General features: G+C 56.4%; 87 protein-coding genes (1 of these 87 cut by a window edge). 56 read left to right on the forward strand and 31 right to left on the reverse strand.

Translation table 11 applies throughout. From position 1 onward, the window contains the following. Together prlC and rsmJ are read left to right on the forward strand one after the other, a co-directional pair. Nucleotides 1-1,302 carry the 3' portion of an oligopeptidase A gene (gene prlC / locus BBA90_RS07130; protein ID WP_065648527.1) on the forward strand. The gene continues 741 nt to the left of window position 1, outside the view, so the window shows 1,302 of its 2,043 coding nt (coding positions 742-2,043); its start codon lies beyond the left edge, outside the window; its stop codon occupies nucleotides 1,300-1,302. Between the two features lie 8 nt (nucleotides 1,303-1,310). Next, entirely contained in the window at nucleotides 1,311-2,060 is a 750-nt protein-coding gene (gene rsmJ / locus BBA90_RS07135; protein WP_065648528.1) for a 16S rRNA (guanine(1516)-N(2))-methyltransferase RsmJ, read from the forward strand. 50 nt (nucleotides 2,061-2,110) lie between these two features. Here the strand turns inward: rsmJ and uspA are convergent, their stop codons facing one another. Together uspA and BBA90_RS19295 are read right to left on the reverse strand one after the other, a co-directional pair. Further along, nucleotides 2,111-2,548, reverse strand: a complete 438-nt coding sequence (gene uspA, locus BBA90_RS07140; protein WP_065648529.1) for a universal stress protein UspA — start codon at nucleotides 2,546-2,548, stop codon at nucleotides 2,111-2,113. A gap of 64 nt (nucleotides 2,549-2,612) precedes the next feature. Then, a complete protein-coding gene (locus tag BBA90_RS19295) occupies nucleotides 2,613-2,822 on the reverse strand; it encodes a hypothetical protein (protein ID WP_167350665.1) in 210 nt (69 codons plus the stop codon). 141 nt (nucleotides 2,823-2,963) lie between these two features. On the opposite strand from BBA90_RS19295, the gene uspB reads away from it, so the two are divergent. Next, nucleotides 2,964-3,299 carry a universal stress protein UspB gene (gene uspB, locus BBA90_RS07145; protein WP_065648530.1) on the forward strand — a complete coding sequence of 112 codons (336 nt, stop codon included), beginning with the start codon at nucleotides 2,964-2,966 and terminating at the stop codon, nucleotides 3,297-3,299. Between the two features lie 77 nt (nucleotides 3,300-3,376). Here the strand turns inward: uspB and pitA are convergent, their stop codons facing one another. Further along, nucleotides 3,377-4,876, reverse strand: a complete 1,500-nt coding sequence (gene pitA / locus BBA90_RS07150) for an inorganic phosphate transporter PitA (protein ID WP_065648531.1) — start codon at nucleotides 4,874-4,876, stop codon at nucleotides 3,377-3,379. A 241-nt stretch (nucleotides 4,877-5,117) separates the two neighbouring features. Here pitA and BBA90_RS07155 point away from each other — a divergent pair, with 241 nt between their 5' ends. Then, the gene (locus BBA90_RS07155; RefSeq protein ID WP_075050717.1) at nucleotides 5,118-6,302 is read left to right on the forward strand and encodes an NAD(P)/FAD-dependent oxidoreductase; all 1,185 of its coding nucleotides are present in this window, start codon (nucleotides 5,118-5,120) and stop codon (nucleotides 6,300-6,302) included. Between the two features lie 3 nt (nucleotides 6,303-6,305). Here BBA90_RS07155 and BBA90_RS07160 read toward each other — a convergent pair whose 3' ends face one another. Further along, the gene (locus BBA90_RS07160; RefSeq protein WP_065648533.1) at nucleotides 6,306-7,250 is read right to left on the reverse strand and encodes a glycosyltransferase family 32 protein; all 945 of its coding nucleotides are present in this window, start codon (nucleotides 7,248-7,250) and stop codon (nucleotides 6,306-6,308) included. 268 nt (nucleotides 7,251-7,518) lie between these two features. Between BBA90_RS07160 and BBA90_RS07165 the strand changes: the two genes are divergently transcribed. Beyond that, the gene (locus tag BBA90_RS07165) at nucleotides 7,519-7,866 is read left to right on the forward strand and encodes a hypothetical protein (protein WP_065648534.1); all 348 of its coding nucleotides are present in this window, start codon (nucleotides 7,519-7,521) and stop codon (nucleotides 7,864-7,866) included. A 48-nt stretch (nucleotides 7,867-7,914) separates the two neighbouring features. On the opposite strand, the gene BBA90_RS07170 is transcribed toward BBA90_RS07165, so the two are convergent. From BBA90_RS07170 to BBA90_RS07190, 5 genes are all read right to left on the reverse strand, one after another. Then, nucleotides 7,915-8,349 (reverse strand): helix-turn-helix domain-containing protein, encoded by a 435-nt coding sequence (locus tag BBA90_RS07170; protein ID WP_065648535.1) that lies wholly within the window; start codon nucleotides 8,347-8,349, stop codon nucleotides 7,915-7,917. Between the two features lie 271 nt (nucleotides 8,350-8,620). Beyond that, the gene (hemB, locus tag BBA90_RS07175) at nucleotides 8,621-9,598 is read right to left on the reverse strand and encodes a porphobilinogen synthase (RefSeq protein ID WP_065648536.1); all 978 of its coding nucleotides are present in this window, start codon (nucleotides 9,596-9,598) and stop codon (nucleotides 8,621-8,623) included. Nucleotides 9,599-9,733: 135 nt separating this feature from the next. After that, nucleotides 9,734-11,239 carry a glycine betaine/L-proline transporter ProP gene (gene proP, locus BBA90_RS07180; RefSeq protein ID WP_065648537.1) on the reverse strand — a complete coding sequence of 502 codons (1,506 nt, stop codon included), beginning with the start codon at nucleotides 11,237-11,239 and terminating at the stop codon, nucleotides 9,734-9,736. 315 nt (nucleotides 11,240-11,554) lie between these two features. After that, nucleotides 11,555-13,144 (reverse strand): EAL domain-containing protein, encoded by a 1,590-nt coding sequence (locus BBA90_RS07185; protein ID WP_065648538.1) that lies wholly within the window; start codon nucleotides 13,142-13,144, stop codon nucleotides 11,555-11,557. 251 nt (nucleotides 13,145-13,395) lie between these two features. Then, a complete protein-coding gene (locus tag BBA90_RS07190) occupies nucleotides 13,396-14,463 on the reverse strand; it encodes an AI-2E family transporter (protein ID WP_065648539.1) in 1,068 nt (355 codons plus the stop codon). A 204-nt stretch (nucleotides 14,464-14,667) separates the two neighbouring features. Between BBA90_RS07190 and BBA90_RS07195 the strand changes: the two genes are divergently transcribed. From BBA90_RS07195 to iolB, 3 genes are all read left to right on the forward strand, one after another. Further along, complete coding sequence (locus tag BBA90_RS07195) at nucleotides 14,668-15,876, forward strand: MFS transporter (protein WP_065648540.1); 1,209 nt, start codon at nucleotides 14,668-14,670, stop codon at nucleotides 15,874-15,876. 406 nt (nucleotides 15,877-16,282) lie between these two features. Further along, nucleotides 16,283-17,788 (forward strand): CoA-acylating methylmalonate-semialdehyde dehydrogenase, encoded by a 1,506-nt coding sequence (locus BBA90_RS07200; RefSeq protein WP_065648541.1) that lies wholly within the window; start codon nucleotides 16,283-16,285, stop codon nucleotides 17,786-17,788. 21 nt (nucleotides 17,789-17,809) lie between these two features. Beyond that, nucleotides 17,810-18,628, forward strand: a complete 819-nt coding sequence (gene iolB / locus BBA90_RS07205; RefSeq protein WP_065648542.1) for a 5-deoxy-glucuronate isomerase — start codon at nucleotides 17,810-17,812, stop codon at nucleotides 18,626-18,628. A 57-nt stretch (nucleotides 18,629-18,685) separates the two neighbouring features. Here the strand turns inward: iolB and BBA90_RS07210 are convergent, their stop codons facing one another. Together BBA90_RS07210 and BBA90_RS07215 are read right to left on the reverse strand one after the other, a co-directional pair. Beyond that, nucleotides 18,686-19,531, reverse strand: a complete 846-nt coding sequence (locus tag BBA90_RS07210; protein ID WP_065648543.1) for a MurR/RpiR family transcriptional regulator — start codon at nucleotides 19,529-19,531, stop codon at nucleotides 18,686-18,688. 261 nt (nucleotides 19,532-19,792) lie between these two features. Next, entirely contained in the window at nucleotides 19,793-21,706 is a 1,914-nt protein-coding gene (locus tag BBA90_RS07215) for a bifunctional 5-dehydro-2-deoxygluconokinase/5-dehydro-2-deoxyphosphogluconate aldolase (protein ID WP_065648544.1), read from the reverse strand. A gap of 538 nt (nucleotides 21,707-22,244) precedes the next feature. Between BBA90_RS07215 and iolD the strand changes: the two genes are divergently transcribed. From iolD to iolE, 3 genes are read left to right on the forward strand one after another with little or no spacing between them, the layout of a single operon-like run. Further along, complete coding sequence (gene iolD, locus BBA90_RS07220; protein WP_065648545.1) at nucleotides 22,245-24,179, forward strand: 3D-(3,5/4)-trihydroxycyclohexane-1,2-dione acylhydrolase (decyclizing); 1,935 nt, start codon at nucleotides 22,245-22,247, stop codon at nucleotides 24,177-24,179. 59 nt (nucleotides 24,180-24,238) lie between these two features. Continuing rightward, the gene (locus BBA90_RS07225; protein ID WP_065648546.1) at nucleotides 24,239-25,252 is read left to right on the forward strand and encodes a Gfo/Idh/MocA family protein; all 1,014 of its coding nucleotides are present in this window, start codon (nucleotides 24,239-24,241) and stop codon (nucleotides 25,250-25,252) included. A 59-nt stretch (nucleotides 25,253-25,311) separates the two neighbouring features. Then, a complete protein-coding gene (gene iolE / locus BBA90_RS07230) occupies nucleotides 25,312-26,208 on the forward strand; it encodes a myo-inosose-2 dehydratase (protein ID WP_065648547.1) in 897 nt (298 codons plus the stop codon). A gap of 175 nt (nucleotides 26,209-26,383) precedes the next feature. On the opposite strand, the gene glpD is transcribed toward iolE, so the two are convergent. Then, nucleotides 26,384-27,892 carry a glycerol-3-phosphate dehydrogenase gene (gene glpD, locus BBA90_RS07235; RefSeq protein WP_065648548.1) on the reverse strand — a complete coding sequence of 503 codons (1,509 nt, stop codon included), beginning with the start codon at nucleotides 27,890-27,892 and terminating at the stop codon, nucleotides 26,384-26,386. Nucleotides 27,893-28,120: 228 nt separating this feature from the next. Here glpD and glpE point away from each other — a divergent pair, with 228 nt between their 5' ends. The 4 genes from glpE (at nucleotide 28,121) to malQ (ending at nucleotide 32,278) form a co-directional block, all read left to right on the forward strand. Next, on the forward strand, nucleotides 28,121-28,447 hold the full coding sequence (gene glpE, locus BBA90_RS07240) for a thiosulfate sulfurtransferase GlpE (RefSeq protein WP_065648549.1): 327 nt from the start codon (nucleotides 28,121-28,123) through the stop codon (nucleotides 28,445-28,447). A 33-nt stretch (nucleotides 28,448-28,480) separates the two neighbouring features. Continuing rightward, nucleotides 28,481-29,311, forward strand: coding sequence for a rhomboid family intramembrane serine protease GlpG (gene glpG / locus BBA90_RS07245; RefSeq protein WP_065650422.1), 831 nt, complete (start codon nucleotides 28,481-28,483; stop codon nucleotides 29,309-29,311). Nucleotides 29,312-29,343: 32 nt separating this feature from the next. Next, a complete protein-coding gene (locus BBA90_RS07250; protein WP_065648550.1) occupies nucleotides 29,344-30,102 on the forward strand; it encodes a DeoR/GlpR family transcriptional regulator in 759 nt (252 codons plus the stop codon). A gap of 133 nt (nucleotides 30,103-30,235) precedes the next feature. Beyond that, nucleotides 30,236-32,278 carry a 4-alpha-glucanotransferase gene (gene malQ / locus BBA90_RS07255; RefSeq protein WP_065648551.1) on the forward strand — a complete coding sequence of 681 codons (2,043 nt, stop codon included), beginning with the start codon at nucleotides 30,236-30,238 and terminating at the stop codon, nucleotides 32,276-32,278. Nucleotides 32,279-32,317: 39 nt separating this feature from the next. Here malQ and nfuA read toward each other — a convergent pair whose 3' ends face one another. After that, the gene (gene nfuA, locus BBA90_RS07260) at nucleotides 32,318-32,893 is read right to left on the reverse strand and encodes a Fe-S biogenesis protein NfuA (protein WP_039380973.1); all 576 of its coding nucleotides are present in this window, start codon (nucleotides 32,891-32,893) and stop codon (nucleotides 32,318-32,320) included. 58 nt (nucleotides 32,894-32,951) lie between these two features. Further along, complete coding sequence (gene gntX, locus BBA90_RS07265; RefSeq protein ID WP_065648552.1) at nucleotides 32,952-33,629, reverse strand: DNA utilization protein GntX; 678 nt, start codon at nucleotides 33,627-33,629, stop codon at nucleotides 32,952-32,954. 35 nt (nucleotides 33,630-33,664) lie between these two features. Here gntX and bioH point away from each other — a divergent pair, with 35 nt between their 5' ends. After that, entirely contained in the window at nucleotides 33,665-34,438 is a 774-nt protein-coding gene (bioH, locus tag BBA90_RS07270) for a pimeloyl-ACP methyl ester esterase BioH (RefSeq protein ID WP_065648553.1), read from the forward strand. On the opposite strand, the gene BBA90_RS07275 is transcribed toward bioH, so the two are convergent. Further along, entirely contained in the window at nucleotides 34,419-36,104 is a 1,686-nt protein-coding gene (locus BBA90_RS07275; protein WP_065648554.1) for an alpha-amylase family glycosyl hydrolase, read from the reverse strand. The two genes, bioH and BBA90_RS07275, sit on opposite strands and share 20 nt — an antisense overlap. Before the next feature lie 126 nt (nucleotides 36,105-36,230). Continuing rightward, the gene (locus BBA90_RS07280; RefSeq protein ID WP_412159317.1) at nucleotides 36,231-38,552 is read right to left on the reverse strand and encodes a Tex family protein; all 2,322 of its coding nucleotides are present in this window, start codon (nucleotides 38,550-38,552) and stop codon (nucleotides 36,231-36,233) included. Between the two features lie 191 nt (nucleotides 38,553-38,743). Here BBA90_RS07280 and greB point away from each other — a divergent pair, with 191 nt between their 5' ends. Continuing rightward, nucleotides 38,744-39,229, forward strand: a complete 486-nt coding sequence (greB, locus tag BBA90_RS07285) for a transcription elongation factor GreB (protein ID WP_065648556.1) — start codon at nucleotides 38,744-38,746, stop codon at nucleotides 39,227-39,229. A gap of 56 nt (nucleotides 39,230-39,285) precedes the next feature. On the opposite strand, the gene yjbE is transcribed toward greB, so the two are convergent. Continuing rightward, nucleotides 39,286-39,525, reverse strand: a complete 240-nt coding sequence (gene yjbE / locus BBA90_RS07290; protein ID WP_065648557.1) for an exopolysaccharide production protein YjbE — start codon at nucleotides 39,523-39,525, stop codon at nucleotides 39,286-39,288. A 497-nt stretch (nucleotides 39,526-40,022) separates the two neighbouring features. Between yjbE and ompR the strand changes: the two genes are divergently transcribed. Next, nucleotides 40,023-40,742 (forward strand): osmolarity response regulator transcription factor OmpR, encoded by a 720-nt coding sequence (gene ompR, locus BBA90_RS07295; protein ID WP_001157751.1) that lies wholly within the window; start codon nucleotides 40,023-40,025, stop codon nucleotides 40,740-40,742. After that, entirely contained in the window at nucleotides 40,739-42,097 is a 1,359-nt protein-coding gene (gene envZ / locus BBA90_RS07300) for a two-component system sensor histidine kinase EnvZ (protein ID WP_065648558.1), read from the forward strand. The genes ompR and envZ overlap by 4 nt, the downstream gene beginning before the upstream one ends. A 54-nt stretch (nucleotides 42,098-42,151) precedes the next feature. Here the strand turns inward: envZ and pckA are convergent, their stop codons facing one another. The 4 genes from pckA to BBA90_RS07320 all read right to left on the reverse strand — a co-directional run bounded on the left by pckA (nucleotide 42,152) and on the right by BBA90_RS07320 (nucleotide 47,822). After that, nucleotides 42,152-43,771: a phosphoenolpyruvate carboxykinase (ATP) gene (gene pckA / locus BBA90_RS07305; protein WP_065648559.1), complete on the reverse strand. Its 1,620-nt coding sequence runs from the start codon at nucleotides 43,769-43,771 to the stop codon at nucleotides 42,152-42,154. Between the two features lie 268 nt (nucleotides 43,772-44,039). Next, nucleotides 44,040-44,912: an Hsp33 family molecular chaperone HslO gene (gene hslO / locus BBA90_RS07310; RefSeq protein WP_065648560.1), complete on the reverse strand. Its 873-nt coding sequence runs from the start codon at nucleotides 44,910-44,912 to the stop codon at nucleotides 44,040-44,042. A gap of 25 nt (nucleotides 44,913-44,937) precedes the next feature. After that, complete coding sequence (hslR, locus tag BBA90_RS07315; RefSeq protein ID WP_065648561.1) at nucleotides 44,938-45,339, reverse strand: ribosome-associated heat shock protein Hsp15; 402 nt, start codon at nucleotides 45,337-45,339, stop codon at nucleotides 44,938-44,940. Nucleotides 45,340-45,686: 347 nt separating this feature from the next. Further along, nucleotides 45,687-47,822 (reverse strand): intracellular growth attenuator family protein, encoded by a 2,136-nt coding sequence (locus tag BBA90_RS07320; RefSeq protein ID WP_065648562.1) that lies wholly within the window; start codon nucleotides 47,820-47,822, stop codon nucleotides 45,687-45,689. Nucleotides 47,823-48,210: 388 nt separating this feature from the next. Here BBA90_RS07320 and nudE point away from each other — a divergent pair, with 388 nt between their 5' ends. Next, entirely contained in the window at nucleotides 48,211-48,777 is a 567-nt protein-coding gene (nudE, locus tag BBA90_RS07325; protein WP_065648563.1) for an ADP compounds hydrolase NudE, read from the forward strand. A gap of 31 nt (nucleotides 48,778-48,808) precedes the next feature. Here nudE and mrcA read toward each other — a convergent pair whose 3' ends face one another. Then, on the reverse strand, nucleotides 48,809-51,358 hold the full coding sequence (gene mrcA / locus BBA90_RS07330; RefSeq protein WP_065648564.1) for a peptidoglycan glycosyltransferase/peptidoglycan DD-transpeptidase MrcA: 2,550 nt from the start codon (nucleotides 51,356-51,358) through the stop codon (nucleotides 48,809-48,811). Between the two features lie 153 nt (nucleotides 51,359-51,511). Between mrcA and pilM the strand changes: the two genes are divergently transcribed. The 12 genes from pilM to trpS all read left to right on the forward strand — a co-directional run bounded on the left by pilM (nucleotide 51,512) and on the right by trpS (nucleotide 61,537). Next, on the forward strand, nucleotides 51,512-52,327 hold the full coding sequence (gene pilM / locus BBA90_RS07335; protein WP_065650423.1) for a pilus assembly protein PilM: 816 nt from the start codon (nucleotides 51,512-51,514) through the stop codon (nucleotides 52,325-52,327). Beyond that, on the forward strand, nucleotides 52,321-52,863 hold the full coding sequence (locus BBA90_RS07340; RefSeq protein WP_065648565.1) for a PilN domain-containing protein: 543 nt from the start codon (nucleotides 52,321-52,323) through the stop codon (nucleotides 52,861-52,863). The genes pilM and BBA90_RS07340 overlap by 7 nt, the downstream gene beginning before the upstream one ends. Next, entirely contained in the window at nucleotides 52,856-53,344 is a 489-nt protein-coding gene (locus tag BBA90_RS07345) for a hypothetical protein (protein ID WP_065648566.1), read from the forward strand. Before BBA90_RS07340 ends, BBA90_RS07345 begins: the two co-directional genes overlap by 8 nt. Continuing rightward, nucleotides 53,334-53,741 (forward strand): HofP DNA utilization family protein, encoded by a 408-nt coding sequence (locus tag BBA90_RS07350; RefSeq protein ID WP_065648567.1) that lies wholly within the window; start codon nucleotides 53,334-53,336, stop codon nucleotides 53,739-53,741. The genes BBA90_RS07345 and BBA90_RS07350 overlap by 11 nt, the downstream gene beginning before the upstream one ends. Continuing rightward, nucleotides 53,659-54,918, forward strand: a complete 1,260-nt coding sequence (hofQ, locus tag BBA90_RS07355) for a DNA uptake porin HofQ (RefSeq protein ID WP_075050719.1) — start codon at nucleotides 53,659-53,661, stop codon at nucleotides 54,916-54,918. The genes BBA90_RS07350 and hofQ overlap by 83 nt, the downstream gene beginning before the upstream one ends. 483 nt (nucleotides 54,919-55,401) lie before the next feature. Then, nucleotides 55,402-55,923: a shikimate kinase AroK gene (gene aroK, locus BBA90_RS07360; RefSeq protein WP_039380929.1), complete on the forward strand. Its 522-nt coding sequence runs from the start codon at nucleotides 55,402-55,404 to the stop codon at nucleotides 55,921-55,923. A gap of 39 nt (nucleotides 55,924-55,962) precedes the next feature. Beyond that, nucleotides 55,963-57,051, forward strand: coding sequence for a 3-dehydroquinate synthase (gene aroB / locus BBA90_RS07365; protein WP_065648569.1), 1,089 nt, complete (start codon nucleotides 55,963-55,965; stop codon nucleotides 57,049-57,051). A gap of 120 nt (nucleotides 57,052-57,171) precedes the next feature. After that, entirely contained in the window at nucleotides 57,172-58,203 is a 1,032-nt protein-coding gene (locus BBA90_RS07370; protein WP_065648570.1) for an SPOR domain-containing protein, read from the forward strand. 94 nt (nucleotides 58,204-58,297) lie between these two features. Continuing rightward, nucleotides 58,298-59,107, forward strand: a complete 810-nt coding sequence (gene dam, locus BBA90_RS07375) for an adenine-specific DNA-methyltransferase (protein ID WP_065648571.1) — start codon at nucleotides 58,298-58,300, stop codon at nucleotides 59,105-59,107. A gap of 65 nt (nucleotides 59,108-59,172) precedes the next feature. After that, the gene (gene rpe, locus BBA90_RS07380; RefSeq protein WP_065648572.1) at nucleotides 59,173-59,856 is read left to right on the forward strand and encodes a ribulose-phosphate 3-epimerase; all 684 of its coding nucleotides are present in this window, start codon (nucleotides 59,173-59,175) and stop codon (nucleotides 59,854-59,856) included. Continuing rightward, on the forward strand, nucleotides 59,840-60,517 hold the full coding sequence (locus tag BBA90_RS07385) for a phosphoglycolate phosphatase (protein WP_065648573.1): 678 nt from the start codon (nucleotides 59,840-59,842) through the stop codon (nucleotides 60,515-60,517). Before rpe ends, BBA90_RS07385 begins: the two co-directional genes overlap by 17 nt. A gap of 15 nt (nucleotides 60,518-60,532) precedes the next feature. Next, nucleotides 60,533-61,537: a tryptophan--tRNA ligase gene (gene trpS / locus BBA90_RS07390; protein WP_065648574.1), complete on the forward strand. Its 1,005-nt coding sequence runs from the start codon at nucleotides 60,533-60,535 to the stop codon at nucleotides 61,535-61,537. Between the two features lie 90 nt (nucleotides 61,538-61,627). Here trpS and tsgA read toward each other — a convergent pair whose 3' ends face one another. Beyond that, complete coding sequence (gene tsgA / locus BBA90_RS07395) at nucleotides 61,628-62,806, reverse strand: MFS transporter TsgA (RefSeq protein ID WP_065648575.1); 1,179 nt, start codon at nucleotides 62,804-62,806, stop codon at nucleotides 61,628-61,630. Between the two features lie 260 nt (nucleotides 62,807-63,066). On the opposite strand from tsgA, the gene ppiA reads away from it, so the two are divergent. The 5 genes from ppiA to argD all read left to right on the forward strand — a co-directional run bounded on the left by ppiA (nucleotide 63,067) and on the right by argD (nucleotide 66,419). Then, on the forward strand, nucleotides 63,067-63,639 hold the full coding sequence (gene ppiA / locus BBA90_RS07400; RefSeq protein ID WP_065648576.1) for a peptidylprolyl isomerase A: 573 nt from the start codon (nucleotides 63,067-63,069) through the stop codon (nucleotides 63,637-63,639). 101 nt (nucleotides 63,640-63,740) lie between these two features. Then, nucleotides 63,741-63,911, forward strand: coding sequence for a YhfG family protein (locus tag BBA90_RS18735; RefSeq protein WP_075050720.1), 171 nt, complete (start codon nucleotides 63,741-63,743; stop codon nucleotides 63,909-63,911). Further along, nucleotides 63,901-64,494 (forward strand): putative adenosine monophosphate-protein transferase Fic, encoded by a 594-nt coding sequence (locus BBA90_RS07405; RefSeq protein WP_065648577.1) that lies wholly within the window; start codon nucleotides 63,901-63,903, stop codon nucleotides 64,492-64,494. The genes BBA90_RS18735 and BBA90_RS07405 overlap by 11 nt, the downstream gene beginning before the upstream one ends. Nucleotides 64,495-64,535: 41 nt before the next feature. Next, nucleotides 64,536-65,111, forward strand: coding sequence for an aminodeoxychorismate synthase component II (locus tag BBA90_RS07410; RefSeq protein ID WP_065648578.1), 576 nt, complete (start codon nucleotides 64,536-64,538; stop codon nucleotides 65,109-65,111). Nucleotides 65,112-65,198: 87 nt separating this feature from the next. After that, on the forward strand, nucleotides 65,199-66,419 hold the full coding sequence (argD, locus tag BBA90_RS07415) for a bifunctional acetylornithine/succinyldiaminopimelate transaminase (RefSeq protein ID WP_065648579.1): 1,221 nt from the start codon (nucleotides 65,199-65,201) through the stop codon (nucleotides 66,417-66,419). Here the strand turns inward: argD and BBA90_RS07420 are convergent, their stop codons facing one another. Together BBA90_RS07420 and crp are read right to left on the reverse strand one after the other, a co-directional pair. Beyond that, nucleotides 66,420-68,495 carry a YccS/YhfK family putative transporter gene (locus BBA90_RS07420; RefSeq protein WP_065648580.1) on the reverse strand — a complete coding sequence of 692 codons (2,076 nt, stop codon included), beginning with the start codon at nucleotides 68,493-68,495 and terminating at the stop codon, nucleotides 66,420-66,422. A gap of 59 nt (nucleotides 68,496-68,554) precedes the next feature. Continuing rightward, nucleotides 68,555-69,187 carry a cAMP-activated global transcriptional regulator CRP gene (crp, locus tag BBA90_RS07425; RefSeq protein WP_000242755.1) on the reverse strand — a complete coding sequence of 211 codons (633 nt, stop codon included), beginning with the start codon at nucleotides 69,185-69,187 and terminating at the stop codon, nucleotides 68,555-68,557. A 290-nt stretch (nucleotides 69,188-69,477) separates the two neighbouring features. On the opposite strand from crp, the gene BBA90_RS07430 reads away from it, so the two are divergent. Then, on the forward strand, nucleotides 69,478-69,882 hold the full coding sequence (locus tag BBA90_RS07430; protein WP_039380892.1) for an OsmC family protein: 405 nt from the start codon (nucleotides 69,478-69,480) through the stop codon (nucleotides 69,880-69,882). A 96-nt stretch (nucleotides 69,883-69,978) separates the two neighbouring features. Here BBA90_RS07430 and BBA90_RS07435 read toward each other — a convergent pair whose 3' ends face one another. The 3 genes from BBA90_RS07435 to BBA90_RS07445 all read right to left on the reverse strand — a co-directional run bounded on the left by BBA90_RS07435 (nucleotide 69,979) and on the right by BBA90_RS07445 (nucleotide 72,147). Beyond that, on the reverse strand, nucleotides 69,979-70,848 hold the full coding sequence (locus BBA90_RS07435; protein ID WP_065648581.1) for a phosphoribulokinase: 870 nt from the start codon (nucleotides 70,846-70,848) through the stop codon (nucleotides 69,979-69,981). Nucleotides 70,849-70,909: 61 nt separating this feature from the next. Next, on the reverse strand, nucleotides 70,910-71,128 hold the full coding sequence (locus BBA90_RS07440; protein WP_065648582.1) for a YheU family protein: 219 nt from the start codon (nucleotides 71,126-71,128) through the stop codon (nucleotides 70,910-70,912). Next, a complete protein-coding gene (locus BBA90_RS07445) occupies nucleotides 71,125-72,147 on the reverse strand; it encodes a hydrolase (RefSeq protein WP_065648583.1) in 1,023 nt (340 codons plus the stop codon). Before BBA90_RS07445 ends, BBA90_RS07440 begins: the two co-directional genes overlap by 4 nt. 60 nt (nucleotides 72,148-72,207) lie before the next feature. Between BBA90_RS07445 and BBA90_RS07450 the strand changes: the two genes are divergently transcribed. After that, on the forward strand, nucleotides 72,208-72,810 hold the full coding sequence (locus BBA90_RS07450) for a LysE family translocator (RefSeq protein WP_065648584.1): 603 nt from the start codon (nucleotides 72,208-72,210) through the stop codon (nucleotides 72,808-72,810). A gap of 1 nt (nucleotide 72,811) precedes the next feature. Here BBA90_RS07450 and BBA90_RS07455 read toward each other — a convergent pair whose 3' ends face one another. Beyond that, nucleotides 72,812-73,792, reverse strand: coding sequence for a LacI family DNA-binding transcriptional regulator (locus BBA90_RS07455; protein ID WP_065648585.1), 981 nt, complete (start codon nucleotides 73,790-73,792; stop codon nucleotides 72,812-72,814). A 233-nt stretch (nucleotides 73,793-74,025) separates the two neighbouring features. Here BBA90_RS07455 and tauA point away from each other — a divergent pair, with 233 nt between their 5' ends. Genes tauA through tauD form a run of 4 tightly spaced genes read left to right on the forward strand, consistent with a single transcriptional unit; the run spans nucleotide 74,026 to nucleotide 77,447 of the window. Beyond that, entirely contained in the window at nucleotides 74,026-75,006 is a 981-nt protein-coding gene (tauA, locus tag BBA90_RS07460; protein WP_065648586.1) for a taurine ABC transporter substrate-binding protein, read from the forward strand. 10 nt (nucleotides 75,007-75,016) lie between these two features. After that, a complete protein-coding gene (gene tauB / locus BBA90_RS07465; protein WP_065648587.1) occupies nucleotides 75,017-75,784 on the forward strand; it encodes a taurine ABC transporter ATP-binding subunit in 768 nt (255 codons plus the stop codon). Further along, a complete protein-coding gene (tauC, locus tag BBA90_RS07470) occupies nucleotides 75,781-76,611 on the forward strand; it encodes a taurine ABC transporter permease TauC (protein WP_065648588.1) in 831 nt (276 codons plus the stop codon). The genes tauB and tauC overlap by 4 nt, the downstream gene beginning before the upstream one ends. Further along, the gene (gene tauD, locus BBA90_RS07475) at nucleotides 76,608-77,447 is read left to right on the forward strand and encodes a taurine dioxygenase (protein WP_065648589.1); all 840 of its coding nucleotides are present in this window, start codon (nucleotides 76,608-76,610) and stop codon (nucleotides 77,445-77,447) included. The genes tauC and tauD overlap by 4 nt, the downstream gene beginning before the upstream one ends. 93 nt (nucleotides 77,448-77,540) lie before the next feature. Here tauD and BBA90_RS07480 read toward each other — a convergent pair whose 3' ends face one another. After that, complete coding sequence (locus BBA90_RS07480) at nucleotides 77,541-79,445, reverse strand: ABC transporter ATP-binding protein (protein WP_065648590.1); 1,905 nt, start codon at nucleotides 79,443-79,445, stop codon at nucleotides 77,541-77,543. A gap of 115 nt (nucleotides 79,446-79,560) precedes the next feature. Here BBA90_RS07480 and kefG point away from each other — a divergent pair, with 115 nt between their 5' ends. The 4 genes from kefG to slyD all read left to right on the forward strand — a co-directional run bounded on the left by kefG (nucleotide 79,561) and on the right by slyD (nucleotide 82,940). Further along, complete coding sequence (gene kefG, locus BBA90_RS07485) at nucleotides 79,561-80,112, forward strand: glutathione-regulated potassium-efflux system ancillary protein KefG (RefSeq protein WP_065648591.1); 552 nt, start codon at nucleotides 79,561-79,563, stop codon at nucleotides 80,110-80,112. Then, nucleotides 80,112-81,914, forward strand: a complete 1,803-nt coding sequence (gene kefB / locus BBA90_RS07490; RefSeq protein WP_065648592.1) for a glutathione-regulated potassium-efflux system protein KefB — start codon at nucleotides 80,112-80,114, stop codon at nucleotides 81,912-81,914. The genes kefG and kefB overlap by 1 nt, the downstream gene beginning before the upstream one ends. Nucleotides 81,915-82,001: 87 nt before the next feature. Then, nucleotides 82,002-82,196, forward strand: coding sequence for a YheV family putative zinc ribbon protein (locus tag BBA90_RS07495; protein WP_006120567.1), 195 nt, complete (start codon nucleotides 82,002-82,004; stop codon nucleotides 82,194-82,196). 195 nt (nucleotides 82,197-82,391) lie between these two features. Further along, entirely contained in the window at nucleotides 82,392-82,940 is a 549-nt protein-coding gene (gene slyD / locus BBA90_RS07500; RefSeq protein ID WP_065648593.1) for a peptidylprolyl isomerase, read from the forward strand. Nucleotides 82,941-83,009: 69 nt separating this feature from the next. Here the strand turns inward: slyD and BBA90_RS07505 are convergent, their stop codons facing one another. Then, nucleotides 83,010-83,228 (reverse strand): protein SlyX, encoded by a 219-nt coding sequence (locus BBA90_RS07505; RefSeq protein ID WP_039380849.1) that lies wholly within the window; start codon nucleotides 83,226-83,228, stop codon nucleotides 83,010-83,012. Between the two features lie 279 nt (nucleotides 83,229-83,507). Here BBA90_RS07505 and fkpA point away from each other — a divergent pair, with 279 nt between their 5' ends. The 9 genes from fkpA to tuf form a co-directional block, all read left to right on the forward strand. Beyond that, nucleotides 83,508-84,338 carry an FKBP-type peptidyl-prolyl cis-trans isomerase gene (gene fkpA, locus BBA90_RS07510; protein ID WP_039380847.1) on the forward strand — a complete coding sequence of 277 codons (831 nt, stop codon included), beginning with the start codon at nucleotides 83,508-83,510 and terminating at the stop codon, nucleotides 84,336-84,338. Nucleotides 84,339-84,534: 196 nt separating this feature from the next. Continuing rightward, nucleotides 84,535-85,257, forward strand: coding sequence for a helix-turn-helix transcriptional regulator (locus BBA90_RS07515; RefSeq protein ID WP_065648594.1), 723 nt, complete (start codon nucleotides 84,535-84,537; stop codon nucleotides 85,255-85,257). Continuing rightward, the gene (gene tusD / locus BBA90_RS07520) at nucleotides 85,257-85,643 is read left to right on the forward strand and encodes a sulfurtransferase complex subunit TusD (protein ID WP_065648595.1); all 387 of its coding nucleotides are present in this window, start codon (nucleotides 85,257-85,259) and stop codon (nucleotides 85,641-85,643) included. Before BBA90_RS07515 ends, tusD begins: the two co-directional genes overlap by 1 nt. Continuing rightward, a complete protein-coding gene (gene tusC, locus BBA90_RS07525) occupies nucleotides 85,643-86,002 on the forward strand; it encodes a sulfurtransferase complex subunit TusC (protein ID WP_065648596.1) in 360 nt (119 codons plus the stop codon). Before tusD ends, tusC begins: the two co-directional genes overlap by 1 nt. A gap of 9 nt (nucleotides 86,003-86,011) precedes the next feature. Beyond that, nucleotides 86,012-86,299, forward strand: coding sequence for a sulfurtransferase complex subunit TusB (gene tusB, locus BBA90_RS07530; protein WP_065648597.1), 288 nt, complete (start codon nucleotides 86,012-86,014; stop codon nucleotides 86,297-86,299). A 124-nt stretch (nucleotides 86,300-86,423) separates the two neighbouring features. After that, nucleotides 86,424-86,798: a 30S ribosomal protein S12 gene (rpsL, locus tag BBA90_RS07535; protein WP_010616440.1), complete on the forward strand. Its 375-nt coding sequence runs from the start codon at nucleotides 86,424-86,426 to the stop codon at nucleotides 86,796-86,798. Between the two features lie 96 nt (nucleotides 86,799-86,894). Then, nucleotides 86,895-87,365, forward strand: a complete 471-nt coding sequence (gene rpsG / locus BBA90_RS07540; protein ID WP_007886246.1) for a 30S ribosomal protein S7 — start codon at nucleotides 86,895-86,897, stop codon at nucleotides 87,363-87,365. Between the two features lie 93 nt (nucleotides 87,366-87,458). Then, entirely contained in the window at nucleotides 87,459-89,573 is a 2,115-nt protein-coding gene (gene fusA / locus BBA90_RS07545) for an elongation factor G (protein WP_065648598.1), read from the forward strand. A gap of 69 nt (nucleotides 89,574-89,642) precedes the next feature. Beyond that, a partial coding sequence (gene tuf, locus BBA90_RS07550; protein ID WP_065650424.1) for an elongation factor Tu occupies nucleotides 89,643-90,495 on the forward strand: 853 nt, incomplete at its 3' end.

Raw genomic sequence — 90,495 nt, forward strand, 5'->3', positions numbered from 1 at the left:
CCCAACGCAGGCAAATGGGACAACGGCCCGATAATGGAAGAGCAGCTGGCACTGCGCCATGAGCTGGCCCAGCTGCTTGGCTATGACTCTTATGCCGATAAGTCGCTGGTGACCAAAATGGCCGATAGCCCGTCTCAGGTGATCGACTTCCTGGGCGATCTGGCAAAACGCGCGCGTCCGCAGGCTGAACAGGAGCTGGCGCAGCTGCGCGAGTTTGCTAAAGAGGTGTACGGGGTTGATAACATGCAGCCCTGGGATATCACCTATTTTAGTGAAAAGCAGAAGCAGCATCTCTACGCGATCAGTGATGAACAGCTGCGTCCCTATTTCCCGGAAGCCCGCGTGTTAAAAGGTCTGTTTGAGGTCGTAAAACGTATCTACGGCATCAATGTAAAAGAGCGCAAAAACGTTGAGATCTATCATCACGATGTCCGCTTTTTCGACATCTTTGATGAAAGCGGTGAGCTGCGCGGCAGTTTTTATCTGGATCTCTACGCGCGCGAGCATAAGCGCGGTGGCGCCTGGATGGATAATTGCGTTGATAAAATGCGCAAAGCGGACGGCAGCCTGCAGAAGCCGATCGCCTACCTGACCTGTAATTTCAGCCAGCCGCTGGCGGGCAAACCTGCCCTGTTTACGCACGATGAAGTTATCACGCTGTTCCATGAATTTGGCCATGGTCTGCACCATATGCTGACGCAGGTTGAGGTTCCGGGAATATCGGGTATCAACGGCGTGCCGTGGGATGCGGTCGAACTGCCGAGCCAGTTTATGGAAAACTGGTGCTGGGAACCGGATGCACTGGATTTTATCTCTGGCCACTACGAAACCGGCGCTTCTCTGCCGGACGAGCTGCTGGAAAAAATGCTGAAAGCGAAGAACTATCACGCGGCGCTGTTTATTCTGCGTCAGCTTGAATTCGGACTGTTCGATTTGCGGCTCCATACGGGTTTTGACCCGCAGCACGGAGCGAAGGTGATGGACACCCTGCATGCGGTCAAAAAACAGGTTGCCGTTGTGGAAGCGCCACAGTGGGGACGCTTCCCGCATGCGTTCAGCCATATCTTTGCAGGCGGATATGCCGCCGGTTACTACAGCTATTTATGGGCCGACGTGCTGGCAGCCGATGCGTGGGCGCGCCTTAGCGATGAGGGTATCTTCAATCGTGAAACCGGTCAGGCTTTCCTTGACAATATCCTGACGCGCGGCGGTGCTGAAGAGCCGATGGAGCTGTTCAAACGCTTCCGCGGCCGGGAGCCGCAGCTTGATGCCATGCTGAAAAGCTACGGGATTCAGGGATAAACCGGCTGGTGAACATTGGTTTAGTGGATGAAACAGGCGCCGGAAACGGCGCCTTATTACAACTGGCAACGCGCTGGGGGCTTGAGCAGGATGAGACCGCGCCGCTCGCGCTGGTACTCACCCCTGCGCATCTTGAGCTGCGCAAGCGCGATGAGCCAAAGCTGGGCGGTATTTTCGTCGATTTTGTCTCCGGTGCCATGGCGCACCGGCGCAAATTTGGCGGCGGACGCGGTGAGGCGGTGGCCAAAGCGGTGGGTATTAAAGGCGGCTATCTGCCGGATGTGGTCGACGCAACGGCCGGTCTCGGACGCGATGCGTTTGTGCTTGCTGCGCTGGGGTGCCGGGTACGGATGCTGGAGCGCCACCCGGTGGTCGCCGCGCTGCTTGAGGATGGCCTGCAGCGCGGCTATGCCGATAGCGAAATTGGCGGCTGGCTGCGCGAGCGGCTGACGCTGCTGCACGTAGCGAGCCAGCAGGCGCTGAGCGATATCGCACCCGCGCCGGATGTGGTCTATCTCGATCCCATGTATCCGCACAGGCAGAAAAGTGCGATGGTAAAAAAAGAGATGCGCGTATTTCAGTCGCTGGTCGGAGCCGATGAGGATGCCGATGCGCTGCTGGAGCCCGCCCGTCGCCTGGCGAAAAAGCGTATCGTGGTTAAGCGTCCTGACTACGCGCCGCCGCTGGCAGGCGTGGCAACACAGTCTGCCGTGGTAACAAAAAGCCACCGCTTCGATATCTATCCGCCGCTAACCTGAAGCGGCAGAGCAGCAAAAATAAAACAGGCCGGTTCTTCCGGCCTGTTTTTTTATTCTTCTTCGGCGTCGCGCAGCGGCACAATCAGCATATCGATATGCACGGTGTTAATCAGCTGACGCGCGGATGACATCAGCTTGCTCCAGAAATCCTGGTGATGACCGCAGACCACCAGATCCACGTCATATTTCCGGATTGCATCCACCAGCACCTGGCCCAGATCGCCGCTGCCGCTCAGCGTTTCGCCAACCGGATAGCCTGCGCTGGCAGAGAGGGCTTTCAGGGCGCTGTGCGTCTCCTCAGAAATACGCTTCTGCATATCGCCGAGATTCACGTCAATCAGGCCGGTATAGAGATCGGAATAGTTAACGTCAACGTGAATAAGCGAGATTTTGGCGTCATAAGGGCGCGCCAGAGACACCGCTTTATCCACCAGCAGCTGGCTTTCCGGAGAGAGATCGACTGCAATCAGGATATGTTTATAGGCCATGATAAAACTCCTTTCTCAATATTCTGGGGGGCCACCCTCCCGCAAACCACGGCGGGCGTTTTCCTTAGCGCGAAGCGGCGATGATGCGCCGGTGACTCAATGAAACGGCAGGATCTGTTGTTATCTGCTGAGTATAGCCAGTGTCACCGGCAAATGCTGCACCGCTGCGCCTGAGTGTGATGACGATGCGCAGAGCAGGGAGCAGGTGTAGAGTGACGATACGCGTCGCTGGAAAAAATTTGAGCAGATATTCTACACTGAAATTGCGTGCCACTTTTCTCTGGTGGCGAGGCGCAGATCTGTAAAACAACAATGCCAATCTGCTTATCGATGGCTGGCTTATTTTCCACAGGACGTTTGCAGCACTTCCCCGCTGCAGAACACGTCATTGCGGTACCAGCCAGAAGGGGGAACTATGATCAGCACTATCGCGCTTTTTTGGGCTCTTTGTGTGGTTTGTCTGGTGAATATGGCGCGCTACTTCTCTTCTTTACGTGCGCTGCTTTACGTATTGCGCGGCTGCGATCCGCTGTTATACCAGTATGTTGACGGGGCTGGCTTTTTTACGTCTCACGGTCAGCCGGGCAAGCAGGTACGGCTGGTACGCTATATCTGGCTGAAACGCTATCTTGACCATCATGACGATGAGTTTATCCGCCGCTGCGAACGCGTACGCGGTCAGTTTGTGCTGACCAGCGGGCTCTGTTTTCTGGTCGTAGTGAGCCTGGTGGCCATGGCGATCTGGCAGTAAAACGGCCTCCTCATGCCGGACGCCGGCAATAAAAAAGGGCGACACGGTTGTCGCCCTTTTGCCGGAATACTGCGGTATCAGATCAGATGCAATGCAATCCAGTAGAGTCCGCCTGACAGCAAAATACAGACCGGCAGCGTGAAGATCCACGCCATGGCGATGTTTTTGATGGTGCGACTCTGCAGTCCGCCGCCGTCAACCAGCATGGTGCCGGCCACAGAGGAAGAGAGGATATGCGTGGTTGAAACCGGCATACCGGTATAGCTTGCCACCCCAATCGATAGGGCAGCCGTCACCTGCGCTGACATACCCTGCGCATAGGTCATGCCTTTCTTACCGATTTTTTCACCGATGGTTGTCGCCACACGCCGCCAGCCGATCATGGTGCCGATGCCCAGCGCCAGCGCCACGGCAACGATAATCCAGACTGGCGCATACTCGATAGTGCCAAGCAGATCGCCCTTCAGCTTGCTGAGGAAGCGCTTATCATCCGCGCCGGTTTCCGGCAGCTTGGCCGCTTTATCCGCAGTATCAGAGATGCACAGCAGCAGACGACGCATCTGGCTACGCTGATCGACAGAGAGCTGATCGTAGCTCTGCAGATTGTTCAGCAGGCCCTGAGCCCGACCGATTGCCTGCAGCGCACGCGCGCTGTCACAGTGGAACTCCTGCGGGCCGCTCGGAACTTCTTCCGGCGTTGGCAGTGCAGGCGGTGCCATCTGCACAATGTGCGTCAGTGAATCGCCGTGCTGGCGGTAATACTGTTCGAGATGATTAACCGCATCGCGCGTGCGGGTGATGTCATACCCTGACGCATTCATATTCACGACAAAACCCGCCGGAGCCACGCCGATCAGCACCAGCATGATCAGACCAATGCCTTTCTGTCCGTCGTTAGCGCCGTGTGAATAGCTGACGCCGATGGCCGAAACAATCAGCGCGATGCGCGTCCAGAACGGCGGCTTTTTCTTGCCGTCAATCTTTTCACGGTCAGCGGGAGTCATATGAATACGCGCGCGTTTCTTCGTACTGCTCCAGTAACGGCGCAGCAGGAAAATCAGGCCGCCGGCGATGATCAATCCAATAATCGGTGACAGGATCAGCGACAGAAAGATATTGATCACTTTCGGCAGATTGAGCGCATCCACCACAGAGGTGCCGGTCATCAGTGCATTGGTGAGACCAATACCGATAATCGCGCCAATCAGCGTATGAGAACTGGAGGCCGGCAGGCCCAGATACCAGGTGCCGAGGTTCCAGATAATGGCAGCCAGCAGCATGGAAAAGACCATGGCGAGGCCGTGCGCCGAACCGACATTCAACAGCAGATCGGTAGGAAGCATATGTACGATAGCGTAGGCCACGCTCAGACCGCCGAGCAGCACGCCAAAAAAGTTGAACACACCTGCCATCACCACTGCCAGCTGCGCCCGCATCGCACGGGTGTAGATGACGGTAGCGACCGCGTTGGCTGTGTCGTGGAAGCCGTTGATTGCCTCATAAAACAATACAAACAGCAGGGCAAGAACCAATAACAGGCCGGTACTCAGGTCAAGACCAGCAAACAGATGTAGCATAAACGTTACGCCATTTTGGAGGACATGAACGCGGCGCATTATCTGCGACAACGCACTGTATGGGAAAGAGAAATATAGCCTTTTTTTGTCTTAAAATGATAACCCGGAGGACAAAACAAGGTAAAAGAGCCTAAAAATGAAACAGTTACATTATGACATATTTACAGCATTTTTTTGAAGGTGGCGCAAAAAGCCGCAGATCACTACAATCAGCGCCTTTCGTAATCAGGTGGGCATCGCAGTGGAAAAGTTTGACGTTATCGTAATAGGGGCAGGCGCAGCCGGTATGTTCTGTGCAGCGCAGGCGGGACAGCGCGGGCGCCGCGTACTGCTGCTGGATAACGGCAAAAAAGCGGGCCGTAAGATCCTGATGTCAGGCGGCGGCCGCTGCAACTTTACGAATCTGTATACCGAGCCGGCGGCCTACCTGTCGCACAATCCGCACTTCTGCAAATCTGCGCTGGCGCGTTACACCCAGTGGGATTTTATCGATCTGGTTAACCGGTACGGCATCGCCTGGCACGAAAAAACGCTGGGTCAGCTGTTTTGCGACGACTCAGCGCAGCACATTGTCGATATGCTGCTGAAAGAGTGTGAGGCGGGTGCGGTGACGCTGCGGCTGCGCAGCGAAGTGCTGAGCACGGCACGCGACGGCGAGGGGTTCCGGTTGCAGCTTAATGGCACAGACGTATGGGCAGAGAAGCTGGTGATCGCCAGCGGCGGATTATCGATGCCGGGACTGGGTGCGTCGCCGTTTGGTTACAAAGTGGCAGAGCAGTTTGGTCTGCGCGTCTACCCGACCCGCGCCGGACTGGTGCCGTTTACGCTGCATAAACCGCTGCTGGAGCAGCTCAGCACGCTGTCGGGCGTTGCGCTGCCAGCCACCATTGAAGCGCAGGACGGCACGCTGTTTAAGGAAGCGATGCTGTTTACCCATCGCGGCCTCTCTGGTCCGGCAGTGCTGCAGATCTCCAGTTACTGGCAGCCAGGGGAGTTTGTCAGCGTTAACCTGTTGCCGGCACTGGCGCTGACGGATTACCTCGATGAGCAGCGCAGCGCGCACCCCAACCTCAGCCTGAAAAACAGCCTGGCGAAGATCCTGCCGAAGCGACTGGTGGAGGTCCTGCAGGCGATGAACCAGATCCCGGATGTCACCCTGAAGCAGCTCAACAGCAAACAGCAGGCTGAGCTGGCGCAGTTACTGCACCAGTGGCGCGTACAGCCAAACGGCACCGAAGGCTATCGCACCGCGGAGGTTACGCTGGGCGGTGTTGATACCACCCAGCTCTCTTCAAAAACCATGGAAGCGCGTGACGTACCGGGCCTCTATTTCATTGGCGAAGTCGCGGATGTGACCGGCTGGCTGGGTGGCTATAATTTCCAGTGGGCGTGGAGTTCTGCCTGGGCCTGCGCCCAGGCACTCTGAGCATTACTGGCGGCTCAGCAGCAGCTGGCCCAGCAGGCTGTCGCGGTTAACCACGCCATATTTCAGATTGGTAGCGAGATATTTGCGATCAAATCCGGTGAGCTTGGTCAGCGGCGGCAGCACGTCTGGCAGGCGATCAACCATCAGCATGCGGCTCAGCCGGACCGGGCGCCACTCGCTCAGACTTTGATAGAGCAGCGCGCTGGCTTCGCACTTACGCAGATAAAGGTTGTAATCATTGCTTTCGCGCAGCGCCTGCTGCTGTGCCAGATAAACCACCAGGTAATCAGGCGGCGTAATGCCCTGTACCAGGGTGTCATAGTCAGGCTGCGCCAGCAGCTGCCGGAAGAAAGCTTCAGCACCCAGCGTGACAATCGGGCGGAAATAGTGCAGCCAGCGACCAATAAAAGCATTATGCGCCGGGGCCGCAAGGAACCACGACTCAATCACCGGATACGCCATATCGTGCGTTGAGCCGGCCCGGTAAAATGCAATCAGGTCGTAACGCGCATCGGCGTTAACGGCCAGCAGTGCATCCAGCGTCTGGTTGAGAATAATGGTGGCGTCCATCCAGATGCCGCCATAGCGATAAAGCAACTCCAGCCGGATGACATCGCTTTTGTGCGACGGACGCATATCGGGATGCGTAAACTGCAGGTCCGGCAGATAGCGGGCGAGATTGCGATTGTTGATCACCGTCATCTGATAACCCGGGTTTTCCCGGACAATTTTATCCACAAAAATCTGCACTTCAGCGGGCAGCGTTTCGCTCTCCCAGTACATCCAGATCTGCTGCGGGATCGGCGTGCCGGTGGCGGGCTGGCTGCACATATTGATATCCTGCTCATCGCGCGGATTATAGCTTGCCAGCTGTTTACGCCGCGTCAGCATCTTCTCTGCCCGCAGACCCAGCGAGACCAGATGAGTTTTAAGATTATTTTTGTTCATGCTTTTTCCTGTCGCAGGCCGTCAGCTATCGCAGTTTTTATGCAGGCAAAAAAACTGGCCCTGTGGCAACGTCCTGAATGCACCCTGAGCGGCGCGAAATGAAGGTTAAAATTAACAAAGGGCGGGAAGTTGCTCAATCAATAAACCGTAAAACAACAACTTTAAGAGAATCCGCAGAAACCAGCGCTGATGGCCGATACGCGCGGGTAGCCATGCCGCTAATCTGCTATTATCGGCAGGTTTTTTACTCCGCTGATGCTGTGACACTATGTTAAAAATGAAATTTCTGCTGCCGGTTCTGCTTTTGCTGAGCGCCGCAGTATGGTGGCTGATGCCACATTATGATGATGAAGATAAAGCTTATTATATTGCCGTATTTTGTACGCTGACGCACGACGGGCGCGATAACAGCCCGCAGGCGATGCAGCAGATTATTGAAGGCAGTAACTCCGATTATGCCCTGCAGAAAATCCGCTTTAAGGCTGATCTGGCAACACATCTGCAGCAGGTGTGGCAGGATCTGACCTTGCCGCAGCAGCAGCAGGCGCATCAGGAAGCGCTGCGCTGCCGGCAGCTCATGTCAGCCGTGATGCTGCCGGGTAAGCCAGTAGAGTAGAGGCTATAGCGCTGATCCGCGGCAGACGCAAAGCGTCTCACCGGATGGTTATGCCGTGTCTTCCTCCGGAGAACCCGGCTGACCCTCCATCCGCCGGCAAATTGCGCAGGGGTCATCACTGCTGCGGAGTTGCGCTTCCGCTTCGCGGCATAGCCTGCGTCTGCGGCACTGCAGTGGTGTGCAGCCCAGCGTCTGCTTAAACGAACGGGTCAGTGATTGCTGACTTTCAAAATGGTATTTCAGCGCCAGGCGAATTATCGGCGTGTCACTGTATTTAAGGTCGGCAATACACTGTGTCAGCTTTTTCCTGCGAATATAGCGCGCCAGGGTTTCACTATAATAGCGGGCAAATAATTTCTGCAGATACCATTTCGAATATCCTGATTTCTGTGCGATATCGTCGATGCTTAAGCGTTGCTCCAGATTGTCAGTGAGCCACTCTTTGATCGTGGTGATAACCTGCTGATTATATTTCTGCTTCATGCCGATGTTTTCCTTCACGCGTCATCATGAAAGTCAATTAAACGGTATAAAGCAGAGGCGTGCTAAATTATTTTTTGAGTTTTAAGTAATATATTTTTATATCGGGAATAGTCTTGTATTTATATAAGTGATTTATCGCGCCTTCTGGAAATAACAGAATAAAAGCAGCGTTAATTATTTTAATTTATGCTCAGAAAGCATTATTCGCGTGTGTATGATTATTGAGTAAGGCCAGCCCGGCGTTAGCGATCGCCGGGCTGTAAAATGCTTATCAGAGCAGCTTTTGCTCGGCGAGATCCAGCGCAAAGTAGCTGAATATCAGGTCGGCACCGGCACGCTTAATGGCGCCCAGGCTTTCCAGAACGACATTACGCTCGTCAATGGCGCCCGCCTGCGCGGCGAACTTGATCATCGCATATTCACCGCTCACCTGGTAAGCCGCCAGCGGCAGCGTGGTGCGTTCGCGAATATCACGCAGAATGTCGAGATAGGCACCGGCAGGTTTAACCATCAGTGAATCCGCACCTTCCGCTTCATCCAGCAGGGATTCACGGATCGCCTCGCGACGGTTCATCGGGTTCATCTGATACGTTTTGCGATCGCCTTTCAGCGCCGTGCCTGCCGCTTCACGGAACGGGCCGTAGAACGAGGACGCAAACTTAGTGGAGTAAGACATGATCGCCGTATCGGTAAAGCCCGCCCCATCCAGCGCCTGACGGATCGCCTTAACCTGACCATCCATAGCCGCTGAGGGAGCGATAAAGTCAGCACCTGCCTGTGCGGCAACCACCGCCTGTTTACCCAGATTAATCAGCGTCTGGTCATTATCCACACCGTGATCGCACAGCACACCGCAGTGGCCGTGGCTGGTGTATTCACAGAAGCAGGTATCGGACATCACGATCATCTCCGGCACCGTCTCTTTACAGATGCGCGCCATACGCGCCACCAGGCCATTTTCCTGCCACGCGTCGCTGCCGGTAGCGTCGGTATGATGGGAAATACCGAAGGTCATGACAGAACGGATACCCGCTTTGGCAATACGCTCAATTTCATACGCCAGACGTTTTTCCGGAATACGCATCACGCCCGGCATGGCGTTGATCGGGACGTAATCATCCACCTCTTCTTCGACAAAGATCGGCAGCGCCAGATCGTTGATGCTGAGGCCGGACTCCTGGAACATTGTGCGCATTGACGCGCTTTTACGCAGCCTTCTCGGGCGCTGGATCAGATTAAATTCAGACATGCTCACACAACTTATTCGGATGAAAATAGTGACTACAGTTTACTCTTTTTCGCGCCGGGTAATGAAGAATGTGTGCTGCTGACAGGTTCAGGCGGGAGATAAAAAAGTCCCGCCGGGCGGCGGGACTGGTGGATATTACTCTTTAATAACCGGATGCTGGTCGACCAGATTGCGACGTTTAGCCTCAAGGCGTGCAATCTCTGCATCAATATCTTCAATCTTCTGTTCGATATTGTCGTGATGCTCCTGCAGGATCTCACGCGCTTCATCAAGGTCAGATGCCGCAGGCGTGGCGCCACGCAGGGGCTTGTTCGCCGTCTCTTTCATATAGAGACCGGTAATCAGGCCCACCACAGCCACCACCATCAGATAGTAAGCTGGCATATAGAGATTATTGGTCGCTTCTACTGCCCAGGCGGTCACGGTTGGCGTCAGGCCGGCAACCAGAATCGAGATGTTGAATGCACTGGCGAGCGCACTGTAGCGAATATGCGTCGGGAACATCGCCGGCAGGGAAGAGGCCATCACGCCGGTAAAGGCGTTGAGGATCACTGCCAGCAGCAGCAGGCCGGCAAAAATCAGCCCCAGCACGTTGCTGTTGATAAGCGTAAACGCAGGGATGGCACAGAAGAACAGCGCAATACTGCCGAGAATGATAAACGGACGACGGCCAAAGCGGTCGCTCAGCATACCCATTACCGGCTGTACAAACAGCATACCCATCATGATGGCGATGATGATCAGCACCCCATGATCTTCCGAGTAGTGCAGGTTATGCGACAGGTAGCTCGGCATGTAAGTCAGCAGCATGTAGTAGGTCACGTTGGTAGCAAGCACCAGACCGATACAGGCCAGCAGACTTTTCCAGTGTTTGGTGGCGATCTCTTTAAATGACACTTTCGGGCCATCGCGCAGACCATCACGGTCACCCTGCTCCAGACCTTCAACGTGCTGCTGGAAAGCCGGGGTCTCTTCCAGCGCATGACGCAGGTAGAGGCCAATCAGACCCAGCGGCAGTGCCAGGAAGAAAGGTACGCGCCAGCCCCACTCAAGGAAGTTATCTTCCCCGATGATGGTTGAGAGCAGCACCACAACGCCTGCACCCAGTACGAAACCGGCGATAGAACCAAAGTCGAGCCAGCTGCCCATAAAGCCGCGCTTACGGTCCGGGGAGTACTCTGCGACAAAAATCGATGCGCCGGTATACTCGCCGCCGACCGAGAAGCCCTGTGCCATTTTGGCCAGCAGCAGCAGAATCGGTGCCCAGATGCCAATGGAGGCGTAGGAGGGGATCAGGCCGATACAGAACGTACTGATCGACATAATAACAATGGTGATAGAAAGAATTTTCTGCCGGCCATACTTGTCACCCAGCATGCCGAAGAAGAGCCCGCCCAGCGGACGGATCAGGAAGGGAACCGAAAAGGTACCCAGCGCCGCGATCATCTGCACGCCCGGGGAGGCGTCAGGGAAAAAGACTTTACCCAGCGCATAGGCAACAAAGCCATAGACACCAAAATCGAACCACTCCATCGCATTGCCCAGCGATGCTGCAGTAATAGCCTTGCGTAAGCGGGCGTCATCAATAATGGTGACGTCATCCAGCCCGATAGGTTTTACACGCTTCCTACGTAATTTCATGATGTTACCCTGTATTGGAATTCGAAAAATCCTCAACGCCGCAGGCTGTTTGCTATCAACTCAGTCCGCGGCGTTGAGAAGATTAAAGCATAGCCGTGAAAAAGGGTTTTCCCCTGGCCAGCCACAGCAATTATTACTCAGGTAATTATTGCGAACCGCGACAGAGTATACCGTTTTTATGTGATATTTGTCATGTTTTCACCAGTAAGTGGTTACTTTTTAACTAATTATATGGTCGTAAAGCAGTGTCATAAGGGTGAAAAATATTTTACTTTTTTTGACATAACCCACACACCATGCGGGCTGCGGCGGGAATTAATGCGGGGCGGAAGTCATACCGGAAAGCGGCTGAGTACCGTGCTCTTCCATCCAGCGGAGGAACGTCTGGCTGGCAACAGGACGGGCATAATAATAGCCCTGAATAAAGGTGACCTGACGCTGCTGCAGATACGTGAGCTGCAGCGCGGTTTCTACCCCTTCGCCCAGCACCTCCAGCTTCAGTTTGTGGCAAAGATTGATAATGGCATCCAGCACCGGCGTTTCTATCTCCAGCCCTTCAATGGCATTGATAAAGCCGCGATCGATTTTCAGATAGTCAAGCGGGAAGGTCATCAGGTAGGAAAGGGAGCAGTGTCCGGTGCCAAAATCATCAATGGCGACTTTCATGCCCTGCGCCTGCAGAAAACGCAGCTTGCGCGCGACTGCTTCGCCATCCTTAATCAAACTGCGCTCGGTAAGTTCAAGGGTGATCAGCATCTGCTTGTCGCGGATAGCCTGCGCAAATTGCATGATGTCCTGAGTAAAGTCTGCGTGTTGCAGATGATCTGCCGCCAGATTAAAACCGAGGTGAAAACCCGGCATCACCGGCCAGCTGGCAATATCTTCACTCATCAGTTCCAGCAGATGCCGGGTGAGATCCACAATCACCCCCTCCGACTCCGCGTGCGTAATAAAAATATCGGGCCGCACCATTTCACCATTGGGCAGCTGCCAGCGCAGCAGCGCCTCGGCCCCTGAACAGCGGGCAAGCGTATTGTTGTAAACCGGCTGATAGTGAACAGAAAACTGACGATTACGCATGGCGCGGCGGATCTCATCGGCCCAGGAAATACGCCGGCGCAGCCAGTTCGCCGTCAGTATCATCAGCATGATCGAGAAGATGGAAGCCATCGGCAGGAAGATAAACAGCGCCTGCCGCCAGGCGGCGATCAGCTCTGCCGGAGGCACAATTACGCTAACGCGAATAGGATAACGCTGTGATTCGCGCTGAAACGGCGTGCTCTGCATATAGCGTTCAGCGGGTGCTTCACTCTTACCGCTGGCGATAATTGCGCCCTCGCCGAACTGCAGGCTCATTTGATAGCCGCGTGACTCTCCCATTGCGTGCATAAAGTCCATCAGATACTGGCCATCAATGACCGCCCAGACGCCGCTGCTGTCCGGTAACTGGCGTACAAATATGACTGCCGGACGATGCGGTACGCCCGAGGTGCCTGGCAGCGAGAGGCTCCACGAAGCTTTACCGGTTACCGGTAGCGGACGCATCATCATCGCTTCAAGCGTGCCGTCACTGATGCCGTAAGCAGAGGAGCAGGTGATGTTATCGCCCTGCAAGATCCCCACCGACCGGAAATAGGCGTTGAGCGTGCCGATACGCTGCAGGTGCTGTTCAATGTTACTGCAGGGGCGAGACGGGTATTGTCCCAGTTCAGCAATCATGTTCCAGGCGTTGTCGCTCATCTTTTCTGCCTGAGCCAGCAAAATAGTGGCTGTCGCCACCTGCTGCTGCCGGACCATATGGCGCGCCTCAATCGCCGTACAGACGATACCCAGTACCAGCGGCAGGAGTCCGGCGCAGACAATATAGAGCCAGCCAAAATCACGACGTTTTTTTCGCAGAGGCACCAGACTCTCCTCGGTGGGGTTAGGCGTTTATCCGCCGCGCCAGCAGCATAACATCTTATTGACGCTGTGCAGGGCAGCGATTCGCCGGCTGTGCAGTCAGCCGGCGCTGATGATCGCTGCCCGTTGCGCTTAATGCCCGCTTTTTTCTGCTCCGTTTGGATTTATTCAGCAGATAACTCGCGATCTTACAGTTAAAAGCAACGATAACGCGGTATTCCCCGGTAAAAGAAAAACGGCAGCGGAACCAGAGACTATCTGCTCTGTCGCGGTGGTTCGCGCCGTTTCAGACGTGGCCTGCCGGTGCCCAGCATGATCGCCAGACGGCTGCCGCCCGGCGTGGTTTCCATCAAAATTTTTGTCACGCTGGTCAGCGGCACCGAGAGCAGCATGCCGACCGGCCCCAGCAGCCAGCCCCAGAAGATCAGGGACAGAAAGACCACCAGCGTGGAAAGGCCCAGCCCGCGTCCCATCAGACGCGGTTCCAGCATATTGCCAAATACCATATGGATTGCGCTGAACAAAAACGCGACCAGCATCGCATCGTAAATATCGTTCAGCACCAGAGCCTGAATAAAGGGCGGAATGCCGGCGATAATCGGGCCGATATTGGGGATAAAATTAAGAATAAAGGCAACCACCCCCCAGAACAGCGCAAACTTCACGTCCAGCAGCAGCAGCACCAGCCACACGGAGAATCCGGTTATCAGACTCACCAGCGTTTTCAGCGCCAGATAGTGGGTCACGCCTTTGAGCGCTTTGTGCAGGCCCGCGATGCGGATTTGCGGGTTAGTCAGGGCGTTACGCATTTTATAGGGCAGGTGATGCACTTCAAACAGCATAAAGACCACGGTCAGGATCAGTAGCACTATATTGGTCATCGCGCCGGAAAACTGCGCCAGTACCGTGGTCGCCATGTTCATGATCAGATTCGGATCAAAGTGCTGCGCCAGCGTTTCGGTTGAAATATTAATGTGAAAACCGGCTGCCAGATGCTGGATCACCGTAAGTTTCTGCTCCAGCATGGCGCGGATTTGCGGATAGGTATCGCTGAACTCTCCGACTGAACTTGCCAGTACAGCCACCAGCAGCAGCATCATAATAAAGATAACGGTGATAACCAGTGAGATGGCCACACCGCGTCGTAAACCACGACGCATCAGTGTACTGACCAGCGGATTCAGCACGATAGCCAGAAAGCTGGCGAGCAGAAAGGGCACCAGTATGTCTGACGCGGCGCGGACGCCAGCCAGAATAATCACTAACATCGCCAGCTTGACCAGAATATTCTGGCCAATTCTCTCCTGTGGCTTTTCGTTCATTGCTGCTCCTGAGGGGATTTTTTCTGATCCAAGTGTAGCCGAAGGCGGGTAAGAGGTTGTTTATACACATGCAGGCAGCAGAGACGCCAGGGCACAGCGCCAGAAAGAGGGCGGCAATCCAGGGCGTTCAGCAGATGCATACCCTCTGAAAAGGCGTATAGTTAATTTTCTGTTATCAAATGCCTGTCGTGAGCGCGTTTATTTATGCCTGACCTGCCTGCTGCTGCAGAGCACAGCCGTCTCCGGCTGAATCTGCAGATTCTGTCTGTCGTAAAATTTAATTTTGCCACCTATCTGACCATCGGACTGCCGCTGGCGGTGCTGCCCGGGTTCGTACATGACAATCTGGGGTATAGCGCGTTCTGGGCCGGGGTGGTCATCAGTCTGCAGTATATCGCCACGCTGCTCAGCCGGCCCTATGCCGGACGCTTTGCCGACAGCTGGGGACCTAAACGCGTTGTGGTACTGGGGCTGGCAGGCAGCCTGCTAAGCGGCCTCTGTATGCTGCTCTCCGCTCTGACGCAGGAGCAGGCGTTACTCAGTCTGACGCTGCTCTGCCTGGGACGCATTATTCTCGGCGTCGGTCAGAGCTTTTGCGGCACCGGCACGTCGCTCTGGGGCGTGGCAAAAGCGGGCTCTTTGCACATCGGGCGTGTGATTTCCTGGAACGGAATCGTGACCTACGGTGCCATGGCGCTGGGGGCACCGTTGGGTGTCGCGTTGTTTCGCAGCGGCGGACTGCTGCAGCTCTCAGGGGTAATTGTGGCCATTAGTCTGCTGGCGATGGTGCTGGCGCTGCCACGGGCAGCGGTCAAAGGCAGTAAAGCGCGCCCGCTGCCGTTCCGGGCGGTACTGGGCAAAATATATGGTTTTGGACTGCTGCTGGCGATGGGATCGGCCGGATTTGGCGTGATTGCGACCTTTATTACCCTGTTTTACCGCGAACGTGGCTGGGATGGCGCGGCTTTTGCCCTGACGCTGTTCAGCAGTGCGTTCGTGGGCATGCGCCTGCTGTTTCCGGATGCGATTAACAAATGGGGCGGGCTGCGCGTCGCCAGCGTCTGCTTTGCCATTGAGGCCGCGGGCCTGTTTCTGGTCGCAGGCGCAGCCGAACCGTGGATGGCAAAGCTGGGGGCTTTTCTGACCGGCGCAGGATTTTCCCTGGTATTTCCGGCTATCGGCGTCGTTGCGGTTAAAGCGGTGCCGCAGCAAAACCAGGGCAGTGCGCTGGCAACCTATACCGCATTTATGGATCTGGCGCTGGGCATCACAGGGCCACTCGCCGGCCTGATCATGAACTACGCCGGCGTATCACTGGTCTATCTGCTGACGGCGCTGCTGGTCTGTATTGCGCTGGGCTGCACGCTGCATATGATGAAATCCCGCCTGCAGGATGACGCAGATACGCCATAAAAAAAGGCCCCCGACCGGGGCCAGCAACGGCAAATGTATCCTGAAAGGACACCAATAAGGATCGCTGAGACATCTGCAGAGGCAAATGCACTGATGGAAAACAATAAGAACATTTATTTCATAATAATTGAATATTGAAACGTAAAAGATTAGATCCGCTTCGCAAAATTGTGCATTTGATTTCATTAAGCGCGCGCAATTTTTTGTCTGAGGTGCTGGACAGCGGCCCGCCAGCCAGAAAAAATGCGATCCAGTCCGCTAAAAGTAAATCTTTCAAAAAAGAGTATTTGAAAAATTTATTTCATTGTAATAGCTTCATAGCACGCTTTTCATCTCACCTGCCCGGGTAGCCTGACGCTAACCCCTTTGCTGCCTGCAGGGCCCTTTACATCAATGAGGCATCGACATGACTATTATTGGAAACTTTATCGGTGGCAGCATCACGCACAGCGCCAGTAATGAAACCATTCCGGTTTACGATCCGGCAACCGGCAAAGTGGTGCGTGAGCTGACGCAAAGCACCGCTGCAGAAGTGGAGCAGGCGATTGCGGTAGCGCACGCTGCCTTTCCGGAATGGTCAAAAACCGCGCCGCTGCGTCGTGCGCGCGTCATGTTTAATTTCAAAGCGCTGATGGAAAAGCATCGTGAGGAGCTGGCAGAACTGATTGTTTCAGAGCATGGCAAGGTCTGGTCTGATGCGCTGGGTGAGCTGACGCGCGGTATTGAAGTGATTGAGTTTGCCTGCGGCATTCCGCACCTGCTGAAAGGTGAAAACTCACCGGGCGTAGGCACTGGCGTTGACAGCTATTCACTGATGCAGCCGGTGGGCGTGGTGGCAGGCATTACGCCATTTAATTTCCCGGCGATGGTGCCGCTCTGGATGTTCCCGATTGCGCTGGCGTGCGGTAATACCTTTATTCTCAAACCACCGGCCCTGGATCCATCCGCATCGGTACGCATGGCGGAGCTGCTGAAAGAGGCAGGCCTGCCGGATGGCGTATTCAATGTGGTGCACTCATCTAATGATGATGCAGAACAGCTGTATAAAGATCCGCGCATCGCGGCTGTCAGCTTTGTCGGCTCGTCCGGCGTGGCGGAGCACATCTATAAAACGGCCAGCGCGCACGGCAAACGCGTACAGGCGTTTGGCGCGGCGAAAAACCACGCTATCGTCATGCCGGATGCCGATCTGGATGCCACCGTGAATGCGATCATGGGCGGCGCGTTTGGCTCAGCAGGCGAGCGTTGCATGGCGCTGCCGGTGGTGGTTGCCGTCGGTGATGATACGGCAGATAAACTGATCGCCCGCCTGACGCCGCTGATCAAAGCGCTGCGCGTGGGGCCGGGTATGCAGCAGGGTGCAGAAGAGAATGAGATGGGACCGGTGGTCTCTGCCGCCCATCAGAAAAAAGTGCTGGGCTACATCGACAAAGGTGAGCAGGAGGGGGCGAAGCTGGTGGTCGATGGCCGCGCTATCCGGGTCGCGGGCCATGAAGAGGGCTACTATGTAGGCGGCACGCTGTTCGATAATGTTACGTCAGATATGGTGATCTGGCGTGAAGAGATCTTTGGTCCGGTGCTGAGCATTATGCGCGCCAGCGACTACAGCAGCGCACTGCAGCTGGTCAACAGCCATGAGTTTGGTAACGGCAGCGCCATCTTTACCAGCAACGGCCACACCGCGCGTGAGTTTATCCAGAATGTTGAGGCAGGCATGGTGGGCGTTAACGTTCCGGTCCCGGTTCCAATGGCATTCCACAGCTTTGGCGGCTGGAAACGCTCTGTATTTGGCGCGCTGAACGTGCACGGCCCGGATGGCGTACGCTTCTATACGCGGATGAAAACCGCCACCGTACGCTGGCCCAGCGGTCAGCAGACCGTATCGGAATTCAGTATGCCGACGCTGGGTTAAGGCGACGCACAGGAGGAAAGCATGTCCCTGATTTCAAAAGCACAGCAGCCTGACAGCAGCGGTCGTATTCAGCACGTCACGCCGCAGAGCGCGGGCTGGGAATATGTTGGCTTTGCGGCTTACCTGCTAAAACAGGGCGAGACGCTGACGCTGCAGAGCGGTGAGAACGAGCTCTGCCTGGTGCTGGTTGCCGGGCGGGCGTCGGTGAAAACCCGTCACGCTGCCTTTGCCGGCATTGGCAAACGCATGTCGCCGTTTGAGCGCATTCCCCCGTGGTCGGTCTATGTGCCGCATCACGATGAAGCGGAGATCACCGCAGAAACCGATCTTGAGCTGGCCGTATGCAGCGCGCCGGGGCATGGCGATCTGCCGGCCCGGCTCATCCCGCCGGAAGACGTAGGCATTGAGCATCGCGGCAAAGGGCATAACCAGCGTCTGGTGCATAATATTCTGCCGGATAACAAAGCGGCGGACAGTCTGCTGGTGGTCGAGGTCTATACCGATGAAGGGGCAACCAGCTCCTGGCCAAGCCATAAGCATGATGAGAAAGCGAGTCCGGATGAGACCTATCTGGAGGAGACTTACTATCATCGCTTTGACCCGGAACCCGGTTTTGCTATGCAGCGGGTTTATACCGACGATCGCTCACTCGATGTCTGTATGGCACCCGGCAATCGCGATGTTGTCATGGTGCCACGCGGTTATCACCCGGTCGCCACGCTGGCAGGGTATGACAACTACTATCTGAACGTGATGGCAGGGCCGGTGCGGCTGTGGAAATTTACCTGGGAGAAAGATCACGCCTGGGTAAATAGCGAAAACTACCCGCGCAGCCGCTGAGTTGCGGCATAAATGACAAGAGGGCAGCCAGCGGGCTGCCCTTTTTTATGGATGCGGTTATTCCTGCTCGCTGCTGTTATTCAGCGCCAGCGATACGGCCAGCGTCTGCGCCAGGCAGAGTGAGGCAACCTGAGAACGGAATCCATCGACCTGCGCTTCACGTACCACAAAGCAGACGTCGCTGAAGGCGGCCAGCGGGCTGACCTGACTGTCGGTGATGGCGATCTGATGTGCGCCGCGCCGGGCACCCAGCTCGACCAGCTCAACGGCTTCACGCGCATAAGGCGAGTAGCTGATAGCGATAACCACATCTTTGGGATTCACCATGCTCAGCTGCTCCGCAAACATGCCGCCGAGGCCATCAATCAGAAACGCACGGCGCTCAAGGTGACGCAGCGCGTAAACCAGATAGGAGGCCACGCTAAATGAACGGCGCAGGCCAATGATGTAGATATTCTCCGCCTCATTCAGCATCTGTACCGCTTTGTTGAGCTGCTCAGGGTTAATCTGCATCGCCAGCTGCTGCAGCGCCTGACTGTTCACCATGGTGAAGACGTTGAGGATCTCCATCGGGCTTTCCGGCGAGCTGGCACTGTCATCGGTTGCCGTCTGGCGAAACAGCCGGGCGCGCTCGGTATAGTTAACGGTCTCTTCCATCAGGTGCTGACGAAATACCTGTTTCATTTCATTAAAGCCGCTGAAGCCAAAGGCGTTAGCAAAACGGATCAGCGTGGAGGGCGGCACATCAGCCTGCTGCGCGATAGAGGCTACGGTATCAAAGGCAATACTATTGCTGTTATCAAGAATATAACGAGCCACCTGCTTCAGACGCTTGCTCAGCGTCTCATAGCGACGACGGATATCGTCCTGTAACAGGGTCAGCTGGGTTGGATTATTGGTCATGACTTCGGCCCGTTAACAAAGAAAAAATGGCTGGATAATGAGCGCTATAGTATCAGATGGATGGAAAATTTCATTCAATTGTCATCTGCAGCGCATCTATTTCATCGGATTATGCAATACCTCACAAAACCGCGCGGCGGCGGCACATTTTGCGCTAAAGGGATCGGGACCGGATAGAGAGAAGCGGAAAAACAGCGTGTGCAGAGGGTTTTCACCCTCTCCGCCAGGGGAGAGGGTGTGCTGAAACACTACCTGCCTGGCTTAACCGCGCGCTGCGCGCCAGTAGCCAATCAGGCGCAGATAGTTGCCTTTTACTGTCTCAATCAGCGTCTGGTCATCCAGCTCACCTTTCAGCCACTGACGTGACGGCTGACCAAAGATGGTGCGCCCGACGGCAAATCCTTTTACCCACTCCGCCTGCGCCGCAGCGGCAAAGCCCGCCTTGAGCTTATCTTCCGGCGCGTCCAGGCCAAGCAGCAGTATGCCGCGACAGTACGGATCCTGCTGCTCAATCAGTGCACCTATTGCCTGCCAGCTCTCTGCAGAAAGCGGCGGCAGTTTCCACCAGTCGGGCTGAATGCCCAGGCTGTAGAAATGGCTCAGCATCTCATGATAGTAAGACTCGTTATGATCGGGATTACTCTCCGGCAGGATCACTTCGACCAGCAGTTCATGACCGCTTTTGTTACAGCCGCGCCACACATCCAGCAGCAGGTCATCCTGCTCATTGCGCAGCTCCGCGCTGTCATGCGGATGGTAAAACACCAGACATTTCACCACATGCTCTGCCGGCCAGTCGATCAGCTGTGAGCCGATATTGCCATGCTCCAGCCGCAGCGGCCGCGATCCAGGCTGCTCAATCGGACGACCAATCCACCACTTTTTGCCGGTAATGGCGTTCAGCGCTTTCTGCCCGTAAGTGGTATCTGCCAGAATGCCGCTCTTTTCATTCAGGCCCGCTTCTGTCGCCGCCTCCTGCGCCGCCTGCAGCAGCAGGAGTTTTAACTGCGGAATGCGCTCTTCGCTGACGCCCGCTTCCTGCGCCATATCGGCCAGCTGTTTACGGTGGTCGAAGGCAAACACATTCAGCTCCGGCCACTGCTGCCGGCGCGTGGTGACACGGTGCAGGTGAGTAAGACGCGTATCGCGATCCGGTCGTTTAACCTCACGGTCGCGGCTGAGGAAATCATCCAGCTCCGCTTTGGTTGGCATTGCCGGTGCGCAGCCGTGCCGCGACACCACCAGCGCGCCACAGGCATTCGCGTAGCGACACGCCTGCTCCCAGCTCTCATCGTTCAGCCAGCCGCGCAGCAGACCGGACATAAATGCGTCGCCCGCGCCCAGTACATTCAGCACTTCAACCTGCACGCCGCTCTGCAGCCGGGTCTGCTCCCAGCTGTCCGGAATATCGCCCTCAAACACCACACAGCCCAGCGGGCCGCGTTTGCACACCAGTGTGGCCTGACTTGCCTGACGCACATTTTTCAGCGCCGTCAGCGTATCGGTGCTGCCGCCGGCAATGTGAAACTCCTCTTCGGTGCCAACAACAAGGTCAAAGTAGTGCAGGACTTCCTGCAGCTGGCGGGTCACCTGGCCCGATTCAATAAAGCGTGTTTCACCGTCGCCCAGTGAGGTCAGTCCCCACAACACCGGACGATAGTCGATATCCAGCGCAGTACGCAGCCCGTTGCGGCGGGCAATATCCAGCGCTTTCAGTACGGCGGCGCGGGTATCCGGATGGGAAAGGTGCGTGCCGGTAATGGCTACCGCGCGTGAGGACGTAATAAACGCCTCCTCTATATCATCCGGCACCAGTCCCATATCCGCGCAGTTATCGCGGTAGAAGATGAGCGGGAAGGTCTCTTCATCTTTAATACCCAGGATCACTAGTCCGGTCAGACGCGTTTTATCGGTGATCAGGCCGTCAGTATTACAGCCGACGCGCTGCAGCTCTTCACGTAAAAAACGACCATTGTGTTCATCGCCGACGCGCGCCAGCATCGCAGATTTCAGCCCCTGAATGGCCGTGCCGTAAGCAACATTGCCTGAGGAGCCACCCAGATACTTATTAAAGCTGGTCATATCTTCCAGGCGCGAACCAATTTGCTGGCCATAGAGATCAACGGCGATGCGTCCGATACAAATCACATCAAGCCGCTTCTGTTGTGTACTCATACCTATAGTTTCCTTCTGTGATAAGCAGGCACGAACGTCATCACCCGTGTCGGGTGCGCTGCTGTCGGGTTCTCAGATTGCCTGACTGGCTGGAAAACCAGTATGAGGAATGAATATTTCATAAACAACATAAAATGAAACATACATCTTTATTTTGTGAGCCAGGTAAAATTACCGTGCTGCACAGCAGCTCAGGGACAACACCATAAACAGGCCCGGTATTTCCGGGCTGTGAACCCGATCGCAGGAAATATCTGGCAAATAGCGGAAGCTCTCCGGGTGAAACAAAAGTTCACAGCGCTGCCCCTCTTTCTGTCTTCTGTTCCACTTTAGCCACGCAGAAACGGCTGCTCAGCCCCGTTACTCTGCTGAATTTGATCTCTATCGCAAAATGAAATGTTTCTTCTGTAATTGTATTTTATGGAAAAAATATTTGTTTATAATCGCCGCATGTTTCACTTATGCGCGGGGCAGCCAGACACTCTGCTCCGGGTCGCAAGGCTCCTCTGCGGAGGCCGGCAAGTAAAGGAAAAGAGATATGGGCACGATCAGACTGACGACGGCACAGGCGCTGGTGAAGTTTCTCGATAATCAGTATCTGAATGTCGATGGCGCAGAGAACAAGTTTGTGAAAGGTGTGTTCGCCATTTTCGGCCACGGTAACGTACTCGGTATGGGCCAGGCGCTGGAGCAGAATAGCGGCGATCTGATTGTGTATCAGGGGCGTAACGAGCAGGGTATGGCGCATGCCGCGACCGGGTTTGCTAAACAGTCGCTGCGCCGTCAAATCATCGCCTGTACCTCGTCAGTAGGCCCGGGCGCAGCCAACATGATTACGGCTGCGGCTACTGCCACGGCTAACCGTATTCCGCTGCTGCTGCTGCCTGGAGATGTATTCGCGACCCGCCAGCCCGATCCGGTGCTGCAGCAGATTGAGCAGAGCCATGATTTAAGCATCAGTACCAATGATGCTTTCCGTGCCGTCAGTAAGTACTGGGACCGCATCAGCCGGCCGGAGCAGCTGATGTCCGCCTGTATTAATGCCATGCGCGTGCTGACCGATCCCGCCGAAACCGGCGCAGTAACGCTCGCACTGCCGCAGGATGTGCAGGGTGAAGCCTGGGATTTTCCGGACTATTTCTTTCAGAAGCGGGTGCATCGGCTCGATCGCCGGCTGCCTTCTCCTGCGCAGCTGGAAGCAGCGCTGGCGCTGATTGCGCGCAAGCACAAGCCAATGATTGTGGTGGGCGGCGGCGTGAAATATTCCGGCGCGGGCGAGGCGCTGCTGAAGTTTGCTGAACGCTTTGCCATTCCGTTTGCGGAAACGCAGGCGGGCAAGGGCACCCTGATTTCCGATCATCCGCTGAACCTGGGGGGCGTGGGGGAAACCGGCTCTCTGGCTGCGAATCTGCTGGCGAAAGAGGCCGATCTGGTCATCGGTATCGGCACCCGCTACACCGACTTTACCACCGCCTCAAAATGGATTTTCCGTCATCTGGAGGTCAGCTTCCTTAACCTCAACGTCAGTAACTTCGACAGCTACAAGCTGGATGGCGTACAGCTGCTGGCCGATGCGCGTGAAGGTCTGACCGCGCTGGCGCAGCAGCTGCAGGGTTTTGAAAGCCACTGGGGCGATCAGATCGAAGAGGCGCAGCGTCAGCTGCAGCAGGAGACGCAGCGTGTTTATGCTGCCACCTGGAACAGCCATGATTTTGTGCCGGAAATTGCCGATCATATCGATCGCGACGCGCTGTTTGCTGAATTTCAGCGCCTCACTCAATCCGTGCTGACGCAGAGCAGCGTACTCGGGACCCTGAACGAGCAGCTGCCTGATGATGCTGTGATAGTTGCCGCAGCGGGCAGCCTGCCGGGCGATCTGCAGCGCGTATGGCGCACCCGCAGTTACAACGATTATCACGTGGAATATGGCTACTCCTGCATGGGCTACGAAGTCAACGCCGCACTGGGCGCCAAGCTGGCTCAGCCGCAGCGTGAGGTCTATGCCATGGTCGGTGATGGCTCTTTTATGATGCTGCACTCAGAGCTGGTGACGTCGATTCAGGAGGGCGCAAAGATCAACGTCATCCTGCTGGATAACATGACCAACGGCTGCATTAACAATCTGCAGATGGAACACGGTATGGACAGCTTTACGACCGAATTCCGCTTCCGCAATCCGGAAGGGGGCCGGCTGGATGGGGGCTTTGTGCCGGTAGACTTTGCGGCCATTGCCGCCGGGTACGGCTGCAAAACTTATCGTGTCACAACCCTTGAGCAGCTGCAGGCGGCGCTGACCGATGCACAGCAGCAAAGCGTGTCCACCCTGATCGATATCAAAGTGCTGCCAAAAACCATGGTGCACAAATATTTCAGCTGGTGGAACGTCGGCGTAGCGCAAACCTCTGAATCTGAACGTACGCAGCAGGTTGCTGACAAGCTGAATCAGCACATTCAGCAGGCACGTAAATATTAACGCTTCTGGCCGGCGCAGACCGGCCGTCTTATCTCTTATCTGACTCTACAGGTGTAATCATGACGCTCAAACTCGGGGTAATCGGGACCGGTGCAATTGGTCAGGAGCATATCCGCCGCTGTAATAATGTACTGCAGGGCGCAAAAGTGGTGGCGGTTTCCGACATCAATGTTGAGGGAGCGCGGGCGGCGCTGCAGCGGCTGAACATCAGCGCAGAGGTTTATCAGGATGGTCATGAGGTCATCGCCTCACCGGAAGTGGACGCCATTCTGGTGACCTCCTGGGATCCGACCCATGAAGAATTTACGCTGGCGGCCATCGCCGCCGGCAAGCCGGTGTTCTGCGAAAAGCCGCTGGCGATGAGTGCGGAAGGCTGCCGCCGTATTGTGGATGCGGAAATTCAGCACGGCAAACGGCTGGTGCAGGTAGGCTTTATGCGCCCCTATGATGCGGGCTATCGCGCCCTGAAAAAAGTCATTACCGCAGGTGAGATTGGCGAACCGCTGATGCTGCACTGCGCGCACCGCAATCAGAGCGTGGGTGAGAATTACACTACCGATATGGCGATCACCAACACGCTGATCCATGAGCTGGACGTGCTGCGCTGGCTGACTGAAGATGACTACAAATCAGTGCAGGTGGTCTTTCCGCGTACCACATCAAAATCGCATGCGCAGCTGAAGGATCCGCAGATTGTCCTGTTTGAAACGCAGAAAGGGATCCGCATCGATGTGGAGATCTTTGTGAACTGCGCCTATGGCTACGATATCCAGTGTGAAGTGGTGGGCGAAGAGGGGATTGCGCGCCTGCCGGAGCCGTCGGCGATCCAGACGCGTAAAAACGCATGCCTCGGCACGCCGCTGCTGACCGACTGGAAAGATCGCTTTATCGACGCCTATGACGTTGAGCTGCAGGCGTTTATCAACGACGTCAAAGCCGGTGAGCTTACCGGACCTTCTGCATGGGACGGCTTTGCTGCTTCCGTTGCGGCTGACGCCTGCCTGAAAGCGCAGAACAGCGGCGCGATTGAGCCGGTTGAAATGCCGCCGCGTCCGGCATTCTACAGCAACTAACCTGCTACCTATTTTGCGGCGGCACGGCTGTCCCGCCGCCCTGATTCCGGGATCTGAAGATGAACAAAGAGAATGTAAAGCTGGCGATAGCACCGATCGGCTGGACCAATGACGACATGCCCGATCTGGGCAAAGAGAACACTTTCCAGCAGACAGTCAGTGAAATGGCGCTGGCCGGGTTTACCGGCAGCGAAGTCGGCAGTAAATACCCGCGCGATCCGGCTATTCTGAAACCGATGCTTGATATCCGCGGCATTGAGATCTGCAACGCCTGGTTCAGCACCTTTTTTGCTAATGGCGATAAAGCCAAGACCATCGATGAGTTCGTCAATCATATGAACTTTCTGCACGCCATGGGCGCGCGCGTTATCGGCTGTTCAGAGCAGAGCAAAAGTATTCAGGGCACTACGCTGGCGGTGTTTGAGCAGAAACCGGTGTTCAGCGATGAAGAGTGGCGTCTGACGGCAGAAGGCTATAACGAACTGGCGCAGCTGGCTGCAGAAAAGGGCATGCGCGTGACGCTGCATCACCATATGGGCACCGGGATCCAGACGCCGGAAGAGATTGACCGCTTTATGGCGCTGACCCATGACAATGTAGGCCTGCTCTATGATACCGGCCATATTTACTACTCCGAAGGCTCACAGCAGGCGATGCTGGATGTACTGACCACGCATCTGCCGCGTATTTTCCACGTGCATCTGAAAGATGTCCGCGACGAAGTGGTGGCTGAAGTACGTGAGAACTCCCTGTCGTTTCTTGATGGCGTGAAGAAAGGCACCTTTACCGTGCCGGGAGATGGCGCGATCGATTTCGCGCCGGTGTTTAAAATTCTCGACGATGCGGGCTATAAAGGCTGGATGGTGGTAGAGGCGGAGCAGGATCCGGCTATTGCCAATCCGTTTGAGTATGCGGTAAAAGCGCGCGACTATATCCGGGAACACGCCGGACTCTGACAACGGCTGCTGTGCCCCTGCACCCCTGCGCCGCTGCCGCTCCCCGGAGCCGCCGCGGCGCTCGCTTATTGCCACGCCGTACCGCCGGCGTCTGCGCCCCCTGACTGAAACGCTTATCCGGCGACATAAAAAAACCCCGCAGCGTGTGCGGGGTCGGGAAAGCGAGGAACGGCGTTTATGATGCGAGCGAAAGCGCCGGCTTCTGGCTGTTGCGGGCCAGCCACTCGCTGATGCGCGCCTGCTGGGCCTTGTTCAGCCACATACCCTGCTTGGTACGACGCCAGATGGCATCATCCAGTTCGCGTACCCACTCATTTTTCACCAGGTAGCGCAGTTCAGCTTCATAAAACTCATGGCCAAAGTTCTCACCCAGATCGGTCAGGCTGGTGGCACCCTCAAGCAGCATTTCGGTGCGGCTGCCGTAGGTGCGGGCATAGTGCCGCGCCATGTTTTCACTGATAAACGGATAGCGGCGACGCAGGCTGGCAGCGTAGTCGTCACGCGTGCCGGAGAAGTCACCACCCGGCAGCACGGCGCTTTTCGTCCAGGCCGGACCGGCGTTCGGATAGTACTTCGCCAGTTTCTCCATTGCGTGCTCAGCCAGCTTGCGATAAGTGGTCAGCTTGCCGCCAAACACCGACAGCAGCGGCGCTTCACCGTTATCGTCACGCACGTCCAGCGTATAATCACGGGTGATCGCCTGCGGTGAATCTGACTCATCATCACACAGCGGGCGCACGCCGGAGTAGCTCCAGACGATATCGTCTGCGGTCAGCTGCTTTTTAAAGTGCGCGTTAAACACCTTCAGCAGATAGCGCGTCTCTTCCTCGTCAATCTTGACGTTTTTCGGATCGCCTTTGTACTCTACGTCAGTGGTACCGATGATAGAAAATTCATCCATCCACGGGATCACAAACACAATACGATTATCTTCGTTCTGCAGAATATACGCCTGCTTCTCGGTGTGCACACGCGGCACCACAATGTGGCTGCCTTTGATCAGGCGAATACCGTAGGGTGATTTCAGCTGCAGGCCGTCGTCAAACAGCTGTTTAACCCACGGACCGGCTGCGTTGACCAGGCCTTTAGCGCGCCAGGTCAGGATTTTGCCGGTATCGACCTCTTCTGCCTCAACCATCCACATGCCGCCTTCACGCCATGCGCGATTAACACGAGTACGGGTGCGCACTTCGCCACCTTTGCGCTCAACTTCCTGCGCATTCAGCACCACCATACGGGCATCATCCACCCAGCAGTCAGAATATTCGAAACCGCGCGTAATTTCCGGCTTCAGCGCTGACTCCGCGCCAAAACGCAGGCCTTTACTGCCTGGCAGCGTGGTGCGCTTGCCGAGACGGTCGTACATAAACAGGCCCATGCGGATCATCCACGCCGGGCGCAGATGCGGGCGGTGCGGCAGACGAAAGCGCATCGGGAAAGCGATATGCGGCGCCATTTTTAACAGCACTTCACGCTCTGCCAGCGCTTCGCCGACCAGGCGAAACTCGTAGTGCTCAAGATAGCGCAGGCCACCGTGAATCAGTTTTGAACTGGCGGAGGAGGTGGCACACGCCAGATCCCGCGCCTCCAGCATCAGCACAGACAGTCCGCGTCCTGCAGCGTCCACTGCAATGCCGGCTCCGTTGATGCCGCCGCCGATCACGATCAGGTCTTTGGTTTCCACGTCATCTCCTCCGATGTTCGGAATAGTTCTAAAATGTTCGTTTTCGAGCGTAATAATAATCGGAAACCAACATTTTCGCCAGTCTTTAACGCAATAAAAACATTCCTGCGTGATGCAGCTAACATTCCGGCAGGAAAAAAAACAGATAACCCTTTTCTTTATCAGGTTATGGCACCTGTTTCTCAGGGTAAACTAGGCGCAAACAGAACAGCGGAATGAGAGATAACGATGGAAACCTTCGAGTGTATTAATGTTCAGCAGGCAAACGCGCAGCTGGCGCAGGGCGCACAGTTAGTCGATATTCGCGACCCGCAAAGTTTCGCCATGGGACATGCTGCTGGCGCGCAGCATCTCTCTAATGACAACCTGGCAGACTTTATTGCGCAGGCCCGCCATGACCTGCCGGTACTGGTGATGTGTTATCACGGCAACAGCAGTAAAGGCGCAGCACAATTTCTGCTGGGGCAGGGTTTCAGCGAGGTATACAGCATTGATGGCGGTTTTGATGCCTGGCGTGCAGCGTTTCCTGCGCAGACCGCGACCGGCAGTCTCTGATCCGCCATTTTATCCTGAGGAGAGCACCGCATGATGCGTATTACTCAGTTCAGTCACGCCCGCACCGCGCAGGCGTTTGTGGATTATATGGCGACGCGCGGTGTGACGCTGCGCATAGAGCAGGAAAGTCACTCCGTGATCGTGCTGGATGATGAGAGCCAGCTGCAGATGGTCGAAAACGAACTTGCACAATTCGTTCGCGACCCCAATCACCCGCGCTATCAGGCGGCCAGCTGGCACAGCGGCACTACCCGCAGCGGGCTGCGCTATGAGCGCAGCAATATCTGGGCCGCTATCCGGGAGCGTGCCGGACCACTGACGCTTTCGGTTATGACGCTCTGCGTCGCCGTGTTTATTCTGATGCAGATAGCAGGCGATGATGTCGCGCTGGCATGGCTGGGGTGGCCGGCTGACGCCTCGCAATATTTTCAGGTGTGGCGCTGGTTCAGCCATGCGCTGCTGCACTTTTCGCTGCTTCATATCCTGTTTAACCTGATGTGGTGGTGGTATCTGGGCGGGGCGGTAGAGAAACGACTCGGCAGCGGTAAGCTGTTTGTTATTATGCTGATTTCTGCGCTGCTTAGCGGCTGGATGCAGGCCAAATTCAGCGGCGTGCTCTTTGGTGGTCTCTCAGGTGTGGTGTATGCGCTGATGGGCTATTGCTGGCTGCGCGGCGAGCGCGATCCCGAAAGCGGTATTTATCTGGAGCGCGGACTGATTGGTTTCGCTATTGTATGGCTGGTGATTGGCTGGTATGGCGCGTTTGGTCTGGCAATTGCCAACGCCGCGCACGTGACCGGCCTGCTGGTCGGGCTGGCCATGGCTTTTATGGATACCCGCCGCGTCGTCCGTCATCAGAGATAAAAAGAACACGGCTGCAAGCCGAGGAGAGAGATGTGAAGCAGACGCAACGTCATGACGCCATTATTGATCTGGTCCGGCGTCAGGGGTATGTCAGTACGGAAGAGCTGGTTGAGCATTTTGCGGTCAGTCCGCAAACCATCCGCCGCGATTTAAACGATCTGGCCGATCAGAACAAAATTCAGCGCCATCACGGCGGCGCGGCACTCCCCTCCAGTTCGGAAAACACCGCCTGGCAGGATCGCAAAATGATGTGGTCAGCAGAAAAAGCCCGCATTGCCGCGCGCGTGGCCAGCCAGATCCCCGATGGCGCAACGCTGTTTATTGATATCGGCACCACCCCGGAAGCGGTAGCTCATGCGCTGCTGAACCATAACGATCTGCGCATTGTCACTAATAATCTGAACGTTGCCATTCTGCTGATGGGCAAGCCCGATTTCCGGGTGATCATTGCCGGCGGAGAAGTGCGCACGCGTGATGGCGGGATTATGGGCGAAGCCACGCTCGACTTTATTTCTCAGTTCCGCCTCGACTACGGCATTCTCGGTATCAGCGGTATCGATATGGACGGCTCGCTGCTGGAGTTTGACTATCATGAAGTGCGCACCAAACGGGCCATCATCGACAATTCGCGCTGCGTAATGCTGGTTGTGGATCACTCAAAGTTCGGGCGTAACGCCATGGTCAATCTGGGCAACATGGGACTGATTGATTATATGTATACAGATCAGAAGCCTCCTGCCAGCGTGCTTAAAGTGATCGAGCAGCACGAGGTCCATCTCGAACTCTGCTGATCCTGTGCCGGGCTGTGTGCCCGGCCAGCTATTTTTATCCTCTCCGTCCTGATCCGGTCGCTTTTTTCACCAGGCGCGACTTTACTTATCCTTTTGAGCAGTAGCCGCTAGCCCGGACGCGAAAGGAGCGTTGATGTCTCTCAGTAAACTGGATAAGGCCGCAGAAGCGGCGGGAATTGCTTTGCGTTTTGTGAATGCCAGAGGGGAACAGGAAACCATCAGCGATGAGACTAAAGAGGCGCTGCTGACGGTGATGGAAGCGCCTGCCGGCAAAACGCCGCCGGTGCCGCCGGTGCAGGTCTTTGTGGCACGCGCACGACGTGAACTCACGGTGAATGGCAAAGGAGAATTTACCTGGCAGCTGACCACCGAGCAGGGTAAAAGCCACAGCGGCACGGTACAGGGCGGTGAGAGGCTGACGCTGCCGCCGCGTCTGGCGCAGGGCTACCATCAGCTCAGCCTGCGTAAGGGACGTCAGCAGTGGCAGTCGCGCCTGATTATCGCGCCGCGTCGCTGCTATCTGCCTGAGCCGCTGGCACAGGGAGAAAAGCGCTGGGGGGCGCTGGTGCAGCTCTATACGCTGCGCTCAGAGCAGAACTGGGGTATCGGCGACTTTGGCGATTTAAAGCGCATGCTGGAACAGGTGGCGGCGCACGGTGGCGATTTTATCGGCCTTAACCCGCTGCATGCGCTCTATCCGGCGCAGCCTGAACTTGCCAGTCCCTACAGTCCGGCATCGCGCCGCTGGCTGAATATTCTCTATATTGACGTCAGCCAGGTGGCAGGGTTTCAGCAGAGCGCAGCGGCGCAGCGCTGGTGGAAAAGTGCCAAAACCCGTAAGGCGCTGGAGAATGCGCGTGCGGCAGAGGCGGTTGACTATGCGGCGGTAGCGGCACTCAAGCTGGAGGCGCTGCGTCTCGCCTGGCAGCAGTATCAGCCGCAGGCAGCGGATGACACGGCGTTCCAGGCATTTCTGACGGCGGGCGGCGAGCCTTTACGTTACCAGGCGGCGTTTGACGGCATTCTGGCTGAGCGCAGCGGGCAGGATCGGCAGGCGTGGGGCTGGGAAACGTGGCCGGAGGGCTGGCGCAATGCCGCACAGCCTGAAGTACAGACGTGGTGCGCACAGCATGAAGAAGAAATTGGCTTCTGGAGCTGGCTGCAGTGGCTGGCGCATCAGCAGTTCAGCGACTGCTGGCTGCGCAGTCAGGAGCTGGGTATGGCGGTGGGTCTCTACCGCGATCTGGCGGTGGGTGTGGCTGAACATAGTGCAGAAACCTGGCAGGATCCGCAGCTCTATAAACTTGGCGCCTCGGTCGGTGCGCCGCCCGATCCGCTGGGACCGCTGGGACAGAACTGGGGGCTGCCGCCGCTCGATCCGCACGTGCTGCGCGCACGTGGTTATCAGCCGTTTATCGACCTGCTGCGCGCAAATATGCGCGACTGTGGCGCGCTGCGCATCGACCATGTGATGTCTCTGCTGCGGCTGTGGTGGATCCCGCACGGGGAAAACGCGGATAAAGGTGCCTATGTCTCCTATCCGGTAGACGATCTGCTGGCGATTCTGGCGCTGGAGAGTCAGCGGCTGCGCTGCATGGTGATTGGTGAAGATCTCGGCACCGTGCCGCAGGAAATTGTCAGACTGCTACGTGACAGCGGCGTTTTTTCCTGGAAAGTACTGTTCTTTGAGCAGGAAAAAGAGGGGCGCTATCGCCTGCCCGACAGCTATCCGCAGCAATCTATCGCCAGTGCCAGCACCCACGATCTGCCTACGCTGAGCGGCTTCTGGCAGGCAGACGATCTGGCGCTGGGTGAGAAGCTGGGGATGTATAAAGGCAGCACGCTGCAGTCGCTACAGGCGCAGCGCGTTAAGCAGAAGCAGGCGCTGCTGGATGCGCTGCATCAGGCTGGCGCAATGCCGGCACGCAGTGTAAAGCAGGCGCTGACGCCGGCGTTTAATCAGGCTATCCATCGTTTTCTGGCGCTCACCGGCAGCGCGCTGCTGGGCCTGCAGCCGGAAGACTGGATGGGCATGACGACACCGGTTAACGTACCGGGCACAACAGATGAGTATCCTAACTGGCGACGCAAATGGAGCTTTACGCTGGAAGAGGCGTTTGCGGATAACAACGTGAAGAAGCTGCTGAAAACGGTAAGCGAGGCGCGCAAAGCGTAGCGAAAATGCGGCAGCACAGCGTGCTGCCGCATGAAACCATCAATAGTAGGAGTGTTCGCCGCGCTGATGTTCAGTGAGATCGCGGACACCTTTCAGTTCCGGGAAGGCCGCCAGCAGCTCTTTCTCAATGCCATCTTTGAGCGTGACATCAATCATCGAGCAACCGTTACAGCCGCCGCCAAACTGCAGAACGGCGATGCCATCATCAGTGATCTCCATCAGCGAAACACGGCCGCCGTGACTGGCCAGCTGCGGATTGATTTGTGCCTGCAGCAGATACTCTACCCGCTCTGCCATCGGTGCATCGTCAGAGACTTTACGCATTTTCGCGTTTGGCGCTTTCAGGGTCAGCTGGGAGCCGAGATTATCCGTAACGAAGTCAATCTCTGCATCTTCAAGATAGGGCGCGCTCAGCTCGTCCACATAGGCGGAGAGTTTATCGAACTTCAGTTCGGTATCCGTGGCTTCTACCGCGTCAGGCGGGCAGTAGGAGACGCCGCACTCGGCGGTTGGCGTACCCGGGTTGATAACGAATACGCGGATCTGGGTGCCATCTTCCTGTTTTGACAGCAGTTTTGCGAAATGCTCTTGCGCAGTATCAGTAATACGGATCATGGCGATTGCTCAATAGTTGACTAAATTACCTGGTTATAATACGCCCAACACCGACGCTCTACAAGGTACGGCACAGGCAGCCAATATGGATGCTGGCAGCGCCCTGAGCCTGCAGCAGGCGGCTGATTTCCGCTACGGTGCTGCCGGTGGTGACCACATCATCAATCAGCAGGATATGGCGATTCTGCACCGGCATTTCAAGGCGGAATGCGCTGCGCAGATTATGACGGCGCGCGCGGGCATCAAGCTGATGCTGGACGCTGCTCCGCCGTATCCGGCTGACACCTTCACGATATTCACAGCGCAGCCAGCGTGCCAGCGGCTGCGCGAGCAGCGCAGACTGATTAAAGCCACGCTGCCAGGCGCGCTGGTGATGCAGCGGCACGCTCAGCACCAAATCGAACGCGGGATCGGGTTCACTCCGGCGCTTTGTTAACAATTTTAACAAAAGCAGCCGCGCCAGCATCACCCTGAGTGCTATCGCGCGGGAAAATTTCAGCTGCTGTACCCAGTGACTCAGGGGCGGAATGTAATCGCTGACGCAGGTTAAGCTGTGCCACGGCGGCGGCTGATTCAGGCAGCGTCCGCAGCGCTGCGGTGTGGTGCCAGGCAGGCCGCAGCAGGGGCAGAGCGCGGGCAGAGCGGGCAGCTGATGCAGACAAAGACTGCACAGACCGTGATGGGCAATCTGCAGCGGAAGATGGCATAGCCAGCAGCGGGCCGGGGTTGATAGCATAGCGACCTCTTTTTCTCTTTTCGGGAGTGTAACCGATGAGTTCGCTTTACTGGCACACCACGGGCACGGGCGATCGCGATCTTGTGCTGCTGCACGGCTGGGGACTGAACGCCGAAGTGTGGCAACACATTGTTCCGCGACTCAGCCCTCATTTTCGCCTGCATCTGGTGGATCTGCCCGGGTTTGGCCGCAGCGCCGCGGCTGGTCCGCTGACGCTGATGCAGATGGCGCAACACCTGCTGCCGCAGCTGCCTGATCGCGCCACGCTGCTGGGCTGGTCACTGGGCGGGCTGGTGGCCAGCCAGCTGGCGCTGCTGCAGCCCGCGCGTGTGGCTGCGTTAATCAGCGTGGCCTCCTCACCCTGCTTCACTGCACAGGCGAGCTGGCCGGGTATTAAACCCGACACGCTGACCGGCTTTCAGCAGCAGCTCAGTGACGATTTCCGGCGTACCGTTGAGCGCTTTCTGGCATTGCAGACTATGGGGACAGAAAACGCCCGTCAGGATGCGCGTCAGCTGAAAGAGGTGGTGCTGTCGCAGCCGATGCCGTCAGTGGCGGCGCTGCAGGGCGGTCTGGAGATTTTGCGGCAGAGTGATTTACGTCAGGCGCTGGACCACCTTAGCGTGCCGTTTCTGCGACTGTATGGTGCACTGGATGGGCTGGTCCCGCGCCGTATTGCCGGTGAGCTGGATACGCGCTGGCCCGGCTCCCCGTCGGTGATAATGGAGAAGGCGGCGCACGCACCGTTTATTTCACACCCTGAGGCGTTCTGCGGGCACGTGACGCAGTTTATCCGCGCAGCCACATAAACTGCCATGCGGCCAGCGTCACCGGCGCGCCGCCGTCCACTTTTTGGCCGCTGACCAGATCCTGATAATGGCGCGCCTGGGGCAGCGTGGTGGTCATTTCACGGCTGCTCAGGTTGAACAGACACAGCAGCCCCTCCTCATCTGGCGCATGGCGGCGAAACAGCAGGAGTGCATTGTCGCTCTCCAGCAGCGTCATGGCATTATCAGGATGAAACGCGGGCTGACGGGTGCGCAGCTGGATCAGCGCACTCAGCCGTTCAAACACCTGCTGACGCAGCCAGTCGCCACCGCTGATCCACTGCTCCATTTCGCGCAGGCTATATTTTTCGCGATTGATGGCGCGGTTGTGGCCGGCAGCGCGCACCCCTTCGTTATCGTTACGCGAGCCGAGGATGCTCTGAATATAAATGGCGGGCACGCCCGGAAACGCCAGCAGAATGGCGTGCGCCAGCAGGAAACGGCGCAGGCGCGTCTCATCATCATCGGTCTGGTGGTTAAGCGCATCGAGATAGGTAACGTTGATTTCATAAGGGCTGGTGGTGCCGTCAGGATTATTTTTATACGACACCAGCGCCCCCTCCAGCGCCAGTTCACGCACCAGCGCAACAATTTCAGGCTCTGACAGAATGCCGCGCGCCGGATTCAGGCCAATACCGTCGTGCGAGGCGAGAAAGTTAAAAAAGGTGGTGCTGCCGCTGCCAGGCGTCAGCGAGGCGGCCCACTGACGCAGCGCGCGCGCTGAACCGGCATGGATCGCCTGCAGCACCAGCGGTGGCAGAGAAAACTGATACACCATCTGCGCCTCGTCGTCACCGCGGCCAAAGTAGCTGATGTTATCCTGATGCGGCACATTGGTTTCTGTGATGATCACCGTACCCGGTGCGACGACATCGGCGACGGCCCGGAATAGTTTCACCAGCAAATGGGTTTTGTGCAGGTGAATGCAGCGCGTGCCTGGTGTTTTCCACATATAGCCAACCGCATCCAGCCGCACATAGTCCGCACCTTTTTTCAGGTAGTCGAGCAGTACCCCGATCATGCGGATCAGCACATCCGGGCTGGCGAAGTTAAGGTCGATTTGGTCGGCGCTGAAGGTGGTCCAGATATAGCGCGTGGTACCATCGGCCAGGGTAAAAGGCGTGAGCAGCGGCGAAGTACGCGGGCGGGTTACGGCGCTGAGATCGGTGGCTGGCGGCATGCTGATAAAAAAATCATCCCAGCCCGGATCCTGCGCCAGATAGTGGCGAAACCAGGCGCTGTGCGCCGAGATATGATTACAGACAAAATCGAACATCAGCCGCGTCTGGCTGTGCAGCGCCGCAATCTGCTGCCAGTCACCGCAGATCGGATTGACGTTATGGTAGTCGATAACCGAAAAGCCATCATCGGACGAATAGGGGAAAAAGGGCAGCAGGTGCACCAGGTTAAAGGCCGATTGCAGGTGCTGCTGATAAAAGCGCGTAAAACTGGCGAGGGTGGGCTGTTCCGGCTCACGAAACTGATCGGCGTAAGTGATGAGCACCACATCTTTCTCATCCCAGTGCGCTTTGCGCGGCAGCTTTACGCTGTCACGTGCGGCGCGAATATGTGACAGCAGGCGCTCGCGCGCCATGGCGGGCAGGCGTCCTTCATAGATCTCATCGAGCAGGGCGTTGATTTTATCCATCAGATTGTCAGGCCACGCGGAAGGTCAGTGGATCACACAGATTTTTTCAGCGTAGCCTGACAGGGCGATTTCGCAACCCGTTACCTGCAGCCCCGGGCCGGCTGCAGGCAGATCAGGGGGCTGAAATCAGCGCTTTTTACCAAAAGCCGCAGCCAGCGCATCGCCCATTGCGCTGTTGCCCGCCGCCGCAGGCTTACCGCGTGCTTTGGCCGGATTCGCTGCACGCGCCGGTTCTCTGGCAGCCGGACGGCTACCGCTGCGCGCGTTGCTCTCACCCGGCTGCTCATCCAGACGCATCGTGAGCGCGATACGTTTACGCTGCAGATCCACTTCCATGACTTTGACCTTCACGATATCACCCGCTTTCACCACCTGATGCGGATCTTCCACGAAGCGATCGGAGAGGGAAGAGATATGCACCAGTCCGTCCTGATGCACGCCGATATCCACGAAAGCACCGAAATTCGTCACGTTGGTGACGGCACCTTCCAGAATCATGCCGGGCAGCAGATCGTTCATGGTTTCCACGCCTTCGGCAAACTGCGCGGTTTTGAATTCAGGACGCGGATCGCGGCCTGGCTTTTCCAGCTCTTTGATGATGTCGGTTACGGTTGGCAGACCAAAGCGTTCATCGGTAAAGTCGCGCGCGTTAAGATCGCGCAGGCTGCCGGGATTCCCCATTAGCGCATCCAGCGCCTGCTCAGTGGCAGACAGAATGCGCTCCACCAGCGGATACGCTTCCGGATGCACCGTAGAGGCATCCAGCGGATTATCACCGTGATTGATCCGCAGAAAGCCGGCGCACTGTTCAAACGCTTTTGGCCCGAGACGGCTCACTTTCAGCAGCTGCTGACGATTCTGAAAACGCCCGTTTTCATCGCGCCAGCTGACAATATTTTGCGCCATCATGCGCGTCAGGCCCGCCACGCGCGTGAGCAGCGCGACCGAGGCGGTGTTGAGATCGACGCCGACGGCGTTGACGCAATCTTCAACCACCGCATCCAGTTTTTTCGCCAGCTGGCTCTGACTGACATCATGCTGATACTGGCCGACACCAATTGATTTAGGGTCGATTTTCACCAGCTCGGCCAGCGGATCCTGCAGGCGGCGGGCAATAGAGACTGCACCGCGCAGCGAGACGTCGAGGTCGGGAAATTCCAGAGCTGCCAGCTCGGAGGCGGAGTAAACAGAGGCGCCCGCTTCACTGACAATCACTTTTTGCGCGCTGACCTGCGGGAACTGTTTCTGCACATCGAGGAAAAAGCGCTCGGTTTCACGCGAGGCGGTTCCGTTACCAATCGCCACCAGCTCAACCTGATGTTTTATGCAGAGTGCTGCAACGGCAGCAGCAGCTTTCGCCGCCTGACCGGTGTGCGGATAGACCGTATCGGTGGCCACCAGCTTGCCGGTCGCATCGACTACGGCAACCTTCACACCGGTGCGCAGGCCAGGGTCAAGCCCCATTGTCGCGCGCATCCCGGCCGGAGCGGCCATCAGCAGATCGTGCAGATTGCGGGCAAAGACGTTGATCGCTTCATCTTCAGCGCGTTCGCGGATAGTTCCCATCAGTTCAGTTTCGAGATGCAGCAGCACCTTGATGCGCCATGTCCAGCTCACCACCGCTTTGCGCCAGCTGTCAGCCGGCGCATTGTTCAGGCGCAGACCCAGGTGATCGGCAATCAGCGTTTCGCCATAGCTTTCACGTGGTGCCTCTTCACTCTGCGGATCGGCATTCAGCGACAGCTGCAGTACACCTTCGTTGCGGCCGCGAAACATCGCCAGAGCGCGGTGCGAAGGCACGCTGCTCAGCGCCTCGTGATGATCAAAGTAATCGCGGAATTTAGCGCCCGCATCTTCTTTGCCTTCAATGACGCGTGCCGTCAGGTGGGCATTTTTCCACAAATAGTCGCGCACTTTAGCCAGCAGCGCAGCGTCCTCGGCAAACCGCTCCATCAGGATATAGCGTGCACCATCAAGCGCTGCGCGCGTATCCGCCACGCCTTTATCCGCATCCACAAAGCCTGCCGCAACCGCTTCCGGCTGCTGCGAGGGATCGTTCCACAATGACTCAGCCAGCGGTTCCAGGCCCGCTTCAATGGCGATCTGCCCGCGCGTACGGCGCTTCTGCTTATAGGGCAGATAGAGATCTTCCAGCTCGGTTTTACTCAGCGTGCTGTTGATAGCCTGCGCCAGTTCCGGCGAGAGTTTGCCCTGATCGTCAATCGACTTCAGAATTGACTGGCGGCGATCGTCCAGCTCGCGCAGATAGCTCAGGCGGCTCTCCAGCGCGCGTAGCTGGGTATCATCCAGCCCGCCGGTGACTTCCTTACGGTAACGTGCAATAAAGGGGACGGTATTCCCTTCATCCAGCAGGCGTACGGCGGCATCGACCTGTTCGGCGCGTGCCTGCAGCTCACCTGCGATAATCTGGCTCAGCGAATCTTTCATCATCAGTAACGATCTTGCTTATCCGGGGTTAAAAACAGGGGACAGTTATACGGACTGAGGGCGTAAATTGCCAGCCGGCAGGGCGGCAATCCATCTTTTTCTGAATGGCGCCCGCATCTTGCTGCCTGCGGCAGCGTCGCTTATTGTACGCAGCTGGCGACCTGCAAAACTGACATGAATGAGCCGATGTAATGAAAACTCAACTGATAACCCGCGAAGGCTATAACAAGCTGCGTGCCGAGCACGATCATCTGTGGAATGAGAAGCGTCCGGAGGTCACCCGTATCGTCTCCTGGGCCGCCAGCCTCGGCGATCGGTCAGAAAATGCGGACTACACCTATAACAAGCGCCTGCTGCGGCAGATCGACCGGCGGGTACGCTACCTGCGCAAATGCCTCGCTGAACTGAAAATTGTTGATTACGCCCCACAGCAGGAGGGCAAGGTCTTTTTCGGCGCGTGGGTTGAAGTGGAGAATGAGCAGGGTGAGAAAAAGCGTTTTCGCATCGTCGGACCGGATGAGATCTATGGCGACAATGTGAAAGCGTACATCTCCATTGATTCACCCATGGCGCGGGCGCTGATCAAAAAAGAGGTCGATGATGAAGTCACCGTTAATACGCCTGAAGGACAAAAGACCTGGTTTGTGAATCAGATTAACTATCACAACCCGGCATGAGTGAACTGCGCTGCACGTGACGACAGTCACAGGCAGCGCAGGCCGCTTTATGACGCTTACTTGCCCGGCACCGTTGCGGTCGTGGTTGAGGTGCTGCTGCCATTACCATCACCACCGCCCATGGTCGCCAGCGCCACACCCAGCAATGCTGCTACCGCGCCCACGCCAATTGCATCCGAGTTGCCTTTTGCCGTCGTTGACGCCTGCGCACCCGCGGCTTCACCGACTGACGTTGCCGCCTGAACATGGGTAAGGCTGGAGAGAACCAGCGCGCTCAGCAGAACAACTTTTTTCATTTTTCTTCTCCACATGACACCGATAGGGTCGATACAGCAGAAGTGTCGGAGATCATCGGGCCGGACGAAAGTGGTGTTTACTCGCTGATTTAACTGTCTTTATTTATAAGTGGTCTTGGATTGTACCGCTGCTGGCACTCTTCCGAGAGCGTTATCAGGTTCTAACCGGAATCTGCGCAGTTTTGTGCTGCTTGGGGGCGCTATCCCGCTGAATTGGGGTGAAAGTACAGGGCAGGCCGTCACACAGCCAGAAAAGTGTGACTGAACCACGCGCAGTGAGAAAAAGTGCCGATTTTTCAGACAAGCGCTAAACAGGGTAAAATCAGCGCCCAAAAGCGGGAGCAGAGCCGCATTTCAGGCGAGAAATTAAATATAAGCTCCTGTTTAATATGCTTTGTAACAATTTCGCTTAGAATATAAACCATAAATGTCTGTCACAGACAGGTCCCTTATCCTCACAATATTGCTTCAGGCAATGGCGCCTTTGGGAGTTGAACATGCAAGAGAACTACAAAATTCTGGTCGTTGATGACGATATGCGTCTGCGCGCGCTGCTGGAACGCTATCTCACCGAACAGGGCTTTCAGGTGCGCAGTGTCGCGAATGCTGAACAGATGGATCGCCTGCTGACGCGTGAATCTTTTCATCTGATGGTGCTGGATTTAATGCTGCCAGGTGAAGATGGCCTCTCTATTTGCCGCCGTCTGCGCAGCCAGAGCAACCCGATGCCGATTATCATGGTAACGGCTAAGGGTGAAGAGGTTGACCGCATTGTCGGACTGGAAATCGGCGCCGATGACTATATTCCCAAGCCGTTTAACCCGCGTGAACTGCTGGCGCGTATCCGCGCGGTACTTCGCCGTCAGGCCAACGAGCTGCCGGGTGCGCCGTCACAGGAAGAGGCGGTAATCGCGTTTGGTAAATTCAAACTGAACCTCGGCACACGTGAAATGTTCCGTGAAGATGAGCCTATGCCGCTGACCAGCGGAGAATTTGCCGTGCTGAAAGCGCTGGTGAGTCATCCGCGCGAGCCGCTTTCGCGTGACAAGCTGATGAACCTGGCCCGCGGGCGTGAATACAGCGCCATGGAACGTTCAATCGACGTGCAGATTTCGCGCCTGCGCCGTATGGTGGAAGAAGATCCCGCGCATCCGCGCTATATCCAGACCGTCTGGGGTCTGGGCTATGTCTTTGTGCCGGACGGCAGTAAAGCATGAGGCGACTGCGCTTCTCGCCCCGCAGCTCCTTTGCCCGCACCCTGCTGCTGATCGTTACCCTGCTGTTTGTCAGCCTGGTAACGACGTATCTGGTGGTGCTGAACTTCGCTATTCTTCCCAGCCTGCAGCAGTTTAATAAGGTACTGGCCTACGAAGTGCGTATGCTGATGACCGATCGGCTGCAGCTGGAAGATGGGACACAGCTGGAAGTGCCACCCGCCTTCCGGCGCGAAATTTACCGCGAGCTGGGGATTTCGCTCTATACCAACGCGGCGGCAGAGGAGAGCGGGCTGCGCTGGGCGCAGCACTATGAGTTTCTTAGTGAGCAGATGGCGCAGCAGCTTGGCGGCCCGACCGATGTGCGCGTCGAGGTCAACAAAAACTCGCCGGTCGTCTGGCTGAAAACCTGGCTTTCGCCCGATATCTGGGTACGGGTGCCGCTGACGGAAATTCATCAGGGCGACTTCTCACCGCTGTTCCGCTACACGCTGGCGATTATGCTGCTGGCGATTGGCGGAGCCTGGCTGTTTATCCGGATGCAAAACCGGCCGCTGGTGGATCTGGAGCACGCGGCGCTGCAGGTGGGCAAAGGCATTATTCCGCCACCGCTGCGTGAATATGGTGCCTCTGAGGTCCGTTCGGTGACACGCGCCTTTAATCAGATGGCGGCAGGGGTCAAGCAGCTGGCTGACGATCGCACATTGCTGATGGCGGGTGTCAGCCACGATCTGCGCACGCCGCTGACGCGCATCCGTCTTGCGACCGAAATGATGGGTGAGCAGGATGGCTATCTGGCTGAGTCGATTAATAAAGATATCGAAGAGTGCAACGCCATCATTGAGCAGTTTATCGATTATCTGCGCACCGGGCAGGAGATGCAGACCGAGCGGGCCGATCTCAACAGCGTGCTGGGAGAAGTGGTTGCGGCTGAAAGCGGTTATGAACGCGAGATTGAAAATGCGGTCATGACCGATGAGCTCATACTGGATATCAATCCGCTCTCTATTAAACGCGCGGTGGCGAATCTGGTGGTCAACGCTGCGCGTTATGGTAACGGCTGGATCAAAGTCAGCAGCGGTCAGGAGCTTAACCGCGCCTGGTTCCAGGTGGATGATGATGGTCCCGGCATTAAACCCGATCAGCTGCAGCATCTGTTCCAGCCGTTTGTGCGCGGCGACAGCGCCCGGAGCACCAGCGGCACCGGGCTGGGGCTGGCGATTGTGCAGCGCATAATCGATGCGCATGAAGGGTCGCTGGAGATCGGGGCCAGCGAGCGTGGCGGATTACGTATCCGCGCGTGGCTGCCGATGCCGGAAAACAGCACCGCGCTGGCCAGCGTCGCGCACAGCGCCTGAACAGATAAAAAAAGGGCGGCAATAATGCCGCCCGCTGCCACTGCTCAGCCGTACTTACAGCTGCGGACCCGCCTGTACCAGCGCTTTACCCGCGTCGTTGTCAGTATACTTCTCAAAGTTGGTGATAAAACGCTGTGCCAGATCCTGCGCGGCCTGCTGCCACTCCGCTTCGCTCTGCCAGCTGCGGCGCGGATCCAGCGTGGCGGCGTCCACCCCGGTCAGCTGCGTCGGGATCTGCAGATTGAACACCGGCAGGGTCTCGGTCGCGGCGTTATCCAGCTCGCCTGCCAGAATCGCATTGATGATCGCCCGCGTATCTTTCAATGAGTTACGCTTGCCGCTGCCATTCCAGCCGGTGTTAACCAGATAAGCCTGTGCGCCTGCCGCTTCCATGCGCTTAACCAGCACTTCAGCATATTGCGTCGGATGCAGGGTCAGAAATGCGGCGCCAAAACAGGCAGAGAAGGTGGGCGTCGGCTGCGTGACGCCGCGTTCCGTGCCGGCCAGCTTGGCCGTAAAGCCGGAAAGGAAATGATACTGCGTCTGCTCTGGCGTCAGTCGTGACACCGGCGGCAGCACGCCAAACGCGTCAGCCGTAAGGAAAATCACCTTTTTCGCGTGACCCGCTTTGGACACCGGCTGCACGATGTTTTCGATGTGATTGATCGGATAAGAGACGCGGGTGTTTTCGGTTTTGCTGCCATCGGCGTAATCCACGCTGCCGTCGGCACGCACTACCACGTTTTCCAGCAGCGCATCGCGACGGATGGCGCGATAGATTTCCGGCTCTGCCTGTTCAGACAGGTTGATGGTTTTTGCATAGCAGCCGCCTTCGAAATTAAAGACGCCGTCGTCATCCCAGCCGTGCTCATCATCGCCAATCAGCTGCCGCTCAGGATCGGTGGAGAGCGTGGTCTTACCGGTGCCGGAGAGGCCAAAGAACACGGCCACGTCGCCCGCTTTACCCACGTTTGCGGAGCAGTGCATTGAGGCGATGCCTTTCAGCGGCAGCAGGTAGTTCATGATGGCAAAGAGGCCTTTCTTCATTTCGCCGCCGTACCAGGTGCCGCCGATCAGCTGCATGCGCTCAGTGAGGTTAAATGCAACGAAGTTTTCTGAGTTCAGCCCCTGCGCCTGCCAGTCCGGATTGGTGCACTGCGCCGCGTTCATCACCACAAAATCAGGCGTGAAGCTGGCCAGCTCTTCATCGGTCGGACGGATAAACATGTTTTTGACAAAGTGCGCCTGCCAGGCGACTTCCATCACAAAGCGTACGCTCAGGCGGGAGTCAGGATTGGCACCGCAAAATGCATCAATCACAAACAGGCGTTTGCCTGAAAGCTGCTGCGTACAGCGATCCTTCAGCGCCTGCCAGGTCTCCTGGGAAAGCGGCTGATTATCGTTTTTACCGTTGCCGGTACCGTTCCACCACAGCGTGTCACGCGTCGTGTCATCGCGGACAATATATTTATCTTTCGGTGAGCGGCCAGTGAAAATGCCGGTATCCACGGCGATAGCGCCGCTCTGCGTCAGGGTGCCTCGCGCATAACCCTCCAGCTCCGGGCGGGTTTCTTCCTGAAACAGCGTGTCATAGTCAGGGTTATACACCACTTCGGTAGTGCCGCTGATGCCCAGGTCGGCGAGGTCTTGCGATGTCAGGCCGTTAACGCGCATGTGACTGCTCCTTAAATCGGTACTTCATTGCATTTTTAGGGGGTGTCTGCCGCGTGGCGCACTCGGTTGCGCAGAACAGATCGCGCGCAGTGTACACATCTGAGCAGAAGCGGAAAGTGAAGATAGTTAAAAATGCGAACTGGAACGTGACAAGCGGAGAAATCGGCTACTTATAAAAGTAAAGTTAGCGAAAATTAGTTAATTTCCGTGAAAAAACATAGAGGTATAGTTTTATGCAAAACGGGCGGCGTGGCCGCCCGCGGCGGGATTAATGCAGCTGGTCGCTGTCGCTGACAGATTCGTTACGGATGGCGGCAATATCCACTGCATCATAGACATAGTGCGTGCCGCAATAGTCACAATGCATATCGATTTTGCCATCTTCCGCCAGGATCTCATCCACTTCGCTTTCTGGCAGCGTTTTAAGCACTTCACCGCAGCGCTGGCGTGAGCAGGTGCACTTGAAGATAACGGGCAGCGGATCGTAAACAGTGGCTTCTTCCTGATGGTAGAGGCGCCACAGCACATCGTTTGCCGGCAGCGTAATCAGCTCTTCCGCTTTAACCGTTTCAGTCAGCATGGCCAGATGATTGAAATCATCCTGACTGGTATCCTGCGCAGGCAGAACCTGCAGTAAAATACCGGCCGCGCCCTGCTCATTGGTGCGGATAAACAGGCGGGTAGGCAGCTGCTCAGAACGCATGAAATAGTCTTCCAGGCAGCCTGCCAGCGTATCCGCCTCCAGTCCTACCACACCCTGATAGCGCTCGCCTTTTTCTGGCGTAATGGTAATCACCAGATAGCCGTTACCCACCATTTCTTTCAGCGTACTGCCGGAGGCAATCTCTGCATCCTCTTTCACACGCGCCACGCCACGCAGCTCCTGGCGGTTATTACCGTTGATCACTGCCAGCGTCAGCGGGCCGTCGCCCTGCAGCTGTACCGTAATGTCCCCGTCAAATTTCAGCGTGGCGGTCAGCAGACTGGTTGCGACCAGCAGCTCGCCCAGCAGCGTTTTTACCGGCTCTGCGTAGTCATGGTTACGCACAATTTCATGCCAGGTGTGGGAGACATTGACCAGCTCGCCGCGTACGGCAACGTTTTCAAACAGGTAACGGTGTAATTGATCTTGAACAGACATAAGTTTTCTCTCACAGGGGTGCGAACTATTCATCACCCGACAGTTTAAATTTCATCAAATCACGGCGCTCTTTTTTATCAGGCCGGCGATCCGGATGTGGCATGGTCAGCGCATTCATCTTGCGCGCCAGCGCCGTTTTTTCCCGCTTTTCCACGCTGGCGTCGGTTTCGCTATACATCAGCTGCGCTTCGCTGGCGGGACGGCGCTGATCGCTGATGGCGTTGATAATAACCGTCCGCTCGTCGTTTCCCTGTCGCAGCGTTAATTCTGCGCCGGACTCAACCAGCTTGCTGGGTTTACTGCGCTGGCCGTTATAGTGAACCTTGCCGCCTTCGATCATTTCACGTGCCAGCGCGCGGGTTTTATAGAAGCGCGCGGCCCACAGCCATTTATCAAGGCGTACGCCGTCGCTGATTTTTTCTTTCATTGTGGCTCCTGCTTTAACGCAGCGTTTCATCTTTACCGGTAAACGGGTCCGGCAGCGCGGCGCTGAAAAAGGGTAGCGGCCGACTGGCGTCGAAGCGGCTGACGCCTGAGTCTCTGCGCCGGACGTTAGCCGGAATCGGTTCACTGTCATTAACGTGTCGCGCAGTTATGCGACAGGCTATGCGGCGACACGCCGCAGAGACAAATCGGCAGATATCCGGAAATATGGGCAGAAAGTGAGAAATCAAGGTGCGACGCGATGCCGCACTCTATCAGTTTAGCGTAAATGCCGGCCCCGTCAGCCACTGCCAAAAAACGCGCGACAGGGTAGCACACAAGGGCGGAGGGTCAGAACAGCGAGCGCACGCTCTGCATAGTGCTGAGATTATGATTAAAGCATTTATCGTAATATTGCTGAATTTCCGCCATACGCAGCCGGTTACGATGGATGCGTCGCAGCGTCAGCAAGCCGTTTACCACCGCTGAAATCAGCAGTATCAGCATCAGCACAACGCTGCCAATGTAGCGCCACTGCGCCATTGCATCGGGTTCGTTATGCAGCATGATATGGCGCGTCCCGTTCGCATCCGTACTCATGCTGGTGATAATACCGCTGGCGCTGAACGGGGTATGCAGCAGCATGCCCGCGATACGCTGCAGCTCGCGCCACTGCGAAGGCGCGTCAAGATCAAACAGGGAAACGGCAGGCTGCGGCTGCGTCACCAGCTGACGTCCTTCATCGCTGATAATGAGAAAACCGCCCGGCGGCGGACTGTTAAGCGTTTCCGCAGCACGACGGGTCTCACGGGAAAAGAAGGTCGAGGTCGCGGTATTCACCAGATTTTCCAGCGCTTCGGCACTGACAGGCCTTAACAGCACATTCATGCCGCTGAGTTTGCCGGTATCTGCACGATGGATCAGCGAATCCCAGTCTTTGGCATTGCCCAGATTCACCAGGGCATTTTTCAGCCGGACGCAATCCTGTTGCTGACTGCAGAGATCCTGTGTCCTGAGCACCAGCTCTGAAAAATCATCCAGCAGAATCATGCCTGACTTCTGAATCGCGGAGGCGAGCTGCGGATTAAGCTTGGGATCGGTGCTGGTTTCCGGATGCAGCTGGCGCAGGGTGGTATCCAGCAGCGCGGCGGCCTTATCGATAATGTCAGACTGCGGCTGCGGCAGCGGAGCGGCTTTGTTCCAGTAGATAGCCGAGCAGTCAAAAGGCATGTAAGTGTAGGTGCGATTACTTTGGTAATTGCCTGGCACAGAGCACATACCGGTCCCCGTTACCCTGAGTACATCGCCGACGTGCAGCGGCAGGGCAGAGAGCTTATCTACGCTGTCGACCTGAATACTCTCCGTACCTTTGACCCATGCCAGACTCAGCTTGAGCGGCATACTGAGCGGGATCCAGGTCAGCAGCATCGCCAGCACCAGCAGTGAACCGCAGGTCAGTACCAGATTCTTGCGCCACCGTTGTACCGGAAAATTTCTGACCTCATCCTGCAGCGACAAAAAATGCCCCTGACGCACGACCTGGCGGTTCAGATAGATATCCACTTCGGTGATCTGTCCAAGATCGTGGGTAATGTAGGGCTGCCAGTGCGGCGGATAAATGAGATCGATAATACCCAGCGAAATATTGCTCTGCTCCTGGTTCGACTCACCAAACAGGCCCCAGCGTTTCGGCGCGCCGCGCAGACAGTGAATATCGCGCAGGCCTTTCTCTCCGGGAAAACGACAGAGAAACCAGAGGCTGACGGCGATCATCACGCAGCCAGGGGCTACCAGCCAGATCAGGAGATTGCCTGGCAGCACCAGACCGAGAAAAAACAGCAGAAAAGCGCAGCAGATAACCACGGCTTCACGCGTACCGTCAGGCCGCGAAAGCTGGTACTCCTCATGCGACTCTTTGCGTACCCGCAGTAATTCGACGTTTTCGCTCTCTGCTTTGCGGATAGAGGCGTTGGTACTGGCAGGCTGTATCAGCGGCGGCAGAGCAGGTTGCTCAATGGCGTAATTAACCAGCGAGTGACCATTCAGAGAGATGACCAGCGGCAGCGACTGCGTGCGGATCAGCTCAACGTAGTTTTCGTCTGCAATATACTGTTCCCAGAGCGGCGGCAGATGTACTTCAACTTCATCCAGATAGTAGCGCCATTTATGGGGATCGTCGGTTGAGAGGCCGTAACGGGTAATAGAACGGGTAACAGGATAGACATTGTTGCTTTGTGCCGTCAGCGTTAGCGCTTCCGCCTCCCTGGTAAAGCGCGCACGGGTGCGCGGCGGCTGACGTTTAGCCAGCGCAGCCAGATACTTTTCTACTGCAGTGCGCTCATCATCAGAGAGTTTGCGGCAGGGCGGACTGATAAACGGCAGGGGTCGCGCTAACGGCGGACGATGCCGCATAGCGTACCAGTAAGCGATACCAGCTAATGATGAGCCGACCAGCATCACTGTCAGGATGACAATAAAAGTGCTCATGCTACGCTCATTCCAGCCAACGAAATGCCTTCACGTTAACGTTCTACTCCCGGCGAAAATCGTAAGATGTGTCAATTCTGGCGAGCAGATGAGGTTCTGACAAGAAGAAACACAGATAAAATAATGCGCTAAATCATCGGATTATAAATTATTAGATTAATCCCTGATAGGATGGTAACCAGGCAATACTCAATTAAATATCGGCATTTTCTGAATTTGGATCCAAAGCGTTGACTTACGCTTAAAACAGGCGGGCAGAGAACACGCCGTACTTCGGGCTGCGCAATCCGGCGGCGGCTTAGCCTACGTTGCCTGTCGCACATTTGCGCGGCCTTCGGTATGCTGGCGTTATCGCATTTCACAAGGTTGTGCAACGTCTGAGGCTGATATGACCACTCCATTGAAAAAACCTGACATCCTCAAGGTAGAAGCGGTGGCGCGCTCCCGCCTGTTTACCATTGAAGCCGTCGATCTCGCTTTCAGCAATGGTGCACGCCGTGTTTATGAGCGCATGAAACCTTCTGAACGCGAAGCGGTAATGATTGTGCCGATTCTCGGCGACGACGTGATTCTGATTCAGGAGTATGGGGTAGGGCTGGAAAGCTATGAGCTTGGTTTCCCTAAGGGACTGATCGATCCGGGCGAAAGCGCCTTTGAGGCGGCTGACCGCGAACTGAAAGAAGAGGTCGGCTACGGAGCGACCCGCCTTGAAGCGCTGGGCAAGCTCACGATGGCACCCTCTTACTTCTCCAGTAAAATGAATATCGTTGTGGCGGAAGGACTCTATGAAGAGAAACTGGAAGGTGATGAGCCTGAGCCACTGGTGGTACGGCGCTGGCCGCTGAAGAACCTGCTGGCGCTGCTGGAAGAACCTGATTTCAGCGAGGCGCGTAATGTCAGTGCGCTGTTTCTGGTGCGCGAATGGCTGGTAAAACAGGGCCGGCTTGATTACTGAATAAAGAAAGGCGCCCGCAGGCGCCTTGTTATCAGAACAGTTCGTGACTTTCGCCATTGTCCATAATGGTCGTGCCGACGTCGTGCACCGTATACTCCGTGGGCTGTGTACCGTTGATGAAATATTCCTGACGCGTATTGCCACCGCCGTTAGCCAGTTTACCGGTTGCACGGTCGATGGTAACGGTCACCACGCCATCCGGCGGCGTCAGTGGCTGCACCGGGACGCCCTCCAGCGCAGATTTCATGTAGTCATCCCACGCCGGCTGCGCGCTCTTGGCGCCGCCTTCATAACCGGAAATCTGATCCGGAATTGCTCCCGACACGGTTGAACGCCCCAGCGCGCGTGAATCATCAAAGCCGATCCAGACCGACGTCACCACACCCGGACCATAGCCGGAGAACCAGGCATCTTTAGAGCTGTTGGTCGTACCGGTTTTTCCGCCAATGTCATTCCGCTTCAGATCGCGTCCGGCACGCCAGCCTGTACCCATCCAGCCGGGCTCGCCAAAAATATTGGAGTTAAGCGCGCTTTTGATCAGGAACGAGAGCGGCGTATTAATCACATGCGGTGCATACTGCTGATCGCCTGCTGGCTGCGACTGTGCCGGAACCTGCTCCAGCGCCGGCTTTGGCACCGACTGGTTCTGCGACTCATCAGAGGTGGCAACGTTCTCCACGCTCTCTTCATTCAGCGCGACTGACTTCCTGGTATCGCCGTAAATCACCGGCAGATTACACTGCGGACAGGCGATTTTAGGCCGGGTTTCAAAAATTACGCCGCCCTGCTCATCCTCAATGCGGGTGATGAAATAGGGGTCAACCAGAAAACCGCCGTTTGCCATGACCGCATAGCCACGCGCCACCTGCAGCGGGGTAAATGAAGCGGCACCCAGCGCCAGCGATTCGGTATGAATAATATTCTGCGCCGGGAAGCCAAAGCGCTGCAGATATTCTGCAGCATAATCGACGCCCATGGCGCGCATGGCGCGTACCATCACCACGTTTTTAGATTCTCCCAGCCCCTGACGCAAACGGATAGGGCCGGCATAGGTTGGCGGCGAGTTTTTAGGCCGCCAGTCAGCGCCGGCACCGGCATCCCAGCGGGAGATCGGAACATCATTGAGGATCGAAGCCAGCGTCAGGCCACGATCCATCGCGGCGGTATAGAGAAACGGCTTGATGTTTGATCCCACCTGACGCAGCGCCTGGGTAGCACGGTTAAACATGCTCTGATTAAAATCGAATCCGCCCACCAGCGCACGCACCGCGCCATCTTCCGGATTCAGTGATACCAGCGCAGAGTTCACCAGCGGAACCTGACCCAGCCACCACTCATCGCCCACTTTACGCACCCAGATCTGCTGACCGGCCTGCAGCACCTGCGTAATGGTGCGCGGTGTCGGTCCCTGCAGCGTGTCTGATTTATAAGGTCGAGCCCAGCGCACGCCGGAGAGCTTCAGCGCGACCGTGCTGCCATCTTTCAGTAAGGCCGTGGCCTCCTGAGCACTGGCACTGGTCACCACTGCCGCATTCAGCGGTCCGTAGGCAGGCAGCGTTTTCAGCGTTTTCAGAATACGGGCCTGATCCCAGCTTGTCTCACCGACTTTCCATAACACGGTGGTCGGGCCGCGGTAGCCATGGCGCATATCATAAGCCATGACATTGTTACGTACCGCCTGCTGCGCCGCTTCCTGCAGGCGACGGGTTACGGTGGTATACACCTTGTAGCCGTCGTCATAGGCGCGGTCGCCGTAACGTTTCACCATCTCCTGACGCACCATTTCACTGAGATAAGGGGCAGAAAAAGCGATCTCAGGACCGTGATAGCTGGCGGTCAGCGGCGTATTACGGGCCTCTTCATACTGCTGCTGTGTGATGTCATTTTGATCCAGCATGCGCGCCAGTACTACATTACGGCGCGCCAGCGCCCGGCTGTGCGAATAGAGCGGGTTAAAGGTTGAGGGCGCTTTTGGCAGACCCGCGATCATCGCCATTTCACTCAGCGACAGCTGGTCGACCGTTTTACCAAAATAGACCTGAGCCGCCGCGCCAACGCCATAAGCGCGATAGCCGAGGTAGATTTTATTAAGGTAGAGCTCAAGGATCTCATCTTTGCTCAGCAGCTGTTCAATGCGGATCGCCAGGAACGCTTCTTTGATTTTACGCATCAGCGTACGTTCAGGGCTCAGAAAGAAGTTACGCGCCAGCTGCTGAGTAATCGTACTGGCTCCCTGCGACGCATGGCCTGACATCAGTGCGATGCTGGCAGCACGAAAAATCCCCACCGGATCGACGCCGTGATGCTCATAAAAGCGGCTATCTTCGGTAGCGATAAATGCTTTGATCAGTTCTGGCGGCATCTGCTTCAGCGTCAGCGGTACGCGGCGTTTCTCACCATACTGGGCGATCAGCTCGCCCTCGGCGCTGTAAACCTGCATCGGCGTCTGCAGACGCACATCTTTCAATGTGTTCACATCGGGCAGCTGCGGCTCTATGTATTTGTACAAGCCATAAACCGTACCGGCTCCCAGCAAAATGCAACACACTGCAAGAATCAATAAATACTTTACGAACTTCACCTGAGAATTCCCATCTGTTGGCGTTTGGGCAGTTTATAAACAATCGCGCGGTAGTATAAAGGCAAGCCTGACGCTTTGATATACCCGTCATTTGTCTGTCATTCAGCATAGCCGGGTTTAGCGTTGACCTTTGATAATAAGGAGATTGCGCATATGGCTTTTCAGCGCTGGCAAATTGGACTGGATATTCAGAACAGGCACCTGTGTGCGCTGGGTATTGAACGCCGTCGTCATGGCTGGCAGCTGCGACACTGGTGGCAGCAAGCGCTGCCGCACGATACGTTACGCAACGGTGTGTTGCAAAGCTCGCCGCTGTTACAGGAGATGTTAGCGGCGTGGCGGCGGCAGCTACCGGCGCAGTTCTCACTGCGCGTTGGCCTGCCGCCACAACTGGTGCTGCAGCGAACATTGCCGCTGCCTGGCACCACGCTGCGTGAACCCGCGTTAAATCGTTATGTCACTGCCGCCGCCCGCAATCTCTTCCCGATGGAAACCGCGCTGCTGGCGTTTGACTACCAGTGTGACGCTGCTGCAAACACGCTGCAGGTGACGGCTGCCCGGCGGGACGTGATGGCCCAGTGGCTTCAGCCGCTGCAGCAGGCCGGTCTTGAGCCTGACATCTTTGAACTGAGCACGCAGGCTCTGATGCAGGTCGCACAACAGCTGCCGCTTGCCCTGCATACGCTGCTGATCCACCCGACAGGCGATCACGCCTTCTGGGCGTTTAATGACGGCACGCTGCGCTGCGGGGCCGTTGCAGGGACGCTCAATGCAGACATCATTGCGCAGCTGTTTCCGCAGGTGTCCGATCAGCTTTGTACCTCCACGTCAGCCCCGACCGCGCGGCAGGCAAAGCTGTGCCTGCCGCTGTCACTATTACGCTATCAGCAGCCGCCACTGCCTGCACAACAGGGAGATTTTACCCTGGCGCTGGGGCTGGCACTGCGTCCCGGAGACAGCGCATGCTAAGCGTTAATCTGCTGCCGTGGCGCGAACGGCTGTGGCAGAAACGCTGCCGGCAGACGCAATATCTGCTGGTTACCGCGTTAACGCTGCCGCTGCTCACTGCCCTGATCCTGGGAGGGTATAACAGACAACAGCTTTTTCAGGCAGAAAGCGCGACAGAGCAGGCCCGGCAGCAGCTGCTTACGCTGCAGCACCTGCGCACGCAGCAGCAATCACTGCTGCAGGCGCGCGACAGGCTGCTGGAGACAGAGCGTCAGCGACAGCAGGTAATGCGGCAATATCAGCACTGGCAACATTTCTGGCAGCAGCTGCCGGCGCTACTGCCGGAAGCGTTATGGCTGGAGCGTATTGAGCGTCAGCAGCTGCTGCTGCGGATAGAAGGGTGGAGTGACAGCGTGGCGGCGGTGAGTGAGCTGCGCCACCGGTTGCTGGCGCAGCCGCTGTTTGCGGCCGTCAGACAGAGGGCAATAGTCCGGCAGTCAGAGGGCAGATACCGGTTTACGCTGCAGGCACGACTGCGGGAGCAGCCCGATGAATGAGCTGATGTGGCGCTATGTACTGTGGCCTTTTGCCTGGCGTGCCGGTTGCAGCGTGCTGGTTGTCGCAACAATGCTGCTGCTGCTCTGGCTGCTGCAGCTGCGTCCTCAACACCAGGCGCTGGCACAGCAGCGGACAGCGCTGGCAGAGCTTACCGTGCAGCAGCGTCAGCTGCAGCAGGCGTTACATCCGTCAATAGACAGCCTTGCAACAGAGATCGCTAAGCTGCAGGCGCGGCAGCGCGAGAGCGCGACAACGTCATCGCTGGAGCAACTGGTGAACACGCGTGGCGCGCAGCTGCAAAACTGGCAGCCGCAGGCTCAGCCATCAGAACTGGTATTGCAGTTAGCCTGGCGTGAATTTATGCCGCTGTTTGGTGAGCTGGCCGGAACCGCGCAGCCGATACCGCAGCGTTTCTCACTGCGGTCCGGACCGCGTTTGCTGACGGCAGAGCTGTGGCTGGAGCCATCTGATGCGGAGTAGCGCACTGCTGTGTCTGTTGCTCTGGCATGGCGCCGCAGCGGCACGCGATCCTTTTATGCCTCTGATTACCCGCGCCTGCGAACCTGCCGCGGCAGCGCCGCAGAACTGGCGTCTGCAGGGCGTAGCAGGTCGTGCACCTCACTTCGTCGCCTGGGTGATATCTCCCGAGGGGAAAAGCTATCGGCTGGCGCCATCCTCCCCTTTTCCGGTTTATCCCTGGCAGGTCGCGGAGATAACCGCGCGTACGCTGACGTTAACCGCACCGCGCCGCTGTGTGCAGCAACAGATAGTCTGGACAATTAAAGGAGGCTTTTATGAAACGGATCGGGATGCTGCTGGGGCTTATGTTAAGCGCCCCGCTGCAGGCGCAGACCAGCACGCTAAGCCTGGTATTTGACGATGCGCCGGTGGAGCGCATTCTGCAGGCGCTGGCGGACTATCAGCAGACTAACCTGCTGATTGCGCCCGGCGTTGAGGGCCGGCTATCGCTGCGTCTGGAGAAGGTAAGCGCAGAGCATGCCCTGACGCTGATTTCACGTCTGGCGGACCTGGTGCTGGTAGAAGAGGAGGGGGTGCTGCTGGTTTATCCGCAAAGCTGGCAGCAGCGTCAGACGCAGCGGGTCAGGCAGGAACAGGAAGAGAAGCAGGCACAGCGGACCCTGGAGCAGCGCACAGTTGCGCTGCATTACGCCAGCGCCAGCGACATTCATCGCAGCCTGCAGGGCGAGCCCTCTCTGATGTCAGCGCGCGGCAGCGTCACGGTGGATAGCCGTACTAACTCACTGCTGCTGCGCGATATGCCGCAGGCCCTGGAAAACACAACGCGCTGGATCAAAGCCCTTGATCGGCCGCTGGAACAGGTGGAGTTGCAGGCACATATCGTTACGCTGAACGAAGAGCATCTGCGCGAACTGGGCGTCAGCTGGCAGCTCTCGCCGGCAGATGCGGTGGCGGCGACGCTGCGCAATCCGCAGCTTAGTCTGCCGCTGGCCGTCAGTGCGCCTGCACTGCGCGCCGGAGTGACGCTGGGAAAAATGAGCGGTGAATTGCTCACTCTTGAGCTGAGCGCGCTGGAGCAGGAGAATCAGATCGATATCATCGCCAGTCCGCGGCTTTTTACTGCGCATCAGCAGACCGCGACCATTAAGCAGGGCACCGAAATTCCGTATGAGGTGAAGTCAGGCAACAGCGGCGCGACGGCCATTGAGTTCAAAGAGGCGGTGCTGGGTATGGAGGTCACTCCCTCGGTACTGGGCAACGGCCGCATTCAGCTGCGGCTGCGTCTGAGCCAGAACATGCCTGGCCGCAGCCTGACGCTGGGAGAGAATCAGGTACTCAGCATTGAAAAGCAGGAAATTGAGACACAGGTGACGCTGCGTGATGGCGAAACGCTGGCGCTGGGCGGCATTTTTCAGCAGCAGCGCACGCAGAGTGAAAAACGCGTGCCGTGGCTGGGAGAGATGCCCCTGCTTGGTGCGCTGTTCCGGCAGCAGCTGCAGGAACAGAAAAAGCGTGAGCTGGTTATCTTTATTACCCCCAGACTGGTCAGGGAAGCAGCGCTTTCTGCCGGATAAAGCGGAAAATTCGTTCTGTAGTGCCGTGCGCGTTGACGCCGGAGAGGAATTAGCTTACAAGGTTTAGCGATTTTAAAACGGTGTAGCGGTACGCGGCAGGATAATCTTCCGACGGGCGTCAGTCACAAGCGATACTGGCGTCAAAAAAGAAATATGCCAGCATAAAGCGGGCAGCAGCAAGCAGATAAAGGGCAGGTTTCAGCGCTAATATCAGCCGATGATAAGCACCGACAACCCCCGGCCTGCGCAGCTGTAGCCCATTTCATGAAGGCACGTAAGGAAGAGCGTTACCGTCTCGCGAACCAAAGACCATACCTGTGTGCAGGTTGCCGGAGGCGATTTATTCGGTTGCCAAACGGCCATGAGTGTTGAGATAATTTTCTATCTGACTCTTGCTAATGCTTATGAGGTCTCAGTTCCTGTCCCGCCAGCAACGCGCTGAACGCGGGGTATCATCAACGAATTCTTAGTAATACCGACAAAATGGCAGAGAAACGCAATATCTTTCTGGTTGGGCCGATGGGTGCCGGCAAAAGCACTATTGGTCGTCAGTTAGCTCAGCAACTCAATATGGAATTTTTCGATTCCGATCAGGAAATTGAGCGACGTACCGGAGCGGATGTAGGCTGGGTATTTGATGTGGAAGGCGAAGCTGGTTTCCGCGATCGCGAAGAAAAAATCATTAACGAGCTGACCGAGAAACAAGGCATCGTACTGGCGACCGGCGGCGGTTCCGTCAAATCCCGTGAAACGCGCAATCGTCTCTCCGCCCGCGGCGTGGTTGTCTATCTGGAAACCACCATCGAAAAGCAGCTTGCCCGCACGCAGCGCGATAAAAAGCGCCCGCTGCTGCAGGTTGATGAACCGCCTCGTGAAGTGCTTGAAGCACTGGCAGATGAACGTAATCCGCTTTATGAAGAGATCGCTGACGTCACTATTCGCACTGATGATCAAAGTGCCAAAGTGGTCGCCAATCAGATCATCAACATGCTGGAAAAAAATTAATCCAGCATCCTGAGGGCTCAGCAACAGGTATCGGTCATCATGGAGAAGATCACTGTCTCACTGGGGGATCGTAGTTACCCCATTACCATTGCTGCCGGATTGTTTAATGATCCGGCTTCTTTTTGGCCGCTGAAGGCAGGCGATCGCGCCATGCTGGTAACCAACCAGACGCTGGCCCCGCTCTATCTCGGGAAAGTAGCAACGCTGCTGACTCAGGCGGGTATCCATGTTGATCAGGTGATCTTGCCTGATGGTGAGCAGTATAAAACGCTGACCGTCATGGATGAGGTCTTTACCGCGCTGCTGCAGAAGCCACACGGCCGTGACACCACGCTGATTGCGCTGGGTGGCGGCGTGATAGGCGATCTCACCGGATTTGCCGCTGCAAGCTATCAGCGCGGCGTCCGATTTATTCAGGTGCCCACCACACTGCTGGCGCAGGTTGACTCGTCAGTAGGCGGAAAAACCGCCGTCAATCATCCACTGGGTAAAAATATGATTGGCGCGTTTTATCAGCCCGCCTCGGTGGTCATTGACACCGATTGCCTCTCCACGCTACCGCCGCGCGAGCTGGCGTCTGGCCTGGCAGAAGTGATCAAATATGGCATCATTCTGGACGGTGAATTCTTCCACTGGCTGGAACAAAATCTTGATGCGCTGCTGGCGCTGGATGCGCGCGCAATCGCCTGGTGTATTCGCCGCTGCTGCGAGCTGAAAGCAGAAGTGGTTGCTGCCGATGAGCGTGAAAACGGCCAGCGTGCGCTGCTCAACCTGGGCCATACGTTTGGTCATGCGATTGAAGCGCATATGGGCTATGGCAACTGGCTGCATGGCGAAGCCGTGGCCGCCGGTATGGTGATGGCCGCGCGAACGGCGCAACGGCTGGGGCAATTTACCGCCGCAGAGAGCGAACGCGTGATTGCGCTGCTGCAGCGCGCGGGCTTGCCGGTAACCGGTCCTGCTGAGATGACAGCGGAAGCGTATCTGCCGCATATGATGCGCGACAAAAAAGTAGTAGGGGGCGAACTGCGTCTGGTGCTGCCTCTCGCTATTGGTCGCTCTGAAGTGCGTGCCGGTGTTGCTCATGATATGGTGCTGGCTGCAATTAACGATTGTCGCAGTAACTGAGCGCGAAGGTAGCGTTCTGACAGCAGACCGTCATAGACCGCTGCGGCAGGTAAGTTCAGGCTGAAGAAGAACGTTGTGATACGGTGCGTCGGACGCGTGCCGTTTTACGGAGGAGGCGAGATGGATGAGTTCAAACCGGAAGATGAGTTAAAACCTGATGCCAGCGATCGCCGTCCCGCGCGATCCCGTAAAGCGTCTTCTGCGCCAAAAGCCAAAGCGCCGGTCTCCCGTCAGCATATGATGATGGGAATTGGCATTCTGGTGTTGCTGGTTCTGGTGCTGGGCATTGGTTCAGCGCTGACCGGGCCGGATGATAAACCGGCGGCTAACCGTAACAGCGGCAGTGCGGCGACATCTGGCGGCAGTGAAAAACATATCGATCTCTCTGACTCCACCTCCATGAGCGGCCAGCAGACAGCGGCACCAACGGCTGAAGGCAGCGCGCCGCAGGATACCACCCAGCCAGCAGCAGGCGGTGAGGGACAGGCGATCTCAATGCCTTCCGTTTCATCTACGCCAACGCAGGCGCAGGTAACAGAGGCGCCTGCGAATCAGCAGCGCGTCACGTTGCCGGGCGATCTCAATAGCGCGCTGAGTAATCAGCAGGGCCCGGTAGACGCTGCGGCGCAGGGTGCACAGGGCGGCTCATCTCTGCCCACCGCGCCGGCTACCGTAAGCGGTAATGCTGGCAGCACAGCAGCAAAAGCGGTTACGCCGCCAGCTGTGCGGGCGGATAACGCGCCGCGTGCCAGCAGCAATACTTCACGCTCAACCGCATCCGGGAGCAGTCATAAATCTGCGGCTGCGGCAAAACCGTCTGCGACCCGAGAGAGCCAGACCCACACCACGGCAGCTCACAACCCGCCTGCCAGCAGCGCCAGTAAGTCTTTGCCTTCAGGTGGCAACTATACGCTGCAGCTGAGCGGGGCATCGAAGCAGGAAAGCCTGACGGCGTGGGCAAAAAAACAGAATCTGAGCGGTTATCACGTGTATAAAACCACACGTAATGGTCAGCCCTGGTACGTGCTGGTCAGCGGCGCTTACGCGACGCCTGCCGAAGCAAAAAGGGCTGTAGCTGCACTGCCTGCTGAAGTACGTGCGGTCAATCCGTGGGTAAAACCGCTGAGCCAGGTTAAAAAAGAGAGTCAGTAAATTGATGTGGGGCCTGCTACTGCGGCCCCGTTTAAGCGCAGATCTGCTGTCGGTTTCACCACAGCTACAATGAAGATGTAATAACCACGACAGCATGAAAAAAAATCGCGCTTTCCTGAAATGGGCCGGTGGGAAATACCCACTGCTTGACGATATTCGTCGTCACCTGCCACAAGGCGACTGTTTAGTTGAACCCTTTGTGGGCGCCGGTTCCGTATTTCTCAATACCGATTATGACCGCTATCATCTGGCGGACATCAACGGCGATCTCATCAATCTTTACAACATCGTCAAAACGCGTACGCAGACCTTTATTGCGGATGCGCGTCAGCTTTTTACGCCAGAAGGAAACAGCGCAGAGCATTACTATGCGCAGCGGCTGGCATTTAACGCCAGCCGCGATCCCTACCAGCGCGCCGTGCTGTTCCTCTATCTGAATCGTCACGGTTATAACGGCCTGTGTCGCTATAATCTGCGCGGTGAGTTTAACGTGCCTTTTGGCCGCTATCGCAAACCCTATTTTCCGGAAGCTGAACTACTCTGGTTTGCAGAGCGCGCGCAGAAAGCGACCTTTGTCTGTGAATCGTACGATGTTACCCTGAACAGGGCTGCTGCAGGTTCAGTGGTCTATTGCGATCCGCCCTATGCACCGCTGTCGGCAACGGCCAACTTCACGGCCTATCACACCAACAGTTTCAGCCTGCGCGAGCAGCAGCATCTTGCTGAGCTGGCCGGGAAGCTGGCACAGAGCCAGATACCGGTCCTGATTTCCAATCACGATACGCTGCTGACCCGGGAGTGGTATCAGAACGCGGATTTACATGTAGTAAAAGCCCGGCGTTCTATCAGCCGAAGCATAAGTGGTCGTACGCAGGTGGACGAACTGCTGGCGCTTTTCCGCTAGCCTGTTTCGTCCGCGACCAACGCATTACGTCAGTTGAGGCTGGCGCACAACATTGGGAGAATCGGATGAAACAATTTTTACTGGCCCCTTCAATTCTTGCCGCTGACTTTGCCCGTCTGGGTGAAGATACCGCCAAAGCACTGGCGGCAGGCGGCGATGTCGTGCATTTCGATGTGATGGATAATCACTACGTGCCCAATCTGACCATGGGACCCATGGTGCTGAAAGCGCTGCGTGACTACGGCATCACGGCACCGATTGATGTGCACCTGATGGTAAAGCCAGTGGACGCACTTATCCCGGAGTTTGCTAAAGCGGGTGCCAGCTACATCACTTTCCACCCGGAAGCCAGTGACCACGTGGATCGCACCCTGCAGCTTATTAAAGAGCATGGCTGTAAGGCGGGCCTAGTATTTAATCCGGCAACGCCGCTGAGCTACCTTGACTATGTGATGGATAAGCTGGATATCATCCTGCTGATGTCAGTTAATCCTGGCTTCGGCGGCCAGTCATTTATACCGGGCACGCTGGATAAACTGCGTGAGGCGCGCCGGCTGATCGATCAGAGCGGCTATAACATCCGGCTTGAAGTGGATGGCGGCGTGAAGATTGACAATATCGGACAGATTGCCGCCGCCGGTGCGGATATGTTTGTTGCCGGTTCAGCCATCTTCGGTCATCCCGATTATAAAAAAGTCATTGATGAAATGCGCACTGAACTGGAGAAAGTCAATGGCTCATTTCACTGATATCCGCGCGCTGGCGTTCGACCTCGACGGCACGCTGGTGCATAGCGCACCCGGTCTGTCACAGGCGATCGACCGGGCGCTGGGCGATCTGCAGCTGCCGGCACCGGGTATTGAACGCGCGTCCACCTGGATTGGTAACGGCGCCGATATCATGATGGCGCGCGCCCTGACCTGGGCGCTGGGCCGTGAGCCGCATGCGGAAGAGCAGCGTGATGCACGCGCCTGTTTTGATCGCCACTATGCTGACACGGTTGAGTCTGGCAGCACGCTATTTCCGCAGGTAAAAGAGACGCTGCTTGCACTGCGCGGGCAGGGGTTGCCCCTCGCTATCGTCACCAATAAACCGACGCCGTTTGTTGCTCCGCTGCTGGCATCGCTCGGCATCAGCGACTGTTTTTCACTGATCATCGGCGGTGATGATGTTGCGGTGAAAAAGCCGCACCCGGCCGGCATCTTCCTCGTGCTGGGGCATTTTGGCGTACTGCCGGGAGAGTTGTTGTTTGTCGGGGATTCGCGCAATGATATCCTCGCGGCACAGGCTGCCGGTGTACCGAATGTCGGTATGACATTTGGCTACAACTACGGTGAGTCCATTACCACCAGCCAGCCCGATTTAACTCTCGACACTTTTAGCGAACTTCTGCCCGCACTCGGGCTGTGATTATCAGGATATAACATGAGCAAACCCATCGTTTTCAGCGGCGCCCAGCCTTCAGGTGAACTGACCATTGGCAACTACATGGGTGCGCTGCGTCAGTGGGTGCAGATGCAGGATGATTATCACTGCATTTACTGCATCGTCGATCTGCACGCGATCACCGTGCGTCAGGACCCGGCCACGCTGCGTAAAGCGACGCTGGATACGCTGGCGCTCTATCTGGCCTGCGGCATTGATCCGGAAAAAAGCACTATTTTTGTTCAGTCGCACGTGCCGGAGCATACGCAGCTGAGCTGGATCCTGAACTGCTACGCCTATTTTGGCGAGCTGAGCCGTATGACACAGTTCAAGGATAAATCTGCCCGTTATGAAGAGAACATCAACGCCGGTCTGTTTGATTACCCGGTACTGATGGCGGCCGATATTCTGCTGTATCAGACCAATCAGGTGCCGGTAGGCGAGGATCAGAAGCAGCATCTGGAGCTGAGCCGCGATATTGCTGCCCGCTTCAACGCGCTCTATGGTGACGTGTTTAAGGTTCCGGAGCCGTTTATCCCGAAATCGGGCGCACGCGTGATGTCGCTGCTGGAGCCGACGAAAAAGATGTCGAAGTCGGATGACAACCGCAACAACGTTATCGGCCTGCTGGAAGATACCAAATCGGTTGTGAAAAAGATCAAGCGGGCGGTCACTGACTCCGAAGAGCCGCCGGTGGTGCGCTATGATGTGAAAGAGAAAGCGGGCGTCTCTAACCTGCTGGATATTCTCTCGGGCGTTACCGGCAAACCGATTCCGGAACTTGAACAGCATTTTGAAGGCAAAATGTACGGACACCTCAAGGGCGAGGTTGCCGATGCGGTATCCGGCATGCTGACTGAACTGCAGGCGCGCTATCATCACTTCCGCAACGATGAAGCGCTGCTCAATCAGGTAATGCGTGACGGTGCTGCCAAAGCGCGTGCGCATGCGCAGGAGACGCTGAAGAAGGTGTACGACGCCGTCGGTTTCGTCGCACAGCCGTAAACCAGCGCGGATGACATAAAAAAGGCGAGCCAGAAGGCTCGCCTTTTTATTGGGTCGCATCTGCCGCGGGAGACGGCAGTGCCGGAATCATCAGTGGGTCACATGACCGTGCTGACGGTGCTTTGTGACAAAGCCGAGCAGCACACACATGACAAACACCACGGCATAAAGGCCGTTTGCGGTAGAGAGCGCCGCATGCGCGCCACCTTTGGCCACGATTGGGCCGGTAACCACAAAGGTCAGCATGGTGCCGACGGTGCCACAGGTCAGGATAAAGTTAACCAGTTTAGGGGATGCCGCTTTGGTCTGCAGCGATCCCAGCGTAATGATGGTGGTATAAATTGCGCTGGAGAAGAAGCCAAGCGCCATAATGATCCAGTGCAGCATGCCCGCCTCCCGGGAGGAGACAAACCAGTACATGAGGCCGGTAGCCAGCGCAGCCAGCACCATCAGAATGCGCTGCAGGTCAAAGAAGCGCAGCAGGAAGCTAAACGCCCACATGCCCACCATGTAAGCGGTCCAGAAGTTACCGACCAGCTGGCCGGCAGAGGCGATATCCATGCCCATCGATTTGGTTGCGTACTCCGGTACCCAGGAGATAAAGCCCAGCTGACCCAGAATATAACAAAGCGCAGCGATGGAGAGGAACAGCACGCCCACGCCCCATTTCTCTTTTTCTCCGCCCTGAACGGCCGCCTCGCTTTTAAGCACCGGAAACTCCACCATCAGCGTCAGCACGAAAATAGCCAGATAGATAACGCCAATGCAGGCATATACCCAGTACCACGGCAGCGCACGCGCCAGCAGGACGCCAGCAATGATCGGGAATATCGTTCCTGCCATGCTGAAAAATGAATCTGTAAACAGCAGGCGTGAACCACGCTGACGGCCATCGTAGATATGGGTGATCAGGAAGGTACCTATCGACATGGTAATGCCGCTGACCACGCCCAGAATAAACATGCAGAGGGAAAAGATCTGCAGATTATGGCTGGTCATCAGGCCCGCAACCGCCAGAATCATCAGCACGAAGCCAAAAATCAGCTGGCGTTTCAGCGGCACAATAACCATCAGCCAGGCGTTCAGGAAAACGGCAACCAGAATGCCGGCGTTAAGAAAAGTGAAGGTGTTGCTCATCTCTGAGATGGGCAGCTGGAAATATTGCGCGATATTATCCAGCACCATACCGGTCACAATCACCAGTGCGCCAGTGAGCGCATAAGAGAAAAAGCTGATCCAGGTAAGGCCGATGCGATTACGGTTTGTCATGTTCATAACCTGTGGGGGGACGATGAAGCGAAAGTGTCATGAATTGTAAATGGAACTGTGATCTTAATAAACAAGGAGTGAAATAAGCTACGCAAATTTCATGATATGTGTGATTTCAATCACGCAAATGATTGCGCAGCGGCAAAAGTATGACGTTTGCAACATTCGGGTAAATATAGGTAAAACGCTGGCTCTTGTATTACATGCTCTTTACAATCAATTCTGTTTTTTAAGCCGATCTCCAGGGTAAGGACTCTTCCATGCTTAAACGTACTTTGACAGCGGCGCTCGCCCTGTTAGCACTCTCTTCCGTATCTGCTTCTGCACTGGCTGCAAAAGGGGATACACATGTACTGCTTACCACGTCGGCAGGCAACATTGAACTTGAGCTGGATAACCAGAAAGCGCCGGTTTCAGTAAAAAACTTTGTGGATTACGTTAATAACGGTTTCTACAACAACACCATTTTTCATCGTGTGATCCCGGGCTTTATGATCCAGGGCGGCGGCTTTACCACGGATATGCAGCAGAAGCAGACCACTGCGCCAATCAAAAACGAAGCTGATAACGGGCTGCGTAATCTGCGCGGTACCATCTCTATGGCGCGTACCGCTGAGAAAGACAGCGCAACCAGCCAGTTTTTCCTGAATGTGGCTGACAACGCTTTCCTGGATCACGGACAGCGCGACTTCGGTTATGCGGTATTTGGTAAAGTTGTGAAAGGGATGGATGTGATCGATAAGATTGCCCAGGTCCCGACTAAAGACGTGGGCCCGTATCAGAATGTACCGGCAAAACCGGTTGTTATTACCGCCGCGAAAATCCTGCCTTAATCTGTTTCAGCGTCGCCTTTAGCATGACGCCGCTGACCGCGCTCCGGCAAAGCCAGAATTTGCTCTTATACTTAGGGCAAATCCTGTCAGCCGGAGGCGCTATGCCGCAGAAACTCACTGAAAAACAGAAAGCCACTTTGTGGCTGCAGCGTCGTGCTGCCAGCTATCAGGCCAGCTGCAGGCTGTCTGGTTATACCCTGACTGAGCCTGCTGTGACCGCTGAGACAGCGGAAGATCGGCTCACTTCGCTGAGGAGGCAGTATGGCGGATAATTCACTGGCGGTACGCGATCCCTACCTGTGGCACAACGACGATGTGCTGAAAAACCGACTGGAAATTCATGATGCCGCGCAGCTGCGCAAGGCGGAGCTGGCGTTCAGCGCCGCGCGGCTGGCGACGCTGGATTTAGGTCCGCGCATACCGGGCCTGCCGCGTTTACGTCATATTCATCGCACGCTGTTTCAGGATCTCTACAGCTGGGCGGGCGAGCTCCGCACCATCGATATCTGGCGCGATGAGACCCCTTACTGTCACTGTGAATACATTGAGAAAGAGGGCAATGCGCTAATGAGCGCGCTGGAGGAGGAGCAGGGGCTGGCCGATCTGGATGCGGACGCCTTTGTTGCCCGTCTGGCGCACTACTATTGTGAACTCTATGTGCTGCATCCGTTCCGGGCAGGCAATGGACGCGCTCAGCGCATCTTTTTTGAGCAGCTGGCGCTGCACGCTGGCTATCTGCTGGAATGGGATCGGCTGGAACCGGCGCCGTGGCGGGACGCAATCCACGAAGCGGTCACCGGCGATCTTACGGCACTGACCGCACAGCTGACAAAAGTGGTAAGCCCGGCGCGATAAAGTGCGTAGAATAGCGGCGGTTTGATCGACCTGAGGTCATGATGCTGCTGCTGCTTGATAACTACGACTCTTTTACCTGGAATCTTTACCAGTATTTTTGCGAGCTGGGCGCGCAGGTGCGCGTCGTGCGCAACGACGCCATTTCGCTGGCTGAGATGGCGGCATTACCGCTGAGCCATCTGGTCATCTCACCCGGCCCCTGCACGCCCGATCAGGCGGGTGTTTCCCTGGATGCCATTCGTTATTTTGCCGGCCGGCTGCCGGTGCTGGGGGTCTGCCTCGGACACCAGGCCATCGCGCAGGCGTTTGGCGGAAAGGTAGTACGCGCGCGTCAGGTGATGCACGGGAAAACCTCTCCGGTACGCCATAACGGAGAGGGGGTGTTTCGCAACCTCGCTAATCCCCTTACCGTTACGCGTTATCACTCGCTGATTGTGGCGAGTGAATCGCTGCCTGACGCATTTGAGATCACCGCCTGGAGCCTGCGTGATAACCAGCCTGATGAAATCATGGGCTTTCGTCACCGCACGCTGCCGCTGGAAGGCGTGCAGTTTCATCCGGAAAGCGTGCTCAGCGAACAGGGCCATCAGCTGCTGAAAAATTTCCTTGAGCGCTAACTTCCGTTTGCCATTCTGTGATTTTTTATGCATATTTCGTGATTATAATTTCATTTTAAATCACCTAATAACCGGATGAGGTCAGCAATGGCAGCGGAAAACATAGCGGTAACCCGGGAGACGTTTGATAACGTTATTTTGCCTGTTTATGCACCTGCGCAGTTTGTGCCCGTAAAGGGAAAAGGCAGCCGCGTCTGGGATCAGCAGGGTAAAGAGTATATCGACTTCTCTGGCGGTATAGCGGTCACCGCGCTGGGCCACTGCCATCCGGCACTGGTAGAGACGCTGAAGCGCCAGGGCGAAACCCTGTGGCACACCAGTAATGTCTTTACCAACGAGCCGGCGCTGCGTCTGGCGAGTAAGCTGATTGCCGCCACCTTCGGCGATCGCGTATTTTTTGGTAATTCCGGTGCGGAAGCCAACGAAGCCGCGTTCAAGCTGGCGCGCTACTACGCCTGTAAAAAGCACTCCCCGTTTAAAAGTAAGATCATCGCGTTTCATAATGCTTTCCACGGCCGTACGCTGTTTACCGTCTCCGTTGGCGGGCAGCCTAAATACTCTGACGGTTTCGGTCCGAAACCGGCGGATATTGTCCACGTTCCGTTCAACGATCTGGCAGCGGTAAAAGCTGTGATTGATGATCATACCTGCGCGATTGTGGTGGAACCGATTCAGGGTGAGGGCGGCGTGATGCCGGCAACGCCGGAATTCATGCAGGGGCTGCGTGCGCTGTGTGATGAGCATAACGCGCTGCTGGTGCTGGATGAGGTGCAGAGCGGCATGGGGCGCAGCGGCAAGCTGTTCAGCTATGAGCACTACGGCATTCAGCCTGATATTCTCACCACGGCTAAAGCGCTGGGCGGCGGTTTCCCGGTCAGCGCGATGCTGACCACGCATGAGATCGCATCCGTTATGGCGCCTGGCGTACATGGCACCACCTATGGCGGTAACCCGCTCGCCTGTGCGATTGCAGAAACCGCGCTGGATATCATTAACACGCCGGCGGTGCTTGCCGGCGTGGAAGCCCGGCGGCAACAGTTTACTGACGCGCTGACGGCGCTGGATCGTGAGCTGGGCCTCTTTAGCGAAATTCGCGGTAAAGGTCTGCTGATGGGCGCGGTACTGAAACCGGAACATGCCAGTAAAGCCCGCGATATTCTCAATGCGGCGGCGGCAGAAGGCGTGATGATCCTGACCGCCGGCAGCGATGTGATCCGCTTTGTGCCCTCGCTGGTCATCGCACCTGAGGAGATTGATGCCGGTATGACGCGGTTTGCTGCCGCACTGCGCAAGGTTCTCGCGGCCTGACTATCCTTTCGGACGGATAGCCCGCAGCCAGCGGCCATGATGCGGCCGCTGGCTCCACGCCAGAGATGAGATGGTGTGCATGACGCTGAGATGCTGCAAAATGCGTTTAACATGCTGCTCGACAATGGTCACCGGCCCTTCATGCAGGTTTTCCGGCGCCTCCATCACATTGTTCTCACTGCCCGGTCCGTCGTAAGTCAGCCGCTGCTGGCAGCGCTGCAGCGCAATTTCGCACGACTGCAGATAGCGCTCTGCCAGCGCCGGCGTCAGCATGGTGTGCTCACGCGCCAGGATGGTCATGGCGTTGATATGCTCCACGATGAACTGACTGTGCGTTACCCAGAGTCGCATATCCTTCAGATACTGCGCGTTGAAACCGGGTTCGCTGGTCGCCTGATTCAGCGCATTGAACAGCGCGTTATGCGCCTGATTCACCTTTACCCGCTGATAAGCCAGCTTTTCCGGCGAGTGTTCCGGCCCCAGCAGCATGCGCAGCGCCTCCTGATAGGCCTCCAGCGCATCGTGCGCATTCTGCCGCAGCAAACCGCTCTGCCACTGCGGCCATAGCCAGATCATACCGGCGAATGCAATCAGACATCCCATCAACGTATCCATCATGCGCGGCAGCAGAAACTGAGCACCGTTCAGCGACAGCAGCTGCAGTGAATACACCGCCGTCACGGTAAAGCCAATCATCGACCATCCATAATATTTGCGCGTCACCAGATAACTGGCCAGCGTGATGGCCAGCATAAACAGCAGCGCGATCGACTCCGGTACGGCGAAACGCAGCGAGGCGGCGGCAATCAGGAGTCCGGCAAAGGTCCCGAGCGCCCGGTGCTGAATGCGCACGCGCGTAGCGCTGTAGCCGTTCTGACTGACAAACATAATGGTCATCAGGATCCAGTAGGGCTTGGGAATATTGAAAAACAGCGCAATAAAGCTGCCGAACATCAGCATAACGGCAAAGCGGGCTGCGCTGCGCAGGGCGCCGGACCTGAACGACAGATAGCTGCGCAGGGCGGGCAGCAGCGGCAGACGCCGCTGGCGATCGGCCATCAGGTCGCGCGTATAAAGCGGTTTCTGAGTGCGCAGCACGCGGGCGATACGGCTGAAATGATAAAGACAGAAGTGACCAACCGGATTATCCGGATGCTGCCGCGCTATCTTTTCCAGCGCGCTGAGCGGCTTTTCCATCTGAAAGCGGGCGGGCAACTGATGATAGAGAATGGCATCCGCCAGCAGCCTGAGCTGTGCCGAAATGGTTTTTGCATTCCAGCGGATAACGGCTTCGGCATGACTCTGCTCGACCAGCTTCTGCACTTTCTCCGGCTGGTGCAGGCTGACAGCGATGTGCTCCTGCAGATCGAGTGCCACCTGGAAAGCACGCGTCAGCCGCTTATGGCTGTTGTCGCGACTGGCAGAGAGCATATGCATCTGCTGATAGCAGGTGGTGATCAGATCAACTGCTTTCTGCTGACGCGCCAGCAGCGGTGGCAGCGCTTTCTCCGGATCGGTCAGCTGCGTCAGCAGGGTATATTTGGCATCGCAGTAATCCGCCAGTTCACGATAGAGCAGGCTCAGCGTTTCACGCATCGGCTGCTCTTTCCACAGCCAGTACCAGAACCAGTTAAACAGGCCATACCAGAACGTGCCGCCAATATAGAGCAGCGGCGGCACCCAGATCGGCATGCGTCCTGCCAGACTCAGCGTAAAAATAGCGGCAATCAGCGTGCCGGGCAGCAGACGTCCGTGCAGCGGGCTGATTTCGCCCGTCACGCCAATAAGCAGCGGCAGCACCAGCATAATAAGCGGCAGCGGGATCGCGGCGTCAGTGAGATACTGGATCAGGAAACTGCCAGTGGCGAAAAGCGTACCGCCCACGATCAGACGTTTGAAAAAACGTTTATGCGGCGTATCAAGGCCGGCAATATTGCAGCAGGCGGGCACCAGCGAGAACAGCAGGCCTTTTTGCAGATCGCCACACAGCCATCCCAGCGCGACAGGCAGGCACAGCACCAGCGTCTGACGCAGAGCGTAGTTGACTTCGGGATGGTAGATGATTCGGCGCCACATCAGCTTATCGCAAACAGAAACGGCGTGATGGTGCCATCACGCCGTGGGGGTGAAACAGCTTAGCGGGTGCCGTAGACGACGATGGTTTTACCGTGTGCGGAGATCAGATTCTGATCTTCCAGCATTTTCAGGATACGGCCAACGGTTTCCCGTGAGCAACCCACGATCTGACCAATCTCCTGACGGGTGATTTTAATTTGCATACCGTCAGGATGCGTCATGGCATCCGGCTGTTTAGCCAGATTAAGCAGCGTCTGTGCAATGCGGCCGGTAACGTCCAGGAAGGCCAGGTTACCCACTTTTTCTGATGTCACCTGCAGGCGACGTGCCATCTGCGCCGACAGGCGCATCAAAATATCCGGGTTAACCTGAATCAGCTGACGAAATTTTTTGTAGGAAATTTCAGCAACTTCGCAGGCTGTTTTCGCACGCACCCAGGCACTGCGCTCCTGGCCCTCTTCAAACAGGCCGAGTTCGCCGATGAAATCTCCCTGATTGAGATAGGAGAGGATCATCTCTTTGCCTTCTTCATCTTTAATCAGTACCGCAACGGAACCTTTAACGATGTAGTAGAGCGTTTCTGCTTTTTCACCCTGATGAATCAGCGTGCTTTTGGATGGATATTTGTGAATATGGCAATGGGACAGGAACCATTCGAGTGTAGGGTCTGTTTGCGGTTTGCCGAGAACCATTCGCTATTATCCTCTATTGTAATCGTGCCCAAAATACAGGGGCATTCATTCCCTGTCAGGCGATGAAATCGTCCAGCGCGTCCTGTTAATAAAAATTATCCGGGCGGATGTGTAAGCTCTGCTTTTGATTCTGCCCGTCTTCATCAGCCACGACGAAGAAATTTTCAGCTCTGTTTGTAGCACAGCTTTTGCAGGCTGTCTTGTGTTGTCTCGCTTCAGCAGGCGGGCGATTGCTGTTTGCCGGATGAACGCGTACTCTGGCGCAAAACGCCGCTTCAGGAGAAAGAATAATGCAGGCACGTGTAAAATGGGTGGAAGGGCTGACCTTTCTCGGAGAATCCTCATCGGGACATCAGTTATTAATGGACGGGAATTCAGGCGATAAAGCGCCAAGCCCGATGGAGATGGTACTGATGGCGGCCGGTGGCTGCAGCGCGATTGATGTGGTGTCGATCCTGCAAAAAGGGCGCAATGATGTGGCTGACTGTGAGGTCAAACTCACCTCAGAACGGCGTGAAGAAGCGCCACGTATTTTTACACAGATTAACCTGCATTTTATCGTCAGTGGAAAAGCGCTGAGCGAGAAAGCGGTAGCGCGAGCGGTTGACCTGTCGGCAGAAAAATATTGCTCGGTGGCGATCATGCTCGGCAAAGGCGTGGAGATCACCCATAGCCACGAGGTGGTTGAGCTGTAACAGGCGCCGCTGCACGTCCCTCTGTACCCGTGAAACAGGCTATGCAGGGTCGCCATTCATGGCGACCGATGTCACGCCGACTGGCAGGCACTGACCCTATTCAATCCGCTTGCCTTCGATGAGCCGCTGCACCAGCGGCATCATAATCAGCTCCATCGCCAGCCCCATCTTGCCGCCCGGTACCACCAGCGTATTCATATGCGAAATAAACGATCCCTGAATCATCGCCAGCAGATAGGGGAAAGCGATGCCTTCCAGGCCGCGAAAATGGATCACCACAAAACTCTCATCCAGTGAGGGGATCTCGCGGGCGGCGAACGGATTGGAGGTATCAACGGTCGGTACGCGCTGAAAGTTAAGGTGTGTGCGGGAAAACTGCGGCGTAATGTAATTGATGTAATCTTCCATCGACCGTACCACGGAATCCATTACCGCTTCGCGCGAGTGGCCCCGTTCGCTGGTATCGCGCACCAGTTTCTGGATCCACTCAAGGTTAACGATGGGCACCACGCCAACCAGCAGGTCAACATGCTCTGCCACGTTATGCTGCTGCGTGACCACCCCGCCGTGCAGGCCCTCATAAAACAGCACGTCGGTGTTTTCCGGCAGCGGCTGCCAGGGGGTAAACGTGCCCGGTACCTGATTCCACGGCACCGCTTCGTCATAGGTGTGCAGATATTTACGCGACTCTCCGATGCCGTTTTCACCATAACGCCGGAACGTCTGCTCCAGCAGGCCAAAATCATTGGCGTCCGGACCAAAATAGCTGATGTGACGGCCCAGATCGCGCGCTTTACGGATCGCCATATCCATTTCCGGCCGGGTATAGCGATGAAAACTGTCGCCTTCTACTTCGGCCGCATGCAGCCCCAGCTGCTGAAAAATTTTACGGAAGGCAAGGCTGGTTGTCGTGGTACCGGCGCCGCTGGAACCGGTAACGGCGATAACGGGGTGTCTGGCTGACATACGGGTGCTCCCTGTGAGATCGGGCGATGAGCATTGTTACCATGAATTATCCGGCAGCGCATCAGCCACGAAACTCGCGCCGCGGCATAATATTGACCGTTTCATGCAGCTCAGACCAGACCAGCACCACCTCGCCCTGCTGCAGCTGGCGGCGCACGTCAGCGACTTTCTGCGCCAGGCTACGCTCCTGCTCACCGTAGTCAGTGCCTTCGCGCAGGACAAAACTTTCAATCAGGTTTTCCAGCGTTGTTACTTCCAGTTCCTGCCACGGAATAATCACAATTGTCCATCCAGATAAGTTGAGAGCCACTCCGGCACGCGCTGCTCCAGCCACATATGGGGTTTAAGCAGGCTGCCGCCGACAAAGCCAACGTGTCCACCCTGCTGCGTCAGCTGATACTCAATTGTGGCAGACAATTGCTGCGGCTGCGGGATCACCGCGTCTGTCATAAAGGGATCGTCTTTGGCGTGAATGATCAGCATCGGCTTGCGCACGCCGGTCAACAGCGGCAGGGCGCTGGCGCGCTGATAGTAATCGCTGGCGTCGAGAAAACCGTGCGCGCGGGCGGTGATCGCATCGTCAAATTCGCGCAGACGACGAAACGCGCGCAGCTGCAGCACATCAACCGGCAGCGTGCCGGGCCAGGCGCGCAGTTTGCGCATTGCATTCTTTTTCAGCTGCGTCAGCAAATAATGCTGATAGAAGCGGGAAAAGCCGATATCCAGTTTTTCACTGCAGGGCGCCAGCGCCAGCGGCGCGGATATCGCCACGGCTGCATCCAGCGGTGCCTCGTTGCCCTGCAGGCCGAGTAAGCAGGCGAGCATGTTACCGCCCAGCGATACGCCCACCGCCGCCGTCGGCACGCTGCCCCATTCCCGCCGCAGCCAGTGCAGGAAATAGGTCGCGTCTTCGGTTTCACCGGAGTGATAAATGCGCTGCAGCCGGTTAGGTTCGCCGCTGCAGCCGCGGAAGTGCATGACCACGCCAAGCCAGCCGCGCGCTTTACACGCCTGCATCAGACCGTGTGCGTAAGGGCTGCGAAAGTGGCCTTCAAGCCCGTGGAACATCACCATGCGCGGTTTGTGTTGCGCCCGGGCCGGATCCTCGCTCCAGGCGAGATCGACAAAGTCGCCATCCGGCAGCTCCAGCCGCTGCCAGTGGGGTCTGAGCGTGACGCGCCGCCGCAGCAGGCGCGGCAGCAGGGTCTGCAAATGCGCATTGCCGAAGCCGCGCAGCGGAACAAAAGGATTGCCGGTGACGCAATCTAAATAACCAGGGATAGTGCTTGTCTGATGCATAACTCGCTGATAGCTTCGATGGGTTGTCTGCTTTTAAGGATGAGGAGCATCCGGATACTCATGGAACTCAGTCTTTTTTTGTCGATGTTAGGTTTTCTCTGGGTCGCGGCCATCACGCCGGGGCCCAATAATATGTTACTTACGGCCTCAGGTGCTAATTTTGGCTTTCTGCGCACGCTGCCGCTGCTTATTGGTATCATGCTGGGTATGCAGGTGATGTTGCTGATGGTGGCATTTGGTATCGGCGGCCTGATTCTGCTCTACCCGTCGCTGCATCTGGTGCTGAAGATTGCCGGCAGTCTCTATCTGCTCTGGCTGGCGTGGAAAATTGCGACGGCCACTTATGAGACGCTGGAAACCGAAGACCGCTCGGTAAAGCAGATGCCCTTCTGGCAGGGTGGACTGCTGCAGTTAATTAACCCTAAAGCCTGGCTGATGGCGCTGGGAGCGATAGCAAGTTTCAGCCTGGCGGGGGCAGCCTATCAGCATTCCGTAGTGGCGATCAGCATGGGGATGGCGCTGGTGAATCTGCTATCCGGCCTTATCTGGATGGGATTTGGTTCACTGATTGGCCGCCTGCTGCACAGCCCGCGCGCCTGGAAGCTGTTTAACCTGGCGATGGGCGCCCTGACCGCTGCCTGTGTGCTGCTGATCTGGCGCTAGGTTAGCTGGATGCGCGCTCCAGACGCTGCCAGGGGAGCACTTCGTGCACGATAGCGGTATGCGGCTGGCGAATGCGGTTCAGCAGTAGCTGCACGCTGCGGGCACCCATCTGATTCATCGGTTGCGCGATGGTGGTCAGCGGCGGATTCAGGCTACTGGTAAACGGAATACCGTCAAAACCCACCACGGCCAGATCCTCCGGTACGCGCAGCCCTGCTTCCAGCGCCGCGTGAATAACACCCACGGCCAGCACATCTGACACAGTAAAAATGGCGTCGGGCGGAGAGGGCTGTGCCAGCAGCGTATGCAGCGCGGCGCTGCCCGCTTCGCAGGAGATATCTTCCGCATACGCTACGCGATTCCACGTCATATTCAGCGCTGTCAGCGCCTCGCGGTAGCCGCTTTCACGCTGATGTGAATAGAGATAGCGCATGTCGCAGTTGACCAGCGCAATCTGTTTTCGGCCTTTTCCTGCCAGGTAATGCACCGTCTCAAAGGCCGCCTGCCGGTTATCAATGGTCACGCTGGATGCATTAATAGAGGGATCATATTCAGCGCACTGCACCCACGGCGCATCGCCAATCAGATCTTTTAATCCCTGCAAACAGGCGGCGGCATCCATGGTGATCACACCATCAACGACCTTGCCGGCCAGCAGCGCCAGATAAGCGGTTTCACGTCGCAGCTGAGAGGCGCTGTTGCAGAGCAAAATATGATAACCCTGCGCCTCTGCCTCCGCTTCAATCCCCTGTACCACGCGTGAGCAGAAGGGATTGGTAATATCTGAAATCAGCACCAGCAGCATGTTGCTTTGCGCCGTGCGCAGCTGGCGCGCCAGCAAATTAGGCTGATAGTCGCATGCGCTGATCGCCGCCAGCACTTTGCTGCGCGTATCGGGACGCACGCCGGGGTGCTGGTTCAGAACCCGGGAAACGGTAGCTTTTGATACGCCTGCCAGGCGTGCGACTTTTTCGATGGACATAGAAATAACAACCGCCAGTCAGGTGAGGAAATCAGGAAGAGATCAATAACACAGTCAGGATGTGAGCGCCTGACAAATTTGTCACCGTTTCTGTCCGGCCTATTTGCTTTTTTTGCATAGCCTTGCCTGATGTTGATCTAAGAACTGATTGGCATGAGGGATAATTTTTAATTCCTTTATGAAACTTTCGCCGCTGGCGACACTGCCGTCATAACTTCACTTCGGGGAACAGGATGATGGCAATGCAAAAAACAGTAATTTCGCTGGCGGCGGCGCTGGGACTGATAGCGTTTCAGGCGCAGGCGCTCAATGTCACCGTGGCGTATCAGACCTCTGCAGAGCCTGCCAAAGTCGCCCAGGCGGATAACACCTTTGCCCGGGAGAGCGGGGCAACCGTGGACTGGCGCAAGTTCGACAGCGGGGCCAGCGTGCTGCGTGCGCTGGCGTCGGGCGATGTGCAGATTGGCAATATCGGCTCAAGCCCGCTGGCGATCGCTGCCACACAGCAGCTGCCGATTGAAGCGTTTCTGCTTGCCTCACAGCTGGGTAACTCCGAGGCGCTGGTGGTCAAAAAAGAGATCAGCGATCCGGCACAGCTGAAAGGCAAACGTATTGCCGTGCCTTTCATCTCCACGACCCATTACAGCCTGCTGGCAGCGCTGAAACACTGGGGCATTAAGCCTTCAGAGGTGCAGTTAGTGAACCTGCAGCCGCCTGCAATCGTTGCCGCCTGGCAGCGTGGCGATATTGACGGCGCGTACGTCTGGGCGCCCGCCGTGAATGAACTGGAAAAAGAGGGGCATGTGCTGACCGATTCCTCGCAGGTGGGGCAATGGGGCTCACCAACGCTGGATGTCTGGGTAGTGCGTAAAGATTTTGCGCAGCAGCATCCGGAGGTGGTGACCGCGTTTGCCCGCAGCGCCATTAACGCGCAGCAGGCCTATCTCGCTCAGCCTGAACAGTGGCTGAAGCAGCCGGATAACCTCAGCAAGCTGTCGCGTCTGAGCGGCGTACCGGAAGGCGATGTGCCGGGCCTGGTTAAAGGTAATACCTACCTGACGGCGCAACAGCAGGTTGAGCAACTCGGTAAACCGGTGAATCAAGCCATTGTCGATACCGTGCATTTCCTGAAAGAGCAGGGGCGGGTACCTGAAGCGGCCAGCGACTACAGCCGCTTTGTTACCAGCCGCTTTGTTGCGCCTTTAGCGAAATAACGGAGGCCGTATGCTTAGCGTCACGCATCTCAACGCACGTTACGCCGGTCAGCCCGTACTGCAGGATATCCATCTGCAGCTGGACAGCCGTGAATTGCTGGTGGTGCTGGGGCCGTCCGGCTGTGGCAAAACCACGCTGCTGAACTTAATTGCCGGCTTTCTGCCGCTGGAGTCCGGCAGCATTACGCTGGATGGCAAGGCGGTGACCGGGCCAGGCGCCGGGCGCGGCGTGGTGTTTCAGAATGAAGGGCTGCTGCCGTGGCGCAATGTGATCGATAACGTGGCATTGGGTCTGCAGCTGGCCGGTATGGCAAAAGCGGAACGTCATGCCGTTGCCCGCCGGCTGATCCGCAACGTCGGTCTGGAAGGGGCAGAAAAACGTTTTATCTGGCAGCTCTCCGGGGGGCAACGTCAGCGCGTGGGAATTGCGCGTGCGCTGGCGGCCGATCCGCAGCTGCTGCTGCTGGATGAGCCCTTTGGCGCGCTGGATGCGTTTACCCGCGAGCAGATGCAAACCCTGTTGCTGACGCTGTGGCGCGATACCGGCAAGCAGATCCTGCTGATTACCCATGACATTGAAGAAGCAGTGTTTCTGGCCAGCGAACTGGTGCTGCTGTCGCCCGGACCTGGACGCATTGTGGAACGGCTGAAGCTCGACTTTGGCCAGCGCTTCGCTGGCGGTGAACCGTGCCGCAGCATCAAATCCGATCCGGCGTTTATCGAGCGCCGTGAATATGTGCTTAATCAGGTGTTTGCCCGGCGGGAGGCGTTTGTATGAGTGCGGTGATCGATGAGAAACGTGGTGCAGCGCGCGCCCGTGGTCTGCGCTGGCCACTGTCGCGCCAGCTGTCGCTTAGCCTGCTGAGCGCAGGGCTGCTGCTGGTGATGTGGTGGGGCGTGACGGCGCTGGGGCTGATTGCGCCACTGTTTCTGCCCGCGCCGCAGCAGGTGCTGCAGAAACTGCTGCTGATTGCCAGTGCGCAGGGCTTTATGGACGCCACGCTGTGGCAGCATCTGGGCGCAAGCCTGACGCGCATGCTGGTGGCGCTGTTCTTTGCCGCACTGATTGGTATTCCGACCGGCATTGCTATGGGACTGAGCCCGGCGCTGCGCGGGCTGCTCGATCCGCTGATTGAGCTTTACCGGCCGGTGCCGCCGCTGGCCTACCTGCCGCTGATGGTGATCTGGTTTGGTATTGGTGAAACCTCAAAAATTCTGCTTATCTACCTGGCGATTTTTGCACCGGTGACGCTGGCGACGCTGGCCGGCGTGAAGCAGTGCCGTCAGGTACGCGTGCGCGCGGCGCAGGCGCTGGGCGCATCCCGCTGGCAGGTGCTGCGCTTTGTGATCCTGCCCGGCGCGCTGCCGGAAATCCTGACCGGTCTGCGTATCGGGCTGGGCGTCGGCTGGTCCACGCTGGTCGCTGCAGAGCTCATCGCCGCCACGCGGGGCCTGGGGTTTATGGTGCAGTCGGCAGGAGAGTTTCTGGCCACGGATGTGGTGCTGGCGGGTATCGGCGTCATTGCCGTTATCGCATTTAGTTTAGAACTGGGTCTGCGCGCGCTGCAACGCCGCCTGACGCCCTGGTATGGAGAGCAGCAATGAACGAACGTCTTACTTTTACCGCGCTGGGTCCCTGGATCGGCGCGCAGGTCAGCGATGTCGATCTCAGCCGCCCGCTGAGCGATGCGCAGTTTGAACAGCTCTATCACGGCCTGCTGCGTTATCAGGTGCTGTTTTTACGTAACCAGGTGATTACGCCACAGCAGCAGCGGGCGCTGGCGATGCGTTTTGGCGATCTGCATATTCATCCGGTCTACCCGCATGCGGCAGGCGTGGAAGAGATCATCGAGCTGGATACCCATCAGGATAACCCGCCGGATAATGACAACTGGCATACCGATGTCACCTTTATTGAAACGCCGCCGGCCATTGCCCTGCTGGCCGCGAAACTGTTGCCGGAAAGCGGGGGCGATACGCTCTGGAGCAGCGGGATAGCCGCTTATGAAACGCTTTCTGAGCCGGTTAAACAGCTGCTGAGCGGGCTGCAGGCGGAGCACGACTTTAAGAAGTCGTTTCAGGAGTATAAATATCGCCGCACGCCGGAGGAGCATCAGCGCTGGCAGCAGGCGGTGGCTAAACATCCGCCGGTCTGCCATCCGGCGATCCGCACCCATCCGGTCAGCGGGCGTAAAGCGCTGTTTGTGAACGAGGGGTTCACCACACGTCTGACGGGCGTCAGTGAAAAAGAGAGCGACGCGCTGCTGAATTATCTGTTTGCGCACGCCACTAAACCAGAGTTTCAGGTGCGCTGGCGCTGGCAGGAGAACGACATTGCTATCTGGGATAACCGCGTGACGCAGCATTACGCCAACGCAGATTATTATCCGGCGCGCCGGGTAATGCATCGCGCGACGGTGCTGGGGGATGTGCCGGTTTGATTGGGTAGTGTTGGTTGCGGAGGCGGCCAGGTCGGCATACATGCCGCCCCTGTAGCAGAGGCTACTCTGTAGGGGCGGCATGCAGGCTGACCGTTAATTCGCCAGCATCTGCTCCAGCTGCTCCTGCGCATCCAGCCACGCCATTTCAACTTCTTCCAGCGCTGATTTGCTTTCCGCCTGGCGCTGCAGGGCGGCAGTTAAATCGGCTTTACGGCTTTGGTCGTAAATCGCGCTGTCGGCCAGCAGGGCTTCTGCCTCGCTCAGCTGACTCTGCCACTTTGTCATCTGCTTCTCCAGCTTCTCGATCTCTTTGCGCAGCGGTTGCGTCTGCGCGCGCAGCTCAGCATCACGGCGCTTCTGATCTTTGCGGGACTGGGCGCTATTGGCATTATCCTGCCTGGGTGCGGCATCCTGCTGCGCCTGCTGCTTCTGCAGGTCGCTCAGCCACTGCTGATAGTCATCCAGATCGCCTTCAAATACGTCGACTTTGCGATCGTGGACCAGATAGAGATCGTCAGTAGTGGAACGCAGCAAATGCCGGTCATGCGACACCACCACCAGCGCGCCTTCAAAATCGATCAGGGCTTCGGTAAGCGCCTGACGCATGTCGAGATCGAGATGGTTAGTGGGCTCATCCAGCAGCAGCAGGTTGGGACGCTGCCAGACGATCAGCGCCAGCACCAGGCGTGCTTTTTCGCCGCCGGAGAAGCGGGCGGTGGCTTCACTGACTTTATCACCCTGAAAGCCAAAGCCGCCCAGGTAATCGCGCAGCTGCTGCTCCAGCACGGCTGGCGCGATACGCGCCAGATGCTGCAGCGGTGACTCTTCAGCCCGCAGATACTCAAGCTGATGCTGGGCGAAGTAACCGAGCTTAATGCCTTTCGCCAGACCCACCTTGCCCTCCAGCGGATCGAGTTCTCCCGCCAGCAGCTTGATCAGCGTTGATTTACCCGCACCGTTACGCCCCAGCAGGCCGATACGCGAGCCCGGCACCAGATTGAGTTTGATCGCATCAAGAATAATGCGCTCGCCGTAGCCCGCCGTGACCTTCTCCATTTTCAGCAGCGGATTGGGCAGGCTTTCCGGCGCGCGGAAGCTGAAGCTGAACGGGTTATCCACGTGTGCGGGCGCAATCAGCTCCATGCGCTCCAGCATCTTGATGCGGCTCTGTGCCTGTTTGGCTTTGGTCGCCTGAGCGCGGAAGCGATCGATATACTTCTGCAGGTGCGACACTTTTTCCTGCTGGCTTTGATAGAGCGCCTGCTGCTGTGCCAGCTTGGCGACGCGCTGCCGCTCAAAGGAGCTGTAGTTACCGGTATATTCGATAAGCGTCTGCTGCTCAATGTGAATAATTTTGTCCACCACCGGATCGAGAAAATCGCGGTCATGCGAAATCAGGATCAGCGTGCCCTCATAGCTTTTCAGCCAGCGCTCCAGCCAGATTACGGCGTCGAGATCGAGGTGGTTAGTTGGCTCATCCAGCAGCAGCAAGTCAGAGCGACACACCAGCGCCTGTGCCAGATTGAGACGCATGCGCCAGCCGCCGGAGAAGTCGCTGACCGGCCGCGTCAGCTGCTCCTGGCTAAAGCCCAGGCCGTGCAGCAGACTGGCGGCGCGTGCGTGTATACTCCACGCCTGAATCGCATCCAGCTTGCCGTGCAGCAGCGCAATCGCGTTGCCATCATCGCGCACGTTGGCATCCGCTAATTCAGATTCCAGCTGACGATATTCACGGTCGCCGTCGATAACATACTCCAGCGCGGCTTTACTCAGCGCAGGTGTCTCCTGGTTGACCCACGTCAGCGCCCAGCTGCCGGGGAAGGTGACGCTGCCGGCGTCGCTGCTGATTTCACCTTTAAGCAGTGACAGCAGGGTAGATTTGCCGCAGCCGTTTTTACCCACCAGGCCCACTTTCTGGCCGGGATTAATGGTTGCGGTTGCGTTGTCCAGCAGCACAGTAGTGCCACGTCGTATCTGTAGTGCGGAAAAGACAATCATAGGCGCCGTATCGTCAGAATATGGTAATTTATCGGCAACATAATTCAATAATGTTTAGTTGCGTTGAGCATGGTAGCGGAATTCCGCTGCGGTGACGACGCTTTGGAGGGGAAGGATGTCGCAGCCACCAAAAGTTTTGCTGCTTTATGCCCATCCGGAGTCACAGGATTCGATCGCCAATCGGGTTTTGCTGCAGTCGGCCAGGGAACTTGAACACGTCACCGTGCACGATTTATATGCCCACTATCCGGATTTTTTTATAGATATTCACTATGAACAGCAGCTGCTGCGCGATCACGAGATCGTGGTGTTTCAGCATCCACTCTATACCTACAGCTGTCCTGCTCTGCTGAAAGAGTGGCTGGATCGCGTGCTGTCGCGCGGTTTTGCCAGCGGCGTGGATGGGAACGCACTGGAAGGTAAATACTGGCGGAGCGTCGTGACGACCGGTGAGCCTGAAGCGGCCTATCATCACGACGGCCTGAACCGCTATCCCATGAGCGATATTATGCGGCCATTTGAGCTCACAGCGCAGATGTGCCGTATGCACTGGATGACACCGATGGTGATCCACTGGGCGCGGCGGCAGACGCCAGAAACGCTGCGTCATTTTGCCCGCGCCTATGGCGACTGGCTCACATCACCACTGCCGCAGGGAGGAGTGTAATGCAAGGCGAAACGTTACTGACCGCTGGCGTCATCTATCTGGTGGCGGCGGTACTGGTGGTGCCTGTTGCCGCCCGACTGGGGATTGGTGCGGTGCTGGGCTATCTGCTCGCAGGTATTGCGATTGGTCCGTGGGGGCTGGGTTTTATCAGCGATGTGGATGAGATCCTGCACTTCTCTGAGCTGGGCGTCGTGTTCCTGATGTTTATTATTGGCCTGGAGCTCAATCCTGCCAAACTCTGGTCACTGCGGCGCTCCATTTTCGGCGTCGGGGCGGCGCAGGTAATATTTTCTGCAGCGATCCTCGGCGTACTGCTGTGGCTGAGCGATTTCAGCTGGCAGGCGGCCGTGATAGGCGGCATTGGTGTGGCCATGTCCTCTACGGCTATGGCGCTGCAGCTGATGCGTGATAAGGGGATGAACCGCAGCGAATCGGGACAGCTGGGCTTTTCGGTACTGCTGTTTCAGGATCTGGCGGTGATACCGGCGCTGGCGCTGGTGCCGTTACTGGCTGGCGGCGACAGTGGCCATGTTGACTGGCTTAAAGTCGCGATGAAAGTGCTGGCCTTTGCCGGCATGCTGGTTGGCGGGCGATATTTACTGCGGCCCATTTTGCGCTTTATTGCGGCTTCCGGCGTCAGGGAAGTCTTTACCGCCGCCTCACTGCTGCTGGTGCTGGGATCGGCGCTGTTTATGGATGCGCTTGGCCTGTCGATGGCGCTGGGGACCTTTATTGCCGGTATTCTGCTGGCGGAGAGCGAGTACCGGCATGAACTTGAAGTCGCTATTGAACCGTTCAAGGGGCTGCTGCTGGGCCTGTTCTTTATTTCTGTTGGCATGGCGCTGAACCTTGGCGTGCTCTACACGCATATCGTGGCGATTCTGATCGGCGTGCTGGTACTGGTGGCGGTAAAAGCGCTGGTGCTTTACGTGCTGGCGCGCATTTACGGCCTGCGTAGCTCAGAGCGTCTGCAGTTTGCGGGCGTGCTCAGTCAGGGCGGCGAATTCGCGTTTGTCCTGTTCTCTGCGGCGTCATCAGCCCATCTGTTCAGCGGCGATCAGCTGCCGCTGCTGCTGGTCACGGTGACCCTCTCAATGATGACCACCCCGCTGCTGATGCAGGGTGTGGATAAGATTCTGGCCCGCCGCTTTAACGATAAAGAGGACAGTGATGAGAAGCCTTTTGTAGAGGACGATCAGCCACAGGTCATCGTGGTCGGGTTTGGCCGCTTCGGGCAGGTCGTAGGCCGTTTGCTGATGGCCAACAACAAACGCATCACGGTGCTGGAGCGGGATATTTCTGCAGTCAGCCTGATGCGCAAATATGGCTATAAAGTTTACTACGGTGACGCCACCGAGCTGGAGCTGTTACGCGCCGCTGGCGCAGAGAATGCGCAGTCAATTGTGATCACCTGCAGCGATCCGGAAGATGCCATGACCATTGTGCACCTTTGCCAGCACCATTTTCCGCAGCTGGAGATCCTGGCGCGGGCGCGCGGGCGTGTGGAGGCGCACGAATTACTGCAGGCGGGCGTCACACTCTTCTCCCGTGAAACCTTCTCCAGTGCGCTGGAGCTTGGCCGCAAGGCGCTGATTTCTCTTGGTATGCATCCTCATCAGGCGCAGCGTGCGCAGCAGCATTTTCGCCGGCTTGATATGCGAATGCTGCGCGAGCTGATGCCCGGCCACGATGACAGCGTGCAGGTCTCCCGCGTGCGTGAGGCACGACGCGAACTGGAGGATATCTTCCAGCGTGAGATGCAGCATGAGAAGCGACAGATAAACGGCTGGGACGATGAATAAGGTGCCATTCAGAGCCATCGCTGCAATTTGCGGTGTGCAGGGTATACACTTAAGGTATCCGTGAACAACGAGCGGGCAGGAAAAAAGATGCGTAAACGTTTTATCGCCGGTGCGGTCTGTCCGCACTGTCAGGAAAAAGATACCCTGGCCATGTGGCGCGAAAACAATGTCGATGTGGTTGAATGCGTAAAATGCGGACATCAGATGCGTGAGGCAGATAAGCAGGCGCGCGATCAGGTTCGCAGTAATGAGCAGGTGATTGGCATTTTTCATCCTGAGTAGCGTGCCGGCACAGCTTTTTTTACGCTTAGACTTACAGTGGTGTTGAATTCCGTTACAATCGGCGCCACTAACGCTGAATGGTCTGCATTTTTTGCAGGGAAAATCTGTTCAGCCTTAAACCTTTCTGGTTGGTTATTGCACGCAAAAATAGACCAATGAGACGGGATCCTTAGTTCTCAACGGTTAGGAGATATCATGAAAGTAGCAAAAGACCTGGTGGTGAGCCTGGCGTATCAGGTTCGTACCGAAGATGGTGTGTTAGTTGACGAGTCGCCGGTAAGTGCACCGTTAGACTATCTGCACGGTCATGGTTCCCTGATTTCTGGTCTGGAAAAAGCGCTGGAAAATCACGCGGTCGGCGACAAGTTTGACGTGCATATTCCGGCAAACGACGCCTATGGTCAGTATGATGACAATCTGGTACAGCGCGTACCTAAAGATGTCTTCATGGGTGTGGACGAACTGCAGGTTGGCATGCGCTTCCTGGCAGAAACCGACCAGGGCCCGGTGCCGGTTGAAATCACTGAAGTAGAAGATGAGCACGTTGTGGTTGATGGTAACCACATGCTTGCTGGTCAGAACCTGAACTTCAACGTGGAAGTGGTTGCTATCCGCGAAGCCACGGAAGAAGAGCTGGCGCACGGTCACGTGCATGGCGCTGATGGTCATCATCATGACCACGAGCATGGTCACGACCACGACCACGATCATGGCCACGGTGGCGGTTGCGGCTGCAATCACTAAGCGTTGCCGGTACAAAAAGGCCACCTGCGGGTGGCCTTTCTGTTTTTTACTTTTCGCTGCCGGCAGGCATTAATAATGCGGCGGGGGCGTCTCTTCCGACGGCGAAGCGACCATTGAGGGCGCTGCCGCTTTAACTTTGTCGACCAGCAAGCGGACGTGTTCCCGCAGTCTGCTCATCTCCAGTTCATGTTCGACTACCGTCTGATTAAGCTGCTCAATGGTGTCTTCCTGAAAAGCCAGCTTGCTCTCCAGCGCTTCAAGGCGCCGATCCCAGTCTGTCTGTTGCATCATCACTCCTCCTGTCATCGTACTGCGCATTGATATGAACCGGCGTGATTCTACGGCGTTTGTGGTCAGAATCACCTGATATTTACCCGGCATTTATCTCCTGCCATTGAATTTACCCGCAGCGCCTACATCTCAGATGAAACTTCCTGAAGCAAAAAAGGTCGGAGGTTAACCGGGTAATTACACTGCGGGAGTGTTCGTTACTGCCGCGTAAAGTTATAGTGTGGACCACTGTCCGCAATGATTCCCGAGGTTTGAAGCTTCGGTTTTGGAGAAAGGATGAAATCACTGTTTAAAGTCACATTGTTAGCTACCACTATGGCTGTCGCACTTAATGCACCGCTGGCGATGGCAGCAGAAACCGCTGCCGCTCCGGCTGACGCGGCGCAGGCTGCGCCACAGGCACCAAAAAATGCTGCTTTCAAAAATGAAGATCAGCAATCTGCCTATGCACTGGGTGCCTCGCTGGGTCGCTACATGGACAACTCTCTGAAGGAACAGGAGAAACTGGGCATCAAACTGGACAAAGATCAGCTGATTGCTGGTGTTCAGGACGCATTTGGCGGTAAAAGCAAACTCTCTGATCAGGAGATCGAGCAGACCCTGCAGGCCTTTGAAGGCCGCGTGAAGGGCGCCGCTCAGGCGAAGCTGGAAAAAGATGCAAAAGAGAACGCTGATAAAGGCAACGCTTTTGCTGAAAAATTCGCAAAAGAGAAGGGCGTGAAGAAGACTGAATCAGGCCTGCTCTATCAGGTTGAGAAAGAGGGTAGCGGCGCCGCGCCTAAAGACAGCGACACTGTTGTGGTCAACTACAAAGGCACACTGATTGACGGTACCGAGTTTGATAACTCTTACACCCGTGGCGAACCGCTCTCTTTCCGTCTGGATGGCGTCATTCCGGGCTGGACCGAAGGCCTGAAGCACGTGAAAAAAGGTGGCAAGATCAAACTGGTGATCCCACCGAACCTCGCCTATGGCAAAAACGGCGTACCGGGCATTCCGGCCAACTCTACGCTGGTGTTTGATGTTGAACTGCTGGATATTAAAGCAGCGCCAAAAGCAGATGAAAAAGCACAGGCTCCGGCCGCTGCTGAGAAGAAAGCACAGTAATTATTGTGTTCTGCCGTCGCCTCCGGGCGGCGGTTCCCTCTGCATTTCCCCTGTACGTTCAATTCCTGCTGCATATGTGCAAAGCTCTGGCTAAAGCGGGCGACATTTGCCAGACTAACGCCTGCATAATGATCATAAGATGAGTCTGCCCCAATGCTGTCGCGACAGGCTCCAGCCACGTAGGGTAATGTCTTCGATGTCTAATCCATTTAATCCCGGTGAACTGACTGACTTCGATTTACTGGAGCAGCGCCCTTTTGAGCAAGCTGATTACGATATTCTCAAATCTTACGAAGCAGTGGTTGATGGCCTGGCGATGCTGATTGGCTCGCACTGCGAAATCGTGCTGCACTCGCTGGAAGATCTGAAATGTTCAGCCGTGCGTATCGCTAACGGCGAACATACGGGGCGCAAAGTGGGATCGCCGATTACCGATCTGGCACTGCGCATGCTGCATGATATGCATGGCGCTGACAGCAATGTCTCCCGCGCCTATTTTACGCGTGCCAAAAGCGGTGTTCTGATGAAGTCGGTCACCATCGCTATTCGTAATCGCCAGCAGCGCGTCATTGGTCTGCTCTGCATCAATATGAATCTGGATGTACCGTTCTCGCAAATCATGTCAACCTTTATGCCGCCAGAGATGCAGCAGGTTGATTCAAGCGTAAACTTTGCCAGTTCGGTTGAAGATCTGGTGATGCAGACGCTGGAATTCACGATTGAAGAGGTCAGCGCGGATCGCAACGTGTCTAACAACGCCAAGAACCGGCAGATCGTACTTAATCTGTATGAGAAAGGTATTTTTGACATCAAAGATGCCATTAACCAGGTTGCCGCTCGTCTGAATATCTCCAGGCATACGGTCTACCTCTACATACGTCAGTTTAAGAATGGCGATTTTCAGGGGCAGGATCGCTGATGCGTTACACCCTGCTGGTGACCGGACCGGCTTACGGCACCCAGAATGCAACCAGTGCACTGCTGTTTGCCCGTGCGCTGATTGCTGCAGGCCACGTGCTGGAGAGCGTATTTTTTTATCGTGAAGGCGTGCTGAATGCCAGCGAACTGAGCGCACCTGCCAGTGATGAAACTGACGTTGTGCGCGCCTGGCAGCATCTGCACGATGCCTGCGGCGTTGCGCTTAACGTCTGCGTGGCTGCCGCACTGCGGCGGGGCATTACCGATCGGCAGGAAGCGACGCGTCTGCAGCTGGCGGGCAGTAATCTGCAGCCGGGTTTTGAACTCAGTGGTCTGGGCGCTCTGGCTGAAGCGGCGCTCAGCTGCGACAGACTGGTGCAATTCTGATGAACCGCATTGCGTTTCTGTTTACCCGTGCTCCGCACGGCAGCAGCGCCGGCAGAGAAGGGCTGGATGCCGTTCTCGCTACCGGCGCGCTGAGCGAAGATATCGGCCTCTTTTTTATCGGCGACGGTGTGCTGCAGCTCGCTGAACAGCAGCAGCCAGAGACTATACTGGCGCGCGACTATATCGCTACCTTTGGTGTGCTGGCACTTTATGATATTGAGCAGTGCTATATCTGCCGGCATTCGCTACTGGCACGCGGAGTGAGCCTGAGCGCAGAACGCGTATTGTCTGCTGAAGTGCTGGAGAGTGACACTCTGCGCCAGACGCTGGCCTCTTTCGATCGCATTATCTGTTTTTGAGAAATCGCCATGCTTTATACGCTGATGAACTCCCCCTGGCAGTGTGATATCGAAACGCTGCTGCTTCTGCTGCGGCCGGAGGATGATCTGCTGCTGTTACAGGATGGCGTCACCGGAGCGTTACAGGGCAGTACGATGCTCAGCCGGCTCCTTGCATCGCCCGCGACGCTGTGGGTACTGGAAGAGGATGTCATCGCGCGTGGATTGTCTGCTCAAATTTCAACCAGTATTGTTCGTGTGGACTATACTGGATTCGTTGCGCTGACGGCAAAGCATCAACAGCAAGTGGCCTGGTAAACGCGAAAACCTGGTTATTTCTTGACACCCTATAGGCACAGCCCTAAAATTCTGCCTCCTCGTAGAAATACGAGGCGATTTATTACGTGTTTACGAAGCAAAAGCTAAATCCAGGAGCTATTTAATGGCAACAGTTAACCAGCTGGTTCGCAAACCACGCGTTCGTCAGGTTGCTAAAAGCAACGTGCCGGCGCTGGAAGCTTGCCCGCAAAAACGTGGTGTTTGTACTCGTGTTTACACCACTACCCCGAAAAAACCAAACTCCGCACTGCGTAAAGTATGCCGTGTGCGTTTGACCAACGGTTTTGAAGTTACCTCCTATATTGGTGGTGAAGGTCATAACCTGCAGGAGCACTCCGTGATCCTGATCCGTGGCGGTCGTGTTAAAGACCTGCCAGGTGTGCGTTACCACACCGTTCGTGGCGCGCTGGACTGCTCAGGTGTTAAAGACCGTAAGCAGGCTCGCTCCAAGTATGGCGTGAAGAAGCCAAAGGCTTAATGGTTCTCCGTTAAGTAAGGCCAAACGTTTTAACTTTAATGTCAAAATAAACTCGTAGAGTTTTGGACAATCCTGAATTAACAACGGAGTATTTCCATGCCACGTCGTCGCGTCATTGGTCAGCGTAAAATTCTGCCGGATCCTAAGTTCGGATCAGAGCTGCTGGCTAAATTTGTAAATATCCTGATGGTAGATGGTAAAAAATCTACTGCAGAATCTATCGTCTATACCGCACTTGATACCCTGGCTCAGCGTGCTGGTAAAGATGGTCTGGAAGCTTTTGAAGTTGCACTCGAAAACGTACGTCCGACTGTCGAAGTGAAGTCACGTCGCGTTGGTGGTTCAACCTACCAGGTTCCAGTTGAAGTCCGTCCGGTTCGTCGTAATGCTCTGGCAATGCGTTGGATCGTAGAAGCTGCTCGTAAACGCGGTGATAAATCAATGGCTCTTCGCCTGGCGAACGAACTTTCTGACGCTGCAGAGAACAAAGGTACTGCAGTTAAGAAACGTGAAGACGTTCACCGTATGGCTGAAGCCAACAAGGCGTTCGCACACTACCGCTGGTAACAGCCGCGTAGTTGTTATTAACCCAGCGGGCGTCCCAGTGGCTTACCTGCTGGGCTTTTTTAACTATGAACGTCTCAGAATCAGAGGAATCAAATGGCTCGTAAAACACCCATTGAGCGCTATCGTAATATCGGTATCAGTGCTCACATCGACGCCGGTAAAACTACCACTACCGAACGTGTTCTGTTCTACACCGGTGTAAACCACAAAATCGGTGAAGTTCATGACGGCGCCGCAACCATGGACTGGATGGAGCAGGAACAGGAACGTGGTATCACCATCACTTCCGCTGCGACCACCTGCTACTGGTCTGGTATGGCTAAGCAGTTTGAGCCACACCACGTCAACATCATTGACACCCCAGGACACGTTGACTTCACCATCGAAGTAGAACGTTCTATGCGTGTGCTTGATGGCGCAGTAATGGTTTACTGTGCAGTTGGTGGTGTTCAGCCACAGTCTGAAACCGTATGGCGTCAGGCTAACAAATATAAAGTTCCACGCATCGCGTTCGTTAACAAAATGGACCGCATGGGTGCTAACTTCCTGAAAGTTGTTGATCAGATGAAAGTGCGTCTGGGTGCAAACCCGGTTCCACTTCAGCTGGCAATCGGCGCTGAAGAGAAATTCACCGGTGTTATCGACCTGGTGAAAATGAAAGCCATCAACTGGAACGATGAAGACCAGGGCGTTACTTTCGTCTACGAAGATATCCCGGCTGATATGCAGGATCTGGCTGACGAATGGCGTGCGAAGCTGGTTGAATCTGCAGCTGAAGGTTCTGATGAGCTGATGGAGAAATTCTTCGGCGGTGAAGAGCTGACTGAAGAAGAGATCAAAACGTCTCTGCGTAAGCGCGTTCTGAACAACGAAATCATCCTGGTAACCTGTGGTTCTGCATTTAAGAACAAAGGTGTTCAGGCGATGCTGGATGCGGTAGTTGAATACCTGCCAGCACCGACTGACGTTACCGCGATCAACGGTATGCTGGACGACGGTAAAGACACGCCGGCTGAGCGTCATTCTGACGACAACGAGCCGTTTGCTGCGCTGGCGTTCAAAATCGCAACCGACCCGTTTGTTGGTAACCTGACCTTCTTCCGCGTGTACTCGGGTATTGTTAACACGGGTGATACTGTGTTTAACCCGGTTAAGTCAAACCGTGAGCGTCTGGGCCGTATCGTTCAGATGCACGCTAACAAGCGTGAAGAGATCAAAGAAGTTCGCGCGGGCGATATCGCCGCTGCGATCGGCCTGAAAGATGTGACTACCGGTGACACCCTGTGTGATCCGGATAACGTCATCATCCTCGAGCGTATGGAATTCCCGGAGCCGGTAATTTCTATCGCCGTTGAGCCGAAAACCAAAGCTGACCAGGAAAAAATGGGTCTGGCTCTGGGTCGTCTGGCGAAAGAGGATCCATCATTCCGCGTATGGACTGATGAAGAATCTAACCAGACCATCATCGCTGGTATGGGTGAGCTGCACCTCGACATCATCGTTGACCGCATGAAGCGTGAATTCAACGTTGAAGCAAACATCGGTAAACCTCAGGTTGCGTATCGCGAAGCGATCCGCTCTAAAGTTACCGGTATTGAAGGTAAACACGCCAAGCAGTCTGGTGGTCGTGGTCAGTATGGTCATGTTGTTATCGACATGTACCCACTGGAGCCGGGCTCAAACCCGAAAGGCTACGAGTTTGTTAACGACATCAAAGGTGGTGTGATTCCTGGTGAATACATCCCTGCCGTTGATAAAGGTATCCAGGAGCAGCTGAAGTCTGGTCCACTGGCGGGTTACCCGGTAGTTGATCTGGGCGTGCGTCTGCACTTCGGTTCTTACCATGACGTTGACTCCTCTGAGCTGGCGTTTAAACTGGCTGCTTCTCTTGCGTTTAAAGACGGCTTTAAGAAAGCAACCCCGGTTCTGCTTGAGCCAATCATGAAGGTTGAAGTAGAAACGCCAGAAGAGAACACCGGTGACGTTATCGGTGACCTGAGCCGCCGTCGTGGTATGCTTAAAGGTCAGGAATCTAACGCTACTGGCGTTCAGATTCACGCTGAAGTTCCGCTTTCCGAAATGTTCGGTTATGCAACTCAGCTGCGTTCTCTGACAAAAGGCCGTGCTTCTTACTCCATGGAGTTCCTGAAGTACGATGATGCGCCGAACAACGTCGCTCAGGCCGTTATTGAAGCTCGTGGCAAATAAGGCTACGGTTTAAAAATTGTTAACTGATGCCTTCATCAATGATGAAGGCATAACGTAAGGATTATCGCCATGGCGAAAGAGCAATTTCAGCGTAACAAACTGCACGTAAACGTGGGCACCATCGGTCACGTTGACCACGGTAAAACCACCCTGACTGCAGCAATCACCACCGTTCTGGCTAAAACCAACGGCGGCCAGGCGCGTGCATTCGACCAGATCGACAGCACCCCTGAAGAAAAAGCACGTGGTATCACCATCAACACCGCTCACGTAGAGTACGAAACCGCAAGCCGTCACTATGCACACGTTGACTGCCCGGGACACGCCGACTACGTGAAAAACATGATCACCGGTGCTGCGCAGATGGACGGCGCAATCCTGGTTGTTGCTGCGACTGATGGCCCGATGCCACAGACCCGTGAGCACATCCTGCTGGGTCGTCAGGTTGGCGTTCCTTACATCATCGTGTTCCTGAACAAGTGCGACATGGTCGATGATGAAGAGCTGCTGGAACTGGTAGAGATGGAAGTACGTGACCTGCTGTCACAGTACGACTTCCCGGGCGACGACACGCCAATCGTACGCGGTTCAGCGCTGAAAGCGCTGGAAGGCGACGCGGAGTGGGAAGGCAAAATCGTTGAGCTGGCGGGCTACCTGGACAGCTACATCCCGGATCCGGTTCGTGCAATCGACCTGCCGTTCCTGCTGCCGATTGAAGACGTGTTCTCAATCTCAGGCCGCGGTACCGTTGTTACCGGTCGTGTTGAGCGCGGTATCGTTAAAGTCGGTGACGAAGTTGAAATCGTGGGCATCAAAGATACTGCGAAATCAACCTGTACCGGCGTTGAGATGTTCCGCAAGCTGCTGGACCAGGGTCAGGCGGGCGAGAACTGTGGTGTTCTGCTGCGCGGTATCAAGCGCG

Origin of the sequence: Pantoea eucrina, assembly GCF_001691555.1 — a bacterium.
GTDB classification, from domain to species: Bacteria; Pseudomonadota; Gammaproteobacteria; order Enterobacterales; family Enterobacteriaceae; genus Pantoea; species Pantoea borealis.

Bases quoted from the DNA above. Each gene is read 5' to 3' on its own strand.
- hslO (WP_065648560.1), bottom strand. From the start codon at position 44,912: ATGTCTGTTCAAGATCAATTACACCGTTACCTGTTTGAAAACGTTGCC.
- BBA90_RS07515 (WP_065648594.1), top strand. From the start codon at position 84,535: ATGTCTAATCCATTTAATCCCGGTGAACTGACTGACTTCGATTTACTG.
- BBA90_RS07345 (WP_065648566.1), top strand. From the start codon at position 52,856: ATGAATGAGCTGATGTGGCGCTATGTACTGTGGCCTTTTGCCTGGCGT.
- gntX (WP_065648552.1), bottom strand. From the start codon at position 33,629: ATGCTATCAACCCCGGCCCGCTGCTGGCTATGCCATCTTCCGCTGCAG.
- fkpA (WP_039380847.1), top strand. From the start codon at position 83,508: ATGAAATCACTGTTTAAAGTCACATTGTTAGCTACCACTATGGCTGTC.
- malQ (WP_065648551.1), top strand. From the start codon at position 30,236: ATGTCTCTCAGTAAACTGGATAAGGCCGCAGAAGCGGCGGGAATTGCT.
- BBA90_RS07370 (WP_065648570.1), top strand. From the start codon at position 57,172: ATGGATGAGTTCAAACCGGAAGATGAGTTAAAACCTGATGCCAGCGAT.
- tauA (WP_065648586.1), top strand. From the start codon at position 74,026: ATGATGGCAATGCAAAAAACAGTAATTTCGCTGGCGGCGGCGCTGGGA.
- rpsL (WP_010616440.1), top strand. From the start codon at position 86,424: ATGGCAACAGTTAACCAGCTGGTTCGCAAACCACGCGTTCGTCAGGTT.
- trpS (WP_065648574.1), top strand. From the start codon at position 60,533: ATGAGCAAACCCATCGTTTTCAGCGGCGCCCAGCCTTCAGGTGAACTG.
- envZ (WP_065648558.1), top strand. From the start codon at position 40,739: ATGAGGCGACTGCGCTTCTCGCCCCGCAGCTCCTTTGCCCGCACCCTG.
- kefG (WP_065648591.1), top strand. From the start codon at position 79,561: ATGTCGCAGCCACCAAAAGTTTTGCTGCTTTATGCCCATCCGGAGTCA.
- ompR (WP_001157751.1), top strand. From the start codon at position 40,023: ATGCAAGAGAACTACAAAATTCTGGTCGTTGATGACGATATGCGTCTG.
- iolD (WP_065648545.1), top strand. From the start codon at position 22,245: ATGGGCACGATCAGACTGACGACGGCACAGGCGCTGGTGAAGTTTCTC.
- proP (WP_065648537.1), bottom strand. From the start codon at position 11,239: ATGAAATTACGTAGGAAGCGTGTAAAACCTATCGGGCTGGATGACGTC.
- iolE (WP_065648547.1), top strand. From the start codon at position 25,312: ATGAACAAAGAGAATGTAAAGCTGGCGATAGCACCGATCGGCTGGACC.
- aroK (WP_039380929.1), top strand. From the start codon at position 55,402: ATGGCAGAGAAACGCAATATCTTTCTGGTTGGGCCGATGGGTGCCGGC.
- glpE (WP_065648549.1), top strand. From the start codon at position 28,121: ATGGAAACCTTCGAGTGTATTAATGTTCAGCAGGCAAACGCGCAGCTG.
- BBA90_RS07210 (WP_065648543.1), bottom strand. From the start codon at position 19,531: ATGACCAATAATCCAACCCAGCTGACCCTGTTACAGGACGATATCCGT.
- BBA90_RS07450 (WP_065648584.1), top strand. From the start codon at position 72,208: ATGGAACTCAGTCTTTTTTTGTCGATGTTAGGTTTTCTCTGGGTCGCG.
- uspA (WP_065648529.1), bottom strand. From the start codon at position 2,548: ATGGCCTATAAACATATCCTGATTGCAGTCGATCTCTCTCCGGAAAGC.
- pilM (WP_065650423.1), top strand. From the start codon at position 51,512: ATGGCTTTTCAGCGCTGGCAAATTGGACTGGATATTCAGAACAGGCAC.
- BBA90_RS07170 (WP_065648535.1), bottom strand. From the start codon at position 8,349: ATGAAGCAGAAATATAATCAGCAGGTTATCACCACGATCAAAGAGTGG.
- argD (WP_065648579.1), top strand. From the start codon at position 65,199: ATGGCAGCGGAAAACATAGCGGTAACCCGGGAGACGTTTGATAACGTT.
- BBA90_RS07280 (WP_412159317.1), bottom strand. From the start codon at position 38,552: ATGAAAGATTCGCTGAGCCAGATTATCGCAGGTGAGCTGCAGGCACGC.
- tauB (WP_065648587.1), top strand. From the start codon at position 75,017: ATGCTTAGCGTCACGCATCTCAACGCACGTTACGCCGGTCAGCCCGTA.
- tsgA (WP_065648575.1), bottom strand. From the start codon at position 62,806: ATGACAAACCGTAATCGCATCGGCCTTACCTGGATCAGCTTTTTCTCT.
- BBA90_RS07435 (WP_065648581.1), bottom strand. From the start codon at position 70,848: ATGTCAGCCAGACACCCCGTTATCGCCGTTACCGGTTCCAGCGGCGCC.
- rpe (WP_065648572.1), top strand. From the start codon at position 59,173: ATGAAACAATTTTTACTGGCCCCTTCAATTCTTGCCGCTGACTTTGCC.
- pitA (WP_065648531.1), bottom strand. From the start codon at position 4,876: ATGCTACATCTGTTTGCTGGTCTTGACCTGAGTACCGGCCTGTTATTG.
- BBA90_RS07420 (WP_065648580.1), bottom strand. From the start codon at position 68,495: ATGTGGCGCCGAATCATCTACCATCCCGAAGTCAACTACGCTCTGCGT.
- BBA90_RS07215 (WP_065648544.1), bottom strand. From the start codon at position 21,706: ATGAGTACACAACAGAAGCGGCTTGATGTGATTTGTATCGGACGCATC.
- yjbE (WP_065648557.1), bottom strand. From the start codon at position 39,525: ATGAAAAAAGTTGTTCTGCTGAGCGCGCTGGTTCTCTCCAGCCTTACC.
- BBA90_RS07165 (WP_065648534.1), top strand. From the start codon at position 7,519: ATGTTAAAAATGAAATTTCTGCTGCCGGTTCTGCTTTTGCTGAGCGCC.
- tauC (WP_065648588.1), top strand. From the start codon at position 75,781: ATGAGTGCGGTGATCGATGAGAAACGTGGTGCAGCGCGCGCCCGTGGT.
- BBA90_RS07190 (WP_065648539.1), bottom strand. From the start codon at position 14,463: ATGAACGAAAAGCCACAGGAGAGAATTGGCCAGAATATTCTGGTCAAG.
- greB (WP_065648556.1), top strand. From the start codon at position 38,744: ATGAAAACTCAACTGATAACCCGCGAAGGCTATAACAAGCTGCGTGCC.
- BBA90_RS07320 (WP_065648562.1), bottom strand. From the start codon at position 47,822: ATGAGCACTTTTATTGTCATCCTGACAGTGATGCTGGTCGGCTCATCA.
- BBA90_RS07430 (WP_039380892.1), top strand. From the start codon at position 69,478: ATGCAGGCACGTGTAAAATGGGTGGAAGGGCTGACCTTTCTCGGAGAA.
- fusA (WP_065648598.1), top strand. From the start codon at position 87,459: ATGGCTCGTAAAACACCCATTGAGCGCTATCGTAATATCGGTATCAGT.
- tusD (WP_065648595.1), top strand. From the start codon at position 85,257: ATGCGTTACACCCTGCTGGTGACCGGACCGGCTTACGGCACCCAGAAT.
- hslR (WP_065648561.1), bottom strand. From the start codon at position 45,339: ATGAAAGAAAAAATCAGCGACGGCGTACGCCTTGATAAATGGCTGTGG.
- BBA90_RS07350 (WP_065648567.1), top strand. From the start codon at position 53,334: ATGCGGAGTAGCGCACTGCTGTGTCTGTTGCTCTGGCATGGCGCCGCA.
- aroB (WP_065648569.1), top strand. From the start codon at position 55,963: ATGGAGAAGATCACTGTCTCACTGGGGGATCGTAGTTACCCCATTACC.
- uspB (WP_065648530.1), top strand. From the start codon at position 2,964: ATGATCAGCACTATCGCGCTTTTTTGGGCTCTTTGTGTGGTTTGTCTG.
- pckA (WP_065648559.1), bottom strand. From the start codon at position 43,771: ATGCGCGTTAACGGCCTGACATCGCAAGACCTCGCCGACCTGGGCATC.
- BBA90_RS07195 (WP_065648540.1), top strand. From the start codon at position 14,668: ATGCCTGACCTGCCTGCTGCTGCAGAGCACAGCCGTCTCCGGCTGAAT.
- BBA90_RS07200 (WP_065648541.1), top strand. From the start codon at position 16,283: ATGACTATTATTGGAAACTTTATCGGTGGCAGCATCACGCACAGCGCC.
- dam (WP_065648571.1), top strand. From the start codon at position 58,298: ATGAAAAAAAATCGCGCTTTCCTGAAATGGGCCGGTGGGAAATACCCA.
- hofQ (WP_075050719.1), top strand. From the start codon at position 53,659: ATGAAACGGATCGGGATGCTGCTGGGGCTTATGTTAAGCGCCCCGCTG.
- BBA90_RS07410 (WP_065648578.1), top strand. From the start codon at position 64,536: ATGCTGCTGCTGCTTGATAACTACGACTCTTTTACCTGGAATCTTTAC.
- ppiA (WP_065648576.1), top strand. From the start codon at position 63,067: ATGCTTAAACGTACTTTGACAGCGGCGCTCGCCCTGTTAGCACTCTCT.
- BBA90_RS07505 (WP_039380849.1), bottom strand. From the start codon at position 83,228: ATGCAACAGACAGACTGGGATCGGCGCCTTGAAGCGCTGGAGAGCAAG.
- crp (WP_000242755.1), bottom strand. From the start codon at position 69,187: ATGGTTCTCGGCAAACCGCAAACAGACCCTACACTCGAATGGTTCCTG.
- BBA90_RS07480 (WP_065648590.1), bottom strand. From the start codon at position 79,445: ATGATTGTCTTTTCCGCACTACAGATACGACGTGGCACTACTGTGCTG.
- tusB (WP_065648597.1), top strand. From the start codon at position 86,012: ATGCTTTATACGCTGATGAACTCCCCCTGGCAGTGTGATATCGAAACG.
- BBA90_RS07455 (WP_065648585.1), bottom strand. From the start codon at position 73,792: ATGTCCATCGAAAAAGTCGCACGCCTGGCAGGCGTATCAAAAGCTACC.
- BBA90_RS07385 (WP_065648573.1), top strand. From the start codon at position 59,840: ATGGCTCATTTCACTGATATCCGCGCGCTGGCGTTCGACCTCGACGGC.
- iolB (WP_065648542.1), top strand. From the start codon at position 17,810: ATGTCCCTGATTTCAAAAGCACAGCAGCCTGACAGCAGCGGTCGTATT.
- kefB (WP_065648592.1), top strand. From the start codon at position 80,112: ATGCAAGGCGAAACGTTACTGACCGCTGGCGTCATCTATCTGGTGGCG.
- BBA90_RS07225 (WP_065648546.1), top strand. From the start codon at position 24,239: ATGACGCTCAAACTCGGGGTAATCGGGACCGGTGCAATTGGTCAGGAG.
- BBA90_RS07495 (WP_006120567.1), top strand. From the start codon at position 82,002: ATGCGTAAACGTTTTATCGCCGGTGCGGTCTGTCCGCACTGTCAGGAA.
- bioH (WP_065648553.1), top strand. From the start codon at position 33,665: ATGAGTTCGCTTTACTGGCACACCACGGGCACGGGCGATCGCGATCTT.
- tauD (WP_065648589.1), top strand. From the start codon at position 76,608: ATGAACGAACGTCTTACTTTTACCGCGCTGGGTCCCTGGATCGGCGCG.
- BBA90_RS07160 (WP_065648533.1), bottom strand. From the start codon at position 7,250: ATGAACAAAAATAATCTTAAAACTCATCTGGTCTCGCTGGGTCTGCGG.
- BBA90_RS07275 (WP_065648554.1), bottom strand. From the start codon at position 36,104: ATGGATAAAATCAACGCCCTGCTCGATGAGATCTATGAAGGACGCCTG.
- slyD (WP_065648593.1), top strand. From the start codon at position 82,392: ATGAAAGTAGCAAAAGACCTGGTGGTGAGCCTGGCGTATCAGGTTCGT.
- rpsG (WP_007886246.1), top strand. From the start codon at position 86,895: ATGCCACGTCGTCGCGTCATTGGTCAGCGTAAAATTCTGCCGGATCCT.
- tusC (WP_065648596.1), top strand. From the start codon at position 85,643: ATGAACCGCATTGCGTTTCTGTTTACCCGTGCTCCGCACGGCAGCAGC.
- glpG (WP_065650422.1), top strand. From the start codon at position 28,481: ATGCGTATTACTCAGTTCAGTCACGCCCGCACCGCGCAGGCGTTTGTG.
- BBA90_RS18735 (WP_075050720.1), top strand. From the start codon at position 63,741: ATGCCGCAGAAACTCACTGAAAAACAGAAAGCCACTTTGTGGCTGCAG.
- nudE (WP_065648563.1), top strand. From the start codon at position 48,211: ATGACCACTCCATTGAAAAAACCTGACATCCTCAAGGTAGAAGCGGTG.
- BBA90_RS07405 (WP_065648577.1), top strand. From the start codon at position 63,901: ATGGCGGATAATTCACTGGCGGTACGCGATCCCTACCTGTGGCACAAC.
- BBA90_RS07445 (WP_065648583.1), bottom strand. From the start codon at position 72,147: ATGCATCAGACAAGCACTATCCCTGGTTATTTAGATTGCGTCACCGGC.
- nfuA (WP_039380973.1), bottom strand. From the start codon at position 32,893: ATGATCCGTATTACTGATACTGCGCAAGAGCATTTCGCAAAACTGCTG.
- hemB (WP_065648536.1), bottom strand. From the start codon at position 9,598: ATGTCTGAATTTAATCTGATCCAGCGCCCGAGAAGGCTGCGTAAAAGC.
- BBA90_RS07340 (WP_065648565.1), top strand. From the start codon at position 52,321: ATGCTAAGCGTTAATCTGCTGCCGTGGCGCGAACGGCTGTGGCAGAAA.